General features: G+C 55.1%; 67 protein-coding genes, 1 tRNA gene and 2 pseudogenes. 18 read left to right on the forward strand and 52 right to left on the reverse strand.

Annotated elements, in window-relative coordinates; all coding sequences use genetic code 11:
* Nucleotides 1-263 precede the first annotated feature (263 nt).
* Both ACTG39_RS06915 and ACTG39_RS06920 read left to right on the forward strand, forming a co-directional pair.
* Nucleotides 264-1,367, forward strand: a complete 1,104-nt coding sequence (locus ACTG39_RS06915; protein ID WP_439106806.1) for an Ig-like domain-containing protein — start codon at nt 264-266, stop codon at nt 1,365-1,367.
* 960 nt (nt 1,368-2,327) lie between these two features.
* Nucleotides 2,328-2,423: a hypothetical protein gene (locus tag ACTG39_RS06920; protein ID WP_439106870.1), complete on the forward strand. Its 96-nt coding sequence runs from the start codon at nt 2,328-2,330 to the stop codon at nt 2,421-2,423.
* A 71-nt stretch (nt 2,424-2,494) separates the two neighbouring features.
* On the opposite strand, the gene ACTG39_RS06925 is transcribed toward ACTG39_RS06920, so the two are convergent.
* From ACTG39_RS06925 to rlmE, 7 genes are all read right to left on the reverse strand, one after another.
* Nucleotides 2,495-2,580: transfer RNA gene (locus ACTG39_RS06925), tRNA-Leu, on the reverse strand.
* An 8-nt stretch (nt 2,581-2,588) separates the two neighbouring features.
* Nucleotides 2,589-3,038, reverse strand: coding sequence for a preprotein translocase subunit SecG (secG, locus tag ACTG39_RS06930; protein WP_439106807.1), 450 nt, complete (start codon nt 3,036-3,038; stop codon nt 2,589-2,591).
* A 76-nt stretch (nt 3,039-3,114) separates the two neighbouring features.
* Nucleotides 3,115-3,855 (reverse strand): triose-phosphate isomerase, encoded by a 741-nt coding sequence (tpiA, locus tag ACTG39_RS06935; RefSeq protein WP_439106808.1) that lies wholly within the window; start codon nt 3,853-3,855, stop codon nt 3,115-3,117.
* Between the two features lie 108 nt (nt 3,856-3,963).
* Nucleotides 3,964-5,319: a phosphoglucosamine mutase gene (gene glmM, locus ACTG39_RS06940; RefSeq protein WP_439106809.1), complete on the reverse strand. Its 1,356-nt coding sequence runs from the start codon at nt 5,317-5,319 to the stop codon at nt 3,964-3,966.
* The gene (gene folP / locus ACTG39_RS06945) at nt 5,316-6,116 is read right to left on the reverse strand and encodes a dihydropteroate synthase (protein ID WP_439106871.1); all 801 of its coding nucleotides are present in this window, start codon (nt 6,114-6,116) and stop codon (nt 5,316-5,318) included. Before folP ends, glmM begins: the two co-directional genes overlap by 4 nt.
* Nucleotides 6,117-6,217: 101 nt before the next feature.
* Complete coding sequence (gene ftsH, locus ACTG39_RS06950; RefSeq protein WP_439106872.1) at nt 6,218-8,140, reverse strand: ATP-dependent zinc metalloprotease FtsH; 1,923 nt, start codon at nt 8,138-8,140, stop codon at nt 6,218-6,220.
* A 178-nt stretch (nt 8,141-8,318) separates the two neighbouring features.
* Complete coding sequence (gene rlmE / locus ACTG39_RS06955) at nt 8,319-8,957, reverse strand: 23S rRNA (uridine(2552)-2'-O)-methyltransferase RlmE (protein ID WP_439106810.1); 639 nt, start codon at nt 8,955-8,957, stop codon at nt 8,319-8,321.
* Nucleotides 8,958-9,062: 105 nt separating this feature from the next.
* Between rlmE and ACTG39_RS06960 the strand changes: the two genes are divergently transcribed.
* On the forward strand, nt 9,063-9,371 hold the full coding sequence (locus tag ACTG39_RS06960) for a YhbY family RNA-binding protein (protein WP_439106811.1): 309 nt from the start codon (nt 9,063-9,065) through the stop codon (nt 9,369-9,371).
* Nucleotides 9,372-9,472: 101 nt separating this feature from the next.
* Here the strand turns inward: ACTG39_RS06960 and greA are convergent, their stop codons facing one another.
* The 3 genes from greA to carA are packed head-to-tail and all read right to left on the reverse strand — an operon-like array spanning nt 9,473 to nt 14,308.
* Nucleotides 9,473-9,949: a transcription elongation factor GreA gene (greA, locus tag ACTG39_RS06965; RefSeq protein WP_439106812.1), complete on the reverse strand. Its 477-nt coding sequence runs from the start codon at nt 9,947-9,949 to the stop codon at nt 9,473-9,475.
* Entirely contained in the window at nt 9,949-13,167 is a 3,219-nt protein-coding gene (gene carB, locus ACTG39_RS06970) for a carbamoyl-phosphate synthase large subunit (RefSeq protein WP_439106813.1), read from the reverse strand. The genes greA and carB overlap by 1 nt, the downstream gene beginning before the upstream one ends.
* Before the next feature lie 4 nt (nt 13,168-13,171).
* Complete coding sequence (carA, locus tag ACTG39_RS06975; protein WP_439106814.1) at nt 13,172-14,308, reverse strand: glutamine-hydrolyzing carbamoyl-phosphate synthase small subunit; 1,137 nt, start codon at nt 14,306-14,308, stop codon at nt 13,172-13,174.
* A gap of 277 nt (nt 14,309-14,585) precedes the next feature.
* Here carA and ACTG39_RS06980 point away from each other — a divergent pair, with 277 nt between their 5' ends.
* Together ACTG39_RS06980 and ACTG39_RS06985 are read left to right on the forward strand one after the other, a co-directional pair.
* Nucleotides 14,586-15,452 (forward strand): SDR family NAD(P)-dependent oxidoreductase, encoded by an 867-nt coding sequence (locus ACTG39_RS06980; RefSeq protein WP_439106815.1) that lies wholly within the window; start codon nt 14,586-14,588, stop codon nt 15,450-15,452.
* Nucleotides 15,449-16,639, forward strand: coding sequence for an MFS transporter (locus ACTG39_RS06985; RefSeq protein WP_439106816.1), 1,191 nt, complete (start codon nt 15,449-15,451; stop codon nt 16,637-16,639). The genes ACTG39_RS06980 and ACTG39_RS06985 overlap by 4 nt, the downstream gene beginning before the upstream one ends.
* Here the strand turns inward: ACTG39_RS06985 and ACTG39_RS06990 are convergent.
* From ACTG39_RS06990 to ACTG39_RS07040, 11 genes are all read right to left on the reverse strand, one after another.
* A complete protein-coding gene (locus ACTG39_RS06990) occupies nt 16,636-17,076 on the reverse strand; it encodes an acyl-CoA thioesterase (RefSeq protein ID WP_439106817.1) in 441 nt (146 codons plus the stop codon). The two genes, ACTG39_RS06985 and ACTG39_RS06990, sit on opposite strands and share 4 nt — an antisense overlap.
* A 53-nt stretch (nt 17,077-17,129) precedes the next feature.
* A complete protein-coding gene (locus ACTG39_RS06995) occupies nt 17,130-18,284 on the reverse strand; it encodes an iron-containing alcohol dehydrogenase (protein ID WP_439106818.1) in 1,155 nt (384 codons plus the stop codon).
* 7 nt (nt 18,285-18,291) lie between these two features.
* Entirely contained in the window at nt 18,292-19,272 is a 981-nt protein-coding gene (locus ACTG39_RS07000) for an NADPH:quinone oxidoreductase family protein (RefSeq protein WP_439106819.1), read from the reverse strand.
* A 218-nt stretch (nt 19,273-19,490) separates the two neighbouring features.
* On the reverse strand, nt 19,491-20,669 hold the full coding sequence (locus ACTG39_RS07005; protein ID WP_405271502.1) for an acetyl-CoA C-acyltransferase: 1,179 nt from the start codon (nt 20,667-20,669) through the stop codon (nt 19,491-19,493).
* A 66-nt stretch (nt 20,670-20,735) separates the two neighbouring features.
* The gene (locus ACTG39_RS07010; protein WP_439106820.1) at nt 20,736-21,656 is read right to left on the reverse strand and encodes an SDR family NAD(P)-dependent oxidoreductase; all 921 of its coding nucleotides are present in this window, start codon (nt 21,654-21,656) and stop codon (nt 20,736-20,738) included.
* Nucleotides 21,657-21,680: 24 nt separating this feature from the next.
* Entirely contained in the window at nt 21,681-22,142 is a 462-nt protein-coding gene (locus tag ACTG39_RS07015) for a MaoC family dehydratase (protein ID WP_439106821.1), read from the reverse strand.
* Between the two features lie 80 nt (nt 22,143-22,222).
* A complete protein-coding gene (locus ACTG39_RS07020) occupies nt 22,223-23,473 on the reverse strand; it encodes an acyl-CoA dehydrogenase family protein (protein WP_439106822.1) in 1,251 nt (416 codons plus the stop codon).
* Between the two features lie 58 nt (nt 23,474-23,531).
* Entirely contained in the window at nt 23,532-25,229 is a 1,698-nt protein-coding gene (locus ACTG39_RS07025; RefSeq protein WP_439106823.1) for a class I adenylate-forming enzyme family protein, read from the reverse strand.
* Nucleotides 25,230-25,270: 41 nt separating this feature from the next.
* Nucleotides 25,271-26,410, reverse strand: coding sequence for an acyl-CoA dehydrogenase family protein (locus ACTG39_RS07030; RefSeq protein WP_439106824.1), 1,140 nt, complete (start codon nt 26,408-26,410; stop codon nt 25,271-25,273).
* Nucleotides 26,411-26,422: 12 nt separating this feature from the next.
* On the reverse strand, nt 26,423-27,604 hold the full coding sequence (locus tag ACTG39_RS07035; RefSeq protein WP_439106825.1) for an acyl-CoA dehydrogenase family protein: 1,182 nt from the start codon (nt 27,602-27,604) through the stop codon (nt 26,423-26,425).
* A gap of 176 nt (nt 27,605-27,780) precedes the next feature.
* Nucleotides 27,781-28,548: an OmpA family protein gene (locus tag ACTG39_RS07040; protein ID WP_439106826.1), complete on the reverse strand. Its 768-nt coding sequence runs from the start codon at nt 28,546-28,548 to the stop codon at nt 27,781-27,783.
* A 179-nt stretch (nt 28,549-28,727) separates the two neighbouring features.
* On the opposite strand from ACTG39_RS07040, the gene ACTG39_RS07045 reads away from it, so the two are divergent.
* On the forward strand, nt 28,728-29,495 hold the full coding sequence (locus tag ACTG39_RS07045; protein ID WP_439106827.1) for an enoyl-CoA hydratase/isomerase family protein: 768 nt from the start codon (nt 28,728-28,730) through the stop codon (nt 29,493-29,495).
* Between the two features lie 3 nt (nt 29,496-29,498).
* Here the strand turns inward: ACTG39_RS07045 and ACTG39_RS07050 are convergent, their stop codons facing one another.
* The 3 genes from ACTG39_RS07050 to ACTG39_RS07060 all read right to left on the reverse strand — a co-directional run bounded on the left by ACTG39_RS07050 (nt 29,499) and on the right by ACTG39_RS07060 (nt 33,149).
* Nucleotides 29,499-30,434 carry a hypothetical protein gene (locus tag ACTG39_RS07050; protein ID WP_439106828.1) on the reverse strand — a complete coding sequence of 312 codons (936 nt, stop codon included), beginning with the start codon at nt 30,432-30,434 and terminating at the stop codon, nt 29,499-29,501.
* Nucleotides 30,435-30,918: 484 nt separating this feature from the next.
* Nucleotides 30,919-32,403 carry a 1-hydroxycarotenoid 3,4-desaturase CrtD gene (gene crtD / locus ACTG39_RS07055; RefSeq protein WP_439106829.1) on the reverse strand — a complete coding sequence of 495 codons (1,485 nt, stop codon included), beginning with the start codon at nt 32,401-32,403 and terminating at the stop codon, nt 30,919-30,921.
* On the reverse strand, nt 32,400-33,149 hold the full coding sequence (locus ACTG39_RS07060) for a hypothetical protein (RefSeq protein WP_439106830.1): 750 nt from the start codon (nt 33,147-33,149) through the stop codon (nt 32,400-32,402). The genes crtD and ACTG39_RS07060 overlap by 4 nt, the downstream gene beginning before the upstream one ends.
* Before the next feature lie 47 nt (nt 33,150-33,196).
* Here ACTG39_RS07060 and ACTG39_RS07065 point away from each other — a divergent pair, with 47 nt between their 5' ends.
* A complete protein-coding gene (locus ACTG39_RS07065; protein WP_439106831.1) occupies nt 33,197-34,594 on the forward strand; it encodes a cytochrome P450 in 1,398 nt (465 codons plus the stop codon).
* Nucleotides 34,595-34,620: 26 nt separating this feature from the next.
* Here ACTG39_RS07065 and ACTG39_RS07070 read toward each other — a convergent pair whose 3' ends face one another.
* The gene (locus tag ACTG39_RS07070; protein WP_439106832.1) at nt 34,621-35,748 is read right to left on the reverse strand and encodes an ATP-grasp domain-containing protein; all 1,128 of its coding nucleotides are present in this window, start codon (nt 35,746-35,748) and stop codon (nt 34,621-34,623) included.
* 149 nt (nt 35,749-35,897) lie between these two features.
* Between ACTG39_RS07070 and ACTG39_RS07075 the strand changes: the two genes are divergently transcribed.
* Nucleotides 35,898-36,371 (forward strand): YbjN domain-containing protein, encoded by a 474-nt coding sequence (locus ACTG39_RS07075; RefSeq protein WP_439106833.1) that lies wholly within the window; start codon nt 35,898-35,900, stop codon nt 36,369-36,371.
* Nucleotides 36,372-36,486: 115 nt separating this feature from the next.
* On the opposite strand, the gene ACTG39_RS07080 is transcribed toward ACTG39_RS07075, so the two are convergent.
* Nucleotides 36,487-37,104, reverse strand: coding sequence for a high-potential iron-sulfur protein (locus tag ACTG39_RS07080; protein WP_439106834.1), 618 nt, complete (start codon nt 37,102-37,104; stop codon nt 36,487-36,489).
* A gap of 219 nt (nt 37,105-37,323) precedes the next feature.
* On the opposite strand from ACTG39_RS07080, the gene hrpB reads away from it, so the two are divergent.
* From hrpB to ACTG39_RS07095, 3 genes are all read left to right on the forward strand, one after another.
* Complete coding sequence (hrpB, locus tag ACTG39_RS07085) at nt 37,324-39,825, forward strand: ATP-dependent helicase HrpB (RefSeq protein ID WP_439106835.1); 2,502 nt, start codon at nt 37,324-37,326, stop codon at nt 39,823-39,825.
* 77 nt (nt 39,826-39,902) lie between these two features.
* Nucleotides 39,903-40,349 carry a DUF3465 domain-containing protein gene (locus ACTG39_RS07090; RefSeq protein ID WP_439106836.1) on the forward strand — a complete coding sequence of 149 codons (447 nt, stop codon included), beginning with the start codon at nt 39,903-39,905 and terminating at the stop codon, nt 40,347-40,349.
* Between the two features lie 68 nt (nt 40,350-40,417).
* Nucleotides 40,418-41,062: an SDR family NAD(P)-dependent oxidoreductase gene (locus tag ACTG39_RS07095; RefSeq protein ID WP_439106837.1), complete on the forward strand. Its 645-nt coding sequence runs from the start codon at nt 40,418-40,420 to the stop codon at nt 41,060-41,062.
* Between the two features lie 264 nt (nt 41,063-41,326).
* Here the strand turns inward: ACTG39_RS07095 and ACTG39_RS07100 are convergent, their stop codons facing one another.
* Together ACTG39_RS07100 and ACTG39_RS07105 are read right to left on the reverse strand one after the other, a co-directional pair.
* Nucleotides 41,327-41,692: a hypothetical protein gene (locus ACTG39_RS07100; protein ID WP_439106838.1), complete on the reverse strand. Its 366-nt coding sequence runs from the start codon at nt 41,690-41,692 to the stop codon at nt 41,327-41,329.
* A gap of 88 nt (nt 41,693-41,780) precedes the next feature.
* A complete protein-coding gene (locus ACTG39_RS07105) occupies nt 41,781-42,704 on the reverse strand; it encodes a haloalkane dehalogenase (RefSeq protein WP_439106839.1) in 924 nt (307 codons plus the stop codon).
* Between the two features lie 231 nt (nt 42,705-42,935).
* Here ACTG39_RS07105 and ACTG39_RS07110 point away from each other — a divergent pair, with 231 nt between their 5' ends.
* Nucleotides 42,936-44,381, forward strand: coding sequence for an amidohydrolase (locus tag ACTG39_RS07110; protein ID WP_439106840.1), 1,446 nt, complete (start codon nt 42,936-42,938; stop codon nt 44,379-44,381).
* A gap of 26 nt (nt 44,382-44,407) precedes the next feature.
* Here ACTG39_RS07110 and ACTG39_RS07115 read toward each other — a convergent pair whose 3' ends face one another.
* The 6 genes from ACTG39_RS07115 to ACTG39_RS07140 form a co-directional block, all read right to left on the reverse strand.
* Complete coding sequence (locus ACTG39_RS07115) at nt 44,408-45,274, reverse strand: DUF2971 domain-containing protein (RefSeq protein WP_439106841.1); 867 nt, start codon at nt 45,272-45,274, stop codon at nt 44,408-44,410.
* A complete protein-coding gene (locus ACTG39_RS07120; protein ID WP_439106842.1) occupies nt 45,271-45,915 on the reverse strand; it encodes a hypothetical protein in 645 nt (214 codons plus the stop codon). The genes ACTG39_RS07115 and ACTG39_RS07120 overlap by 4 nt, the downstream gene beginning before the upstream one ends.
* A gap of 31 nt (nt 45,916-45,946) precedes the next feature.
* Nucleotides 45,947-46,855 (reverse strand): archaetidylserine decarboxylase, encoded by a 909-nt coding sequence (asd, locus tag ACTG39_RS07125; protein ID WP_439106843.1) that lies wholly within the window; start codon nt 46,853-46,855, stop codon nt 45,947-45,949.
* Nucleotides 46,856-46,863: 8 nt separating this feature from the next.
* Nucleotides 46,864-49,578 carry a glycosyltransferase gene (locus tag ACTG39_RS07130; protein WP_439106844.1) on the reverse strand — a complete coding sequence of 905 codons (2,715 nt, stop codon included), beginning with the start codon at nt 49,576-49,578 and terminating at the stop codon, nt 46,864-46,866.
* Entirely contained in the window at nt 49,575-51,290 is a 1,716-nt protein-coding gene (locus ACTG39_RS07135) for an aminotransferase class III-fold pyridoxal phosphate-dependent enzyme (protein ID WP_439106846.1), read from the reverse strand. The genes ACTG39_RS07130 and ACTG39_RS07135 overlap by 4 nt, the downstream gene beginning before the upstream one ends.
* 138 nt (nt 51,291-51,428) lie before the next feature.
* Entirely contained in the window at nt 51,429-52,322 is an 894-nt protein-coding gene (locus tag ACTG39_RS07140) for an alpha/beta fold hydrolase (RefSeq protein WP_439106847.1), read from the reverse strand.
* Between the two features lie 193 nt (nt 52,323-52,515).
* On the opposite strand from ACTG39_RS07140, the gene ACTG39_RS07145 reads away from it, so the two are divergent.
* Nucleotides 52,516-53,379, forward strand: a complete 864-nt coding sequence (locus tag ACTG39_RS07145) for a lysophospholipid acyltransferase family protein (protein ID WP_439106848.1) — start codon at nt 52,516-52,518, stop codon at nt 53,377-53,379.
* A gap of 168 nt (nt 53,380-53,547) precedes the next feature.
* Nucleotides 53,548-55,605, forward strand: coding sequence for a molybdopterin-containing oxidoreductase family protein (locus tag ACTG39_RS07150; protein WP_439106849.1), 2,058 nt, complete (start codon nt 53,548-53,550; stop codon nt 55,603-55,605).
* A gap of 73 nt (nt 55,606-55,678) precedes the next feature.
* Here the strand turns inward: ACTG39_RS07150 and ACTG39_RS07155 are convergent, their stop codons facing one another.
* Nucleotides 55,679-57,862, reverse strand: coding sequence for an FdhF/YdeP family oxidoreductase (locus ACTG39_RS07155; protein ID WP_439106850.1), 2,184 nt, complete (start codon nt 57,860-57,862; stop codon nt 55,679-55,681).
* Nucleotides 57,863-58,106: 244 nt separating this feature from the next.
* Here ACTG39_RS07155 and ACTG39_RS07160 point away from each other — a divergent pair, with 244 nt between their 5' ends.
* Nucleotides 58,107-59,471 carry an aspartate aminotransferase family protein gene (locus ACTG39_RS07160; RefSeq protein ID WP_439106851.1) on the forward strand — a complete coding sequence of 455 codons (1,365 nt, stop codon included), beginning with the start codon at nt 58,107-58,109 and terminating at the stop codon, nt 59,469-59,471.
* A 1-nt stretch (nt 59,472) separates the two neighbouring features.
* Here ACTG39_RS07160 and ACTG39_RS07165 read toward each other — a convergent pair whose 3' ends face one another.
* The 10 genes and pseudogenes from ACTG39_RS07165 to ACTG39_RS07210 form a co-directional block, all read right to left on the reverse strand.
* Nucleotides 59,473-60,186: a DNA-3-methyladenine glycosylase I gene (locus tag ACTG39_RS07165; protein WP_439106852.1), complete on the reverse strand. Its 714-nt coding sequence runs from the start codon at nt 60,184-60,186 to the stop codon at nt 59,473-59,475.
* Between the two features lie 12 nt (nt 60,187-60,198).
* On the reverse strand, nt 60,199-60,690 hold the full coding sequence (locus tag ACTG39_RS07170) for a VOC family protein (protein WP_439106853.1): 492 nt from the start codon (nt 60,688-60,690) through the stop codon (nt 60,199-60,201).
* A gap of 59 nt (nt 60,691-60,749) precedes the next feature.
* Nucleotides 60,750-62,171, reverse strand: a pseudogene (locus tag ACTG39_RS07175) (TonB-dependent receptor domain-containing protein); the annotation flags it as partial.
* Between the two features lie 39 nt (nt 62,172-62,210).
* On the reverse strand, nt 62,211-63,170 hold the full coding sequence (locus ACTG39_RS07180; protein ID WP_439106854.1) for a TonB-dependent receptor: 960 nt from the start codon (nt 63,168-63,170) through the stop codon (nt 62,211-62,213).
* Between the two features lie 122 nt (nt 63,171-63,292).
* On the reverse strand, nt 63,293-64,846 hold the full coding sequence (locus ACTG39_RS07185; protein WP_439106855.1) for a parallel beta-helix domain-containing protein: 1,554 nt from the start codon (nt 64,844-64,846) through the stop codon (nt 63,293-63,295).
* Complete coding sequence (locus tag ACTG39_RS07190) at nt 64,843-66,207, reverse strand: cytochrome-c peroxidase (protein ID WP_439106856.1); 1,365 nt, start codon at nt 66,205-66,207, stop codon at nt 64,843-64,845. Before ACTG39_RS07190 ends, ACTG39_RS07185 begins: the two co-directional genes overlap by 4 nt.
* Nucleotides 66,204-66,836: a c-type cytochrome gene (locus ACTG39_RS07195; RefSeq protein ID WP_439106857.1), complete on the reverse strand. Its 633-nt coding sequence runs from the start codon at nt 66,834-66,836 to the stop codon at nt 66,204-66,206. Before ACTG39_RS07195 ends, ACTG39_RS07190 begins: the two co-directional genes overlap by 4 nt.
* 165 nt (nt 66,837-67,001) lie before the next feature.
* Nucleotides 67,002-68,093 (reverse strand): helix-turn-helix domain-containing protein, encoded by a 1,092-nt coding sequence (locus tag ACTG39_RS07200; protein WP_439106858.1) that lies wholly within the window; start codon nt 68,091-68,093, stop codon nt 67,002-67,004.
* A gap of 96 nt (nt 68,094-68,189) precedes the next feature.
* On the reverse strand, nt 68,190-69,395 hold the full coding sequence (locus ACTG39_RS07205; RefSeq protein WP_439106859.1) for a bifunctional alpha/beta hydrolase/OsmC family protein: 1,206 nt from the start codon (nt 69,393-69,395) through the stop codon (nt 68,190-68,192).
* Between the two features lie 124 nt (nt 69,396-69,519).
* Nucleotides 69,520-69,717, reverse strand: coding sequence for a hypothetical protein (locus tag ACTG39_RS07210; protein WP_439106860.1), 198 nt, complete (start codon nt 69,715-69,717; stop codon nt 69,520-69,522).
* 356 nt (nt 69,718-70,073) lie between these two features.
* Between ACTG39_RS07210 and ACTG39_RS07215 the strand changes: the two genes are divergently transcribed.
* Nucleotides 70,074-71,294 carry a DUF917 domain-containing protein gene (locus ACTG39_RS07215; protein WP_439106861.1) on the forward strand — a complete coding sequence of 407 codons (1,221 nt, stop codon included), beginning with the start codon at nt 70,074-70,076 and terminating at the stop codon, nt 71,292-71,294.
* Nucleotides 71,295-71,451: 157 nt separating this feature from the next.
* Here the strand turns inward: ACTG39_RS07215 and ggt are convergent, their stop codons facing one another.
* Entirely contained in the window at nt 71,452-73,218 is a 1,767-nt protein-coding gene (gene ggt / locus ACTG39_RS07220) for a gamma-glutamyltransferase (protein WP_439106862.1), read from the reverse strand.
* A 420-nt stretch (nt 73,219-73,638) separates the two neighbouring features.
* Here ggt and ACTG39_RS07225 point away from each other — a divergent pair, with 420 nt between their 5' ends.
* Nucleotides 73,639-76,146: a TonB-dependent receptor gene (locus ACTG39_RS07225; protein WP_439106863.1), complete on the forward strand. Its 2,508-nt coding sequence runs from the start codon at nt 73,639-73,641 to the stop codon at nt 76,144-76,146.
* A 42-nt stretch (nt 76,147-76,188) separates the two neighbouring features.
* On the opposite strand, the gene ACTG39_RS07230 is transcribed toward ACTG39_RS07225, so the two are convergent.
* From ACTG39_RS07230 to ACTG39_RS07250, 5 genes are all read right to left on the reverse strand, one after another.
* Nucleotides 76,189-76,404 (reverse strand): hypothetical protein, encoded by a 216-nt coding sequence (locus tag ACTG39_RS07230; protein WP_439106864.1) that lies wholly within the window; start codon nt 76,402-76,404, stop codon nt 76,189-76,191.
* A gap of 33 nt (nt 76,405-76,437) precedes the next feature.
* On the reverse strand, nt 76,438-77,415 hold the full coding sequence (locus tag ACTG39_RS07235) for a glycosyltransferase family 2 protein (protein WP_439106865.1): 978 nt from the start codon (nt 77,413-77,415) through the stop codon (nt 76,438-76,440).
* Nucleotides 77,412-78,182, reverse strand: a complete 771-nt coding sequence (locus ACTG39_RS07240; protein WP_439106866.1) for a class I SAM-dependent methyltransferase — start codon at nt 78,180-78,182, stop codon at nt 77,412-77,414. The genes ACTG39_RS07235 and ACTG39_RS07240 overlap by 4 nt, the downstream gene beginning before the upstream one ends.
* A gap of 317 nt (nt 78,183-78,499) precedes the next feature.
* A complete protein-coding gene (locus ACTG39_RS07245) occupies nt 78,500-79,846 on the reverse strand; it encodes an oligosaccharide flippase family protein (protein WP_439106867.1) in 1,347 nt (448 codons plus the stop codon).
* 616 nt (nt 79,847-80,462) lie between these two features.
* Complete coding sequence (locus ACTG39_RS07250; protein ID WP_439106868.1) at nt 80,463-80,795, reverse strand: hypothetical protein; 333 nt, start codon at nt 80,793-80,795, stop codon at nt 80,463-80,465.
* Nucleotides 80,796-80,969: 174 nt separating this feature from the next.
* Here ACTG39_RS07250 and ACTG39_RS07255 point away from each other — a divergent pair, with 174 nt between their 5' ends.
* Complete coding sequence (locus tag ACTG39_RS07255) at nt 80,970-81,482, forward strand: fasciclin domain-containing protein (RefSeq protein ID WP_439106869.1); 513 nt, start codon at nt 80,970-80,972, stop codon at nt 81,480-81,482.
* A gap of 500 nt (nt 81,483-81,982) precedes the next feature.
* On the opposite strand, the pseudogene ACTG39_RS07260 reads toward ACTG39_RS07255, so the two are convergent.
* A pseudogene (locus ACTG39_RS07260) lies at nt 81,983-82,195 on the reverse strand (integrase core domain-containing protein); the annotation flags it as partial.
* Between the last annotated feature and the right edge of the window lie 40 nt (nt 82,196-82,235).

Below are 82,235 nucleotides of genomic sequence, written 5' to 3' on the forward strand. Positions count from 1 at the left end.
TTATTCAACGATGCTTTTATTGTGCTACACCGTTAATAACAGTCATCTCGCGGGACACTCCCCTAAGCTGCCCCCGTGAGAGGTCGCGTATTATAGGTGCGGCCCTTTCTCCATGCAAGTACTGCACACCCACCTTACTCGGGCTTCGTTTGCATAAATGTTAGACAAGGGCAACAAAGTATCACTATGCATTTGGGTAATAGAGCTTCTTTACATAGAATGCAGCCAGTCAATTTTGATCCACCACAAATAGGTACATACCCATGTTGCTCCGAAACCTAATTTTGATTGCCGCCATAGGTGCCGCGTCAACGACGACCGCAGGCCCACAGCAAGTAAGTAAGGCGGGCTATCTTCAGCTCAATAAAAGTAAAGAAATCTTGGAGTTAGATTCCGCCGGAGAACGGATCAGCACTCAAGCGGTTCCTGATGGCTGTGTTACCGGAGATTTTGACCAACTACTGCAACCGTCTGACGCCCTAACCGGCACGTTGTTAATATTTGGAGAATCTGCCTCCGTGCGAATATGGCGCGAAGCGTGCGAAGCTGATACCGCAGCGTCGGCCGTGGTACTTCGCATCACTCCCGACTCGGAACGAACATTCATATGCTCCTCCGCATTTAACGCTACACAAAGCGGAGTTCAATACAGCGCGATCAAGCTTATCGATACTGTGGGCGGGGAACCCTTCTGTGACGACCTTTTCTCAGAAGACACATACCTCCTTGACCAGTTTAAACTCGAGGGCGAAGTCTTCGACGAAAACTTGGCTTTTAACCTGAACTACAACGGCCAGTTCGTAGCGCAGGTCCCTGCATATGAAGAGGCTGGAACACCAGGCCTGGGCGATCAGTTCGAGTTGCTGCTTGAAGAACCGGTCGATGGCGGAACGGCCTCTGGCGTTTCTAACGTGCGCGGATGGGCCGTGGCCTCTGAGGGTATTGAGAGTATCGAGCTATTTCTGGATGGCACGTCTATTGGCTTGTTACCCTATGGCGGAATCCGCGAAGATGTCGAAGATGCATTTCCGGACGTTTCAAACTCACTGGAATCAGGATTCAGCGCGTCATTCAACTATGGCAGTCTCGGCGCAGGACAGCATACGATCATCGCACGCGCTAAGACGCTCGATGGCCAAGAGAAAGAATCCAGCAGCACATTCACGGTTGCCACTTTCCCTGATGACTTCATTGATGAGCGGGATTTCCCCTCGTTCACGGAAGCGACTACACAGATTCAAGACGACGAAGGCACGATATTGGTGTCACCGGTTACTTTGCCTGGTGGCGCGACCTACAGCGTGGAGTTGCGGTGGATCACGGCTACGCAGGGTTTTGAAATCATCAGCGTCACGCCACTTAACTGACCTTTGCGAAGCCCCCAGCGCCGAGTACGGTTCACTTTAAGGAGGCATCGCCCTAGAAAGGCTCATATAAGCTGCGCTTTTGGGTAAGAGAAAAACATCTAGATCAGAGTTTGAAAAAGCCGCCCCTCGTGTCCTTTTAGAACCTATGAGGCTCTTAGAGTCGAGTAAAAAAACGGACCTGTGCGCAGCCGGTCACGTAGGGGTATAGTTTCAAGACACCTGCAGTGTTTAAAAATCGTCCGCGCTGAGCTGGTATGGGTCACTGAAAACTTTCAAGCTTTTAACCGGACTCTCTTTGCTTGTACACATTACAGCTCGGGGCTCCCTAAGCCATCGGATTACGAGGTTAGGCTCTTCATCATCAACAGGGGACACCGGGGTTCATTAAACTGATTTTGCGGAATCATCAAAGGTCGAACATGTTGATCGCCGTGACGCTATCGCTGTCTATGCCAAACCCAAGTATCGCGCATCCGAAGCTTTTCGCCTTGAGGTATTCGAAACACACGACGGCGGCGTGACTCAAGCCAAAATGACGCGTACACACGGTATCAGTCCGGCGACCACAGAGCGTTGGTATCAGCATCACTGCCAACACCGTGTGTCTGAGATGTCGAATCGGCCGTGTCCCTAGGTGCTGGGTATCGACGAGCACTTCTTTACCAAGAAGCGTGGCAGGAGGTACACCCCAAGGGTCGCAAAAACTGAGGCCTGCTCAGTCTCATACGACGCCACCGATGGCATCTCAGACCTTAGCAAACAACAGAACCTGCAGCGCCGCTACTTGAGCGAATACCCTGGACTGGCCGCGATGTACGAGTCCAAGTAACGCCTCAATCTCCAGCTATTACTCAAAACGCCCAAAAAGAAACGGGCGCAGCAAAAACTACCAGAGCTTCTGGCCCTGATCGAACAGCTGCGTCACAGCCCGCCGAAGGCTTCCACAGCAAGATGGAGATGATGACCCGAAGGGCCCATGGATTTAGAAACTTTGAAAACTGTCGGTTGTGCGTTTTAACCCATTGCGGGTGGGATGGCATCATCAACAGGGTTTAGTGAGAAAGGGGCTGTCACCCCTTAATTGGGGAGAGCCCAAAAACCTTATAATTCACAGGCTTCCTAAAAAATGGTGCCGAAGGGGGGACTTGAACCCCCACGCGCATAGCGCACTACCCCCTCAAGATAGCGTGTCTACCAATTCCACCACTTCGGCAAATCTCTTCAGGACTGCGGGATATCCTCCTGCGCAGCCTCAGCTTCCGTCCCAAATCCTTCCGTACTCATGGAAGGCATGCTGTCGTCCACAACAGGAAGATCACTCTCAACAGCGGGGCGCATATCATCCACCGCTTCGATGTCGGCGTCCAGTGTTGCGGGCGCGGAATTTGTTGGGACGGGGAGAACAAAGTCATCCACAGCGGCCGTTTTGTTTTTGGCGATTACCGCCAGACCAAAGCTGGTGACAAAAAACAATGTCACCATCCACGCAGTCGCCCGGGTAAGAACATTACCGCTGCCCGTGCTACCAAACACAGTCTGGGATGCTCCCGCGCCAAAAGATGCGCCAGCATCTGCGCCCTTACCTTGCTGGATGATGATCAAGCCGATAATCGCCAGTGACAGCAACAAATGCGTCACCAGTACCAGCTGTTCAATCAATTGCCCACTCATTTCCTAAAACCTCGTTGCGGATGCGGCTGTACCGGTTTCCGCTTCATGTATTGTCGCTACTACTGCCCGCCTTCAATCAAGCGGCGCCCACAATGGCAGCAAACGCTTTCGCATCCAACGATGCTCCGCCAACCAGTGCACCATCGATATCCGATTGCGCAAAAAGCTCTGCGGCATTAGCTGCCTTCACACTGCCCCCGTAAAGAAGACGCAGCGTATCTGCGTTACCCGCATCAAGATCACGTACGACATCCCTGATGAATGCGTGCATATCTTGCGCCTGTGCCGGCGACGCGGTTAATCCTGTACCAATGGCCCAAACTGGCTCATAGGCGATAGCCAAGCCATTGAGGTCCGGCAGGTCGCTCAAGGCACCCAGCAGTTGAGCCTTAACCACTGACTCCGCTTGCCCGGCCTCGCGTTGCTCCTGTGTCTCGCCAACACACAAAACGGGAACCAAACCGGCACGCTGTGCCATCCCCAGCTTTGCCGCCACCAAGCCATCAGATTCCTGATGGTACTGACGACGCTCTGAGTGCCCGACGATGACCCACTGGCAGCCAATGTCCTTAAGCATCTCTGCGGAGACTTCCCCCGTATAAGCACCCTGGTCGATATGACTGCAATCCTGGGCACCGAGCATTACATCACTAGCACCGAGTAGCTCCGAAAGCTGTCCCAGATATGCAAAGGGCGGACACAAAACACACTCTGCTCGATGTTCTTTCAGTGCGGTCAGGAAATCAGTAACAAGGGCCTCGTTAAAAGCGCCTTTACCGTGCATTTTCCAGTTGGCAATGACCAGCGGCTGTCGCATAGCTACAAGCTCCGCGTCGCGAGGGCGCGCAATACTACCCAAGCTGCCAGCCTGGGGCAAGAAAAGACCGTATTCACTTTTACAATAATCAGAGCGGCGAAACCGTGGTCAGGCCGCCGCCATGAGGCCTTCGACCGTCTGTGCAAGAGCGCGACACAGGCGATCAACCTGATCTGCGTCCCGTCCCTCAATCATGACGCGGATTACCGGCTCCGTACCCGAAGACCGCAGAAGAACGCGACCGGTATCACCAAGCTCTGCCTCTACCTGAGCCACAGCATCCGCAATCACAGGGTCTGACTCGACGCTCACACCGGGGGTAACTCGCACATTGATCATAGTCTGCGGGAACAGCGGAACATCAGTGAGAATATCCCGAAGGCTCTGTTCCGCACCTCGCAGCGCTTTGAGTACCTGCAAAGAAGACACAATACCGTCGCCCGTTGTCGTGACATCAGAACAAATAATATGCCCGGAAGACTCGCCGCCCAAATGCCAGGATTGAGCCTCCATCATCTCGCGGACATAGCGGTCACCCACTTGCGCCCGGACAAACTGCAGCCCCTGTTCACGCAGCGCTAACTCCAGGCCCAGATTCGACATCAATGTGCCGACTACTCCCGTATCGGAACTGCCCTCTCGCAATCGATTCATGGCAATAACATAAAGCAGCTGATCACCATCCACCATGGCGCCCTGATCATCGACAAACAGTACGCGGTCGCCATCGCCATCGTAGGCGATACCCAGATCACAATTGCGCTCGCGCACCGTCTCGGCGAGGGTGCCCATGTGGGTAGAGCCCACACCTTCGTTAATGTTGAATCCGTCGGGCGACACCCCAATGGGAATCACTTCCGCACCCAACTCAGACAAGACGCTGGGCGCGATATGGTAGGTGGCACCGTGGGCGCAATCCATGGCGATCTTTAGCCCGCGGAGACTAAAACCCTCGGGAACAGTGGCCTTGCAAAATTCAATGTAGCGCCCAGCGGCATCTACCAGGCGTTGAACCTTGCCGATATCGTGCGACTCCACACAGCTCAGCGGCTCGTCAAGCTCGGCCTCAATGGCGAGCTCAATATCATCGGGTAGCTTGGACCCGGTAGCGGAAAAAAACTTGATGCCATTATCAAAATAGGGATTATGGGATGCGCTGATTACGATCCCCGCATCAGCATTCTGCGTGCGGGTCATGAGCGCGACCGCTGGCGTAGGCATGGGCCCTAACAGCTTGACGTCCACACCCGCCGCCACCAATCCGGCCTCCAGTGCTGACTCAAACATATAGCCTGATACGCGGGTATCTTTGCCAATGATTACGCTACACCGGCCCTGCTCTGCCATAAGCCGGGTAAACACGCGCCCGCAGGCCCAGCCCAGTTTGAGTACAAAGTCCGGCGTGATCGGCGCCTCTCCAACCAATCCACGTATACCGTCCGTACCAAAGTAGCGCTTTTTCATGGAATCTGAACATCCTTAACTGCTTGAAGTATTCGCAGTACGTCGGCGGTTTCTGCAACATCATGAACCCGCAATATCGACGCTCCACGCTGCGCCGCCAGTAATGCCAAAGCGAGGCTTCCCGGCAGCCGATCATCCAGCTCTCGCCCGGTTATCTTAGCAATCAGTGACTTGCGTGATAAGCCTGCCAGGATGGGAAAACCCAACTCCTTAAGGTGATCAAGCTGAGCCAGCAGCGCGAGATTGTGCTCCAGCGTTTTGCCAAAACCAAAACCAGGATCCAGCACAATCTGTGAGCGCGGTATGCCCGCGTCGATACAGGCATCAGCTCGGGCCTTGAGAAAGCTCGCTACCTCACTCAAGACATTCCCATAGGCAGGAGCGCTTTGCATCGTATCCGGCTGACCCTGCATATGCATGAGACATACGGGTAAATTCAGTTCAGCTGCAGCCTCGACCGCGCCTTCTCGTTGCAACGCTCGCACATCATTCAGCAGACCGGCGCCCGCCGACGCTGCAGCGCGCATGACCGCTGGGGTGCTGCTATCGAGGGACAGCACGGCATCAGTTTCGGTGCGTAAAAGCTCAAAAACCGGGAGTATGCGATCTAGTTCCTGCTGCTCGCCTACCTCAGCCGCGCCGGGTCGCGTGGATTCACCACCGATGTCGAGGATCTTTGCCCCCGCCGCCACCATCGCAACAGCTTCACGACGCAGGGCATCCAGATCCGGCTTGCCACGGGAAAACCAACGACCACCATCAGAAAAAGAATCAGGCGTAACATTCAGTACGCCCATGATTAAGGGTGTGGAAGGATCAAGGACGGTACCGGCGCAGTCTAAGCTTGCGCCGGTACCCTTAGAGGCATTCAAAAGACGGTAGCGAAACCGGGAAAGCTTTAGTGCTCCCCCGCAGGCCCGCCGATAGGTCCACTGCGATCTGCAGTATCAGATCCCGCCGCCGAAGACGACCCAGAGTCGCTATCGCTGTCCTTATTGCTCCAGTCGCTAGGCTCTCGGGGGGTCCGCCCCGCCATGATGTCGTCAATTTGCTCCGCATCGATCGTCTCGTAGTGCATCAGGGCATCTGACATCACGTGGAGCTTATCAACATGCTCTTCGAGAATATCCTGCGCCTTGCGATAGCACTCGTCGATGATGCGGCGCACTTCTGCATCAATCTGCTTGGCTGTTTCGTCAGACATGGCTTTGTGTGATTGACCCGCACTGCGGCCAAGGAACACCTCTTCACCACCTTCGTCATAGAGCAGCGGCCCCATCTTCTCGGAGAGTCCCCACTTGGTCACCATGTTTCTGGCGATCTCCGTGGCGCGCTGAATATCGTTGGATGCGCCCGTGGTAATACCGTCGGGCCCCAGAGTCATTTCTTCGGCGATACGTCCGCCGAAGAGGCTACAAATCTGGCTGATAATATGACGACGGCTATGCGAGTAGCGGTCTTCTTCAGGCAGAAACATGGTCACACCCAGGGCACGACCTCGGGGAATAATGCTGACCTTATAGACAGGATCGTGCTCAGGCATGACCCGTCCGACAATCGCGTGTCCGGCTTCGTGATACGCGGTATTACGCTTCTCGTCCTCGGACATCACCATGGACTTACGCTCAGCACCCATCATGATTTTATCTTTTGCTAACTCAAACTGTGTCATGCCCACAGTTCTTGAGCCCGTGCGCGCAGCAAACAGTGCTGCCTCATTCACAAGGTTTGCCAGATCTGCACCAGAGAAACCCGGCGTGCCGCGAGCAATCTTGGATGCTTCTACGTCTTCGGCCAGAGGCACTTTGCGCATGTGCACTTTGAGAATTTGTTCGCGGCCGCGAATATCGGGCAAGCCTACGACCACCTGACGATCGAAGCGACCGGGACGCAACAGCGCCGGATCAAGCACGTCCGGACGGTTGGTCGCGGCGATTACGATCACACCGTCGTTGACCTCAAAACCATCCATCTCTACCAATAACTGGTTGAGGGTTTGCTCGCGCTCGTCGTGCCCACCGCCGAGACCTGCGCCACGATGGCGACCCACCGCGTCGATCTCGTCGATGAAAATAATGCAAGGTGCCTGCTTCTTGGCCTGATCGAACATATCGCGGACGCGCGAGGCACCGACACCCACAAACATCTCTACAAAATCCGAACCGGAGATTGAGAAGAACGGTACTTTAGCTTCACCGGCAATGGCCTTAGCCAGGAGCGTCTTACCCGTGCCCGGCTGGCCAACCATGAGGACACCGCGGGGAATACGACCGCCCAGCTTCTGAAACTTACCGGGGTCGCGCAAAAACTCCACGAGTTCCTGGACATCTTCTTTGGCTTCATCGACGCCTGCCACATCGGCAAAGGTCGTGGTGATTTGATCTTCACCCAGCAGCTTTGCTTTGCTCTTACCAAAGCTCATAGGGCCACCGCGCCCACCGCCACCGCCCTGCATCTGGCGCATGAAGAACATGAACACGGCGATAATGATGAGTATGGGGAAACTTGCCACGAGAAGCTGCGTCCACACGCTTTGCTGCTCGGGCTCCTTACCTTCGACTTCGACCTGATGGGTCAGCAGATCATCCATGAGCTTGGGATCTTCCACCATGGGTCGCGTCGTTTCAAAATACGAGCCATCGAAACGCTCACCGGCAATTGTAAGGCCGTCAATTGTGACCTTGCGGACCTGGTCGCGCTGGATTTCCTGAATAAACTCGGAGTACACCATGCGCTCTGTGGGCGTCTGCATGCTGAAGTTGTTAAAGATCGAGAGCAGCACCGCAGCTATCACGACCCACAACAGCAGATTTTTGGCCATATCGTTCAAAATCGTTACCTCGTTGCTGCGCCAGCTTCTTGGGGCTAGCGCCAAATATTCACCGGCGTCTGCAACGCTTGATTGCGTAACCCTGGACACCCATGTCCAAAGATCGCCGGTCGATCAGTATAGCGTTTTTTACGCCAAAAACGCCCTATTGGGCCACCTCTCGATAAGCCTATAGCTCGTCGGGGGCTTTGCGGCGGCCACGGGCCACCAAATACACTTCCCGTGAGCGCGGCCTCGATGCCGTAGGCTTACGCGTTGAGACCTTCTCAAACTGCTCTCGGGTCGCCTTGAACAACTCATCAAAGCCTTCCCCCTGAAACACCTTAGTCACAAAGACACCACCGGGCGCCAGGACACGACAGGCCATATCCAAAGCAAGTTCTACCAGATAAATCGACTTCGGCTGATCTACGGCACTCACCCCACTCATGTTGGGGGCCATATCAGAAATTACAAGGTCCGCAGGTTCGTCGCCCATCTCCTTCAAAATGCGCTCAAATACATCGTTCTCCGTAAAATCTCCTTGAACGAAGTCGACCCCATCAATCTCACCCATGGGCAGGATGTCCGATGCGATAACCTGCCCTCGCTTGCCCACCAGCTCCGCAGCCACCTGAGACCAACCCCCGGGAGCGCTGCCCAGATCCAAAACCGTCATTCCCGGTCGGATCAAACCGTCGCGCTCCTGCAACTCAAGCAGTTTGTAACAAGCACGAGACCGGTAACCATCGCGCTGTGCCTGCTGCACATAGGGGTCATCCCTATGCTCGCGCAGCCACGCTTTACTGCTGGACCGCTTTTTAACCATGCGTATTTCCTGAACGATCGATTTTGCCGTCAACGGACTGTTTGGGTCGCGAAGGGACTGTAGTGTAGACTCCGCGCCCCGCTGACTTTCTCGGTTTACCCTAGCATGACCCGCAAAACAAACACGCGCCAACTTCGTGCGATCGGCCACAAACTTCACCCCATCGTCACCATCGCCGGGAACGGCCTCAGCGAGACAGTGCTCCTGGAACTTGAGCGTGCGCTCAATGATCACGAGCTCATCAAAATTAAGCTCGCCGTCGGCAGCCGCGAAGCGCGGGACGAAGTCCTTGCGCAACTACTGGAAGACAGTAAGGCAGAGCTGGTGCAGCGGGTTGGCAACACGGCACTGCTGCTGCGTCACAGCGCTCAACCGGACCCCAAAAAATCCAATCTTCTCAGAATGCTGGGCTAGCCTGAATCGAGCAGACCTGCGCGCCGCAGGAGCGACTACTGGTAGCTGGTGATTGCTGACTGCTGACTGCTAACTGCTAACTGCTGATTGGAATCAAGTGCTTAAAGGTGGCGCACCTGATCTATTTCGTACTCACGGTCACCGCCCGGGGCACGCACAATAACCACATCACCTTCCTCTTTGCCTATCAACGCACGGGCGATAGGTGAGTTTACCGAGATAAGATTCTGCTTGGCATCCGCTTCGTCATCGCCAACGATGCGATAGGTCACAGTGTCGTCATTCTCTACGTTGATCAGGTCTACCGTGACACCAAAAATGACTTTTCCCGTGCAGGCTATGGTGGTCACATCAATGACCTGGGCGTGGGACAGCTTACCCTCAATATCCATGATCCTGCCCTCGGCAAAACTCTGCTGCTCCCGAGCGGCGTGATACTCCGCGTTTTCCTTCAGATCACCGTGCTCTCTGGCCTCGGCTATCGCCTGCACAATTCGCGGACGATCAACTTTCTTTAACTGCTCGAGCTCCTGGCGCAGGGCCTGCTCCCCCTGCGCTGTCATCGGCACCTTACTCATTAATGCATGCTCCTGTGGAGATCCTGCAGACGACGCACGGTCTTGTCTCCTTCTCGCTGCAGGGTCAGGCAAATCGCCTCGGCCGCAGCAAGCGTTGTTGTATAGAAAACCCGATGTGCCTCAGCACTCGCTCGAATTGGCGCCGAGTCAGCGATGGCCCGGCGTCCCTCTGTGGTGTTGATAATGATATCTGCCTCGTCGTTCTTGATCATATCGACGATATGAGGGCGCCCCTCGAGCACTTTCTTTACGCGGCGAACCTCTAGACCCGCCGCCTCCAGCGCATCCGCCGTACCTCCGGTCGCCGCCAGATTAAAGCCCAAACTCACCATCTGCCGGGCAAAAGCTACGGCGCCGGGCTTATCGACATCGCGAACACTTATGAGGAGTGTGCCACTGCGCGGCGGAGGATCGCCCGCAGCCAGCTGCGCCTTAGCGAACGCATCGGCAAAGCTATCGCCAGTGCCCATGACCTCACCGGTAGACTTCATCTCCGGCCCCAGAATCGGATCGACACCGGGGAATTTGTTAAAGGGCATCACCGCCTCTTTGACGCTAAAGAACTCCGGCACGATCTCTGCCGTAAAGCCCTGATCTTCGAGACTCACGCCGGCCATGCAGCGTGCCGCGATCTTCGCCAAGGAAGTTCCAATACACTTGGACACAAAGGGCACGGTACGCGATGCACGGGGATTTACTTCGATGACGTAAATTTTTTCGTCCTGCCAGGCAAGCTGTACATTCATCAAGCCTTTAACACCCAATGCCAAGGCCATTTGCTTCACCTGCTCGCGCATTTGATCTTGCACATCTGCAGGAAGGCTATAGGGCGGCAATGAGCACGCCGAATCTCCCGAGTGCACACCGGCCTGTTCGATATGCTGCATGATGGCGCCAATCACAACCTGCTCGCCATCAGACACCGCATCGATGTCGACCTCGATTGCGGCGCTCAAAAAGCTGTCCAAGAGAACCGGAGACTCATCGCTGACCGACACCGCCTCACGCATGTAGCGAAGCAGATCCTCCTCTCGATACACGATCTCCATAGCCCGACCACCCAAAACATAGGAAGGGCGTACCACTAACGGATAGCCGATACTGCGCGCCGCCTCGACGGCCTCTTCGACGCTGCGAACCGTGGTGTTTGCCGGCTGCAGCAAGCCAAGATCCTGAATGAGATGCTGAAAGCGCTCACGATCTTCGGCCCGATCAATGGCATCGGGGGTCGTGCCAATAATGGGCACGCCGGCAGCTTCCAGGGCTCGAGCCAGCTTGAGCGGCGTTTGCCCTCCAAACTGCACAATCACGCCTTCGGGCTTTTCCTTGGCGACAATCTCAAGCACATCTTCAAGGGTGACCGGCTCAAAATACAGGCGATCCGACGTGTCGTAATCCGTAGAGACCGTCTCAGGGTTACAGTTCACCATGATCGTCTCGTAACCATCTTCGCGCATAGCCAACACCGCGTGAACACAGCAGTAATCGAACTCGATTCCCTGGCCGATACGGTTGGGGCCACCACCGATCACAAGGATCTTTGGACGATCTGACGGCTCCGCCTCACACTCTTCATCGTAGGTGGAGTACATATAGGCCGTGCTCGAGGCAAACTCTGCCGCACAGGTGTCGACGCGCTTGTACACCGGGCGAATATTCAATCCCTGACGATGCTCACGTACGGAGGTTTCGCTTACCTTGAGGAGCGCCGCCAGACGCCGATCTGCAAAGCCTTTTCGCTTGAGCCTAAAGAGCCGCTGTGTGTCCAAATCCTCGAGCGTGCCCGCCGCGATCGCCAGCTCATCCTTAACAATGTCTTCAATCTGAACGAGGTACCAGGGATCAACACCGGAGTGTCCATACACCTCGTCTACGGTCATACCCAGGCGGAAGGCGTCCGCCAGATGCCAGATACGATCGGCCCCGGGGTTAATCAGTTCACTGATGAGCTCATCGCTGGGCTCCACATCATCCGGCCCCAAACGTGATTCGAAGCCCGAAGCGCCGACTTCCAGACCGCGCAACGCCTTTTGCATTGACTCCTGGAAGTTGCGACCAATGGCCATCACTTCCCCCACGGACTTCATCTGAGTGGTCAGCCGGGCATCCGCGGCGTTGAATTTCTCAAAGGCAAAGCGGGGGATTTTCGTAACAACGTAATCAATGGAGGGTTCAAAAGAGGCGGGGGTCGCACCTCCGGTGATGTCGTTCTTCAATTCATCCAGGGTGTATCCGATGGCCAGCTTTGCGGCAACTTTGGCGATAGGAAATCCGGTAGCTTTAGACGCCAGCGCCGAAGATCGCGACACCCGGGGGTTCATCTCAATAACCACCATGCGACCGGTGTCCGGACACATGCCAAACTGTACGTTCGAGCCGCCAGTCTCTACACCGATCTCACGCAGCACCGCCAGAGAGGCGTTGCGCATGATCTGATATTCCTTGTCGGTAAGCGTTTGCGCCGGTGCGACGGTAATGGAGTCGCCGGTATGCACACCCATGGCGTCAAAGTTTTCAATGGCGCAAATAATGATGCAGTTGTCATTGCGATCGCGAACAACCTCCATCTCGTACTCTTTCCAGCCGATGAGGGACTCATCGATGAGAAGCTCGGACGTGGGCGAGAGATCCAAACCGCGAACACAGATCTCCTCAAACTCTTCGCGGTTGTAGGCGATACCGCCGCCGGAACCACCCATAGTGAACGAGGGCCTGATAATGCAGGGGAATCCTATGGAGTCGAGAACCGCGTGCGCCTCATCCATGGACCGGGCAAAAGATGCTCGGGGCGTCTCCAGCCCGATTCGCTTCATGGCCTTGTCGAATAACTCGCGATCTTCCGCCTTGTCGATGGCTTCCTTGGTGGCGCCGATAAGCTCCACACCGTTTGCTTCGAGGACACCCTCGCGAGCCAAATCCAGCGCGCAGTTCAGAGCCGTCTGGCCACCCATGGTCGGCAACAGCGCATCGGGCTTTTCTACTTCGATAATCCGCTGCACTGTGCGCCACTCAATGGGTTCGATGTAGGTAGCATCTGCCATTGCGGGATCGGTCATGATCGTAGCGGGATTGGAATTCACCAGAATCACCCGATACCCCTCCTCACGCAGCGCCTTACAGGCTTGCGCGCCGGAGTAGTCGAATTCGCAGGCCTGACCGATGACGATGGGTCCGGCGCCTACAATGAGGATGCTCTTTAAGTCTGTACGCTTTGGCATGCGCTTATACCGCCCGCTGTTGCATGAGGCTGATGAAATGGTCGAAGAGCACACTGGGCTCATGAGGGCCCGGACTCGCCTCGGGGTGCCCCTGAAAACTGAAGGCGGGCTTATCCGTTCGCTCGATACCCTGCAGGGTCCCATCGAAAAGTGAGCGGTGAGTGACCCCGATACAATCCGGCAGCGCGGCGTCATCAACCGCAAAACCATGATTCTGACTTGTGATCATCACCCTGCCGTCCCTCAGATCCTGTACCGGGTGATTCGCACCGTGATGACCGAACTTCATTTTCAAAGTGCCTGCACCACTGGCAAGCGCCAGTAACTGGTGACCCAGACAAATCCCGAAGATCGGTACCCCGGACTCCAACAGTTCAGTTATCGCACTGATGGCATAGTCACAGGGCTCCGGGTCGCCAGGGCCATTGGAGAGAAAAACCCCATCCGGATTCAGTGCCAGCACCTCACTGGCGCTTGTCTGCGCGGGAACCACCGTGAGACGACAGCCCCGATCCGCAAGCATGCGTAAGATATTGCGTTTCACCCCAAAGTCGTAGGCAACTACATGCCAGGGCATATCGTCGACCGCTGGATCGGCGAAGCCCTCTCCCAGCGCCCAACTGCCGGCAGTCCACTCGTAGCGCTCGCTAGTGGACACTTCCTTTGCCAGATCCAGGCCCTTGAGCCCGGGAAAGTCTTTCGCCAGTGCTAATGCGGTATCGACATCGAGAGACTCCGTCGCCATAAGGCAGCCATTCTGGGCACCCTTGTCCCGAAGCACCCGAGTAAGGCGCCGCGTATCAATATCTGCGATACCCACCACGTTACGCTCGCGAAGGTAGTCATCAAGCGCCTGTGTGTTACGAAAATTGCTCGCCATTAAGGGAAGATCCCGAATGACCAGGCCTGAGGCCCATATCTGGGACGACTCTTCGTCCTCGGGATTGGTACCGGTGTTACCAATATGTGGGTAGGTCAGCGTAACAATCTGACGGGCGTAGGACGGGTCGGTGAGAATCTCCTGGTAACCGGTCATCGCGGTGTTAAACACGACTTCGCCAACGGAGGCAGCGGCGGCACCAATGGATATCCCGTGGAATACGCTGCCGTCTTCAAGAACCAGAATTGCGGGACGGGTCAATCGTTCCTCCAGGGGCGCCGGTACTCCGCTCGCAGGCTCAAAAAAAAGCGAGATGAGTAGGCCTCATCTCGCTTTAATTGGCATGTCAATGTACGTTAATACCGGCTGCTCAGAATTTAGTGTCATCAAAATCGTACGCCGAACAGTTCATCCGGCTCTGGTCGCGCAGTGTACGAAATCGTCTGTTTTGTGTCCACACAGATCGTCCACTAAGTCAGCGCTGGCTGAGTCCTGTTAGTCTGCCTATGATGAGGCCCCAGGATGATGGACCACTCGCATGAACTACTTTACTGGCAAGCATGCCGCGATCACCGGGGCAGGCTCGGGTATTGGCAGAGCACTCGCTCAGCAACTGAACAACGCAGGCTGCCACCTGCATCTCTCGGATATTGATAGAGATGGCCTTGCAGATACTGTTAACTCCTTTACCAATACTGATGCAACGGCCTACAGCACTATCGTCGATGTGTCAGACGCGGGCGCCGTTGCGCGCTGGGCGCAGGCCGTGAACGAAGTAACGCCAACACTCCATCTGCTGGTCAACAATGCCGGCGTGGATCTTATGGCTTCGGTCGTAGATACCACCCTGGATGACTTTCACTGGCTGATGAATATCAATTTCTGGGGCGTGGTACACGGATGTCAGTCTTTCATCCCAGCGCTTGAAAAGGCAGAGCGTAGCCATCTGGTCAACATTTCATCGGTTTTCGGCCTCATCGCGGTACCCCATCAATCGGCCTACAACGCTGCTAAATTCGCGGTGCGGGGATTCAGTGAGTCCCTCCGCCAGGAGCTGGATCTCCAGGGCAGCCCTGTGAAATTGTGCTGCGTTCATCCCGGTGGGATCGATACCAACATTGCTCGCAGAGCCCGCAACGTTGATCCCAATGCTACCCCTGAGTCACAACAGGAAATGTTCGCGCAGCATGTGCGAACCAGTGCCGAGGATGCAGCCCGTAAAATCCTCCGTGCCGCCGAAAAAGGCCAGAGGCGACTGCTCATTGGCAGCGACGCGAGGGTTGTCGACTGGATTGTGCGTTTGTTCCCGACCGCCTACGCTCGTCTGTTCCGCAAGGCAACAGAAAGTGCACTGACAGACACACGGTCAGACCCACTCTCGGACGAGCAACCCAGCAGCTCATGAGCGAGACCCTCACCCGCAGGCAGCTGTTCGTGCTCATCACAGCGCTTATGGCGACAGGTATTGGTCAGTCGCTGGTGTTTGCGATTCTGGCCCCTCTTGGTCGTGAGGTTGATCTGGCGGAGGTGCAAATCACCTCGATCATTGCGCTTTCAGCCCTTATCTTCGCGATCGCCTCCCCTTACTGGGGGCGACTGTCGGACAAAGTAGGTCGCAAGCCCGTCATCCTCATTGGTCTCATCGGATACACCGTGGGTACGCTGCTTTTCACGTCGGTGTTTATGGCAGGGCTTACGGGCGTCTTATCCGGACTCGCGCTGTACAGCGTTCTGCTGCTTACCCGCTGTAGTCAAGCTGTTGTGATGTCGGCGACAAGCCCGTCAACAACTGCCTACGCTGCTGATAGCACGAGCACCAGTGAACGGACCGCGGCCATGGCTAAATTGGGCACCGCCAATAGCCTCGGTATGATTCTGGGACCAGCAGTGAGTGGAGCCCTCGCGACCTTGGGACTGCTCGCGCCCCTCTACTTCGCGGGCGCCCTGTCTGCGGCAGCGGCCGTCTTGGTGTGGCGAGCGCTGCCCGGCATCCCTGCTCCACAACGCCAAAGTCACGGTCGACCAAAACGCATGCGATTTTTGGACCCCCGGATCAGACGTTTTGCACTCACGGCGATTGGCCTGTTCACGGGATTTTCGGCCATTCAGCAAACACTCGGGTTCCAGCTCCAGGACCAACTGGAACTCACGGGAGTAGAAACTGCGCAGTACACTGGCGCGGCCTTGATGGTCTCGGCGGTGTTTACCTTCGTCATTCAGGTCACTGCCATGCAGCGTCTCAAGTTACCGCCCCACATCTTTGTCCGCACGGGACTGGCATTCATGGCGCTGGGATCACTACTTATCGCAAGTTTTAGCAATTTCTGGATGTTGGCTCTAGGAATGGCACTGATGGGCACGGGGCTGGGCTTATCCATGCCTGCAATCACTGCGGGGGCATCCATCGCGGTGAGCCCGGAGGAACAAGGGGGCGCAGCGGGGGTGATTTCGGCCTGTCCTGCCGTAGGATTTGTGAGCGGCCCAATTATCGGAGGTCTGCTTTACCCCCTGGCGCCTTTCGGCCCTGCTCTGTTCTCTGCGGTGGTTTTCAGCGGCACCATTGCCATTTTATTCGGAACGTCGAAACGCTAAGCGCTAACGGCTATTGCCTCGAGCGCTTCGCGCATCTGAGCAGGAATGGGAACTGGCTTGTTGCTGGCTCGATCAACAAACACATGCGTGAAGGTGCCATTGGCACAGGCTTTTTCATCTCCCTCGCGAAAAATACCAATGCCGTACTGTACTGAGCTGTTGCCTAATCGATCGACGCGCAAGGCTCCCTGGAGGGGCTCCGGGTACGCCACCGGCGAGTAGTAATCGCAGCCAGAATTCACCACAAGTCCTACCGTGTCGCCATCATGAATATCCAGTCCGCCCTCATCGATCAGGTAACGATTAGCGACGGAATCAAAGTAGCTGTAATAAATAACGTTGTTTACGTGCCCGTAAACATCATTGTCGGACCAGCGTGTTGTGATTGCCGTGAACCAGGGGTAGTCCGTGCGCGCGGGGGGCTGAGCTCTGGACATTCAATTACCTCGCTGTGGTTTAAGCGGCTGCAGCTATTGCCAGGATATCGCGCTCAAAACGAAGCGCGATAGATCCCCAGCGCATCATCGTAACTAACTTCTCGAGGGTTATTGATTAACAAGCGCTGCTGGAGCATCGCATCCTCTGCCAAAGTCTCGAGGCTCTCTTCCCCCACACCGGCGGCGCTGAGCGTCGCGGGCATGGATAAATCATCAATCAGCTCTTCGATAGCGACAATCAAAGTCTCTGCCCGGGCTTCTTCACTCCCCGATACAGAAGACCCTACGACTATCTCTGCAAGCTCGGCGTAGAGCCCTGTCGCCATAGGCAGATTGAATCGCATAACCTCCGGCAGTACGAGAGAATTGCTTAATCCATGGGGAATATGAAAATGCCCCCCTAGTGGATACGCCAGAGCGTGCACCGCGCCTACGGGCGCATTGGCAAAGGCCTGGCCGGCCTGCATTGCGCCCAGCAACATCGCCGCTCGCGCATCGCGCTGGCGACCATCATGCACCGCCGTGCGGATGTTGTTCGCAAGCAGTGCTAAGGCGCTGCGCGCCAGATTATCTGACACAGGGTTTTTCTTAATCTTGGACGTATACGCCTCGATGGCATGCACCATGGCATCGACGCCGGTCATAGCGGTGATATGGCTGGGTAGCCCCAGAGTCAGGTCTGCATCCAAAACTGCAATGTCCGGGAGCAAAACCGCTGAACTCACACCTGCTTTTGTGGTTTCTCCGGTAGTGACAATAGCAACCGGAGTCACCTCGGAGCCCGTCCCCGCAGTGGTCGGCACGAGAATAAGTGGCAAGCGTCCGCCGCTAAGCTGCTCAACGCCGTACATGTCGCTCAGCGGCTGATCTGAGCAAAGCAGCGCTGCCGCGACTTTCGCGACATCCATAGAGCTGCCACCGCCCACGGCAATTACGCCATCAACCCCGGCAGCCTTGCCTGCATCTACCGCCGCAAATACCACCGCTTCCGGCGGATCTTCACTGACTTTGGGGAATAAACAGACCTCTACGCCGGCGGCACAGAGAGCATCCTGGACCGGGGCAATGAGGCCAATAGCGACAAGCCCGGGATCCGTAACCAATAGTGCGTTCTGAACTCCCAGCGAGGCGCAGTGCTCTGCCAGCTTCAGTGCTTCACCACTTCCACTGACAAGGCGCGCGACGGTATTAAAGGCGAATGACTGCATGCCGGAACTACTCCATCGTAATGATGACCTTACCCCGTGCTAAGCGTCCGGTCATCACATCATAGGCCTGCTCATAATCCTCCAGAGCAAACACGTCGTTAATCGCTGGCTTCAGCTTACCCTCGGCAAACAAACCCCAGAGCTCTTTGATGTTCTGCAAGTGCACCGCCGGTTCCTCGGCAATAAAACGTCCCCAAAACACACCAACAATAGAGCAGCCCTTGAGCAGAGCAAGATTCAGTGGAATCTCTGGAATGGGCCCGCTGGCAAAACCAATCACCAGATAGCGTCCGTTCCACGCCATGCCGCGCAATGCGGGCTCAGCGTAATCACCCCCCACGGGGTCATAAACAACATCAACGCCCTTACCACCGGTCAGCTCTTTTACTGTCGCCTTTAGGTCCTGCTCGCTATAGTTGATGGTCTCATCCGCGCCTAGCTCGCGACACATAGCCAGCTTTTCTTCAGAACTCGCTGCGGCAATCACCTTAGCGCCCATCATTTTGCCGAGCTCCACGGCAGTGGAACCCACGCCACCAGCAGCGCCGAGCACTAGCAAGGTTTCGCCCTCTTTAAGATCTGCGCGCTGTTTTAAAGCGTGGTAAGAGGTGAAGTAGGTCATGGCAACGCCGGCCGCCTGGGTAAAGTCGAGACCCTCAGGCATGGGCATCACCGCATTTTGATCTGCCGCAATTTGATCACGAAAAGCGCCGCTGCCGGTCATCGCGATCACCTTGTCGCCAACCTTGTAACGCTCAACGCCTTCGCCGACAGACAACACGACACCCGCGCACTCGCCACCGGGAGAGAACGGCATGTCCGGCTGAAACTGGTACTTCCCCTGGATAACCAGTACATCGGGAAAATTCAGCCCGGCTGCCTTAACGTCGATAACAACCTGACCCGCCTCGGCTGTTGGCTCCGGATGATCGGTCGCAAGCTGCAGCTTGTCGGCCATCCCGTGTTCTGTGCAAAGTAGTGCGCGCATCTAAATCTTCCTATGTTTTCTTTACTGGTGTCTTCAGGTGTATTCGATGCCGCAAGCGCGACGGTCGCAGGTGCAGTATGCGGGTGTGTTGTGAGCGGGCGTCACGCGCCCAGGATGGCGCGTGCCGAGCAAGTCATGGATGACGTCTTTTAGCGTCCCGCTCACGGCATTCCCGCATGCTGTGCCTGTGACTATTGCACAAAGCATCGCATCAGGGCTTACAGTACTTCAAACAGCCCTGCTGCACCCATACCACCACCCACACACATGGTGATGACAACGTACTTAACGCCGCGTCGCTTACCTTCGATAAGTGCGTGGCCAATCATGCGCGAGCCACTCATGCCGTAGGGGTGACCAATGGCGATAGCGCCGCCGCTGACGTTCAGCTTGTCATTATCGATGCCCAGGACATCACGACAATGCAATACCTGTACCGCAAAGGCTTCGTTGAGCTCCCAAAGGCCGATGTCATCGACGGTCAGACCATGCTGCTTGAGCAGCTTGGGTACGGCGTAAATAGGGCCAATACCCATTTCATCAGGCTCAAGACCCGCGACCGCAATACCCCGGTACAGCCCTAAAGGCTCCAGACCACGCTGCTCCGCAACTTTTGAATCCATGATCAACTGTGCCGACGCGCCGTCAGACAGCTGCGAGGCGTTACCAGCGGTGATGGTGCCGCCTTCAATCACGGTTTTCAGACCCGCAAGAGCCTCTGGGGTCGTAGCGCGAATACCTTCGTCACGGCTGACCGTTGCTTCAGCCTCAGACTGCTCGCCCGTTTCCTTGTTCCACACTATGCGCTTGCAGGTCACTGGCGTCAGCTCTGCATCGTAACGGCCTTGCTCATAAGCTTCCGCTACTCGCTGCTGCGATTGAAGACCGTACTCGTCCATTGCGTCACGGCTAATGCCATAGCGCTTGGCAACGGTTTCCGCCGTCTGCAGCATGGGCATGTAAATATCGGGATGCATTGCCACTAGCTCTGGATCTGCCGCGCGATGCAGGTTCATATGCTCGTTCTGCACCAGCGAGATCGAATCAAGACCACCGCCTACGACGATATCCATGCCGTCATACATAACCTGCTTGGCGGCAGTGGCTACTGCCATCAAACCGGACGAACACTGGCGATCAATCGTCATACCCGACACGGTGACGGGCAAGCCTGCTCGCAAGGCAATCTGCCGAGCGACGTTCTGGCCGCCGCTGCCCTGCTGGAGCGCAGCGCCCATGATCACATCTTCGATTTCGCCGGGCTCAACACCCGCGCGACGCACCGCTTCACTCACGGCCGCAGCACCCATAGTGGGGGCTGGCAGATTGTTAAACCCGCCGCGATAGGCCTTTGCGATAGGTGTACGCGCTGTCGATACGATTACTGCTTCTTTCATAACTTGTCTCCTGAAAGACGGCGAAGCATCGCCGTCAAAAAATTGCTCGCCTTAAAAACTCGCTGCTTACTCGAGAGAAATACCCAAACCTGCGGCAGCCTGTGTCAGCATCTTGCCCGACTGCTCAAAACCAGCCTGCAACGCGCGTCCACCCTCGGCGGCGGAAATCACACCCCAGTGAGCGGCGATACCTTCGGGCGTTTGCTCCTCAGGTTTCAGCCAGCAGCCTTCGCTCTCAACAATTTTTGATACAGCGTAGGAACCTGCTCCGGCACAAAGAATCGTGCGATTTGGACCGTCCTCGCTCACCAGGTACAGCACCGCCGGTGTGACGGTTTCGGGAGTCAGCAACTCGAACATTTTCTCCGGCATGAGGCCGTCAGTCATTCGTGTTCCCGCTGTTGGAGCCAGCGCATTCACACGGATGTTGTACTTCGCGCCTTCGAGAACCAATGTGTTCATCAGCCCGATAACGCCCATCTTGGCCGAGCCGTAGTTGGTCTGGCCAAAGTTTCCGTAGAGACCGGAGGAGGATGTGGTGACCACTACCCGACCGTACTCCTGCTCTTTCATGATCTCCCAGCAGGCTCGCGTGCAATAGACGGTGCCCATGAGATGAACGTTAAGTACCAGCTCAAAATCTTCCATAGAGCCTTTGATGAAGCTCTTATCGCGAAGAATGCCTGCGTTGTTTACCAGAATATCAACGCGACCCCACTTCTCCATTGTCGCAGCGACCATGGCCTCAACTTCGGCGTAGTTGGCAACATTGGCGCCGTTGGCCATTGCCTCACCACCGGCTGCCTCTATCTCGGCGACCACTGCCAGAGCAGCATCAGACGAGGACCCCGTGCCATCTTTGGAGCCGCCCAAGTCATTAACTACGACCTTGGCACCGCGTTTTGCAAGCTCGATGGCATGACTGCGACCCAGTCCCTGTCCAGCACCGGTAACAATAGCTACTCGACCGTCATAACGAATCGTCATTCTCAATTACTCCTTTTGTATGTATCAGCCGCAGACAATCATGGCGAGAGACTCAGCGACGAGCGCGGGTGTTTCTACACCTTCAATCTCAACCGTGACCGACGATGTCAGCAAGAATCGGTTGTCATCTTTCTGATCAACACTGATCAATTCGCTGTGAGCGCGAATCCGCTTGCCCGCACGGACTGGATTCAGAAAACGCACTTTGTTCAGACCATAGTTAATGCCCATCACTACGTTCTCTGGTACCACACCGGTGCCTTCGCTCAACTTTGGCAGCATAGATAGCGAAAGGAAGCCGTGAGCGATGGTGCCACCAAAGGGCGTCTGCGCAGCTTTTTCCTCGTCAATGTGGATAAATTGATGGTCTTCGGTGCAGTCCGCAAAAGTATTGATGCGACCCTGATCCATCGTGGCCCACTCGCCGACAGTTTTATTGCCCACCTGATCCGCTAGCTGCTCTTTTGGTACGACCTTAACGCCCATACGCTTTCACCTCTTCTACGCTAAATGTGATGTTCCGTAAGCGACGCCATGCGTCGCCCATGTTGAGTTACCCGCAGTTATCAGCCGTCTCTGAAGGTGGCGTTGACCGGGTCCTGATCCATGTACTTCTTGAATTCATTTCGACCCACCACCATGCGGTGAACGGCGTCAGGGCCGTCAGCAAGGCGCAAGGTACGCTGCCCCATGTACATCGTGGCCAGAGGAGTGTCTTGAGACACGCCCAGACCTCCAAACATCTGAATTGCCTCGTCGATTACCTTGAGAGTCACGTTCGGTACGGCGGTCTTGATCATGGAAATCCAGATGCGCGCTTCCTTTGGATCAACGTTATCCATCATCCAGGCGGTCTTGAGCGTCAGCAGACGTGCTTGCTCAATGTCCATGCGGGCATTGGCAACGATGTCGATGTTGGCACCCAAGCGAGCCAAAGGCTTGCCAAACGCGACGCGCGTGGTGGCCCGCTGACACATGAGCTCCAGTGCCCGCTCCGCCGCGCCAAGAGCACGCATACAGTGATGAATACGGCCCGGTCCAAGACGACCCTGGGAGATCTCAAATCCACGGCCCGCACCCAAAATAACGTTGTCCTTGGGAACACGGACGTTGTTGAACGCCAACTGCATATGACCGTGGGGCGCATCGTCCATGGAGAAAACCTGCATGGGGCGAATAATCTCGACCCCCGGTGTGTCCATGGGCACGAGAATCTGTGACTGCTGCTTATGCTTGGCGGCATCGGGATCGGTTTTGACCATCACGATCATAATCTTGCAGCGTGGATCGCCCGCACCGGATATCCAGTGCTTCTCGCCGTTGATGACCCACTCGTCACCCTCAAGAACCGCACTGGTACAGATATTCGTCGCATCCGAAGAGGCCACGCCGGGCTCGGTCATGGCGTAGGCGCTACGAATCTCGCCGTTCAAAAGCGGTGTAAGCCACTCGGCCTGCTGTGCTTCACTGCCGTATTTGGTCAGCACTTCCATGTTGCCAGTATCTGGCGCTGCGCAGTTAAAGGACTCTGCGGCCAAGTGCGATCGACCCATTTGCTCGGCCAGATAAGCGTACTCAACGGTAGTCAGACCACTGGCTTGCTCGCCTTCCGTGAGAAAGAAGTTCCATAAACCTTCGGCACGCGCTTTTGCTTTGAGCGTCTCAATGATCTCCGTTTGTCGCTCGGTAAACTGCCAGCGATCACCTGTCGCAACCTCTGCGGCGTATTCCTTCTCTACCGGCACGACTTCCTCGTCGATAAACGCCGTGACGCGCGCCAACAACGGCGCTACTTTTTCCGAAACTCCTAGGTCCATGACCCGATCTCCTTGTGTGCATGCCCCACGTTCTTGCGGGGCAAATAAAATAGATCTCTTAAGCCGCTAGCTGTTCGCTCAGCTCCGCCTTGAGTTGTCGTTTAAAGATCTTGCCCGTAGCAATGCGTGGCAGGGCTTCGTCATGAAAACGGACGTAGGCGGGAATTTTGAACCCAGCGATATGCTCTTTCAAAAAGCTTTGCAGCTCCTCGGCAGACAGGCTCTCGCCTTCGCGTAAGACCACACTCGCAGCAACTGCTTCGCCCAGGCGCTCATCGGGCACGCCGTAAACAGCAGCTTCACTGACCGAAGGATGCTGATAGATGCCGGCTTCTACTTCGATACAGCTAATGTTTTCGCCGCCACGGATGATGATTTCCTTCATACGATCGACGATGAACAAAAACCCCTCATCATCGATGTAGCCCACATCACCTGTATGGAACCAACCATCGCGAAAAGCTTCTGCACTGGCTTCGGGCTTGTTCCAATAGCCAAGGCAATTCGCAGGAGAGTGAATACACACCTCGCCGCGCTCGCCCGCCGGAAGCGGCTGATCATTCTCATCGAAGATCGCAATGTCCGTAACCGCAGGTACTGGCCGCCCGGCACTGCCCGGCCTCGCGCGGTACACGGCGCCCGTATTGATAGTCCCCAGAGCATTAGTCTCGGTCAGCCCGTAGCCGATACCTGCCGATGAATGTTTAAAGGTCGTTGCGAGCTTCTCGACCTGTGCGGGCGGTCGCGCCGCACCACCACCATAAATCTCGGCAAGCGATGATAGGTCCCGATCGGACTCAGCCGCAGCAGCCTGAAGCTCCGCGGACATAGTAGGTACGCCGGTGAACCAGGTGATGCGCTCTTCCTCGATCATGCGAAGCGCTTCTTGCACGTCCCACTTGTGCATGATCACTAACTTGCGGCCCACAATGAGAGACAGCAAGAAAGCTGTGTGACTGCCGGTACAGTGAAACAGGGGGATAGTTAACAGGCCTGACGCCGGAAACTTTGCTGGCTGAGTGTCGCCACCGGCCTGCTTAGCTGACAAACCCAACAGCATCCAGCTGTAGAGTGCAGACAACATACCGCGGTGAGATGACAGTGCGCCTTTGGGATGCCCCGTGGATCCCGAGGTGTACATAATTGTCGCGTGATCGTCACCGCTTACTGCGACCTCGGGCATCTCGGCACCCGCATGCGCAGCTACCAGGTCCTCAAACTTACTGAACTCCACCGCAAGACCATCACAATCGTCCACAGCGATGAGCTTAAGCTGCAGCTCATCCTGCAAAGGCAGCAGGCGCTCCATGCGCTGACGATCGACGATCACCAGCTTTGCGCCGCAATCCTTTAAGCCGTAATCGAGCTCCTCGGTAGTCCACCAGGCGTTCATAGGCACAGCTACCGCACCAATGGACAGTACTGCAATAAAGCCCATCATCCACTGCGGGTTATTGCGGCTGAGAATCGCCACTCGATCACCGGGCTGCACACCGAAGTCATCAATAAGTGACCGAGCGAGCGCTGCGGATTGCGCGTAGCTCTCACCAAAGGTCATGCGGTCATCGCGATAGACCGTGAATTCCTTGTCCGCGTGATTCAGCATGAAGCGAAAGTACGCGGCCATATTCTTCGGTGCAGAAGCGAAGCTTCGATACTCCGCGCCATCGATGGTAACGGTGCTCAACGCAAAGGGTGCGCCGTCCTGGGTTAGCTGAGTGACAGCTTCATCAATTTTTTGCAGTTCTTCGCTCATACTTTTTATAGGTTCCTGTACCTGCGGGGTAAATCAGCTCATCAGTATCCACCGATTCGCGCAAAACGATCCAGATGATAGTAGTAGTCACCCATCAAATGCTCCAGTACGCGGGCACGCTTCATGTATAAGCCGATGTCGTATTCATCCGTCATACCGACTCCGCCATGCATCTGTACGCCTTCATTACTGGCTAGTCTGGCCACTTCACTCAGCTTAGCCTTAGCGGCACTGGCCAAACGCGGGAGGTTTTCGTCATCTGCGTCCACGGCCTGCAGTGCTTTGAGGACGATGGAGCGCGCGAGCTCCAGCTCAGCAAACAAGTGTGCCGCGCGGTGCTGCAGCCCCTGAAAAGAGCCGATTACCTGACCAAATTGCTTACGCTCTCTAATATAGTCCATGGTCCGCTCAAAGGATTCGAGGGACAGACCCAATAACTCAGCTGAGAATCCGATGGCCGCAATATCCAGTGTGCGCTCAAGCGCTTCCCAGGCATCACCTTCACCACCCATGAGCGCATCAGATCCAACGCGGACGCCATCCAGCGTCACCGCGCCGCACTGACGGCTGTCGACCATGTCACAAGCTTCAATATGCAATCCAGACGCATCGGCCGGCACCAGAAATGCGCTAAGTCCTGCCGTGTCTCCAGAAACACCACTGCTTCGGGCAATAACGACAAAGGCATTGGCGCTTTTTGCATCCAGTACCATGCGCTTTTCGCCGGATAAGACAAAAGCATCGCCGTCTGACGAGGCTGTTGTAGACACTCCCGCGGGATCAAAAGCTCCGGACTCCTGCAGAGCCAGGGTCACTTGCTTCTCACCCGAGGCGATCGCCCCCAGCCAACTGACTTTTTGTTCTTCGGTGCCCAGACAGTTAATCGCCGTGGCGCCCACGAGCACACTTGCCTCAAGGGGCGAGGCACTGAGATGCCGTCCAGCCTGCTCCAACACCACGCCCAGACCGGTGTAGCCATAGCCCAAACCGCCATAGGCCTCGGGAACAGCGATGCCCGCCCAGCCCATATCAACCATTTCCTGCCAAACCGCAGGATCAAAACCAAGCTCATCACCTGAGTCCCGGAGGTCTCGCAAATGCGCCACAGTCGCCTTGCTTGCCAAAAATCCGGCAGCGGACTCTTTTAGCATCACCTGTTCTTCATTTAATACTAGTGTCATGACAACGAGACCTCAGGCGTCGGGTAGACCAAGCACGCGCTTGGCTACAATATTGAGTTGTACTTCCGAGGTGCCGCCCTCGATGGAATTGCCTTTTGAACGCAGAAAACTGCGGACGATTTCACCGCCGTCATACTGGTCACCCGACCAACCCAACGCAGCTTCACCCCCCACCGCCAGATTTAGCTCGTTGCGTCGCTTGTTCAGCTCAGTGCCGTAGTATTTAAAAATCGACGATGCTGGACCAAGCCCTTGGCCGGCCTTTACCTCATCGCCTACGCGCTCCATCGTAGCGCCGAATACCATGGTATCGAGCTGATGCTGAGCTATGTCCTGGCGCAGGATGCCGTTGCGTAGTCGACCTTCAGCATCGGCTCCCATTTGCTCCACTGCGGCTCTACCCAGAGACTTTCCTCCGGATGTACCGAAAGCAGAGATCATTTCTCGTTCGTGCGTGAGCAGGTACTTGGCGATTGTCCAACCCTGCCCTTCTTCGCCGACGAGGTTGCGCTTATCGGCGCGGGCATCGTCAAAGAACGTCTCACAAAACGGCGATGAGCCACTAATCAGTCGGATAGGCTTTACAGTCACGCCGGGCTGATCCATATCGAAGAGCACAAAACTGATGCCCTCGTGCTTGCTGCCGGAATTGTCCGTGCGCACCAGGCAAAAAATCCAGTCCGCCTTGTCTGCGTAGGACGTCCACACCTTCTGACCATTGATCACATAGTGATCGCCCTGATCGTCAGCGCGCGTTTGTAAGCTTGCCAGATCTGAGCCTGCGCCAGGTTCAGAGTAGCCTTGGCACCAGCGAATCTCTCCGCGGCAGATGCGCGGTAGATGCTCGAGCTTCTGATCCTCACTGCCAAACTTCAGCAGCGCTGGTCCAAGCATCGAAATGCCGAAAGAGTCCAGCGGGCGCCGGGCACCAATATTCGCCATTTCTTCCCTGAGAACTTTCACTTCTTCGGCAGAAAGACCGCCACCGCCATACTCCTTGGGCCAGTGGGGTACGGTCCAGCCACGCTCGGCCATGCGCTCGCACCATAACGGCTGCTCTGGGATGTCTACTTCGGGATTTCGCCCACCGTTATAGATGTCTTCAAAGCTGCTGACGGGTTGGCGCATGGATTCGGGGCAGTTGGCGTCTAGCCAATCCCGGGTTTCCTGACGAAAAGTATCAATCTCGGTCAAAGCGGAAGCCTCCTGAGGGTTAGGAATTCGAATATGAGGGGCATGGGCAGCCTGGGCCCGCGCCGCAAAAAACGGATTTGAACATACAGTATGTTTTGCTGTCACTCAAGTATTCTTCGCGATAAAGAAAAGGCGCCGGTGTACTCCGGCGCCTCAAGATGTCCGCAAAAAGTATCTTAGCGAACTACCAGTTCCACCCGGCGATTGCGCTCGCGTCCGTCGCGGCTGTCGTTACTGGCAATAGGGTTAGCTTCACCACGGCCCATTGCACGCAACTGATCCGCATCGACACCTTGAGATACCAGATAATCGACTGCCGCTTGCGCGCGACGCTCGGACAAGCCCTGGTTGTACTCTTCAGGGCCCGACGTATCGGTGTAACCAACAACATCCATCTTCACGCTGCTGTGTGACTTGATAACGGCCACCGCCGAATCCAGAGCCGCACGAGACTGAGCGTCCAAAGTGGCGCTGTCAAAGGCGAAGTTGAGGCGATCTACGGTGAGTACCACTTCATCCTTAATCGGACAGCCCGTGGAGTCCACCTGCACTCCCGATGGCGTGTTTGCGCACTGATCCATATAGTCAGCGACACCATCGCCATCACCATCCAAGGCGCAGCCACTCATGTCGACTTCCACGCCCGCGGGGGTATTGGCACAACGGTCTTTGTCGTCCATCACACCGTCGCCATCGCTGTCCACTGGCGCAGCGGCGGCGGCTACTGGTGCGGGCTCCTGCAAGTCACAAATAACAGCGGCACCGACGCCAGCGCCCACTACGACGCCACCGACTGCACCAGCCCCTCCGGCGGCCGCGCCCACGGCGCCGCCCACTACACTACTACCAACGATACAAGTCTCATACTCGCGCTGATCAACGGTACTACAGGCAGCAAGCACTGAGGCCGCAAGAAGCACTAGAAGCCGTGGTGAAAATCTCATGGTGATGTCCTTTCTTAACAATGTAGTCGACGTAAAATTCGTGAGAGGGTCGCCCTTGGCTCACGCCCAATCCCAGCGCCGGAGAGTACACCATTTGTGCGACGGGGCACATCTCACGAACTCAATGATTACCTCGGTGCTAGACTTCTTTGCCGCCGGCCGATTTGACGAGGATTTTTATGTATCAAACACTGGAAATAGAGCGTCAGGGGACGATAGCTCACCTTTGGCTGAATCGTCCTGAGAAGCTCAACCCCCTATCGCTCCTCACGCTGCAGGAGCTTATCCGCGCCGCAGAGGAGCTCAACCAGGACACCTCCCTGAAGGTCGTTATCATCGGCGGTCGCGGGCGCAGCTTTTCCGCTGGAGCCGATCTCACAGGGTTCCCGGCTGCGGGCGACGTCGGCGCGCGAGATGCCGCCGATGCTGGACGACGCATGGCAGACGCCATCGAGCAGCTCAACGCAATAACCATCGCGCGCATCCAGGGCTGGTGCATCGGTGGAGGACTGGTGCTGGCCGCCGCTTGTGACCTGCGTGTGGCGGCAAAGAATACGCGCTTCTCCATCCCCGAGGTCGACCTGGGCATCCCCCTGGCGTGGGGAGGCATCCCGAGACTTGTTCGAGAGATTGGTCCCGCGCTTACCAAGGAACTCGTCATGACCTGCCGGCCTTTTGATGCGAAAGAGGCCTTAAACGCGGGCTTCCTTAACAGAATAGTAGGCACAGACGAACTGGACGATGCTGTGGAAGAGCTAGCCGATGCCATTGCCGCGCGACCCACTTTCCCCGTGCAGGCGACAAAACGCCATGTCGACGCGGTGACAGCCAATCAGGTGGGCTTGTCCAGGTCCTGGGCTGACGCAGACAGCCTCCTCGCAGGCCTCGGCGACCCCGAGTGTCAAGAAGCGAGGGAGCGGTATCGGGAAGCAAAATCTAAACGTTAACCCTCAGCGGCCGCCAACCAGTTTGCGGTCCAGCATCACCTCAAGACGAAATACGATGCCCAGAACGCCCTCTCGCTTTTCTTCATACAGGTCTCTTCGCCAGTTGTAGCTCGGTTCAATTTCGTAGAACAAAAACTGACGGAAAAACTGTTTACGGTATAAGAACCCGAGCCGGTAGCTGGTCTCATAGTTTTGCGGCTGATCTCGGCCGCTCACGGCGACGAAGTATTCGATGGCACTGGGAAACTTTGCGTGATCATCCAGCCAGCGCCGGTAGGTAAACCCCGTGTTGTAGTCCCAAAACTCCTTATCCTCGCGATAGCGGACACGCCCGGCCCAACGCAACAAGCTCCTGTCATCCAGAATACGGTTCGCTTCAAAATTGGTGAGAGAGCGATAACCGTCCTCTGTATGGTATTGCAGGCGCTGGGTAAATCGCGCCCAACTGTTTTCGGAGAGAGGCTGCTGATAACGAAAACGCACGCCCGGCAATATGGCAGGGCCTGATCGCACGGATATAGTGGCATCAAGACGGGTACGACGACCGTCTCGAACATTTACACGCAGACCCACGTCATTCTCCTGACTGCGCTCCTCCTCAGTGAGAGTTTGCTCAGCCTCCTCGCCGGAAAACACCAGATCAACCCGTTCTGAAATTTTGGGGAGATCGACCTGCCCCCGGAGTCGCACCTTGAGATCATGACCATCCCGTTGATCCCAGTCATCGATGAATACCGTACGAACAAAGGACTCTGCGCGCTCCGCATCACGTACCGAAGCTCCAAAAAAGTCATCCATCCACTGGGCTAAGGCTTGGGTTCGGTTTGTGGCGTATTCGTGGCTTTTGTCGACCCAGTGTTTGCTCCCAGGGGTGATAGACCCCGCCACCGAGGTCTCCGTAAGCTCAGGATCATGGTTTGAGATTTGCTCCAACGCCATAGTAGTGCTCGAGGCAAAACTGAAAGACGCCAGGGCCGCAATACAAATATTTAAAGGTGCGCTTTTGGATTTTCTAGGCGACAAGCGAGGGACCTCACTTACTGTGAAGTGACAAACCATCATCGTCAATACCTAGTGTCATGTTCCTTAAAACCAGCCCTTCCTTGCAATGATACTCTAGCTACCCACATCAAAAACAGAGCGGCGAACGCCAGCAATGTCGGCTCCGTATCGCAATCTGTGAATCCCAAGCCAGGCTGGATTATCAACCTAAAGTCCCACGGCAGAATATAGGTGGTTTGGGAGACGGGGTTGACCTGCACCTCGGCAACTTCCGCGCCTACGATCGCGATCACCCCAGCAAGGACTGTACTTTCTTCGATTACAGCAAGTCCTGCCAACCCTTGCGTTCGATATTTTACAGCCTTCAAAAAAAACACGAGGTGGCATGGAGACTGTGACGAAACCTTACAAGTACCGAGGGCTAGTCCAGATCCTCCAACATAGCCCCCGCAGCCAACCGCCCCGACATCGCCGACATAGGTACCCCGGCGCCGGGGTGCACTGACCCACCGGCAAAGTACAGGCCCTTCACCTGACTGCGAGCGCCCGGTCTTGCAAAACTTGCCATGGGCCCATGGTTTGCGTGACCGTACAGCGCTCCCCCGCTCCCGGGAAAGCGTTCACTAAATCTCCGTGGGTCGGTCGCTACGCAGGACCCCTCGTCAAACTCCAGCTCGCAGCCGCATTCGCGGAGCAGCGCCAAGGCATTGCCTCGGAACTGCATCAGACTTTGGGGATCTCTAAAACGCCGATCTCCGTCAGCGGGTGCGTTGATCAATAACAGCAGGCGTTCGGGGCCCTGAGGAATGTTTCCACCAACACGATCCTGAGCACAGACGTACACCGTCGGGTATTCCGTGATCTGCCCCCGACCAAAGATAGCCGCAAACTCCTCGGGATAGTCCTCGGCAAAAAACACCGTGTGGTAATGCAGATCAAAACCCGAGACCTTGGCGAGCATACAAAATGTGATTGCCGACAAGGCACGCTGGGTATGCATCACCGCTTTGACACTCGGAACCACAGCCGCTCCGAGCATGCCTGTTCCCAGCGCAGAGATGTCACCGTTGTACACAAGCTGATCGGCGCGAAGCTCTCTGCCTTCTTCCGTGAGTACACCCACCGCACGATCGGCTTCCATCACGATTTCGCGAACGCCTTCGTCAAAGCAAAACTGCACACCTAAACCCACGGCTAGGTCTTTAAGCGCCACAGCGACGGCACGCATACCGCCGTCAACCAGCCACACGCCTTCCTGCTCTACATGCGCAATCAGCATTAACGTTGCCGGCGCCTTCATCGGAGAAGAGCCTACGTAGGTCGCATAGCGACCAAAGAGCTGTCTTAAGCGAGGGTCGTTAAAGTGATCACCCAATGCGGACCACAAGGTCGAGAACGGCGCCGTGCGCCACATTGCATCGAGATTGCCAAAGCCCACGCGACGTACCAGTTCGAGCATCCCTGGCCGAGACGATGCGATAAACGGTTCGCGTAAGGTTTCGTAGATATCAGCGCTTCGCTCACAGAAAGCCCTATAGCCCAATGCATCTTCTTTACCCGAGAATTCTTGTATCGCCTGCTCGGATCGATCGGTACTGGCATAAAGATCCAGAACACCACCCTGTCGCCATGCATGGCGCGCCAGCACGTCAGCTTTTTCCAAGCGCAGTCCCGCTTCCAGCGTTGATCCTGCGGTCTCAAAAAGCTCATCAAAAATCCAGCGCATGGTGAACACCGTCGGCCCTGCATCCACGCCCACTCCATTCACTGGTAGCTGGCGCATCTTGCCCCCAGGCTCCGCAGCGCGCTCGAGTACCGTCACCTTGCGTCCTGCCGCAGCGAGTTCGATGGCTGCCGCAAGCCCACCCACTCCCGCACCGATCACTAATGTCTGCCCGTTATTCACGCCGTCTGTGCCGCCCGCGCCTTAAAACGAATAGTCACCGCGCGCTGATGATAAATAATCAAGGTCAGACCGGTAATTAAAGGCACGGACCACAATGCTGGTGTCAGCGCGATCTCGGGCAGCATACGTACAGCCCCAAAGGCAAAAAATGCGGTATAAACTGATATGCCAGCGCCAACCAGCGATTTAATATGTTCCTTAATGCGATCGAGGGGCCGTGGATTTGGCTTGTAGAGAAACCATAGATTCGTCGCCACAGTGGCAAAACCCACCATAGAAATAGCGACCATCAAAAGCTGATTCAGCTGCCAGCCCCGCCAGGCACAGTTTGCCGACACGATGGTAAGCAGCACTTGCAGCAGGAGGTTGTGCCAGGCGCGATTAGCCTGATGGTCCCGACGGTTTTGAATGCACAGCCATCCGTGCCATGCCAGATTGATAGTCAGGGTCGCCAGATACAGCATCATCCATCCGAAGATTCCAGCGATGAGCGCAGGATCACCAAACTGTGGATGATCGACTAGATGCGGATGTGTAGCGACGGGGTCTGACAAAGTCGTGAGGGCAATACAGATTGCAACGCTGCCGGTAACCAACATCATCATCGTAAACAGTTTGCCGAAGCGCGCATGATTCACTCCGCCCTTTCGCCCTGCCACAGGCACCCAGAAACTCACTAGGCCAATGGCACCGGTGACGATATGTATGGCCACAAAAATTTCAAACAGCGTATGGGTCGACATCATCTCAAGGCCCCCCGATACTGCGCACTGTTATCTACACTGCCGAGATTATGAGCAAACAGGCCCATTACGTTCCTCCCCGACCGCATTCTCTTGCCGCACTGCCGGCGCTGATGCGGGTGCTTTGGAATGGTGATGGCAATCTCCTGGATCTTCTGCCCGCGGCGGCTTATCGCTTTCCTGTGGGCAATCTCGGGTACTCCCGACGTTCCACGGTGCTGTTTAACGACCCCGCACTCGTGCGCCACATTATGCGTGATCCCGATGGCATCTTTCCCAAGAGCGATCTTATGGTGAACGCCCTCGAGCATCTCATCGGTGAATCGATCTTTGTCACCGACGGCGAAAAGTGGCGTCGCCAACGCGCGATGATTGACCCCGCCTTTTCGCATATGCGCATTAGTCTTGCCTTTAGGGCGATGCAGGCAGCGGTCAACGATTATGTGCACACCCTCGAAGCGAGTGCCAACAGTGGCGAGCCGCTTTCTCTGGATCTGGCTATGAGTCAGCTCACCGCAGACATTATCTGTCGCACGGTGTTCTCTACCTCTTTGGATTCGCAGGTGGCTTTTGATGTGTTTGAGGATTTTACGGTCTTTGAACGCTCCGTCGCTCAAGTCGATATCAAGCGGCTGATCTTTGAGCCCGCCTGGACCAAAGCCCCCCAGCCTCAAGTGGTGCTTGATGCCTGCACCCGTATTCGAGGCCATCTGGCAACGCTCATCGATACCCATCTTGCCCCCGACGCCGACTTTAACGATATCGCCAGTGCCGTGATCGCAGCGCGGGACAGCGACACTCAGAAGCCTTTCACCAAGGATGAGCTTATCGACCAACTCGGTGTCTTCTTTCTTGCGGGGCACGAAACCACCGCCAGCGTGCTGACCTGGCTGTTTTTTATCTGCGCGCAGCAACCGACCCTCGTCGCAAAAATGCGCGAAGAGATTGATCGCGTGGTAGCGAGTGACGGAGCCAATGACAGTGAAATCACCTTTGAGCACATGCGCCAACTGCCGCTGCTCAAAGCGGTGTTTCGCGAAGCGCTGCGTTTGTACCCCCCCATCACCTTTATGCCCCGGGTGGCCATGGAGGACACAACGGTGGGGCCACGAAAGTTGCCCAAGGGTGCACTGGTAATGATTTCGCCCTGGACCTTGCACCGACATGGGGACTACTGGGAAGACCCTCATGCTTTTAAGCCCGAGCGATTCCTGCAGGAAAACGAAAGCGCGCTCACCGAAGGCGCCTATATACCCTTTGGACAGGGCCCGCACACCTGCGTAGGCGCGGGTTTTGCACAAACCGAAAGCCTCTTGATCATTGCCGAGCTGCTGCGACGCTTTGACTTTGAAGCCCTGAACTCCCATCGCGTACGCCCCGCCGCGCGTCTCACCACGCGCCCCAGAGAACAAATATTCTGTCGCGTTACCCGCCGGGGTGCTTCTTAAGCTCATCGCCCCAACCACGATCATCCTCAATCTCCAAACCAGGCGATATCGCGCTGGGTGGCCTCGCCCAGAGAAAGATCACTTGTCATAGCAGGCCAGAGAATCTCCCAGGACATCGGCGTCATCAGTAAGAACGGCAGAGGGTCATGCCCCGCCCAGATGACATCCCGCGCCGCGAGCATCTCTTTAAAGCGTCGGACAAATTCGCGAGGCTTGAAGATCGCCGCGTAGGTTTCGGTAAGCGTGGAGTACGCCCACTGAAAGCGCGTCTTTGAGGACAGCTCGATGCTCGAGGCACTTTCCGGGGAAAGCAATGCCTGACCCAAAGAGGCAAGGTCGAAAAAGTGCACGCCACTCGTCGCCCTTGGATTGCACTCAATCGCGCGAGCTATGCCGGACTCGTCGATAATAAAATCAAAGGCTAAAAACCCGCTGTAATCACTATCGCTCAAAAAGTCACTCACCCACTGCTGCGCTGCCGCAGCGTCATCCACGCGCTCAAAACAGATGGCGACCGTCCCGGCAAATACGCGGCCTCGATAAAACACCGTCGCGACTTCCCGGCCCTCACTAACCACCGAGAGCGAACTGATTAAGTCGCCCTCTAAATGGGTTTGCACCAGGCCTTCTTCACTGCTTGACTGCAGCGACTCGCCGGCTTTGGCAAATCGCAAACCGATGCCGGAGCAGCTGTGCACGGGCTTTTCTACATAGTCACGGTTTTGAGCGAGCTCCCTGGCACCCGATTCATTGGCGGTGAAGGTTTCAGGGACCGGCAATCCCTTGCGCGCCGCCAGGGCAATGAAGTCGCGCTTGTGATGCAGCTCCGCCAGTTGAGCCAAAGGAGCAGCCCAAAGCCGTGTCCTCGCCGGCAGCTTGTCGGCGAGCTGGGCCACGTGCAGAGCCTCTTCCGAAATAGGAATAACCAGATCCACCGACTCTTGCTCGACAATATTTAGCAAGTCTTGAAGGTATTGGGATAGTGAATCGTTGGGCGCTGTGACCCGAAAAGACTTTTCAACGTCCCGCGAGGGTTTGCAGACATGCCACCGGAACGGATCCGCAACCAGCACACGACAGCCCGCCGCTCGGCAGGCTCGAACGATTGCCAGCGCTTTGGGCAAGCGTCCCAGCGTCAGTAGAACGGTCGTCATCAACGGATATCAATTAGCATTAAGCTAATTTCATGCTTACGCCAATGGATGTCAATTTTCTTTGACCCCAAGGGCCGCGTAGCCGCGCACTTAAGGAACACAGTGAATCCTGAATCGCGTAAAATCGGCGTTTTGCCGGCTACCACCTCATGAGTGACAAACTCAGCAAACCTGATCGCGCCCTACTCCAACAGTGGCTCACAGAAGCCCGAGTCGAGTACAGCGAGTGCGGCGAATGCCAGGGCCTCCATTTGGCGGCACTGAAGAGCATCGAAGGTGTTATCGACAGTCGCTTGTTCCTGGAGCGCTATGGATTACTGCTTACGACGGAACTGGAGATACGGCCCATGGCATTGCTGCCCATGGCTGCTGATCTCGGCCGTATCAATATGGACTACCCTATCCTCAAGATATTTTTGGATGTCGTAGATGACGCGACACCCCAACTGGTGATTGCGGGCGTGCTGCAAGCTCAGGCGGGCCTGACACTGGAACAAACGGCACAATTTCTATCGAGCTGTATGGATGCCACGCGGCAACTTGCGGCCGAGTGCCTTCAACTCGACTACCTGTTTGCCGAGGGAGAGGGACGACCAAACACCGCCAAGAAATCACTGCACTAACGACCGTTATGGCCTTGCTTCCCTGGCTGATCAGCAGCATCGGTGCTCCAGCGGTTTTTATTGCCTGACAGAAAAAAGGGCGCCCAAGGGCGCCCTTTACTGAATCACTTCAGGATCAACCGGCTGCAGAATAAGCGCTGCACCATCCCGTCGCTTTCACCTGATTGCCGGTGAAGAGCGGACATCCACCCCAGTCGTTGTCGCCGCCTTGAAACAACACACAGTTCGAGCATTGCTGTCCGGCGCTATAGCGAGCGTTTTCGACGGTAGTGGCATCATGCCGGTATCCCAAACCTGCTGCCTGGGGCCCGTTTTCGTCAAGCTGCGCCATGGCGTCCGTCGCTATAGTCGCACTCTCAGTGGCCGCTTCTTGCATGCTCTCCGCCGCATCGTCAGCCATTGCCTCTGCCGTGTCCGAGGCCTCTTCCATGGCTTCTTCAGCACTGTCCGCTGCACTCTTCCCTACACTCTCCAAAGCGTCCTCGGCACCGTCCATTGCCGACTCGGCCATCGCTTCGGCTTCTTTCGCCATATCTTTCATGGCAGGCTCGGCCTTATCCATGACCGGTGCAGCGGGCGTCGCACTCTCATCGCTGCCACAGGCCTGCAGACCCAGGATCGGCAAAGCCACCGCCGTCATACCCATCATCTCCAATACTCTTCGACGGCCGGGTAAGGTTCCTTCAGCACCACTTTGTTGCTCAATCTGCTGCTCTGTGCGTTGCTCTTTCATGGTGGTTGCTCCTCTGCTTGAGAAATTTATCCGCAACTTTGCATCATCCCGCTCGTCGCTTCATGTCACACTACCGCTATTGGACTCATAGGTACAAACTTGCTGCCTCAAATGAGTATGGCTTACTTTGCGACTTTTGCGCGGTAGATGCTTAAACATTGCGCCCATTCTTGACTGCCCAGATCACTCGTTGACTCTTCGTTGAAACAGACCCCTAACTTGCCGATTAGCGAAATCCTTGGGGATATTCGCAATCATCTGAGCCACGAGCACAACCTTGTTCTCGAAGCGCCCACCGGCGCGGGTAAAACAACCATCGTGCCTCTTGCCCTGCTCGATGAGCCGTGGCTGCACAATCGCAAAATCATCATGCTCCAACCCCGACGTCTCGCCGCTAAAAACGCGGCGCTGCGTATGTCAGCAATTATGGATGAACCCATCGGTGGCACCGTCGGCTATCGAATGCGTCTGGACACCAAGATCACCGCTGCGACGCGCATCGAAGTGGTTACCGAAGGCATTCTTCTCGCGATGCTCCGAGAGGATCCGTCCTTGAGTGACGTCGGGCTCCTGATCTTTGACGAGTTTCACGAACGCTCGCTGGATGCTGACCTGGGGCTCACCTTGGCGCTTAGCGCACGCGCAACCTTCGAGCAAAGCACGCCCCTGCGCATCATGCTGATGTCCGCAACTCTGGGAACCGCAGAACTCGAAAGCTTGTTGCAAACTCAGGCGATACGCAGCGAAGGCAGATTGTTTCCGGTCTCGGAACAGTATGCCGGAGCCAGCAAACCCAGAGAGCGCATCGCTGAGCGAGTGAGCTCCGTTGTTCACAAAGCACTGTCGGAAAACCCCGACAGTAGTCTGCTGGTCTTCTTACCCGGGCAGGGTGAAATTCGTCAGCTCAAGGATCAGCTGGAGCTACCGTCAAGCGTCAGTGTCCACCCCCTCTATGGTGAGCTGAGCATTCAGGAACAACAGCGGGCGATCGAACCTAGCCCTGCGGGAGAACGCAAAGTCGTACTGGCAACGAATATCGCCGAAACCAGTCTCACTATCGATGGCGTCGATGTCGTTATCGACTCAGGACTCGAGCGCAAACCACAGTTTGATCCCAATACGGGAATGAGCCGATTGGCTACGGTAAAAATATCCCAGGCTTCCAGCGTCCAACGCAAAGGGCGGGCAGGCAGACTGCGTCCGGGCACTTGCTACCGACTGTGGACAGAGTCGCAGCAACAACTGCTGAACGCGCAGGACGATCCCGAAATTCTCAGCGCCGACCTCACGGCGTTAGCGCTGCAGCTTTTTGCCTTTGGCGTTTACGATCCGCAAGAGCTCGTCTGGCTTACCGCACCACCGGTAGGGCCCTATCAACAGGCGGTCGCGCTGCTTCTGGAACTCGCGGCCATTCGCCACACCGATTCTGGCCTTCGCCTGACACCCCACGGCGCTGCCATGGCAAAAATCGCGGCGCATCCCCGTCTGGCCCACATGCTCATCATGGGCCAATCTGTGGGAGCTGTGGAAACCGCTGCAAAACTTGCTGCGGTGTTGTCTGATCGTGACCCCGTGAGTCGCGAGTCCGTCGACATGCGAACACGGCTGGAGTATCTCAGCGACGAAGTCCCCTGCCCCAGCGCATTTCGTGGCTGGCAAAAAAGAACCCTGCAACTAGCCAGGCAGTTCTCACGGCAGGCCCCTCGAGATGTACCTGCTCGCGTACCGCGACCCAAGCCGGATCAGCTCTGTGGCTTTTTGCTTGCCAGTGCCTACCCGGATCGCATTGCACGTCAGCGTCATTCTGGCGGCTATCAACTCGCCAATGGTCGCAGTTGCCAGTTTGATTCACCCAAGGCGCTGGGCGGTTCCAAGTGGCTGGCAGTCGCCGAAGTCGGCGGCATGTCCGGGCGTAAAGGCGACATGATTCGCTCGGCAGCACCGCTGGATCCCGCGCTGTTTGATACGCTGCTACAAGAGCAGCTGTCAGAAGAGACTCTCGTAGACTGGGATAGCAAAAGCGGACGATTCATCGCAGAGCGCCAAGTCAAGGTGGGCGCCTTGTCACTGCATCGAGAGCGACTCACTGATGTTTCCGACGAAGCGCGTACCGAAAAGCTGATCCGGCTTACCCGGGACGCCGGGTTAGCTAATCTGCCGTGGTCCGAGCAATCCAATGCACTCCTTAGCAAAGTCCGGCTGATGTCGCAGTTAGAGTCTGGCTGGCCAGCGCTTGATATACCCGAACTCACAAAAACTCTCGACCATTGGCTCGCTCCGTACCTGCTTACGGTAAAGAAGCTGTCGGACCTAAAAAACATCGACCTGTTCTCTGCACTGCAGTCGCAACTTTCCTGGGACCAACAACAGAGACTGAAAACAGAACTGCCGGAGCGTTTCGCGGTGCCGTCAGGCTCGCAGATAAAAATAAACTACGGCGAAGACCCGCCCACGCTGCCGGTGAAGCTGCAGGAGATGTTTGGCTGCCAACAAACGCCCAGTGTTGCTTCCGGACGCATAGCACTCGTTGTGCACTTGCTCTCGCCGGCGGGGCGACCACTGCAGATCACACAGGATCTTCCAGGTTTCTGGCAAAGCAGCTACGAGGCCGTAAAAAAGGAAATGCGAGGGCGTTACCCAAAACATCCCTGGCCCGACGACCCCGCCAATGCGGAACCAACGCGGTACACCAAACATCGCAAAACTCCGAAGAAGCTCTAAGACTCGCAAACCCCGTTCTGAGTGGCTAGGCTAGGAGTCAACGCTGAATTCACCTAAGCTGTTTTAGAACTCTCGCCATGAAACAAAAGTCACTGCCACTAGTTATCGTACTCGCCTTAGTCACCTGGCTGTGGAACGAGTATGGCGCCCAAACGTTTTCGTCGACTAACTCCTCGACAGCGGTGGCCAGCAGCGACAGCGTCCTCGAAGCTGCATTTCAGAACCGTCAAAGCGATTTGCAGGTGCGTGGAAGCGGCACCGTAATACACGTTCTCCCCGACGACACTAAAGGGAGTCAACATCAGCGCTTTCTGCTAGAGCTGGACTCAGGTCTCACTCTGTTGGTCGCACACAATATCGATCTGGCACCCCGCATCCCCCAACTCAGAAAAGGCGATCGTGTTGGCTTTAATGGTGAATACGAGTGGACCGAAAAAGGCGGAGTGATGCATTGGACGCACCACGACCCTGGTGGCAGGCACGAAGATGGTTGGCTGGAACGCGCTGGCAAGCGCTACGACTAGAATTCAAAGCCCCTACCGCTGCATGAAGACCTCGACCATTCTTTTAAGCAACAGAGGAACACCGAACTGTGACAACTGAAATTCTTAAAGGCCAGGTAGCCCTGGTAACCGGTGGCGGCCGTGGCATTGGTAAGGTCATCGCTGAAGCATTCGCAGCGCAAGGTGCAGCCGTTGCAGTACTCGGGCGATCGCTAAACTCCCTTGAGCAAACGGTAGAGAAAATCACCGCGGCTGGCGGAGTAGCCATGGCCAGGTCATGCGATGTAGCCAACGCCGGGGACATCGCCCATGCCTTAGCAGAGATTAAGGATGCCTATGGCCCACCCAACATCTTGATCAACAATGCGGGTATAGGTGGCGCATCAGGGCCTCTATGGCAGTGTGACCCGGACGAATGGTGGTCTGTGATGGAAGTCAATCTTAAGGGGCCATTCCTGATGATGCATGCTGTGCTGCAAGATATGGTGACTGCGGGTCGCGGTTGCGTCATTAATGTGGGGTCCTATGTCGGTGTTAACCCCACAGGATGGGCTTCTGCGTATTCAACATCCAAGGCCGCACTCATGCGATTGTCGGACTGTACAGCAGACAGTCTCGGCGATTCAGGCGTTTCTGTTTTCACCATCAGTCCGGGGTTTGTTTGGACGGACATGACCAAGGAGCTGGACTCAAAAATTCGGGAGTCTGATCCTGAATACAATTCGGGAGTCTGATCCTGAATACGAAGGCGGATGAAGCCTGGATTTTTCCCGCAGAAGATGCCGCAAAACTATGCCTTCGTCTCGCCGGGGGAGACGCCGACCGGCTGAGCGGCCGCATGATTCACGTGCGCGATGATCTGGACGCGCTCATTGAACGCGCCGATGAGATCATCGACCAAGACGGTTACGCACTGCGACTTACTATGGCGCTGGATGACCTTTAGCCAACCCTCTCGCTAACGTCGCAGCCCTACGCAAAAGCGATGCTATCGAGGTTTAAACACCCATTTTCATGGCTAAGTGTTTGATCAACTCGCCCATTTGATCACTGGGACTAAACTCCACCGATTCATAGTCCTCATCAACGCTCACCGTGTGGCCCGGGGGCCAGTAGTAGACCTCACCCGCGTGCACTGTCTCTTCCTGACCATCAGCGTAGCGCACATTGATAGAGCCTTTGAGCACTGTTCCCCAGTGGGGGCACTGACACATATCACCGGGTAAGCCTTCGAGCAGCGGCGTGGCATCGGCGCCCTTCGGGAATCGTATGCGGGCGACGTTAAAGCCTCCCCAATCCTCAGCCTGAATACACACACCTCCGGCATCGAGGCACGTGGGAAGCTCTTCTCTAACCGTTTTCATAGCCCTCTCTTGTTAACCTTATTATCGAGACTGCCGCGACGCGGCACATAACTGCCTATCAACAAGTTAGTACATTAGCGGGCAAAGTCTAACTCTGCGTCGCAAAGGACTCCAAGGCAGCGCGGGCTATGGGCTCGCCCCACTCCTGCACAAAGTGTCCGCCGCCCTCAATCATCATTGCGGGGGGACAGCCGTTAATCAAAGCGCGCAAACTCTCCATCACCGCCGGCCCGAGCACAGGATCAGCATCACCCACGGCCATAAAACTCTTACCTGTCCATTCCTTGGACCAGAACTGAGCCGCCTCCAGGCTTACCTCGACACCCTCCATATCCGGAGAGACCGGCACCAATGCCGGAAACATCTGCGCTCCTGCCTTGTACTCGGGTCCCGGAAACGGCGCGTCGTAGGCCGCTATCTCTGCGTCGGTCAAATGGGGCGTGCCTCGCGCAATAAGCTCCCCTATGGGTAAGTCCGGGGTACTCAGCGCATAGTTCTTCCAGGCGAGGAATCCATCGCTGGGCGACTTGCCCACGCCCAAACCGGTGTTCATCACCAGCAGCCGCGACAGGCGAGGTTTAAAGTTGGCATCTACTGGTAGGGTCAGACCCAGAAGACCGCCCCAATCCTGCACAACCAGTGTGATGTTACGAAGATCGAGTCGCTCTACCAGTGCCAATAAATAATCGCGATGAAAATTAAACGTATAGTCGGATTGTTCTATGGGCTTATCGGATCGACCAAAGCCCAGTAGGTCTGGCGCGATCACTCGTGCGCCGGACTCCAAAAACACAGGCATCATTCGTCGATACAAATACGACCAACTCGGTTCACCGTGCAGACAGAGAAACACCTCATCTGCATCCGAGGGTCCGGCATCTATCCACGCGATGCGCAAACCCTCGTAGCCCGGCAGATCGTCTGCATAGGAAACGGGATAATCAAAATCAGGAATGCTCGCAAAACGCTCGTCGGGCGTGCGTAGGGCTTTGATGGATTTTGTTTGTGACATAAGTGACCCTTCTTAGTTGTATTAGCTCAATCACAGCAAACAGATCGATTCCTACTATAGACCACCTGGCATTTTGTGCCGCGAGCGAATTGCTAGCAATCGCGAGGGGACAGAAGATCTTGGGAGCACTTTCTTGTGCCTCGCTGTCTTGAGAGCCGGTATGGCCTCTGGCCTTACGCTGTGGCTTAGGCTAGCGTTACGGCTGACTCTTCGAATACAGGAAACGTCGAGATGATCAAAGCAAGACTGCGCTACATTGCTACCGCACTGCTAATCACTACATCATCTGCGGGTATTGCCGCGGACAAGGATGCACTTAAAGCTCAAATCATTAGCTCTGTAGATCGCCAGGCAGGTTCGCTCACCGCTCTCAGTGACGAGATCTGGGGGCATGCCGAGATCGCCTTTAAGGAGACTCAGTCAGCCGCTGCGCTCATCAAACATGCAGAGGAGCATGGTTTTCGCGTGGAAACCGGCATTGGAGAAATTCCCACGGCGTTTGTCGCTGAGTTTGGCAGCGGCAAACCGGTGATCGGGATCATGGGAGAGTTCGACGCCCTCCCCGGTTTGTCCCAGGCATCGGTGCCTACCCGCTCGCCGCTTGTTGAAGGTGCTCCCGGGCACGGCTGTGGTCACAATGTTTTTGGTGCTGCGTCGCTGGGCGCCGCCATCGCGGTAAAGGAGCAGATTGAGGCTGGCGAGATTTCCGGCACGATTCGTTACTACGGCACACCCGCCGAAGAGAAATTCTTTGGCAAGCTCTGGATGATCCGCGCCGGTGCCTTCGATGGCGTTGACGTCATGATGGACTGGCATCCGGGAGACAACATCGAAGCGAGCGCACAGAGTACACAGTCTCTGGTGGACTTTTTGGTGGAGTTTGACGGTCAGTCAGCACACGCGGCGGGGGACCCATGGAATGGCCGCTCCGCTAGCGATGCTCTTGAGCTCTACGCCCACGGCATCAATGCCTATCGCGAGCATATCGAGCCTACCGTGCGGATTCACTATCACATCATGGACGCGGGCAAGGTCGTGAACGTAGTACCGGACTATTCCAAGATATGGGTGCGGGTGAGAGATCGCAGCCGCGAAGGAATGACGCCGGTGTATGAGCGAGTCAAAGAGATGGCCGAGGGTGCCGCAATCCTCGCCGACGTTGGTTACAAGGTGACGCTGATTTCGGGCGTGCACGAAATACTCGTGAATCGCACGGGTGGTGCCACACTCCAAGCGAACCTCGAAACACTCGGCTCCATTAGCTACACGGCGGAAGAAGAGCGCTATGCCAAGGCAATTCAGGAGGCCACAGAAAAACCCCAGGTGGGAATGGACGCAGAAGTAAAACCTTTTAGAGAGACCGAGAAAAACCCGCCAGGAGGATCCACTGACGTCGGCGACGTCAGCTTTGTGGTGCCCACGATCAGCCTCAGCGCACCCATTGCTCCCAAAGATGTGCCCTGGCATTCCTGGGCGGTGGTTGCGACAGGCGGCATGTCCATTGGCCACAAAGGTCTCGTATATGCCTCAAAGGCGCTGGCAATGACTATGATCGATCTTTACGAAGATCCCGATCTCATTGAGGCCATCAAGGAAGAGTTTAAAGAACGCAAAGGCGACTATGAGTACGAGGGCATCTTGCCGCCAGGCCCTCCGCCGCTGGATTTTAAACAGTAAGCGCTATTCCGAGTCCGGAAATCTGACTAACGCTTTCGATAGGGTATCTGGCAATAGCTGATACCCCGGCGGGGCTCGGCCTGCAACTTGGTTAGAAACAGTGCTACCGAATTTGTCGACAGATTAATGTTGGCAGACGGCCCGATAAAAACATGGTCCAGGTCGATACCCCCGGACTCACGGGCTGTGAGCTCAAAAAGGTAGTAAGGCACCAGCATGGCATCGCCTTCGCGAAAGTGCACGGGCATCCCACGAGTGGGCGTGATTAGTGGCGAAACGATGCGCCACTCCTGCTCCTCTTCAAAGGAGGGATGCTTTAACAGCGCGGCGATGCGCAGGAGATCGCCCTCTATCTCCTCAAATACCGGGGCCCAGCCATCATCACTCTCACTCTGCGGTCGCGCGGCCGCCAGCACCTCGACGCCATCAACAATCTGCTCGATAAGCGCGGCCTGAAACGCCGAATCATACTGACAGGCCGCCACCTGAAAAGCCTGACGCCTGGCACACTCATGCACGTGCTCGGGATTGAACCCCAGACTTACGCCTTTGCTGTGATTGCTATAGCCCCGCCACTGGCTCAACAGGTTACCGTTGACCCGAAAGGAAGCCCCAAAGAGCATCGGGCCGTTGGCGATCCGATGGGAAAGCCATTCAAGTAACTTATTGAGCAATACCGGGTCGTCGGCACCGCTGTTGATGCGCTCAGTGATATGTTTCTGCAGCAGGCTCAGCGTATGTCGAAGCTCCGCCGAATCGTTCATGTAACGAACATCACTGGCCCTCAGCGCACCACTCTCGACAATACCCATGAGGCCCGAGAGTGATGTGTAGTGATAAAGCGTTTTATCGGGCACCTGCGCAAACAGGCGCTGGGTAATAGCGTCAATCACATGCCTTTAGCAATACCGTGATCGTCATTCCCGGGAACCTCTGCATACCAGTCGGTCATGTCGTCGTACATTTCGCCCTTGATCAGATGCCAGGGTGAACGGTGATAGATCTTAATATCATGAAAAGGATCCGTGAGGATCTTGGTGGCCCAGACCAGACCCGACTGCACACCCATAAGAAAAAACAGATGCACGGTTCGGAATACTACGGCGCCCAAGCCGGTAAAGAGCCAGAGTATTGCCGTCGTGTAGAGGAGACCCTGTTCGACTTGCGCCGCATTAAGTAGGCCAAAGAAGCTCGGATTGACCAAGAGCACAACCGGCACCGCCACCCAGATGCTCAACAAGACCACCTTGCGGCGCAGGTTGTAACCCACCTTCACGCTCTCTTTGTACTCGTGGCTGACGTCGTTAACCTGATCAAAGTCTTTGGGTTCGAAGTAAAAGTGTCCAATTTGACGCAGGACCATCGCCAGAAGCCAGCCGACCATGACTGCCGCTACTGGATCAACAAAAATCAGGTAGTAGCTCGCCACAAAGCAGCTGGCACTCAGCAAGTGTAAAAACTGGTTCACTCGATTGTGATGATAGAAACGATGGTCGTCCCATCGCTGCTTATGTAATTCTTCTCTGAACTTCATGGTCTAGCCTCCGGTGTACCGATAAAAATAGTTAAGCTTCGACGAGAGTCTCGGCGGGTTCTTTCGATGTATGAGCGTTTTGTGCAACCCTGGAAAAGAGCGCCTCGCCCATGCGAATCTGTTTTCCCACCTGCAGCTCCTCGTTGAACATGTGGTCATTAGTAGCAAACACGATGATGGTCGAGCCGTGTTGAAAGAACCCCATCTCGTCTCCTTTGGCATAGCTGCTCGACTTAACCAGATGTTCGGAACTGGCTCCGCGGACATCCACTCCCTCCGGCAGACTGTGCAGGCGAATGCTCGCGACCAATATTGCCGCGACGGCGACCAAACAAACCCCACTCTTCGGATCGGCTAACTGCAGATCCAAAATCGCCCGTTCGTTCTTGCAGTAGAGGTTCTCGATGCGCCGCAAGGAAATGGGATTCACATTCCAGGTATCGCCCGAGAGATAGGTAACCCTGTCTACACGACAATCCAGCGGCGCGTGGAAGCGGTGATACATGCTGGACTTAAGTCTCAGTGTTACGAAGCGACCATTGCGATACTTGTCTTGCAAGTCCTGACAAGGAATCAGGTCCGCTAATTCGTAGGGAAACCCTTTGGCCTGATAGAGCGTCGTACCTTCAATTTGTCCAAACTCTCCCACAATCGCATCGCAAGGACTGATACTCACTGTAGGATCCACATCGATAGGTCTGACGCCAGGTTTCAACTGACGGGTAAAACACTCCCCCAGACTGAGAAAATCTGACTGGGTGGCCTCCTCTAACTTCAGATCATCAGCAAACAGTTGCCAAAGCTTGATAGAAACGCGAGTCAGCCAGCGGCTCTCGATACTGCTATACCAACCCATAAACCGTGTCGCCAGACGCCGGGGAATACGGTTAGTGAGCAGGAAGTTAAGTTGCTCCTGCTGACTCAGGCTGCGCAGCGCCATGGACATACTCAGGCGACGGAGCGATGTTCTATGAGACAAGCAGGCGCAGGAAGCCCCAGATCCTGTACAAAGCGACTCATGATGTCATCGGCGCTGTACTCTCCCGCCCGGGCTCGAGCGTTCCGACTCATCTGTGTGCGCTCATCCGGCCAGGAAAAGTAATCGATAACCGATCGAGCCATCGCGCTGGGGTCGTCTACCAGATAGCCGGATCTACCATGCTCAATAATGTCTCTCGGCCCTTTGCAGTCATAGGCCACGGCTGGCATGCCGTAGACGAAGGACTCAAGCAGCACGTTGCCAAAAGTGTCGAAGCGTGAGGGGAACACAAAGAGATCCAAGCCTGCATATAAACTGGCGAGGCGCCGCTTATCAACCCAGCCCAGGAAAAGCGCATCGGGTAGCGCCTCCTTGAGGGCCTGTTCGTCGGGTCCCGATCCTGCAATTACCAATCGCAAGTCGGGCAGGCGCTCCCGCGCTTCGGCCAGCATCTCCGGAAGATCAAACAATCCCTTCTCGCCACTTAAGCGGCAGGCCACAAACAACACCGGGGTATCCTCACTCGCGTCAGGGAATAGATCGTGTTTGGACACAGGGGTGATGTCAGCAATTGGCTCTGGCGCATGATGGGCAGTCATGAAGAGCTTCTCTGGCGCAAGCTGCATCTCTTGCCCAGCCAGCCAGTCTCTATGCTCGGTGTTTAGAACAAAGACGCCGTCAAACTGGTTGTAAAGAAGCCTTAAGAGTCGACGTACTCGGTCGCGCTCATGACGCGTCGCGTTAGTAGTGGACTTGATGTACTCAATCCAGTCGGTGTGCATAAAGAAGTGACAGGGCACATTGAATTTGAACTTAAGAAACAACGCCACCAAGACCATGGGCCCTTCGGTCGAACAGGCGACTCGGTCGTATCCACCCTCATAAAACTTTCGGGCGACCTCCATGAGGTCCGGTATTCTCAAACGCTGCTCCCCGGAATCGGGCAAGGTGAAGGACGCAAGGGGTCGGGTAACATGCAGATGCGGTTGCGCTTCGGCCGACTCGTGGCAAATGAGAAAGTCGATGGCGATATCGTGCTTTTGTATGTGTTGAAGCTTTCCGCCCAGAGAGTTAGACACCCCATTTTTGTCGAACAAGGTATCGGTCAGGTACAGAACACGATGATCGTGCTCATTGCTTCCGGTATGTGAGGCAAAGCTATTGAGAAAGTCGCGATTCTTGTAGAGCGCCCGGGTACTGGCGACGGAGGCGCCGGCAAGCACCAGGGAGATCATAAATGGGAACGCCACCTTATCGATAAGCTCCCGGACGTGCTTCTCACCCAGGCTGGGGTACGCTCCGCCACCGCCAAATATGAGCGCTGATAACTGGCTGGGTAGCTCAAATTTCCTGGTGAGCTCTTCCGTAGACAGGCTACTCATCAATCCGGTTTCACGGAGCAGATCGGAGCTCTGCACTTTTTCTAACATCAGGCGATTGAGCTCCGTAAAGAGCTCAGCAATGCACTCATTAACCGTCTTGGTGAAGGACTCTGGTGAACCGGAACGTGCCTCGGCGATGGTCTCGAGATGGCGGACACAGAATCGGTATTTCTTTGGAACCTTCCACTTCAACATCTTGTTGGGCTTCTTGCCCTGCAGCGCGTCGTGCACAAATTCAAAGAACTTTTTGCTGTGCTTATGTTTCTGCAGCTCGAGCAAAAGGTTGCTGATCGCAAAGCAGGCAAACTTATCGTAAGCCTCGCCACGGTGTAGCAGGATCCTTAACAAACCCGGGTCTTCAATTTTAGTTGCGACTTGCGCAAAAAAGTCGAGCAACGCGATGTTCAATTTCTGATTCTCGCCCACACTGCCGTAGGGAGAGACGCGGCCTTCACGAAGTGCTTCGAGCGCCAGATCTGACGCTTTCTCGCTTTTCAGCCGTTCTTGCAAATTCGGGATCATCAGCAGTGATCCACACTGCCCTGCGTAAAGGCCCATATGATCATCCGAACCACCAGTCAGCACCTTGGGTTTATCCGGGTCAACTCCAAACTCTTCAGGATTCAAACCGTGCTTGTTGGCATATTCCTTAACCTTTGCTGGAGTCAGACTTTGCAACCAGTTCAGGGTAAGTGTCGACTGCCACAAATCCCGTTGGCCATTGAGCACTTCAAAACGCTGAAACATCACCGCTAACTTCTCAAACAGAGCGATATCGAGTTTTTCGTTGGTGGTGTAAAAGTAAAGCGGATGCGGCAGAACCAGCGGGATGTTTTGCGCGGCGGCATAGCGTAGGAACTCAAAGATGTCTTCACGCTTTTCGTTGAGGATGTTTTCCTGTGCTCGAGAAAACCCGTAGGCTAAAACGTGACAGTAGAGGTCAAACTCCTCGAAGTGGCAGGTGAACTCACATCCCGTCAGAACGTCTTCACCCTTCTCCTGCAGATCCCAGCAAGATCGCGCATTATTGTGGTTTGTCACTGTCACAACGTCACTGCCATTGCGTCTGAGACACTTCACGAGGTCACTGGTCTTCAACCAGGTCTCTGGAAGACCAAGAATCCTCCCCCAAAGCTCGTCAGGCTTATCGCTGTTTTTGTCGTGACAATGAAGGTCGACGCGCAGACAGTTCGAGGAAGAAAACCGTTGCGCCTCTTTCTGTAAGAAGTCATCAAACTCCTGCGCCAAGGAGGCCCGAAACTCACCAGGACGCGGTGTTCGTGGAAACGCGGTTACAGTCATGAGCTCTCCTCCAGGCGGCTATCGCCGATGATTGAAGTAGTCGGTCGTTTACTCCGGAAAAGCGGGAAGCGGGCGCGCAGCATTTCCGAAATGAGCTGGCTTCGAATACTGGCATCGGTGAGAGTGTCGCTCTGCCACCACCAACCATCGTCCAGCATACGAAGACAAGCGCGCTCAAATCGCGACATGACCTCAGCGAAGTCCTCATCGCTGAAGTTAAAGCTCATAATCATCCGGCCGCTGCCAATCCAGCTTAACTCCAGCCCTTCGGCGCGGAGGTAAAACTGCAGCATCCAGTTGTAGCGGCTGGGCTTGCGGTACAGCACCGTGAGAATGCTGTGCATATTGGCTATCTCGACCGGAGCGCCAATGGCACTTAAACGCGCATTGAGTATTCCAACACGCTTGTTCCATAGCATCTCGCCCTCGGCATAAAGCGCCTGACAGTCAGGCTCTTCTATGCGCCGCAAAAAGCTGTTCATCGCAGCCATAACGTAGGGGTGGGAGTTAAAGGTGCCGCGGGCAAAGGAAATATTCGCTGGCTGCTTGTCGCGATAGCGCTTCATGAGCTTGTGCGTTCCGCAGAGAACACCCACGGGATAACCCCCGCCAAGGGTTTTCCCGTAAGTCACCATATCTGCCTGAATACCGAAGTACTCCTGGGCACCGCCGTAACCCAGACGAAAACCGAGGAATACCTCGTCAAAAATGAGAACGATGCTCTTTGCGGTGCAGACGTCTCTAATCTTGTGCAGCCAGTCCGTGTAGGCCTCTCGATCAAAATAGGCGGAGCGTTTACTGCCAAACAACGCAGCGTCACCCGCCGCGTTGGCGTTGGGACTCAAGGCTTGAAGGGGATTGATCAGCACGCAAGCGATGTCATTGCGCGTCTCCAGAACTCGAAGCGTGTTCTCACTGAGATCCGCAAGCGTGTAAACATCGCCCACCCCGCGATGAGTGCCTACGCCAGGCTGCACGCCGTCCCACCACCCATGATAAGCACCGCAGAGACGCACTAGATGAGAGCGACCCGTGTGGTAACGCGCCAGACCCACCGCCTGCATCACAGCCTCGGTGCCCGACATATGAAATGAGACTTCATCCAGACCTGAAACGCTCTTGATGCGCTCGACATTGTCTTTCACGATTGGGTGGTAAGGACCCAGTACAGGGCCCATGTCGCCAACAAGGCGCTGCGCGTCATCCATGCAGGCCTTGTAGAAGTCGTAGCCGAATACGTTGACACCGTAGGATCCCGTAAGGTCGTAGCGCCAGTTACCATCTATGTCACGTACCTGAACACCACTGCTCTCTTCGATGATTGAACCCTGCTTGAGTTCGTCGGGGAGTCCTTCACGAAAAGGAAAGGGAACACGGTAAGCAGCGGTGAAATTTACGTCAGATACGCTGTCCTGCAGGGAAGAAGAGTACGCCAGAGACTGCGGCTGCGAAGCCAGAACGTTACGTCGCAGACCTTGCATCGCCTTTCGACGGGCTAGGTCTATTTCAGACGGTGCGCCATCTGCACAGAAATAGTTCTCATCACCAAAGCTGTAATAGGGAACGAGCCGGGCAAGCCTGCGCGACCATTTGGCATGCCCGCGCACAGAGGCGTGTTTGGCGCGAGAGAGGCGCAGGCGAACAAATGTTTTGTGGGCAAGGAAACCGCTGACGACAGCCAGCAAAGCGTAGGACGTTAAGCCATCGGGCATGAGTTACCTTGCGCCGTGATGTTCCGACCGGACCATCACCAATGGGTTTCAGCGAAACTAGTAGGTAGTCGTTACGAAAAGATTAAGGTTTTGCGAAGCTTTTATTGCAGCGCCAGAGCAAGGTCTATATCAATCTGGCTAATGCCCGGTGTGATGATCGAGCCAGTCCACAAGCAGTGCGTTAACAAACTCCGGCCGCTCCCGGTGTGGGAAATGACCGGCATCAGGGACTTCTACAACTTTGAGACCCTTGGGGAAGTCGTCCTCACGCATCATGGCTGTAAAGACGTCAGCGGCTATGCAGCCTTCGTTTTTGCCAGTAATACCCAGCGTGGGCACATTGATAGGCCACGCTTCTTCTGCATCATAGGAGCCGCGCCATGGCAGTGAATCAAGACCGACTGCCGCACGGTAGTATCCCAATGCACTCTCAACGACATTGGCTCTTCGGAAGGTTTGCACCACGCGCTCAAAGTCTTGCTCTTCAAAATCCCAGCCGGGACTCCAGGTCCGCCAAAGCCAGCGCAGGAACGCAAAATCTTTACGCTTCACGGCAAACTCAGCTAGAGCCGGTGTCTGAAAGAAAAGGATATACCAGGACATCCTGAGCTGTTTCGGATACTTGTGAATCTCTGCCAAAAAACGACCTGCATGGGGGACAGACATTGTCGTTAAACTCAAAATTCGCTCGGGCACCGCCATGGCTGCGGCGTACGCAATCGATGCACCCCAGTCATGCCCGATGATGTGCGCCGACTGGCACTCCAATTCATCCATCCACGCCACCACATCACCGGCCAAGGCCGCAGAAGAGTAGTCATCGTCTTCCGGTTGGGATTCAGGCTCGTATCCTCTGGTAGCAACAGCTATCGCGCGATAACCCGCATCTGCAAGCACAGCTATCTGTTCACTCCAGGTTTCCAGCGTGTCGGGGAACCCGTGCAGTAGCAGAACTACCGGTCCAGAACCCTGCTCGATAGCGCTAAACTTCAGCGCTCCATTACACAAAGTGATCGCTTTTTGACTCGTCACCGCTTCCCACTGTCTACTCAAGTATGTAGGACATGATCGTACAGAAAAGCAAAAGGCCTCACAAAAGCTAACCAGGGGCTCTGAGACCTATACGATACAGTTCCCCGTATTTGCGCCGTGGCAAACTGTCATAAATACGTAGTAATTCAGTCATACCCTGCACGCTTTGAGGCCTCATCGTGTGCACTTCATCATGTACGACTACGTCCGAGAGTACCCATCAATATCCTATGTGCAGCCTTCTGATCCGTGGCTGACCCGACGTTGTATTGCGTCGCTGGAAGTTTTGCTGGGGCGACGCCGCATAGAAGCGATCTATCACGACTTAAAACGCGGCACTTTTGATATTTCGACTTTTTTCCGTCAGGCCCTTGATGCGATCGATGTCCATGTAGATCTGGATATCGCTCGCCTGAACAGCGTGCCACGCAGCGGCCCCCTCGTAATCCTGGCCAACCATCCCTTTGGCATCGTAGACGGTCTGATCCTTTGTGATATTGCTGCACAGCTGCGCTCAGACTTTAGAATCATGCTCAATGCCATGCTCTGCCAGGACTCAGATCTTGCTCCGCGCTTTTTGCCCATCGACTTCCAGAACAACAAAGCCGCGCTGCAGAACAACATCCGATCAAAGAAGCTTGCGCTGGATTCCTTACGCGAAGATATCCCCCTGCTTATCTTCCCTTCAGGAATGGTCTCAACTGCCAACAAGTTTGGCTTCGGTCAGACCCACGATGGCCCCTGGACCACCTTCGCTGCAAAACTCATCCAGCAAAGTCAGGCCACAGTGCTGCCGGTTTACTTTCATGGTCGTAACAGTCGGAAGTTTCACGTAGCGAGCCACGTTGCGGAGCCCCTGCGCATGGCTATGCTGATGCGCGAAGCATTAAAAAAATGTGGAGACACGGTTCGCGTTGATCTAGGTGAAGCGCTCAGCTGGAACTATCTTGCGCAATATGGCTCGCGACAGTCACTCACTGACTTTCTCTATGCCCACGTCAATCAAGAGTTACCCCTCCAGGCTTCTCAGGCCAAGGTCTCACTAGCAATGCAGTGATAGTGTGCTGTCCCCGCAGATACCGCTTGCTTCTGCGACCCTCTACTCAGCCCTCACTCAACGCAATACCTATTGTCAGAGGTCCCAATCGCTGGGGTATGATCGGCTGCATCTTTTAGCGACTGCGCGATGCCTTACCGCGGCAGCGCTGTTTCGAGGAGCACGCTTATGAACCACTATCAGTCCCCACAGTCCTCTGATTCAAAGCCTCAGCGACAAACACAGCAAACCGTTTGCCCCCTGGACTGCGCAGACACCTGTAGCCTGGAGGTATCTACCGAAGGCGACACGCTCACTGCGGTACGTGGCGGAAAAGCGAATCCTTTCACTCGCGGCAAGATTTGCGCCAAAGTCGTGAACTCATTCCCTGGCCAGGTGCATGGTGATTTGCGCATTCGCACACCGTTGCTCAGACGCGCCAGCTTGGGGGGTAGCGACTTTCAGCCCATTAGCTGGGACCAGGCCCTGGACACCATCTTTGAGCGATTCACAGAGATACAGCAGCGCTGGGGCAGCGAAGCTATCGCGCCGCTGTACTACGGCGGCCCCATGGGAGTCCTTGCCGGCGGCAGTATGGATAGGCGATTTTTTAATCGGCTGGGTTCAAGCAAGATCAACGCCTCAACCTTGTGTGCAGGTACGTCCAGTTCAGCCTGGGAGACAGTGTTTGGCGATGCGGGTGGCATAGACGTCGAAGAACTCGCAGACGCTCAGCTAATCATTGTGTGGGGAAACAACATCACCACCTGCAACCTGCACCTCACAACGATTATTCGCGACGCGCAGAGGCGCGGCGCAAAGCTCGTGGTCATTGATCCCAAACGCATACGAATAGCGCGTGATGCAGATTTACATATCCCATTACTCCCGGGCTCCGACGTTGCGCTCGCCTATGCGGTCACGGCGTTGCTGGACGCCAGTGGCGATCTGGACGAAACCTTTATTCGTGATCACACCCACGGCGCTGAGCAGTTTCGAAGGGCTGCAAAGGAGTTCGGCCTGGAAAGAGCGTCTAGTCTTTGCGGTCTCGAATCAGCACAGATAGAGGATCTGGCTGATCTGTTTCGCCAACACCGACCTGCCGCTATGAGCATTGGCGTAGCGCCCGAACGCAATCGCAATGGCAGCGCCGGCATCCGAGCTGCTTTCTCTCTCATGGCGCTTACAGGAAACATCGGACCCAAAGGCGCGGGTATCTGTGATGTTTCGCGGTTCTTTCCTATGGACAAAGAGCGACTTGCCAGGCCTGATTTAGCGCCTGAGGGCCTTCGCGAAATTAACGTTCTGGATATTCCACGCTACGTGCTGGAGCCGGGAGACGAGACACCGATCAAGGGGCTGTTTATCTACAACCACAATCCCGTCGCTGTGCATCCCCAGCAAGAGCGCATGCGCCAGGCACTGCTTAGTGACGAGGTGTTTGTGGTGGGCAGTGACGTGAGTATGACCGACTCTATGGCCTGCGCCGACCTGGTGCTGCCGGCCAGCACGCACTTCGAATATGGTGATGTGTACAAAGCCTATGGACACCGCTACCTCCAACGATCCCGTGCGGTGATCCCCGCTCAAGGTGAGTCCCTGAGTAACATGGAACTGTTTCGCCGTCTTGGACAGCGCTTTGGATTTAATGAATCCGCATTCAGCGATTCCGATGATGCGCTCGTGGAGCAGGCCTTTGCCTCTGTGAATGACGCTATTCCCGAGTTAGCTGATGGTAAGGCGCTGGACATGACGCCCTATGCCGATCCGGCGATGCTGCGCGGCGGTAGCGTCACTACACCCAGCGGTCGAATAGAACTGTTCAGCGAAACTATGGAGCAGCAATGCGGCCAGGGAGTGCCGCGCTATCTGGAGTCGCCAGACAAGCGGGATTTTGTTCTGGTGACACCCGCATCGGAGCTTCGCACCAACTCAACCTTTGGTGGTCTTGAGGAACAGAAACGTGACCTGGTGTGCGAGTTACATCGCAGCGATGCAAAAACTCACGGCATCGAAACCGGCGCGATGGTTGAACTCTATAACGACCGCGCAAAAGTGCATCTTCCGGCGCTCGTCAGTGACGATGTTCGCCCCGGCACTCTGTATGTTCCAAAAGGTGCCTGGATCGTTGACTCCCCCACGGGCTGCACCGTCAATGCATTGCTGCCCGGACATCAGGAGTCCGCCATTGGCGGGGCCTGCTACTACGACTGCGGTGTGGACATTCGCCTGGCATCATCGGAGTAGGCTGCGCTGATAGGACGCCACCGAGAGCTCTGATCAGGAAGGCACGTCAACAACGTGCCGATATCGGCATTTTTTATGCGGTCACACTGCGGCGCAGCTTAACGGGAATAGACTTAAATCGTGGCGTTTGACTCCGAGGGTCTCGCTCTCGGTCCGTAAGCACATTAGCCTCGGGATAGTAGGCCAGCAGACTTCCCATTGGCAGATTGAAGGGCTGGGCACTAAGGCCGAGCATTTCGCCGTGGGCCGAGAGCACATCCACTCGATCTCCAGCAGATAGCTTCAATGCGGCAAGATCGTCCGGGGATACCAGCACCGACCGGCGATCAGCGCCGTAGCGATAGCTGTCCGTCTCTTCATAGATGATGCTGTTGAACTGTCCCTCGCTGCGAACAGATGCGAGGAGAAAGGGATAGCTATCCGCTACTTCATTTACCGTCGGCAGTGCGTGAACGCGAAACTGCGCTTTTGCAGTGGGTGTATGAAACACAGGTTCGTGCATCAATCGATCCCTAACATGGAACTCTTTTTTGGCGACTCCAATATCTTTGAGCGCCTCCATGCCGGGCACTGTTCGGGCGATCACCTGGCGAACGTTCTCATGACTCGCAAAGCGTTCAAAGTCCACCACCGAGCTAGGTATCAAACGCTGTCCTAGCTCGGACAGTATCCTAACCTCCGAATGCACCTCTGGAAGGCGATGAATACCTCCATCACTCAAGCGTACAAAGTTGAACATCGATTCCTGTGTTGTGGACTGCTCCTCTTCATCGCGCGCCGCCACAGGCAATATCAACAAATCGCCCGCAACACCGTGCAAGTGCCCTTGATTCAAAGTCGTCGTTAAGTGAATACGCAGGCCGATGCGATCCATCGCCTGCGCCGCCCATGCTGAATCTGGGGTCGCAGCGTATAGATTGCCGCCCACCACGCAGGCCACATCGATATCGCCTTGGTCTGCTGCTTCCAGCGCGGCAAGAGTATCGAAGCCCGGAGTATCCGGCAGACTTACGCCCAGCTCACGCTCGATATTGTCGAAGACATCCTCCGCCAACACCGGCTTTACACCGATAGTGCCAATACCCTGCACATTGCTGTGACCACGCAGCGGCAGCAGTCCGGCAAAGCGCCTACCCATCATCCCTCTGAGGAGCGCGAGATTCGCGATGTACTCCACATTCTCGCTACCAAAGCGGTGATGGGTCATGCCCATGCCCCAGGCGAAAACCGCGTTACTGCTGCGTGCATACACGGTGGCCACGCGCTCGAGTTCCAGCCGGCTCAGTCCGGACTCCGTACTAATTTCATCCCAGGTCGTGGCCGCAAGATCGTCGCGGAATTCGGCCCAGCCCTGGCAATGGTCATCAATGAAGGGGGTGTTCTGCGCCTCTAAGGCAAGCACCGCCTTGGCAAGACCTTTAAGCGCCGCCAGGTCGCCACCAATCCTGGGCTGCAAGTACTGTGAGGCTATCTCCGTACCGCCGCTGATCATGGAGCGCGCGCTTTTAGGCGCAGCAAAGCGAACCAGGCCAGGTTCCTTGGCGGGATTCACGACAATGACTTCCCCGCCCCGCTCTCGACAGGCGATGAGCTTGTGAACAAAGCGCGGATGGTTAGACGCCGGGTTAGCACCGAAAACGAAGATCAGGTCGCATCCATTTAAATCGTCAAGCTCTACCGTCGATGTGCCCGTGCCTATGGTTGAACCCAGGCCGACACTGGTCGCCTGATGACAATAAAAAGAACAGTTATTGACGTTGTTCGTGCCCCATAACCGAGCCAGCAGCTGCAGCACGAAGCCCGACTCATTGGATGAGCGGCCCGACGAGTAAAAAAAAGCCCGATGAGGATCCGTATCGGCCATGCGCGCGCTGGCAATATCCATGGCCGCATCCCAGGACAGTTCTTCAAAGTGGCTGGCACCGGCGGGCTTGTAAACGGGACGCCCCAAACGTCCTGCGTGCTCAAGTTCCTTCGCCGTCAACTCACGTATTTCGTCCAGGGAATGAGAAAAAAACTGGGAGGGAATCGCCGTTTGCACATCCGTCGATTGCGCCTGCACGCTTTTGTTGCATACCGAGGGGAACTCCCCGGCCTCATTGGTCATGCCGCCAAGCTGCCCTCCCATACCCAGCCCGCAGGCTTTACAGGCGTTTTTGGCACGCAAAGCCTTGGCTGAATTGGCAAGCCCCATACGCCTGACGGTGTTCAGCGTATAAAGAACCTTCTTTGCTCCGCCGCCAACTATCTCACTCATCGTTTTCCCGACCTGCCAACTTTGGCACTGACAGCACCAGAAATACCTAAGCCACAGTGGCTCAGGGCGTGTTCCTCAGCTATGCTCAAAAATCGTTCTATGACATCCCCCTGAAGGGTGATTTCACTCGTCGCAAGTAGAGACGATAGTAAACAAAGACTGTAGGAAGTACACAGTCTTCGACATCTTAGTTTTCGGTAGTAGATATCCGTCGGAGTTCTCTATTCGACGCGGGAGTTAGCACATGACAAGCATCGAAAAACCCCTGGAACATTCGGCATCCGGCCTCACGGATACCATCACCACCGCCGGCCTTGATGCACACTGGATGGCCTACTCCGGCAATCGTCAGTTTAAAAAGGACCCGCGCATTATCGTGGGTGCAGATGGAATCTATTACATCGACGACAAAGGTCGGAGGATCATGGATGGCCTATCTGGTCTGTGGACCTCGGGCCTTGGCCACAACCGCCCGGAGATTGCCGACGCGGTAAACCAGCAATTGCGAACGCTGGATTACTCCCCTGCTTTCCAGTTTGCGCAGCCCAAATCTTTTCAACTTGCCGAGCGCCTCCGTAAGCTCATGCCCGAGGATCTGGATTACGTGTTTTTTACCGGCTCGGGTTCGGAGTCTGCAGATACCTCTCTAAAAATGGCCCGGGCTTACTGGCGCCTGAAAGGCCAGCCCAGCAAAACGCGGCTCATCGGGCGTATCAAGGGGTACCACGGCGTAAACTTTGGTGGAATATCCGTAGGCGGCATCGCAGCGAATCGCAAGATGTTTGGCCAGGGGATAGAAGCAGATCACCTTTCACACACAATGATTCCCGAGAATCAGTTCCAGCGGGGCATGCCTGAACACGGCGCCCATCTGGCAAACCAGCTCCTGGAAATGATCGCCTTGCACGACGCCAGCAACATAGCTGCCGTGATCGTAGAACCCATGGCAGGTTCTGCCGGCGTTCTACCCCCGCCCGTGGGCTACCTAAAGCGCTTGCGGGAAATCTGCACCGAACACAATATTTTGCTGATCTTTGATGAGGTGATCACCGCCTTTGGTCGCTGCGGAGCAATGACGGGCGCCGACGCTTTTGGCGTTGTGCCGGATATTTTGAATACGGCCAAGCAGATTACCAATGGCGCCATCCCCATGGGCGCGGTCGTCGCCCGAAAGGAAATCTACGATACCTTCATGAATCAAGACACGCCCGAGCACCTGCTTGAGTTCTTCCATGGCTACACCTACTCGGCGCACCCTGTGGCCTGCGCTGCAGCACTCGCAACACTGGACGTGCTGGAGCAAGAGGCGCTGCCACAACGAGTAGCCGAAAAAGCTCCTGTTCTCGAAGCGGCAATCCATGCGCTCCACGGAGTACCTGGCATCAGCGATATCCGGAACTATGGTTTTGCGGCTGCGATCACTCTGGAGCCGAAAAATGGTGATCCGACACTGCGACCCTTTGAAGTGGGTATGCGCATGTGGGAGAAAGGTTTCTACGTTCGCTACGGCGGCGACACGATTCAGCTTGGCTTGCCATTTGTTATTCAGGATCAAGAAATAGAGCAGCTCTGCACTGCTCTTGGTGATGCAGTCCGGGAAACAGCCTAGCCTATTGCTGCATCCCCACGTGGTTTTGCCCGTAGCTAAAAGAGACGATGCGACTGAGTGCCGACAGGGAGCGACCGGATTGGGATTGCAGTTCGTTGAAAAAATCCTGCGTGGCCTGGAGAGACTTTTTGCTGGTCAGCCCGCCGTCTATAACACCGCGGTTGCGCAAAAAGCCTTCGACATCCTGCGTCAGCAAAAAGCTGTCCACGCCTAAAGTTCGCAGAGCATAGGGCCCTGTGTTCCCCCCCAGGCGATGGCCATGTTTTTTTAGATAGAGCCACAGGCCGATCACATCCTCAGTCGGCCAGTCAGCAATAAAGCGACCAAAGCTCTTGCCTTCGCGACGTTCGGTCTCGGCAATCATCGCCGCATTCTCACGCACAGTTTTCACTTTGGTGTAGTTGCGGATAATCGCCGGATCCTTGGCTTTTCGCTCGAGCATGTCATCGGGCATCATCAGCAGGCGTTCGATATCAAAACCCCAAAATACCTCTTCGAAGTTATCCCACTTCTGGTTCACTACGCGCCAGACAAATCCCGACTGAAATATCTTGCGAGTAAACTCGGCGAGATATCGATCACTGGATAAGCTGCGTAACTTCGCTTTACTGAGGGGCTTGGGAAGTAAAGCATCCACCGCCGCCGGGCCGCCCTTGCGCTCACAGGCAAGCCCGTAGATGACTTCAAAGCTGAGGGGGTTTAGCTGCTTAGGCATAAGAGCAAACGCTTACAGGAACTCGCCCCATCGCTCCAGATACACCTGCAACAACTCGATTCGTGTACCGTCCGGATCGACACAGGTAGCGACATCCGCCAGCCGTTCATGGCATTGCTGAGGTGGCGACAAAAACTCCACGCCAGCGTCCACCAGAGACTGATAGTCAGACGCTAAATCCTCGGATATCAGACAGATACGCACCACACCCAGGTCTTTGTTCTCGAGGGGATCGCGCTGATCAAGTCCACCAAACTCCGTAAGATCAAGCTTTGGAAATCCATCGTCTATCTGCATGATGCAGGCACGACCCTTGGGGCTGCCGCTCACGCCGAGGGCAAGTGCACTGCCTTCATCGAGCGTGTTTTGCTGCTGAGAGTTTAAATTGAGGTAGGGAATGGTCGGCAAGAATGTCTCAAAGCCGAGCTTCTGATAAAACGCGATGGACGCATCGAGATCACTCACGTTGATGTTGATGTGTCCCCAGGAAAACTTGCTAGCCATAGTTAACTTTCTCCGTGAAAAAATCGGCTCGGACCCGAAAGTCCGAGCCGCATTATCACCTAAACGTTAAACAATGCCTCTATCCCGTAGGTTCGCGGATCCGCTATGCGGGCATAGGGTGTTCCAAAGGACGCGGCGGTGATCTGGCTGATGCCATTGAGGGATTTTTCGTCGAGGAGGTTACGACCCCAGAGCGCAATTTCCCAGCTCGCTTCGGAGTTAGTCCAGGCAACACGAGCATTAACCAGCGTAGTGTCGTCGGTGTAACCCTCAACTGACTCAAAGGCGGGATTGTAGTTGGGATCCTCAGGTGAGCGAGTGTTCTCCCGGAAGATGTACTCCCCCCGAACCAGCAACTCGCCGGTGGCAAATTGGGGCCGCCAGTCCAGGGTCATCGTGTAATCGTTCGCTGCATCATTTGATTCGTCAAAACGAGTAAGTTCCCCGTTAGCGTCATAAAACTCGCCGGAGGTCGTGTCCTCGGTTCTCCAGGTGGTGAGACCCGTGAGCAACAGATTCTCCGCTATCAGCCAGCTGGCATTAACCTCAAAGCCCTGCACGCCGGTGTCCACGTTAATTACCGTAGGAATGGCGTTGCCTTGTCCCGGAGGACGGGTCTCAACCGAGCGCTGACGACCGTCAACATTAAGTTCGAACAGCGCGAGCTGTAACCGCAATCGTCCTGAGAACAAGTCGCCTTTCAGGCCGAGCTCGATTTGATCGGACTCTTCCGGCGCCAGCGGCTGCTGCGATGACTCAATACCTAAAGAGTCAAAGCCACCCGCCTTGTATCCCGTGGAGTAAGAGGCATAGGTAATCAGCTCGTCACTCAGCTGATAAGACGCGACTAGGCGCCCCGTAGTCTTACTCCAGGAGTCGCTGGCTTCAAGGGGTGTTGTGGCAGCAGACTCAAACTCACCAGTAGCCCCGGTAAAGATCTGGTTGCTGACGCCCGGGCGCAGCGACGCAAAGCTAGTGACTGGAATCAGCCAGCTGAAGTCTTTGTTGTCTTCGCTGTAGCGCAGACCCGCTGTCAGCGATAGCTGCTGGGTTAAGGCGTACTCCACATCCGCGTACACGCCATAGTTCTCAAACTCGCCCTCGTTGATGATGGCTTCGTTCCAGACTGTGCCCGCAAAGGACGGGCCAAAGATAATCGGTGCACCAAAAGCACCCGACACCACGTCGTAGTACAGATCGCCCGTGTCGACGACTTCTTCTGGGGTCGCCGGAATACCAAGAGCATTTAGAAGAAATGCAAACTCATTGGGGTTCCAGATGTGATCGAAGGGTGTTCCGAGAGTGGCGTTGAGGTCCTGAGTCACCAAACGCGTGATGTAATCCGCTAGCGCGTTCGAGTCCGTGCGCTGAAAAGTGTCTTCCAGGCTGTAGGTCGCACCGAACACCGCGGCGACACGCTCGGTGTTGTAGTTAAACTGCAACTCACCGTAAAAGATGTCCGAGTCTTCGATGTTGTTAGTGTCGAAGTAACGCGTCGCATCAGCTGTGCCATCTTCCTCTTAACGGTTGGTCGTCTCAAACTGGCGATAGCTCGCAATAGCCGTCATGGACCACTCGTCGTTGAAGTCCTGAAACATCTTGCCGGTAACGCCGACCATATCGCGGGTCTCTTCACCCTCGATGACGTCGTTCTCGAAGTTACCGCTGTAAGGATCGGTATTCAGCGCGTAGGGGCTCAGACCCAGTGCCATGGGAGGCGCCTGATCAAAGTGATCAACGTCTATTGCCAGCTGGAACGCGGTTTGATCCGAAGGCTCCCAGCGCGCGGCGACGCGTGCTGCCCAGTTACCCTTCTCACCCGCGTCAAAACTTGCAGGGCCTTGATTGTCTGATATGCCATCTCGCTGGTTGAAAATGGCATTGGCGCGAACTGCGAAAGTATCACTCACCGGCACGTTCACCATGCCTTCCACTCGAGCAAGGTTGTAGTTGCCTGCACGGACGCGAGCAAAACCCTCGGTTTCAAAAGACGGTGCGTTGGGCACCAGGCTTACGACACCCGCCGCAGCGTTACGGCCGAACAGGGTTCCCTGGGGACCTTTGAGCACTTCAACGCGCTCCATGTCAGCAAAGGCGACCGTTGTGGCAGCGCGTGGCAAATAAACGCCGTCATAGAAAGTTGCAACGGATGGATCACCACCCGTTGAAATGTTCGGACTTGAGATACCCCGAACGGAATAGCCTGTTTGCGTAAAGGTATCGTCGCCGGCATCAAAGCCAACGATAAAGTCGTCGATATCCTGAAGTGTCAGTGCGCCAGTCTTAACGATGTCGCGCGCACTAAACGTTCCGATGGCAATAGGTACATCGATAGCCTTCTGTTCGCGCTTTTGCGCGGTAACAACGACTTCCTCCAAAAGCCCTCCCCCGAGAAGGCTGTTGCTCTCCTGCGCCAGACTGCTTGCCGCAGCCACAGCAAGCGGCAATACCGCTAAATGGCGGTACTTTAAACCGGTCATGATCTCTCCCTTAAAGCGCTTTGCGCTATTTCTTTTTGATGGCTGGTCGATATCTATCGATCGACAGCTTTAGTGAACTCTTGCGGTTGTCTTGGGGCGGCGAAGCCGCCCCTTGGATAGCTTTAACGCGACACTGACAGCATGTATTCAGCCACTGCCAGACGAGTCTCTTCATCCAGATAATCCTGCTTGGGCATCTCTGGATAGTCTTCGCGCTTCTTCACCGGCGCTGCAATGTACTCCGCGAGGCCATGGGGATTTTCCATGTAAAGCGCTTGAATGATCTTTACAGGAGGCCCAATCATGCGACCTTCATAGGTGTGACATCCCGCGCAAATCCCCAGGTAAGCAATCTTGCCGCGCTCGCCGGGCTCAATAACACGCGGCTCTACAGGTGGCATCAGGTAGTTGCCAATTGTCGTGGTATGGGTGAAAGCACACTCTGCATAGTCATCGATACCCGAGTGAACATAACGGTGGCGATTGATAATGCAGCTCTCATTGCTTGGCCCAATAGCAAAGATATCTGGATTACCGGTCTTAAGATCCGCAAGCATGAGGCCTCTTATTTCGGGAATAGTCTCGTAGCCATTGTTATGCATGGTGTTGTTAAGAATCATCAGACGATCAGAATTGGGATCGGCTTCGGGATCCACGGTCACGTTGGTCAGCTCCGCCGCCGTGTTGTGATCTACCGTCATAATTCCAACGGTCTTGTTGTTGGTAATGATGTTGCCTTCAATCACCACATCATCTGCCGCCATGATCATGATGCCCGTGCCCGCAGGGATACCTCCCACCGTCGAACCCGGCGCACCAAAGTTTGGCGTATTGTTGTCTGAGATCCAGTTGTTACGAATGATGACGTCGTAGGTCGTCTTAATCGGCAGCCCCGGAGTAATGAACGCGAGGACACCACCGGTGTTGTTGTATACAAAGTTGCTCTCTACGATCGCGTGACGGCTATTTTCGATCTCGATACCCGCGACACTGTCGAAGACTTCGTTGTACGCCACGTGAATGTTGTCACTCATGCCCACGTAAATCGCTGCATCCTCGATGCCAGAGACCACGTTGTGCTCAACCACACCGTTGGTGCCCAGCTGCGGGAAGATGCCGTAAACACCGGTATCTACAATAATGTTGTCGCGGATCTCAAAATTATTGCCCGCCTGACTCATGATCGCATTGCCTTTGTATTTGGTGATCAGGAATCCTTCGACAACGATGTTGTTACCAGAGAACAGGATGGCATCGTTCAAGGTGCCTTCACCATGCAGCGTCGCGCGCTTGGAACCCTCGACAATACCGATCAGGCGAATACCATCTTTGTCGATATAGACCGTCTCGCTATAAGTACCAGGCATCACGTGAATCGTGGTTCCGGGCTCGGCAGCTTTTACAGCTTCCTGAATCGACTCGCCATCCTTAACAGTGACGACCACATCAGACATCGGCGGCCCTGCAACAAACTTGCTGCTGCCCTGCACCATGAATTCTTTGGCTGCAGCAACATCCGCGTCGCTTGCACCGACCGCGGTGCTGCCACCATAAGCCGCGCCACTGCCGGCAGTGGTAATCACCGGCGCTGATCCGCCAGCTTTCTTGCCGAATTGAAGGCCTGCCACGAACGCGACGGCGATCAAGACCACGGCCAAAACTCTTCCTATACTCATGATGATGCTCCCAAAGGATCTAACGTTTGATCTTCTGAACCATCGGCTACTGCAGCCGCGGTCTGTGAAGTGTTATTGCTATTGTTGAAATCAGTGAGCGGCGAAACGCCGATCGGTGTTAAACCGGAGGGAACCCGACGGGGAATCTCCGGGGTAAAAGTTTCGTCAGTGAGAGCGCCCAAAAAATCCACCAGACGATCAAGCTCTTCGTCAGTCAGGTTTGGCTCCCAGATATGCCAGTGGATGTGCATATCAACGCCCTCGGGTACCGCGTGGCCACGGCCGCCTGTGTAAAACTCCACGGCCTCTCGCAGTGTTCCAAAGCGCCCGGAGTGCATGTAGGGTGCAGTCTTAGCGATATTGCGCAAGGTAGGGACTTTGAAACCACCCTTCATCTTGGGCGCGTTCCAGGTCGCTTCGGCGCCAATATCCAAAGGTAAGCCCGCAGGCTCGGGGGAGCCGATGACTGCAACCTGCTGGTTGGTGAACAGCGGCGGTGTATGGCACTCGGCGCAGCGGGCAACAAAGGATCGAAAAACGTTCATGCCCTCAATTTCCTTATCGCTCAGCGCAGCGTGATAGCCGTGGGCGTATCGATCGTAGCGGCTGTTTAGTGATATCAGCGATGTCTGAAAGGCCGCCAGGGAAATGTAAACCTGCTGAAGGCTGATCTCATCCAATTGCCCGTCAGGAAAAGCCTGGCGGAACAGTCGACGGTACTCTTCACTGCCATGAAGGGTCGAGAGTAACTGTGCGGGGTTGTTACCCATCTCTTCGGGAGAGTACAGCGGCCCCTGGGCCTGCTCTTCGAGACTGTCCGCTCGGGCATCCCAAAACAGATTTTTTAGAAAGGCCACATTCCAGAGCGTGGGCGAAGACCGCTTCACTTCGTGGCCGGCAACACCCACAGCCCTGGCGCGACCATCACTAAAACCCAGATCAGGGTGGTGACAGCTTGCGCACGACGTTGAGCCGTCGCCGGAGAGCGCGGGATCAAAAAACAGGTAGCGACCCAGGTCTATTTGCTCGGGACTAAAACCATCGCGATGCTCGGGTAAGGCTGTTTGGGTTCCGCCGACCCCCTGACCCTGCAGAGAGTCGTAGAACTGGTACATATTGCGCAGTTCGCAAAGGCCCTCGCCGGTTTTTTCAAAACTCGGGGGGCAATGATCGCTGAGCTCGATTTCTGTTGGAGTGACGGCTTGTTGGCCGGGCGCTGCACCTGCTTCGTAGGCGCTCAGTGCAGCAGCGACAACTTGTGCGCCACTGCCTGAACGCGCAAGGTCGTTTGAATTGGCGGCCATTACCGCCAATCCCGCAACCGCGACGCCCATCGCGCCTATAAAGAGCCTGCTGTTCATTGCGACAAGAGGAACCCGATAACATCATCCACGTCTTTTTCCGTGGACAGCATCGTCGCCATCATCTGCATTTGACGGCCCAGACGGTCATCTTCATGAGAGCCCCGAATACCCTCGGCAAAATTTTCGTACTGGCGACGCAGGTAAGCCGCATCCAGCCCCGCTAATCGGGGTGCGTTCATGCTGCTATTTCCTTTACCACCGGGACCATGGCAGGCACCGCAAGACGCGTTGTACTGCACCTCGCCGTTACGTTGATCGTGGTCCACAGCCACCGGGCCCGTCGTTTGTGGGAGCGTGCTTATATAAGCAGCAACATTGGCCACGGCCGCATCATCGGGCAGAAGCGCCGCCATGCCCTGCATTTGTTTACCGAGAAGGTCCCGGGAGTCGCTGCCACGAACCCCGGACTTAAAATACTTGAGTTGACGCTCCAGATAAGCGGCATCCTGACCAGTCAGTGCCGGCGCATTCATTGCCGCGATACCCGCAGCATCGGCCCCATGACAGGCAACACAGGGTGCGTAGAGTGACTTGCCGATTTCGCTGTCTGCTGCCCAGGACGTTGGCGCGGCGATAGCCACCAAAAGAACGGCCATCCGCAAAAGTGTGCGTCTCATTTCTATCATTGTGTTTTTCCAAGCCGCAGTTAGCTGCGGACTCAAAGCCCGAAAGTTGGCTCATTGTCGTCATTTTGACCGGCAAATCTGCCTCATTTCAGGAATCCGTCAGCTTTAGAGACGGTATTTTTGGAAAAACGGCGCTTTTTTGACCTCTTTGCGCGAACTCCTGGCTTAACCGGACGCCTCGGCAGAAAGGCTCTGGGTCGTGCTCGCGATCCCACCACTCGCAGTTTGCCCCCGAAGCCGCTGTGCTTTTCGCCAGGCAGTCGGTGTTTGCCCCTGCATTTCTTTAAAGGCTTTGTTAAAAGAGCTTAGGGACCGAAAACCCGCATCCATGGCAATCGTGAGGACGGGCAAGTGATCTTCATCGGGATTGGCAAGGCGCTCAGCAGTCTCTCGAATGCGGTAACTGCTCAAAAAGTCACTGAAATTGCGATGCCCTAGCGCGCCGTTGATAGAGCGCCGTAAGCGATACTCGGGAACCTCCAGTCGCTCTGCCAACTTACCAATACTAAGCCCCATCTCCTTCCAAGGTTGCTCATAATCCATGAACGTCTGCAAAATGCCGACAAGTTCGGCGTCTTCCGAGTTATTGACAGCATCATTGGCAGCAACGGGTGGCACTTCGGGTGCATTGCCTAAAAACAACAGCCCATCGCGATACTGCAACAATGCGACATTAACCGCCAACAGTAGCGCCGCGGGAGGCACGTACTCCAAAATGAACAGCCAACTCGCCCCTGGAAAAAGCACCTCCCGGGACAGAATGAGAATGAACAGATAGCTGCCGTTTACGCCCACAAACCACAAGCGCAAGCGGCGTCGACTCTCCACTAAGTCGGTATTCCAGTGACGCACAATAGCCCAGAGGGTCAGTGACAGAATCACAAACTCCAATAGCTGCGGCAATTCCACAAACAACCAGCGCCACTGGGTCACTGAAAATAGCGCGCCCAACAACGGCATGAACACCGTGAACTTCACCAAAGACAGCTGCCAGGCACGCAGACGAAAACGGTCATCGAAGATACTGAGGGTTAACAGCCAGAACACACCTGGCGCGGCTGTCTGCACCGTAGTGGCGAGCAGCGACAGGGGCGTGTCTCTGAGGACCGGGGTAAGCAGATAACCGAGGATGGCAAGCATGAATAGACCGAAGAGCTTCTCGCTCATCCCCCACCGGGGCTGACGCGCCAGCAACAACAGTCCCAGCAATACCTGAGAGAGGCTAAAGCCTATAGCAGCGATAAGTAGGTCTGGCATGCGCGTCCTTTACTTGATGCCCCATCATAACAAGGCGGTCGGTCACAGGCTCTTAGGCGCCGCTAATGACTTGGCCAGAGCTGTGCGCCGCAAAGTTTAAGGGGCAAGGACTGTATCTACCCGTAGATCAGCATGGAGCGTGCGATGTACCGGACAGCGATCGGCGATATGCAAGAGCTTTGAGCGCTGATCATCCGTCAAATCCCCCGTCAACGTCACCAGTCGCTCGATGAGCTCGATCTTGGCGGGCGACTCCTCACAATTCGTACAGTCTTCAATGTAGTCCCGCGTGTGCTTTAGCACTACGGACGCATGCTCCAGGGGAAAGTCTTTGCGGCGGGCATACATCCGTAATGTCATGGCTGTACAGGCGCCCAGTGCGGCGAGTAAGTGTTCATAAGGGTCAGGCCCCGTATTAGCTCCTCCCACCGCCCGCGGCTCGTCAGCCAGCCAGTGGTGCGAATCGCTGTAAACGTGCTGGGTAAAGACATGGTCTTTCTCCTCCACGAATACTTCACCCGATGCGACCGACCGCTTCGGGGCTTCGGCGCTAGCCGGAAGATACCGACTCGCCCAGCCTGCAATGACCGATGCCACATACTCCGAGTCCGTTCGTTTACTCAACAGGTGATCGGCGTCATCCAGACTGACAAAACTCTTGGGATGACGGGCCTCCAGATAGATCTTCTCAGCCTCCTCAATCGACACGGTCGCATCTAAAGGAGCATGCATAACCAACAGTGCCTTACGAAGGGAGGCAATGGCGCCGCTTTCGTGAGATTCGAGATCCTCCACAAACTGTCGCTTTACCAAAAACTCACGACCCGCCAAATTCACTTTCGCCTCACCGGAGCGCCGAATTTCCTCCAATGATGACGCCATATTGTGCAGCACGTGCTCGGCGCGATGAGGTGCGCCGATGGTTGCCACCGCAGTCGCCTCGGACACCTTATGCGCCATCGCCAAAACTGCCGCGCCGCCCAGACTATGACCTACCAATAGTTTAGGGGCCTCGAAGTGCTCTCGGAGATAATCGACCGCCGCAAGGAGGTCTTCAAGGTTTGATGAGAAGTTCGTATTCGCAAAGTCACCGTCGCTGTTACCAAGACCGGTGAAGTCAAAGCGCAGCACCGCTATACCCTCCGCGGTGAGCGCACGAGAAATACGCGACGCGGCGGCGACGTCTTTGCCACAGGTAAAACAGTGAGCAAACAGGGCGTAACAGCGTACTTCGGACTCCGGCGTCTCCAAAGCACCACTGAGAACGTGACCGTCGCTCTCGAAACTGATTTTCTGGCGCATGTTGTCTTAACTCCCTAGCGTTTCCTAAGGAGTTCTTATATCAACTTTTCAGGCACCCAGGTGAGATTGAGCGTGATACTGATAAAGAGCAGTCCGCCCAAAAGAGTGGCGGACTGAGGAGGACCTACTCTTTGTCTTTGCTCGAGAAATCTACTTTTTCACCATTCGCGGCATACCACTCTTCCCACTCCCAGGGAGTGAGCGTACGAGGTGTCTTTCCCGCCATTGCACGTCGCAGAGCTTTTGCGCGAAGAGAGTTATCTGTCGGTCGAGAGTTATCACCGAGAACGCCGTCGATTATTTTTTGGCTACGGGTCTTCATTGTTCACTGCTCCGGTCGTAGTTTGGGTCCACACCGCGAGGTGTAAAGGGAATTTACGGGAACTGATGGCAAACAGATTTCTTTAGCGCGCCCAAGCTTAAAATCCGATCAACCCTCGAGCCGCTCAAAGGCGACACTTTTGTAATTAAGGCCGAGACCGGAGGAGGACCGGTGGGAGAAGTGACACGTTTCGTCGAAGAAAATGGCCGCGTTACGCGAATGATCAATGGCGACTCTTACATGGAGCGACTTGATCCCTAGCGCTGATGTTTACTCACGATGCGTCCAAATACCCGCGCGTTATACTCCCAGCATCTCCCATCGCGCCGCAGAGACCCCAAAAAGTGTTCCATTCTATGATTCTACGAAAAATCTCTACGGCACTCCTTGTTACCACATCACTGCTTTGGGCAAGCATAAGTGCCGCACAGGATCTCGAGCTCAAAACGTTGAGTGAGCAGAACCTCATCGACATCCTGGTCGGCTCTTGCATCCAATCCACACGAAACTGTGACCCCAGCAATTCCATCAAGAGCGTTCAGCAGGCACTTGCAGAAGGCAAGGTGTTCCGTCTTGTTTCTCCCGAGAGTATTCCTGACGAGTCCATGGTTGTCGCCGTTCAAGGATTGGGGGGCGGTGGAGCCTGGGAGTACGTGATTGAGCGAACGACAGAGCAGAACCTTCCCGTCATCACCGATGAAAAACGACGCGTAGTGGAACTCCTGAGCAGACATATGGGCAAGGAATTCTCCGCCCTCGTGCGCTCTGAGGCTGCGGGCGCCACGGCGACTGCTTTGCTCCTTGCAGCAGAAATGGGCATACCGACTTTGGACGCCTGTATTACCGGGCGAGCGGTGCCCGAAGTGCAGCAGTCCATACCTTGGATAAATGGCATCGCCTCGGTACCCACAGCAATCATCACGCCCTGGGGTGACGAGATAGTGATTAACAGCGCCATTGATGAATATCGCGTCGAGGACATTGGCCGCGCAATCGCCGTGGGCAGTGGCGGTGCTGCAACCATCAGCATGGCACCCATGTCGGGAGCACAGCTCGAGAAGGGCGTTATCCCCGGGAATCTCACCGAGGCGATGCTATTTGGGCAGACGGTCCGCGAAGCTCGCGAAGCAGGCAAAGACCCGATAGCAGAACTACTGACTGTAACGGGTGGCTACAAGTTGTTTCAGGGCGTGGTCAGTCGCTCAGACGAACGGGGCGACCGCGGATTTAACTGGGTCGAAGCCGAGTTCGAGGGCGTCGACGAATACGAAGGCCAAAGCTATCGCGTGTATGTGAAAAACGAAAACATCGTCGGCTGGTTAAACGGCAAAGTCGACGCGGTGTCTCCTGACTACATCTATAACCTTGATCCGGAGACCGGCGAATCCACCATCGGCGTCGGTATCGGGGGTTACGTTGTCGGAAACGAAGTGGTGATACTCGGCGTTCCCGCACCAAAGCAGTGGCGAAGCGACAAAGGCGTTGAACTCATGGGCCCGCGACACTTCGGCTTTGACTTTGACTACGTGCCCATTGAGACCTTGCAGGGCTCGCGGGAGGCTATGGGCACAAACTAGTTTTGCTCGGGATCGTAAAGGCGGCCTTAAACTGTCAGCGCTTGCTCAACGAGTTTGCGTAGCGCTCCGGGCTAATCCGATAAATCAATTCGACCCTCTTCGCGACTTCACTAGTTGCCGGGATGCCTGTCCCGTTTAACACACGCCCACTTTCGACTCAGTTAACCCCAACCGCCCCTGCACCCGGTCGCCTTGGATCGGAATATCCGTAAAACAGGCCATCCCTCCACATCACCGTTTGCAGACTGCCCATGCCGGCGCTGCGCTTACTGAAGCTGATGTTGTGACCTAAATCAATCAGGCGAGTCACGGTGTCGGGACTGATGCCACTTTCGATTTGCATGACATCTGGCTGCCATTGATGGTGAATGCGCGGTGCCACCGTGGCGTCGGCGATATTCATGCCGAACTCGAGCACGTTCAAAACCATCTGCATATTGGCGCTGATTATTTTCGAACCGCCGGGGCTGCCCGTCATCAGCAATGGCTGGCCGTCTCGGGAAACCATTACGGGTGACATGGAACTCACGGGACGTCGATAAGGAGTGATCAAGTTGTTCTCGCTGCCCATGAGTCCGAAAGCATCCGGAATGTCTGAGCGCAGGGTGAAGTTACCCATATTGTTGTTCATGAGGATGCCCGTGCCTTCAATCACGACACCAGAACCGAAAGTAAACATCAGGGTATAGGTGTTCCCAACCATATTGCCTTCAGCGTCCACCACGGAGTAATGGGTGGTCTCATCACTTTCGTAAATCGCCAGATTGCCCGGCGCGATCTTGTCAGACGGCAGGGCTCGATCCATGGTGATTCTTGCTGCCAGATCACGAGCGTAAGCTTTGCTCACCAGAGTTTCCGTGGGCACTTCGACAAAATCGGGGTCACCCAAGTACTTGCTGCGATCGGCATAGGAGAACTTCATCGCTTCCGCCATGACATGTAATGCATCAGCACTTTCCGGTCCCATCTTAGCCAGAGGGAAGTTCTCGAGAATATTGAGCATCTGAATAACATGGGTGCCGCCGGAGCTTGGAGCAGACATTGCGGCGATGTCGTAGCCGCGATAGGTCCCGCGCACGGGTTCTCGCTCGACGACTTGGTAGTTACCTAAATCCTCCATGGTAATAAGGCCGTTGTGAGCCTCCATGTCGGCGACGATTTTCCTGGCAACGCTTCCGCTGTAAAAAGCTTCGACGCCATGTTCAGCGATTTCTGACAGAGTCCAGGCAAGGTCAGGCTGCTTCCACAGCTCTCCAACTTCGTAACTCGAACCATCGGCTTTATAAAACTTGCGAAGAGCAGCGGGATTGTTCCGAAGGCGCTCGCTGCGAGACAAATCCGCAGCCAGATCGTAGGTCACTTTAATGCCATCGCGAGCCATGCGTATCGCCGGCTCTAAAACCTCAGCCAGGGACATGGTGCCGTACTTTTCCACGATGTGAGCGAGCCCAGCTACAGAACCTGGAACCGCGGAAGACTTGTGAGAAAAGCGGTAGGTTTCATTGGGTACGACATTGCCATCTTCATCGAAGTACATGTCCCGCGTTGCAGCAGCCGGCGCGGTTTCCCGAAAGTCGATGGCGATCGTCTTGTTCTCTGCCGCCACGTGCACGAGCATGAACCCACCACCGCCGATATTGCCGGCCCTGGGCAGGGTGACGGCGAGCGCGAATCCAAGGGCCGCACCAGCATCGATAGCATTACCGCCCTTTGCCAAAATCTCCGCAGCAATCTCACTGGATAGTTGGTTGTGGCTTGCCACCATGCCCCGCTTTCCAAGAACCGGGTGATTGATGGCGCTGTATTCAAACAGCGGTTGAGATGCGCTCTCTTGGGCAAAGCCGTGAGAGCCCGTTACCAAGACAGCGATCGTGACCAACGCGGGAAGGACGGCAAATCTTAGGCGGCGGATTCTTTTAAACATAAATGTGTCCTCGGTTGAGAGTTTAGGCCGATCACTCTCATTGGTATCTGACCATCTAAGCCGCAAACGCCAGTCATATCAAGGGCGCGGACGCAGCCATGGATCGTCAACGGGGATTTGCAGAGCGGGCGAAACTGGGGGTCTCGACACGGCGGTAAGGCAATTAGAATGAAATGGCCGTAGGGGCTTGTTAGGCTTATTGCACCGAAGTGCACAACGAAGCAGGAGTGATCCCGGCAAATCGCCTGCATAGGGCACCGGATAATCGAAACCCGGAAGATTAGCGAAACGTTCCTCAGGGGTACGAAGGGCTTTTACACTTTTATTTTGCGACATAAGTAGCCTTTTAGTTTGCAGAGTACTAATTGGATTATAGTGGCGGAACGATAACTACTATAAACCAAGCAAAAGGAAGCCCGCATGTCGCTTAGTCAAGCAAGCAAAACCGTTTTTTTCAAACCAGGAATTCTCAGCACGGCCGTAGCCGCGGCACTCATCTCAGGAGCAGATTTTGCCCAGGCTCAACTGGAAGAAGTCATCGTAACGGCCTCAAGAAGAGCTGAGAGCATGCAGGATGTCGCCATCTCCATGCTGTCCAAGAGCGGGGAGGATATCAAGGATATGGGAATTACACGGGCCGCGGAGTTCGCCGTCGACATTCCTGCGGTAACCATGTCCCAAAGTCCCATCGGTAACTTCATCTTTATCCGCGGCATTGGAACCGCCGGAGTTAACCAGGGCATCGAGCTATCGGTCTCTATGTTCCATGATGGCGTTTACATGGGACGCCACCAGCTTTCTCGTGCGCCCTTCATGGATCTGGATCGCGTCGAGGTTTTGAGAGGTCCCCAGAGTATTCTGTTCGGCAAGAACACCATCGGAGGCGCGATCCACCTGATCACAGCCAAGCCTACGGACGAAGTAGAAGGGTCTGTTAGCGCGCTGTATGGCAGTTATGGCGAGCAGGAGATAAGCGCTGTTCTGTCGGGTCCCATCACGGACAATTTATCCGGCCGTATCGCCGTGCGCGGATATCAGATGGACGGCTACCTCGATAACATCATGACGGGCGAAGATGGTCCCGAGCGTGATGATAAAACCGTGCGTATGCAGCTGGCCTGGGATGCGACAGATAACCTCACGGTAACCGGTAAATGGGAGAGCAGCGAGTTCGAGCAGGTGCAGCAATTCACCCAGCTCACCGTGAGCGATCCTACGGGCACGGGTATCGCCTTTGGCGGACTTAACTCAGCACTGGTGGCCGTAGGCTCTGGCACCGGCATCGGCGCTGAAAGATTTGATGACGAGCGCGCGGTAGACAATGATGGCGGCGTGGTTCTCGGGCAGGTCGTGCCCGAGTACGCGGGTCTGCCCGGCTTCCCGGATAAACCCGAGTTTAGTAACAACGAAATGGACCTGGGCACGGTCACGATCGACTGGGCGGTAGGTGACCACACGATCACCTCTATCACTGGCTATGCCGAGTATCAGTATCAGGACATCTGTGATTGCGACTTTGCCGCTATCCCCCTGATTCAGGTCGACGCGACAGAGGATTACGAGCAGGTCAGCCAGGAAATCCGCCTTACGTCGCCCGGTGGTGAGAAACTCGATTACATCGTTGGCATGTACTACCAGCAAAGCGACCTGGAGTATCGGTCGATCGAGGGCTTTGGTACGTCCCTGGCGTCGCCGCTTCTGGGAGCGCCTGCGATTCTCACACCTAACCTGACTCGCGACTATTCGATGAGCCAGGACCAGGAAATGTGGGCGGTATTTGGATCAGGCACCTATAGCTTCACAGACACCACGCGCTTAACCGCTGGCCTTCGCTACTTTGATGAATCCAAAACGGCGAGCCATGTTCTGGAAAAGAACTTTACCGCAGGCTGGGACTACAGCGCCGGCGTAGGAGCGCCTGCAGGCACCGTGGTCTACGGCGATACAGCGGCAGAATACGATCGCTTCTTAAGCGACTTCTCGGGAACCGCTTTGACAGCCATCTCGGAAGGCATATACGGCGGACTGCTGGGTACCTTCGAGCATGACATTCAGGATCGCAAGCGGGACGAGCAAGATATCAACTGGATTCTGACACTGGAACAGGATCTCAATGAAGACACCATGGTATTCGCGACGGTGTCTACGGGCACCAAGGGTGGTGGTTTTGACGGTCGCTTCCTGCAAACCAATGACAGCCCGTTCTTTGAGTACGAAGAAGAAACGGCCATAAGTTACGAGCTAGGTATTAAGACTTACTTGCTCGATAACACCATGTCGATCAACGCCACGGCATTCTTCTCAACCGTAGAGGATTATCAGGTCAGCATCTTCGACGGTGCGACGGCCTTTTTCGTGCAGAACGCGGCTGAAGTGGAGACCAGTGGCCTGGAAGTAGACATGCAATGGGCGCCAACCGACGGCCTTGTGATCAGCTTTGCAGGTACCTATCTCAACGCAGAGTACAGCGACTTTCCTAATGCGCCATGCTGGACTGTCAGCGGCACCGAGCCCGTGGATCGTGGCAACTGTGTAAACCGCGGCCAGCCCGATGCGTCCCGAGACGCCACGGGGGACACAAACTTGTTCTCTCCTGAATTCGCGTTCAACTTCAACGTTGATTACAGCAGGCCTCTTGGGGACAATCTGATTGCGCGGGGTATTCTAAACGTGAACTACTCTGACGAGTTTTTCGCGGCTTCTGATTTGGATCCAATCTATGCCGGGCAGGATGCCTACACTATGTACGACCTGCGCTTTAGCCTGGGCCGTCAAGATGGAACCTGGGACGTGGCGCTCATCGGCAAGAATCTTACCGACGAGTTGATTAGTGGTAACAGTAACGATCAACCTCTCGTTCCCGGTAACGGCTTTGCCTCTACGGATCGCTTGCGTTCTTACGCTCTGCAGGCGACCTATCGGTTCTAGTCAGCACCCGGCATAGCAATCTCTGATCAAATTTCGATCAGCTTAAAGCCCGCAATTGCGGGCTTTTTTTTGCGCGACAAAGCGGCTCTCACAGCTCACCCCAGCATGCAGGGAAAAGCGATTGGCCTTGGCCACCGGCTCCAGGCGAGGATCAGGTTTGTCCAGCGGGTGGATGGTGCGGATCATGAACGCTTTACGTCCCTGCTGTGGGCCGACGGCAATGCGGTAGGAGATGGAACTGCCCAGGATCTGTGGCATCACATCAGTGTCTGTCCATCGCACCTCATGTTTTCAGTAATTCTCTCCGTCGGCTCCTGATGAGTCAAAACCAGACTTCGCTTCTTTGGCCGGCTCAGGAAACGGCCCCATTCTGCCAATGAGTCCGTGCCAAAAACCCAAGCAAATCATTTTCAAAGAACCTAGTCGCTGAACACCGAACACGAGGTGAGAGTAGACTACACCGGCCATATTCCAGGAATTTCGTAGCTTCCAGCCTAGACCGACGTAATCTTCGCGGGATAGGGCAATCAAATTCCTGACCCGGTAATAGAGTCTAAGCGGGGGATACGCGACCTCATTTCTCCAGCGCAGATACCATACTCTAAGCGTATCTTCGCCCATCCGGTGCTGCATATTTGCCCACCCCACACCGACTAACCTGTAGCCTAGAGCTCGAGCACGATGTGACCACTCTAAGTCTACCGCATCCACAAAATACTCGGCCCGCATAAATCCTACTTCACGAATAGCCGCGACGGGAATCAAACAGCCCGAAGTAATGAGCGTAAGCGCATCAACGAGCGGAGATTCGGTAGAGGCATAACCGTGATCATAAAAAAAATGTCCGGGAACTTGCACCTGAAACGGGTGAACTTTGTCCGTATTGAACTCCTTAAAAACAGGCCCGACAGCAGCAACTTTCTCTCCTTCAGATATAAGGCCTAGCAAGCTGCGGAACAGTTGTTCCACCATGTCATTTGCGGGAAGGCTGTCCTGATCGCTTAGCAAGAGAAATTCAGCACCTTCAGACAATCCTATTTCGATACCGACATTCAGAGCCATCGCTATACCGACGTTTCTGCCCATCCGAACCACTCGGACCTGATCATATCCCAAGCCGCAATTGGTCATTACATTTACAACTGTGTTATTTGATGCGGGACTATTGTCAACCACACACAACAGGTCAACTTGCGACACAAGGGCCTTTAAGAGCAATTGAAAATGCTCGGGTATTGGTTTGAAGCTCACGATTACCGCAGCGATCATTGATCAGCCGGCTTACGAGCAACAAGAGTAATAAACTCACGTGAGCTCGGTTTTATCCAGTCTACCAACTCAAAGATCAGTCGTTTTACGAAAAGGGTTACGTTAGCCAGAACGTTCTTAGGTTTACTCCCTCGTTTCAACGCATCACTCACAGGAAACATGACAAAAACAGATAAGCCGTGCCAAGGCTTCTCAATATCTTTAAAGCCTGCACGGAGAAGTACTCTTTCTAGGGTCTCGGAGGAAAAGAGGATAAGGTGCCTTGGCGGCTCTAGCCCGCGCCAGAAGCGGCCAAAAGTACGATGCCCAATGCTCGAAATATTAGGAGTTTCCAGCCACAAAACTCCACCTGGTTTCAGCAGGCGGAACAAGTCATGAATAAGATGCAGCGGATCATGAACGTGCTCGAGTACATGAGACAATGTAATAACATCATAAAGCCCTTCACCCTGCAGCGCTTCCCCAGCTTTAATTAGTGCAACATCCAGTCCCTTAGCTCGCGCAAGCCTGACCGCCACGGGATCAAAGTCAACGCCCCCTACCGACCACCCCATCGATTTTGCAATGGTTAAAAAATCACCATTCCCACAGCCATAGTCCAACAATATGCCGGCATTATCAGTCCGCGGAGCGAGGTGTCTGTAGGTCGAATCGATAGATGCTCTCATCGAGTGGATCAACGGCACCACCCATCTGCCACCTAAAACGACTGGAGTGCGGGAATGGCCGTAAGTATAAGCCCGGTAGTCATTTAACAGGCCTTGCACTAAGCGCCGAATAAACCCGGACTTCAAATTGACACTGGAATCTTGATTTTCATGGGTTATGTAGTTTCGGTAGGCACTGACTATCGTTGCAGGGTTGGGGCGAGGGTCAATCCAGGCCGTGGCGCAACTAAGACACTGGTAGAGATCCCATTCACCGGGCGCCACACCCAACCAACAATCGGTCAACCCCTTATATATCAGGCTACGGTTCCCGCAGTCGCAGACGGGGCAGCGCGATACTACTTCGAGCCCCGATTCAGGCCAAAGAGTCGAGCTCATAGGTGTATTTTCCGGCACTTCCATTTAAAAAATGGCCCCTAAAATTCAAAAACACCAATACCAAAGATAGCCATCATAAGTAGAGGCACGAGGACCGAAACTTGAATCACATCTTTAGCTGGCTTGAAATGAGTAAATACAAACGCGTACAGCATCATGGCATCGATGAGTATTCTAAGCGACCAAGCTATTGCCGCGCCTTCAGCACCAAAGCGGGAGGCCAGTGCCCACAGCATCAAAAAGTAGAGTGGTAACTGCAACAAGTGCAAGCGGGCCGTCACATCGGCTCTTCCAGCCGCATGTATTAACGCATAAGGAATATGCGAAAAACCGTTCAACATAACCCCGAAAACGAGCCAGCGCGTCAATTCCAGTGAGTTATCCCTAAATGCGGCACCTAACCATAGCTCAAGAACAATGGAAAGAATGCTTGATAGTACGATGAGCGGCACCGCCCAAAAGCATGCTGTGACAAAGATCGCGCCCTTGAACAATGCTGCAGTTTCCTTTGAGTCAACGCCGGCGCGTGCTATCGCGGGAAACACCGCGTTCGCGGCCGCCGATGGAACGCCCATGGCGCGCACTAAGGTATCCAGCGGTACCGTGTAATAGGCGACGTACTGCATCGGGTACACTGCTGCAAGAAAAAAGCGATCTGAGTAAGCAATGATGGGGCCTACCAGATTGGAAATAGAAAGCCACGCGGAAAAACGCCAGAGACTCTTTGTCTCGGTAGAGGACGCGCGAACCTCCCTGTAATCCAATATCTGTCTTAAAGCGTTCCGGACCAACAATAACCAGCAAACGAGCGCCACAACACGCAGCCCGACCATGCCCGCGAGCACACTATCCAGTTCTGGATGAAATGAACTCCAGACAGCCGGCACAACAATCATCAGCACACTAATAGGAACTTTAAGGAGATTCACCTTACCGAAGAGTTGCAAGCCCTCGAGCAGACCAGTCGCGCATCCTGACAATAGGAGGGGTGGGAGTGATATAGCAAACCAGCGCATCGCCGACGACGCCTCACTCGCCAGCGAACCATTTAGCTCAAAAACACCTAATGCCAGAAAATCTGCTAGCAAATAAAACAGAAGCGCCCAAAGGGTGCTGAGTAACATCGATGCCACAAAGACCTTAATAACAGCGGCCGAAATCTTTTGTTTCGCCTGTGCGAACCCATCAATTGCTGCAACAGACTGCGTTAGAGCTCGGCTAAGACCAAAGTCGAAAAAACCAGAAAAACCGTAGAAGCCCAACATTAGAGCGAATATGGCCACCCTCTCTAAACCCATATTCTGGACTAACACGGGCATAGCCAACACTCCGCAGAGAGCAGGGACAACAACACCGGCCGCGTTGAACAGCGCGTTCTTTCCCACCCTTGCCGCCATGACTTCAATGAACCTCAAGAACCGACTAAAAAGGAGTACAACAACTAGTTGCTCTAAAGGGGGGACTACCCGCAATCCCTCCAACAGGGGTTTTTGCACCATTCTGCCGCGCGAATCCCGACGATAGCAATCATTGGAAAAGCGGGGTGAAACTTATAACTCTTAGAGGCAAAATCAACTGCACTCGCACGACATTATCTCAAAAGGCTCAGTGCATACTATCCAATTGGTGTTAAAGGTGTGTACAGGACAGATAAAGGATCCTTCGGGAGTAGACATCCCCGCTGACTGTGGGGCCTGGAACTGTAGATCTGTCAAAGTTTCCATCTGTTAACACGTAAATCCAGTTCGCGGCGTTAGGCATGTTATTCCTATCCGGTCAATCCTGACCGAGCGCGCGCAACCTCTAACACCATGCAGTTTTCAATGACTTCCTTGCTGGCTACGGGCCGGATTTCTTCCCGGCGAAAAGCGGCAACATACCCCAGGGCACCCTCTCTTGATGCTCCGCATCAATTCATCTTGTCCGAGGTGGCGCGCGCTCTGGTCGCTGGCACCAGCAATGGCCGAGTCGGTGTTTTCTGTTCTCTCTGGCGCAGGTGCATCAGGTTCCGGTCGAGGGCGTCCCCCGCTTTACAGCGTGCCCCTCTTTATGAATATCGGTGTGACGCTCGGCGGGTGTGCGAACTTCTGCGTTGGAGGTGGAAAGGATGCCCGTCACCGCCGTGACAAGCTCTGGAAGTCCTTCGATGTCTGTCGGTATGCCTTGCCTCTCTAATTGATCTTCCAAAACAGCGCGAGCTATACGCTCTGGGTCGCCGCTGAGGGTGGCCTCAATATTAGTTTTAGAGGGAGACGCGCAGGCAAACAGGGCTAATATCAGTAGCGCTGCAATGCCAGAGCGCTGTAGTCGCGAAGATACGATTGGATTTCTCATAGTGGGTACGGGATTAACCGTAACGAACAAGACACGACAAAGCCTGTACAGCGCAGGGCCAAGTATAAACCCGCCCCGTAACTAGCTTTGTACTAGATGTTGATGCCGGGAGATATCCCAACGACGCAGCTTCGAGTGCATCGACTTACGTAATTCTTATTAGGGAAAAACACTATGAAAATGCTACAGAAGATCCAAATTGCGATGGTACTCATGCTGGCCACGGCGTTTGCGCAAGGGGCTCATCACGAGGGTGGTCATGACGAAATGCCTACACAGAACATCGTAGAAATCGCAGCGGGTAATCCAGACTTTTCAACACTTGTCGCAGCGGTTCAAGCGGCAGGTTTGGTAGACGTCTTAGCCGGTGAGGGGCCCTTCACTGTATTTGCGCCGACCAATGCCGCGTTCGCCAAACTACCCGAAGGCACCGTAGAAACATTGCTTCTGCCTGAGAACAAGGACCAGCTGACAGCTGTGCTTACCTACCACGTGGTCGCGGGCAAGGTGATGGCTGCGGAGGTGGTAACCATCGATTCTGCGGCAACCGTGCAGGGTGAGGCCGTTAGTATCTCTACAAGTGACGCGGGCGTAATGGTTGATGGCGCTATGGTTGTTATGACGGATATCGAAGCTTTAAATGGCGTTATCCACGTCATCGATACCGTGATCCTACCCGGCAGCTAAGCTCATCACCTGAGATGAAGATACCTGTTCATCGTATCTGATTGTCAAAAGCCCACTTCGGTGGGCTTTTTTATGGCCAACGACCAGGGTAGCCTATGATGAGTCGGCGTCGCTGATTCGGCTGCTGCCGCTCCACGATGCCAGACGCCCCTAAGCGATTGATACAAAACGGGGGGAAATGGTGGGCCGTGCTGGGTTCGAACCAGCGACCAATTGGTTAAAAGTCGACCGGTCAATTTCCAGGCGATTGATTTCATTTAATTTTTATCGGTGACGCCCGTTGCAAATTGCACCGAAATGCACAGCAAAGCAGGACTGATCCCGGCAAAAGTCCGGCAGTGGCGACCTATTGGATTACGAATACCCGTCCGCTTTCGCACAGACTTTTCCCTATGCCCGAAACAGTTTTCAAAGCCCGCTTTTATAGGCTTGAACTACTCCGGTTCCCAATTTACTCCGAAACTAGGGTTCTACCCCGTTTCTAAGTGTCCACTTCCCCGTTATTGAGACACAGCTAAGTTAGAGTTTTCTAGCTTCTGCCGATAGGTGCTGGGCGGCAGATTCCCCAGACTTTCTTGCGGTCGTTCCTCGTTGTAATAAATTTTCTAAAGCCAAGCCATCTCCCGAACCTGGCTCAAGGACTCAAACAAATAGGCGCTAAGGAACTCACGTCGGCACGATCCGTTGAAGCGTCCTGCGAAGCCGTTTTGTTGCGACTAGCCTAGCTATATATAAACAAGTTCGATATCAATG

It is taken from the genome of Congregibacter sp., assembly GCF_965662665.1.
Classification (GTDB): domain Bacteria; phylum Pseudomonadota; class Gammaproteobacteria; order Pseudomonadales; family Halieaceae; genus Congregibacter.

What these genes read in the sequence shown, in the direction of transcription:
- ACTG39_RS06915 (WP_439106806.1), top strand. Translation starts at nt 264, where the DNA reads ATGTTGCTCCGAAACCTAATTTTGATTGCCGCCATAGGTGCCGCGTCA.
- ACTG39_RS06920 (WP_439106870.1), top strand. Translation starts at nt 2,328, where the DNA reads ATGACCCGAAGGGCCCATGGATTTAGAAACTTTGAAAACTGTCGGTTG.
- secG (WP_439106807.1), bottom strand. Translation starts at nt 3,038, where the DNA reads ATGAGTGGGCAATTGATTGAACAGCTGGTACTGGTGACGCATTTGTTG.
- tpiA (WP_439106808.1), bottom strand. Translation starts at nt 3,855, where the DNA reads ATGCGACAGCCGCTGGTCATTGCCAACTGGAAAATGCACGGTAAAGGC.
- glmM (WP_439106809.1), bottom strand. Translation starts at nt 5,319, where the DNA reads ATGAAAAAGCGCTACTTTGGTACGGACGGTATACGTGGATTGGTTGGA.
- folP (WP_439106871.1), bottom strand. Translation starts at nt 6,116, where the DNA reads ATGGGCGTACTGAATGTTACGCCTGATTCTTTTTCTGATGGTGGTCGT.
- ftsH (WP_439106872.1), bottom strand. Translation starts at nt 8,140, where the DNA reads ATGGCCAAAAATCTGCTGTTGTGGGTCGTGATAGCTGCGGTGCTGCTC.
- rlmE (WP_439106810.1), bottom strand. Translation starts at nt 8,957, where the DNA reads ATGGTTAAAAAGCGGTCCAGCAGTAAAGCGTGGCTGCGCGAGCATAGG.
- ACTG39_RS06960 (WP_439106811.1), top strand. Translation starts at nt 9,063, where the DNA reads ATGACCCGCAAAACAAACACGCGCCAACTTCGTGCGATCGGCCACAAA.
- greA (WP_439106812.1), bottom strand. Translation starts at nt 9,949, where the DNA reads ATGAGTAAGGTGCCGATGACAGCGCAGGGGGAGCAGGCCCTGCGCCAG.
- carB (WP_439106813.1), bottom strand. Translation starts at nt 13,167, where the DNA reads ATGCCAAAGCGTACAGACTTAAAGAGCATCCTCATTGTAGGCGCCGGA.
- ACTG39_RS06980 (WP_439106815.1), top strand. Translation starts at nt 14,586, where the DNA reads ATGAACTACTTTACTGGCAAGCATGCCGCGATCACCGGGGCAGGCTCG.
- ACTG39_RS06985 (WP_439106816.1), top strand. Translation starts at nt 15,449, where the DNA reads ATGAGCGAGACCCTCACCCGCAGGCAGCTGTTCGTGCTCATCACAGCG.
- ACTG39_RS06990 (WP_439106817.1), bottom strand. Translation starts at nt 17,076, where the DNA reads ATGTCCAGAGCTCAGCCCCCCGCGCGCACGGACTACCCCTGGTTCACG.
- ACTG39_RS06995 (WP_439106818.1), bottom strand. Translation starts at nt 18,284, where the DNA reads ATGCAGTCATTCGCCTTTAATACCGTCGCGCGCCTTGTCAGTGGAAGT.
- ACTG39_RS07000 (WP_439106819.1), bottom strand. Translation starts at nt 19,272, where the DNA reads ATGCGCGCACTACTTTGCACAGAACACGGGATGGCCGACAAGCTGCAG.
- ACTG39_RS07005 (WP_405271502.1), bottom strand. Translation starts at nt 20,669, where the DNA reads ATGAAAGAAGCAGTAATCGTATCGACAGCGCGTACACCTATCGCAAAG.
- ACTG39_RS07010 (WP_439106820.1), bottom strand. Translation starts at nt 21,656, where the DNA reads ATGACGATTCGTTATGACGGTCGAGTAGCTATTGTTACCGGTGCTGGA.
- ACTG39_RS07015 (WP_439106821.1), bottom strand. Translation starts at nt 22,142, where the DNA reads ATGGGCGTTAAGGTCGTACCAAAAGAGCAGCTAGCGGATCAGGTGGGC.
- ACTG39_RS07020 (WP_439106822.1), bottom strand. Translation starts at nt 23,473, where the DNA reads ATGGACCTAGGAGTTTCGGAAAAAGTAGCGCCGTTGTTGGCGCGCGTC.
- ACTG39_RS07025 (WP_439106823.1), bottom strand. Translation starts at nt 25,229, where the DNA reads ATGAGCGAAGAACTGCAAAAAATTGATGAAGCTGTCACTCAGCTAACC.
- ACTG39_RS07030 (WP_439106824.1), bottom strand. Translation starts at nt 26,410, where the DNA reads ATGACACTAGTATTAAATGAAGAACAGGTGATGCTAAAAGAGTCCGCT.
- ACTG39_RS07040 (WP_439106826.1), bottom strand. Translation starts at nt 28,548, where the DNA reads ATGAGATTTTCACCACGGCTTCTAGTGCTTCTTGCGGCCTCAGTGCTT.
- ACTG39_RS07045 (WP_439106827.1), top strand. Translation starts at nt 28,728, where the DNA reads ATGTATCAAACACTGGAAATAGAGCGTCAGGGGACGATAGCTCACCTT.
- ACTG39_RS07050 (WP_439106828.1), bottom strand. Translation starts at nt 30,434, where the DNA reads ATGGCGTTGGAGCAAATCTCAAACCATGATCCTGAGCTTACGGAGACC.
- ACTG39_RS07060 (WP_439106830.1), bottom strand. Translation starts at nt 33,149, where the DNA reads ATGATGTCGACCCATACGCTGTTTGAAATTTTTGTGGCCATACATATC.
- ACTG39_RS07065 (WP_439106831.1), top strand. Translation starts at nt 33,197, where the DNA reads ATGAGCAAACAGGCCCATTACGTTCCTCCCCGACCGCATTCTCTTGCC.
- ACTG39_RS07070 (WP_439106832.1), bottom strand. Translation starts at nt 35,748, where the DNA reads ATGACGACCGTTCTACTGACGCTGGGACGCTTGCCCAAAGCGCTGGCA.
- ACTG39_RS07075 (WP_439106833.1), top strand. Translation starts at nt 35,898, where the DNA reads ATGAGTGACAAACTCAGCAAACCTGATCGCGCCCTACTCCAACAGTGG.
- ACTG39_RS07080 (WP_439106834.1), bottom strand. Translation starts at nt 37,104, where the DNA reads ATGAAAGAGCAACGCACAGAGCAGCAGATTGAGCAACAAAGTGGTGCT.
- ACTG39_RS07090 (WP_439106836.1), top strand. Translation starts at nt 39,903, where the DNA reads ATGAAACAAAAGTCACTGCCACTAGTTATCGTACTCGCCTTAGTCACC.
- ACTG39_RS07100 (WP_439106838.1), bottom strand. Translation starts at nt 41,692, where the DNA reads ATGAAAACGGTTAGAGAAGAGCTTCCCACGTGCCTCGATGCCGGAGGT.
- ACTG39_RS07105 (WP_439106839.1), bottom strand. Translation starts at nt 42,704, where the DNA reads ATGTCACAAACAAAATCCATCAAAGCCCTACGCACGCCCGACGAGCGT.
- ACTG39_RS07110 (WP_439106840.1), top strand. Translation starts at nt 42,936, where the DNA reads ATGATCAAAGCAAGACTGCGCTACATTGCTACCGCACTGCTAATCACT.
- ACTG39_RS07120 (WP_439106842.1), bottom strand. Translation starts at nt 45,915, where the DNA reads ATGAAGTTCAGAGAAGAATTACATAAGCAGCGATGGGACGACCATCGT.
- asd (WP_439106843.1), bottom strand. Translation starts at nt 46,855, where the DNA reads ATGGCGCTGCGCAGCCTGAGTCAGCAGGAGCAACTTAACTTCCTGCTC.
- ACTG39_RS07130 (WP_439106844.1), bottom strand. Translation starts at nt 49,578, where the DNA reads ATGACTGTAACCGCGTTTCCACGAACACCGCGTCCTGGTGAGTTTCGG.
- ACTG39_RS07135 (WP_439106846.1), bottom strand. Translation starts at nt 51,290, where the DNA reads ATGCCCGATGGCTTAACGTCCTACGCTTTGCTGGCTGTCGTCAGCGGT.
- ACTG39_RS07145 (WP_439106848.1), top strand. Translation starts at nt 52,516, where the DNA reads ATGTACGACTACGTCCGAGAGTACCCATCAATATCCTATGTGCAGCCT.
- ACTG39_RS07150 (WP_439106849.1), top strand. Translation starts at nt 53,548, where the DNA reads ATGAACCACTATCAGTCCCCACAGTCCTCTGATTCAAAGCCTCAGCGA.
- ACTG39_RS07155 (WP_439106850.1), bottom strand. Translation starts at nt 57,862, where the DNA reads ATGAGTGAGATAGTTGGCGGCGGAGCAAAGAAGGTTCTTTATACGCTG.
- ACTG39_RS07160 (WP_439106851.1), top strand. Translation starts at nt 58,107, where the DNA reads ATGACAAGCATCGAAAAACCCCTGGAACATTCGGCATCCGGCCTCACG.
- ACTG39_RS07165 (WP_439106852.1), bottom strand. Translation starts at nt 60,186, where the DNA reads ATGCCTAAGCAGCTAAACCCCCTCAGCTTTGAAGTCATCTACGGGCTT.
- ACTG39_RS07170 (WP_439106853.1), bottom strand. Translation starts at nt 60,690, where the DNA reads ATGGCTAGCAAGTTTTCCTGGGGACACATCAACATCAACGTGAGTGAT.
- ACTG39_RS07180 (WP_439106854.1), bottom strand. Translation starts at nt 63,170, where the DNA reads ATGACCGGTTTAAAGTACCGCCATTTAGCGGTATTGCCGCTTGCTGTG.
- ACTG39_RS07185 (WP_439106855.1), bottom strand. Translation starts at nt 64,846, where the DNA reads ATGAGTATAGGAAGAGTTTTGGCCGTGGTCTTGATCGCCGTCGCGTTC.
- ACTG39_RS07190 (WP_439106856.1), bottom strand. Translation starts at nt 66,207, where the DNA reads ATGAACAGCAGGCTCTTTATAGGCGCGATGGGCGTCGCGGTTGCGGGA.
- ACTG39_RS07195 (WP_439106857.1), bottom strand. Translation starts at nt 66,836, where the DNA reads ATGATAGAAATGAGACGCACACTTTTGCGGATGGCCGTTCTTTTGGTG.
- ACTG39_RS07200 (WP_439106858.1), bottom strand. Translation starts at nt 68,093, where the DNA reads ATGCCAGACCTACTTATCGCTGCTATAGGCTTTAGCCTCTCTCAGGTA.
- ACTG39_RS07205 (WP_439106859.1), bottom strand. Translation starts at nt 69,395, where the DNA reads ATGCGCCAGAAAATCAGTTTCGAGAGCGACGGTCACGTTCTCAGTGGT.
- ACTG39_RS07210 (WP_439106860.1), bottom strand. Translation starts at nt 69,717, where the DNA reads ATGAAGACCCGTAGCCAAAAAATAATCGACGGCGTTCTCGGTGATAAC.
- ACTG39_RS07215 (WP_439106861.1), top strand. Translation starts at nt 70,074, where the DNA reads ATGATTCTACGAAAAATCTCTACGGCACTCCTTGTTACCACATCACTG.
- ggt (WP_439106862.1), bottom strand. Translation starts at nt 73,218, where the DNA reads ATGTTTAAAAGAATCCGCCGCCTAAGATTTGCCGTCCTTCCCGCGTTG.
- ACTG39_RS07225 (WP_439106863.1), top strand. Translation starts at nt 73,639, where the DNA reads ATGTCGCTTAGTCAAGCAAGCAAAACCGTTTTTTTCAAACCAGGAATT.
- ACTG39_RS07230 (WP_439106864.1), bottom strand. Translation starts at nt 76,404, where the DNA reads ATGCCACAGATCCTGGGCAGTTCCATCTCCTACCGCATTGCCGTCGGC.
- ACTG39_RS07235 (WP_439106865.1), bottom strand. Translation starts at nt 77,415, where the DNA reads ATGATCGCTGCGGTAATCGTGAGCTTCAAACCAATACCCGAGCATTTT.
- ACTG39_RS07250 (WP_439106868.1), bottom strand. Translation starts at nt 80,795, where the DNA reads ATGAGAAATCCAATCGTATCTTCGCGACTACAGCGCTCTGGCATTGCA.
- ACTG39_RS07255 (WP_439106869.1), top strand. Translation starts at nt 80,970, where the DNA reads ATGAAAATGCTACAGAAGATCCAAATTGCGATGGTACTCATGCTGGCC.